We start from the raw sequence: 83675 nt of genomic DNA, 5'->3' as shown, positions 1-83675 counted from the left end.
GGGGGGGGTTTGGGGGGCGGTGTTGTTTTTTAATCTTAAAAATTCATTCCCCCGCGCCGGTTCGGGGGGGGGGGGTTTTTTTTTTCAGTTAAAACACCGACCCCGCGGTACGGCACTCAGCCCTGAGGCTGCTGCTCGGCCCACCACTCCCTCAGAGCCGCGACGGCGTCGTCGTGCGCCATCGGGCCGTTCTCCAGCCGCAGCTCCAGCAGGAAGGCGTACGCCTTACCGATCGCCGGGCCGGGACCGATCTCCAGCACCCGCTGGATCTCGTTGCCGTCCAGGTCGGGACGGATGGAGTCCAGCTGTTCCTGCTCTTGGAGCTGGGCGATCCGCTCCTCCAGGCCGTCATAGGTCCGGGAGAGCGCGTTGGCCTTGCGCTTGTTGCGCGTGGTGCAGTCGGAGCGGGTCAGCTTGTGCAGTCGCTCCAGCAGCGGACCGGCGTCGCGGACGTAGCGGCGTACCGCGGAGTCGGTCCACTCGCCGTCCCCGTACCCGTGGAAGCGCAGGTGGAGCTCCACCAGCCGCGACACGTCCTTGACCAGCTCGTTCGAATACTTGAGCGCGGTCATGCGCTTCTTGGTCATCTTCGCCCCGACCATCTCGTGATGGTGGAAGGAGACCCGTCCGTCGCTCTCGAACCGGCGGGTGCGGGGCTTGCCGATGTCGTGCAGCAGAGCGGCCAGCCTCAGCACCAGGTCCGGTCCGTCCTCCTCCAGCGCGATCGCCTGTTCCAGCACGATCAGCGAGTGGTCGTAGACGTCCTTGTGGCGGTGGTGCTCGTCACTCTCCAGTCGCAGCGCGGGCAGTTCCGGCAGGACCCGGTCCGCGAGACCGGTGTCGACCAGCAGCCCCAGACCCTTGCGGGGGTTCGAGGACAGCAGCAGCTTGTTCAGCTCCCCCTGCACCCGCTCCGCCGAGACGATCTCGATCCGGTCGGCCATGGCCTTCATCGCCGCGACCACCTCGGGCGCGACCTCGAAGTCGAGCTGCGCTGCGAAACGGGCCGCGCGCAGCATGCGCAGCGGGTCGTCGGAGAAGGAGTCCTCCGGGGTGCCGGGGGTCCGCAGCACACCGGCGGCCAGGTCCTCCAGACCCCCGTGGGGGTCGATGAACTCCTGCTCCGGCAGGGCGAGGGCCATGGCGTTGACGGTGAAGTCGCGACGGACGAGGTCCTGCTCGATGGAGTCGCCGTAGGAGACCTCGGGCTTGCGCGAGGTGCGGTCGTACGCCTCCGAGCGGTAGGTGGTCACTTCGATCTGGAAGTTCAGATCGACGTCTCCGACGCGGGCCGTCTTCTGCGCACCGACGGTGCCGAAGGCGATGCCGACGTCCCAGACCGAGTCGGCCCAGGGCCGGACGATCTTGAGCACGTCCTCGGGACGGGCGTCCGTGGTGAAGTCGAGGTCGTTGCCGAGACGCTCCAGCAGCGCGTCGCGGACGGACCCGCCGACCAGAGCCAGACGGAATCCCGCCTGCTGGAACCGGCGGCCGAGTTCGTCGGCGACAGGTGCGACCCGCAGCAGTTCACTGACCGCGTGGAGCTGCACCTGACTCAGGGCGCTGAGGTTGTCTTCATTGGCGTTCGGCACAACAGAAAAGGGTACGTGGCCGGACCGCCGTGGGCTTCCCCCTTTCCCGGCGGCCCCGGCGGGCGGCCCCGCGACCCGGGGACGATCATGTGGAGCAAGGCGCGGCACTCGCGCACAGCGCACCTCGTTACCATGCGTGGACGCAGAACCGACGACCACTGACACTTCGAGGAACGGGCGAGCGCGTGGCCGAGGCGGCAGACAACCAGGGGGCAGCCTCTGCCCCTGCCCGGCGCCGCTGGCTGAGGCGGGCGGTCGTCCTCATCACCGGGACACCGGTGCTGGCCGCCATGATCTACGCCCCCGCCCCGCCCGCACAGGCCGCGGAGACCCCCGTGGACGTCCAGCTGAACGAGCTGGCTCCCAGCGCCCCGGTCAAGAGCGACACGCTCACCGTCTCGGGCACCGTGATCAACAACGGCCGCGAGACCATCAAGAACGCCCACGTCGGGCTGCGCGTGGGGCCCATGGTCGGAGATCGATCGGCCATCGACGAGGTGGCGGACCGCAAGGGCTTCCGCCCGGGCGTGGATCCCGGGGAGATCGACTCGGCCTTCGCCGTGAACATCGACTCGCTCCCCTCGAAGGTCGGCAAGCAGTTCACGATCAAGGTCCCGGTGAACAAGCTCGACCTGGGCGCCGACGGGGTCTACCAGCTCGGCGTCTCCCTGTCCGGGAGCACCGACAGCCGCCCGTCCGAGCAGGTCCTCGGCATTCAGCGGACCTTCCTGCCCTGGCAGCCGGACGCCGCGGCCAAGCGCTCCTCCCTCACCTACGTCTGGCCCCTGATCTCCACCACCCGCGTCAGCGCGGAGACCGGCTCGGACGAGCTCCAGACCCCCGTCTTCCTCGACGACTCCCTCGCCGACGAGCTCCGCCCGGGCGGCCGTCTGGAGCGGATGGTCTCCCTCGGCAAGGACCTCCCGGTCACCTGGGTCATCGACCCCGACCTGCTCACCACGGTCGACGCCATGACCAAGGGGTACCGGGTCCGTGGCACGGACCCCGCGGGCAAGCCGGTCCAGGGCCGGAACAAGGCCGTGGCGGAGCAGTGGCTGAACTCCCTGGAGAGCGCCGTCCAGGGCAAGAAGGTCGTGGCGCTGCCCTTCGCCGACCCGGACATCGCCTCGCTCGCCCACCGCGGCAAGGACGTCTCGGGCACCCTCGGCCAGCTGCGGCCCGCCACCGACAAGGCGAAGAAGGCCGTCGAGACGGTGCTGCACATCACCCCGTCCACCGACTTCTCCTGGCCCGTGGACGGAGCCATCGACCCGTCGATCGTGAACGTGGCCACCTCCGCCGGCGCGCACAACGTCCTGACGCGCAGCGACAGCCTCCAGGAAAACGGTTCGCTGGGCTACACCCCGACGGCGGCCCGCCCCATCGGCGCGGGCACCACCGCCGTGGTGGCCGACGCCGAGCTGTCCACCGCCTTCGAGGGCGACATGGTCAACGCGGGGAACTCGACCCTCGCGGTCCAGCGGTTCCTCGCCCACAGCCTCGCCCTGAACCAGCAGAACAGCGAAGAGCCCCGCAGCTACGTGGTGACCCCGCAGCGCAGGCCCTCCGCCAGCCAGGCCGAATCGATGGCCATCGCCCTGCGCGGGCTCCAGGCCGCCCGGTGGACCCAGCCCTCGGACCTGGAGCAGGCGGCCGGCGCCAAGCCCGACCCCGGCGCCGCCACCCAGGTTCCGGGCGCCGGCCAGTACCCCGAGGCGCTGAGCAAGCAGGAACTGCCCGTATCGGCCTTCGAGCAGATCCGCACCACGCAGAACACCCTCGACCACTTCAAGGTCATCCTCAGCGCGCCGGACCGCGTGGAGATCCCCTTCGGGAACACCACCAACCGCGAGATGTCCACCACCTGGCGCGGACGTCCCGAGGAGGCCCAGAGCTATCGGGACCAGGTGCAGCAGTACCTGCTCGGACTGACCGGCAAGATCAAGGTCATTCCCAAGTCGGACGCCACCCTCTCCGGCCACAGCGCGACCATCCCGGTCAGCGTGCAGAACGGCCTCGTGCAGGACGTCCACAACCTGGTGCTGCGCGTGAAGTCCGCCAATCCGACCCGCTTGATGTTCGACAAAGCGGAACAAGAGGTCACCGTCCAGGGCGGGCACAGCCAGACGGTAAAGTTCACCGCCAACGCCACTGCGAGCGGCCCCGTCGAGGTCACCGCACGGCTCTTCACCAAGGACGGCGTTCCCTACGGCAAGGAACAGAAGTTCACCGTGGAGGCCACTGAGATCACCCCCACCGTCATGCTCGTCATCGCCGGCGGTGTTCTCCTTCTGGTCCTGGCGGGCATCAAGATGTACGCCAGTCGCAAGCGTGTCGCAGCGCGCGCGGCCGTGGAGGAGAGCACGCAGCCGAGTGACGAGTCCCCGGACACCGAACCGCAAAGCGGGGAGGGGTCCGGCCCGGGTGAGACAGTGGACCGTTGAGCGATGCCGTGGCCGGTCGGCCTGGGGACGATGAGGTGGGGTTGCGATGAACGCGCCGTACGACGGTGACCGAGCGCAGGGCTCCGGTGGGCCGGCGCCCGCTCAGGGCACTGCCCCGGGCACTCCTGTGCCCGGCCAGGTTCCGGCGCCCGCGCCCGCGCCTGAAAACGACCCGTACGTCCAGGACGCCTACGCCTACGACCCCTACCGGTCGCAGGACCTGTCGGCGCAGGACCCGGTGGCCGAAGTCCTCTACGACCGGGCCTCGCACCCGCCGCCGCCGCCGGGCACCTACCAGGAGGCCGGCCCCCTGTACGCGGCCCCGCAGGCCCCCTCGCACGGTCCCGACCCGCGCGTCTGGGCCCAGACCCCGCCGCCCGAACCCGACGGCCCGTCCCGGCACATGCCGTACGGCGACCACGCCACGACGACGCAGTTCGTGGGTGTGGACTCGCTCGTGACCAACGCCGGCGACGAGCAGCCGGAACCCGACGCCTTCCAGCACCTGTACCGGGACCAGCAGACGGCCCCCCGCACGCCCGCGGAGGAAGCCCCCGTCGCGGCGCCGGCACCGACGAAGCCCGCCGGCAAGGCCGCCGGCCTGCTCAAGTCGAGCGCCGTCATGGCGGCCGGCACCATCGTCTCCCGCATCACCGGCTTCGCCCGGACCCTGGTGATCGCCGGCGCCATCGGCGTCGCCACGCTCAACGACACCTACCAGGTCGCCAACACCCTGCCGACGATGATCTACGTACTCGTCGGCGGCGGCGCCCTCAACGCCGTCTTCATCCCGCAGCTCGTGCGGGCCATGAAGAACGACGACGACGGCGGAGAGGCGTACGCCAACCGGCTGCTGACCCTGGTCGTGGTGCTGCTGGGCGCCGTCACCACCATCTGCGTGCTCGCCGCCCCGCTGTTCATCGGGATGATGTCGCAGAAGATCGCCGACGACCCCGCTCGCCTCGACGTCGCGGTCGCCTTCGCCCACTACTGCCTGCCCACGATGTTCTTCATGGGCGTGCACGTGGTGCTCGGTCAGATCCTCAACGCACGCGGCCGGTTCGGCGCGATGATGTGGACCCCGGTCCTCAACAACATCGTCGTCATCGCCACCTTCGGTGCCTTCATCTGGGCCTTCGGCGGCTCCACCGCTTCCGGCATGAGCGAATCGAGCATCACCGCCGAGGGCGTCCGCCTCCTCGGCATCGGCACCCTGCTGGGTCTCGTCGTCCAGTCGCTGGCGATGCTCCCCTACCTCCGCGACGCCGGGTTCAAGATCCGCCTGCGCTTCGACTGGAAGGGTCACGGCCTCGGCAAGGCCGCCGGACTCGCCAAGTGGACCTTCTTCTTCGTCCTCGCGAACCAGATCGGCCTCGTGGTCGTCACCCAGCTCGCCACCTGGGCGGGAACGGTCGCCCAGGAGCAGGGCCACGGCGGCACCGGCATCACGGCCTACAACTACGCGCTGCTGCTCTGGCAGATGCCGCAGGCCATCATCACCGTCTCCGTCATGACGGCGGTCCTGCCACGCATCTCCCGCTCCGCCCACGACGGGGACGCCTCCGCCGTCCGCGACGACATCTCCTACGGGCTGCGCACCTCCGCCGTGGCGATCGTGCCGTGCTCCTTCGCCTTCCTGGCCCTGGGCGTCCCGATGTCGACGCTGCTCTACGCCAGCGCCGGCGACGATGCCCGCAACATCGGCTTCATCCTGATGGCGTTCGGGCTCGGACTGATCCCGTACTCGGTCCAGTACGTGGTCCTGCGCGGGTTCTACGCCTACGAGGACACCCGGACCCCCTTCTACAACACGGTCATCGTCGCCGCCGTCAACGCCGGTGTCTCCACGCTCGCCTTCTTCGTCCTCCCCGCCCGCTGGGCCGTCGTCGGCATGGCCGCCGCCTACGGACTCGGCTACGTGGTCGGCGTCGGAGTCGCCTGGCGCCGCCTCAAGGCCCGTCTCGGCGGGGACCTCGACGGAGCCCACGTGATGCGGACGTACACCCGTTTGATCGGCGCCTGCGTTCCGGCCGCCGTCGTGGCGGGCGCCGTGGCCTACGGCGTCACCCAGTGGCTGGGCAGCGGCGCCGCCGGCTCCCTCGCCTCACTGGTCGCGGGCGGCATCGCCCTCGGCGCGGTGTTCCTCATCGCCGCGAAGCGGATGCGGATCGAGGAACTCAACTCGATGGTCGGGATGGTCCGCGGACGTCTGGGGCGCTGATGCGCGTACCCGCCGACGATTCGGCTCCCCATCGTGTGTCGTGCGAAGCGCCGGACTGTGGGCACAATTGGCTTGGCTTCGCAGACTGGCCGACAGCGCGTAACGGATGGGGAGGCAGGGACGACGGTGGCGGAACGTAGCACGGCTGCCGTCGACGTGGCCGACAACGGCGGCGACGAGCCGCCGGCCGCACATGCGGCCAAGGCCACGGCCGACGGGGTGGACACCCAGAACGGACGAGCCGCGGACGGACCCGTGCCCGAAAGGGACGGCGAACGCAGAAGCGCGGCATCCGCGCCCGCGCCCGAACTCCACAGCGGTCACAAGCTCGCGAGGCGCTACCGCCTCGAAGAGTGCGTCACCCGTCTGGACGGATTCAGCAGCTGGCGTGCGATGGACGAGAAGCTCCGTCGCGCGGTGGGCGTCCACCTCCTGCCCGCCGACCACCCCCGGGCCCGCACCGTCTTGGCCGCGGCCCGTTCCTCCGCCCTGCTCGGCGACCCCCGGTTCGTCCAGGTCCTCGACGCCGTCGAGGAGAACGACCTCGTCTACGTGGTCCACGAGTGGCTGCCCGACGCCACCGAGCTGACGGCAGTCCTGGCGGCCGCACCGCTGGAACCCCATGAGGCGTACCAGCTCGTCAGCCAGGTCTCCCAGGCCATGGCCGCCGCCCACCGCGAGGGCCTGGCACACCTGCGCCTGACGCCCAGCGCCATACTGCGGACCTCCAGCGGCCAGTACCGGATCCGCGGCCTCGCCGTGAACGCCGCCCTGCGCGGCATCACCAGCGAGACCCCCCAGCAGGCCGACACCGAGGCCATCGGCGCCCTGCTCTACGCCTCCCTCACCCAGCGGTGGCCCTACGAGACCGACGCGTACGGCCTCGCCGGCCTGCCCAAGGGCGTCGGTCTGATCGCTCCCGACCAGGTCCGCGCGGGCGTCCACCGGGGTCTGGGCGAGCTGGCCATGCGCGCCCTCGCCAACGACGGGGCCACCGCCTCCCGTCAGGAACCCGCCTGCACCACCCCGGAGGAGCTGGCCAAGGCCGTCGCCGCGATGCCGCGCATCCGGCCGCCGGAGCCCGCCTTCACCGCGCCGCCGGAGTACCAGCACACCACTTACCAGCAGGGCAGCTACGGCCGTCCGGCCCCGTCCGGCCTGCCCCTCGCGCCGCCCGCCCCGGTGGGACCGCCGCCGCCGCCGTTGCAGAGCCGGACCGGCCGGGTCCTGAAGTGGGGCGTGGCCGCCCTCCTGATCGCCGCTCTCGGCCTGGGCAGCTGGCAGCTCGCCGACACCATCCTGGACCGCAACAAGGCGAACGGCGGCGAGAACACCCACTCGACGAACCAGGGCGAAGACGACTCCCCGGTGAAGAAGGACCCCATTCCTCTCTCCATCAGGGGAGCCACGGAGTACGCCCCGGACGGCAAGCCGCAGAACCCGGACCTCGTGCCCAAGTCCTACGACGGGGACACCTCCAGCTACTGGCGCACCAAGACCTTCGACGAGGGCCCCGAGATCCAGATCAAGCCCGGCGTCGGGATCGTCTACGACCTCGGCTCCGAGCAGGAGGTCAGTGCCGCGTCGATCGGACTGAGGTTCGGCGGGGGCGGCGGGGACCACACCACGCTGGCGCTGTACGCGGCCGACTCCCTGCACCCGAAGAACTCGGTCAAGGAGATGAAGAAGATCGCGGGCACGACGACCCAGGACACCACGGTGACCCTGACCGCCGAGGCCCCGGTCAAGACGCGGTACGTCCTGCTGTGGATCACCGCCATGCCGAACGCCCCGTACGCCGACTACAGCGGCGCCGGCTACAAGCAGGGCATCACGGACGTGAAGTTCAAGGGCTGACGCACGCCAGGGGAGGGGGCTCACCGTTGGACGAAGACCCGACCGGCGACCGCAGCGACCAGGAACTCCTGGCCCTGCACGTCGCCGGGGACCCAGACGCCTTCGGTGAGGTCGTGCGCCGCCACCGCGACCGGCTGTGGGCCGTCGCCCTGCGGACCCTCGGTGACCGGGAGGAGGCCGCCGACGCCGTCCAGGACGCCCTCGTGTCCGCCTACCGCGCCGCGCACACCTTCCGGGGCGACGCTGCCGTCACCACCTGGCTGCACCGCATCACGGTGAACGCCTGTCTCGACCGCGCCCGCAAGGCCGCCTCCCGCCGTACCGCCCCCCTCGCCGACACGGACCGGCTGGAGCGCCTTCTGGAGCCCCACGAGTCCGCCGAGGCCCCCGCGGAGCGCCAAGACCTCCACCGGCAGCTCCTGGCGGCCCTCAGCACCCTTCCCGCCGATCAGCGGGCGGCACTCGTCCTCGTCGACATGCAGGGGTACCCCGTCGCAGAGGCCGCAGACGTCCTCGGTGTGCCCACCGGCACCGTGAAGAGCCGCTGCGCGCGGGGCCGGGCGAAACTCCTCCCGCTCCTCACTCATCTGCGCACGAATGCCGGGGATAACACCGCCACCGAGCGGGGAAGGAACCGGACGCCGGGGACGGCCGTCCCACCAGCGGCGGAACCCAGGCAGCCAGATCCGAACGCAGACGCAGTGAAGGGCGGAGGTGGCCGACCGTGACCCCGACAACCGGCATGCCCGGCAGGACCGGCACGATCCGGCACCCGGAGGTTTCGGAGATCTCCGACCTCACCGAGGGGCTCCTGTCCCCTTCCCGTACCGCCGAGGTGCGCCGTCATATCGGTGACTGCGCCCTGTGCGCCGACGTCCGCTCCTCCCTGGAGGAGATCCGGTCCCTGCTCGGCACCCTGCCCGGCCCACCCCGCATGCCCTCTTCCGTCGCCGGACGCATCGACGCGGCCCTGGCCGCCGAAGCACTCCTGGACTCGACCGGCTCCCGCGCCGCCGCGCCCGCATCGGCACCGGCACCCGCCGCCGAAGCCGATGTTTCACGTGAAACATCCCCCACGGCTCCGGCTCGACCGGAAGTCCCCCGGCCCTGCGGCCCCTCCGGTCACCCGTCCGGCCCTACCGGACCCGGCCGGCGTCGCGCGCGCCGCAGGATCGGAATCCTGGCCGGCATCACCGGGGCAGCCGCCTGCGTCCTCGGCGGCTTCCTCTTCAGCGCCCTCGGCGGTGGCCCCGACCGTCCCACCGGCGCCAGTGACTCGGCGCGCGTCGCGAGCAGCCCGCAGGTCGACGGCGGGTACACGGCCCAGGGCCTCCAGGGCAGCGTCAAGCACCTCCTCGCCACGGGGGCACCGACCAACAAGACCATGGGGCTGGACACCACCTCTCCCGGTCTGGCCCCGTCCGACCGGCAGGCGTCCCCCGAGGAGGTCCCGCCGGTTCCGCCGTGCGTCCGGGAGTCCACCGGGCGCGCCGACGATCCCCTCGCCTCCGAGCGCGGGACCTACCGGGGCAAGGACGTCTACCTCCTCGTCCTTCCGCATCCGGGTGACCCTGCCCGGGTGGACGCCTTCCTCGTGCCGACGGGCTGCGTGGACTCTCCGGGACAGTCACCGGAGCAGCCGCTGCTGAGCAGCACATATCCCCGGAGCTGACGGACAGGGCGGCGGAGCGCAGAGCGTTCGCCGCCCCAGTGGGGAAAGCCGGGAATGCGGGCGCCGTAGGATCCGTTGGGTGGGGTGAGAGTCCGCACCGGCCCCCGGTAGGCACCACGAAGTCCGCAGAAACGAGGAAAGAACCCGTGAGCGACGTACGAAACGTGATCATCATCGGCTCTGGGCCGGCCGGTTACACGGCCGCCCTGTACACCGCACGCGCTTCGCTCAACCCCCTGGTCTTCGAAGGTGCCGTCACCGCCGGTGGCGCCCTGATGAACACCACGGAGGTCGAGAACTTCCCCGGTTTCCAGGACGGGATCATGGGTCCGGACCTCATGGACAACATGCGCGGCCAGGCGGAGCGCTTCGGAGCCGAGCTCGTTCCGGACGACGTCGTCGCCGTGGACCTCACCGGTGAGATCAAGACGGTCACCGACACCGCCGGCACGGTGCACCGCGCCAAGGCCGTCATCGTCACCACCGGCTCCCAGCACCGCAAGCTCGGTCTGCCGAACGAAGACGCACTCTCGGGCCGCGGCGTCTCCTGGTGCGCCACCTGTGACGGGTTCTTCTTCAAGGACCAGGACATCGTCGTGGTCGGCGGCGGCGACACCGCCATGGAGGAGGCGACCTTCCTCTCGCGCTTCGCCAAGTCGGTCACCATCGTCCACCGCCGTGACAGCCTGCGTGCCTCCAAGGCCATGCAGGACCGCGCCTTCGCCGACCCGAAGATCAAGTTCGCCTGGGACAGCGAGGTCGCCGAGATCCACGGTGAGCAGAAGCTCTCGGGCCTCACCCTGCGCAACACCAAGACCGGTGAGACCTCCGAGCTGCCCGTGACCGGCCTGTTCATCGCCGTCGGACACGACCCGCGCACCGAGCTGTTCACCGGTCAGCTCGACCTGGACGACGAGGGCTACCTCAAGGTCGCCGCGCCCTCCACCCGGACCAACCTCGCCGGTGTCTTCGGCGCCGGCGACGTCGTGGACCACACCTACCGTCAGGCGATCACCGCTGCCGGTACCGGTTGTTCGGCCGCCCTCGACGCGGAGCGCTTCCTCGCCGCCCTCGCGGACGCCGAGCAGGCCCACGCAGCCGTCTGACCCTGCTCCACCCCACACCCCACACCCCGTAGGAATAAGGAGGCCGCTGTGGCCGGCACCCTCAAGAACGTGACCGACGCCGATTTCGACGCCGAGGTCCTGGGCAGTGACAAGCCCGTCCTGGTGGACTTCTGGGCCGAGTGGTGCGGCCCGTGCCGCCAGATCGCGCCCTCGCTGGAGGCGATCGCGGCCGAGTTCGGCGACCAGATCCAGATCGTCAAGCTGAACATCGACCAGAACCCTGGCACGGCCGCCAAGTACGGGGTCATGTCCATCCCGACCCTCAACGTCTACCAGGGCGGCGAGGTCGTGAAGACCATCGTCGGCGCCAAGCCGAAGGCCGCGATCCTGCGCGACCTCGAAGGCTTCATCGTCAACGAGCCCAAGGGCGTCTGACACGCGCGATGTTTCACGTGAAACAGTGAAAGGGGCCGCCCCCGAGGGGCGGCCCCTTTCGCATGCCCGGCTGCTGTCCGCATGCCCGGGCTCCCACACGGCCGCCGCTCAGAGCGGGCGCAGCGCCGGTTCCTTCCGGGCGCGGGCTCCGCCCAACAGACGGTCCAACGCGAGTTCCACGTCTTCCTTCCAGGACAGCGTCGTCCGCAGTTCCAGTCGCAGTCGCGGGTGCGCCGGGTGCGGGCGCACCGTCTTGAACCCCACCGACAGCAAATGATCGGCAGGCAGCAGACAGGCGGGCCGCTCCCAACGCGCTTCACCGAACGCCTCGATCGCCTTGAACCCACGACGCAGCAGATCCTTGGCCACCGTCTGGACCATCACTCGACCCAGGCCCTGTCCCTGGTACCCCGGCATGATCCAGGCCGTGATCAGCTGCGCGGCATCCGAGGACACGGGACCGGTCGGGAAGGAAGCGGCGCGCGGCACGTACGCGGGCGGTGCGTAGAGCACGAATCCGACCGGAACCTCGTCCACGTAGACCACCCGGCCGCAGGAGCCCCAGTCCAACAGGACGGAGGAGATCCAGGCCTCCTTCTCCTGCTCCGAGGTACCCGTCCTCACCGCGGCCTCGCCGCTGACGGGATCCAGTTCCCAGAACACACAGCTCCGGCAACGCTTGGGCAGGTCCTGGAGGTTGTCCAGCGTGAGCGGTACCAGCCGACGACCCATGACCGCATCGTATCCACTGGCCCCGGTCGGTTCGACGGTGGACAGGCATGCTCCGGGCAAAGCAGAAGGGTGGTCCCCACCGGCTCGCACCCGGCAGGAACCACCCCTCGACGTCGTGGGGACTACTCCCCGGGAAGACCCGGCTCCAGTACCCGGCCCTCGCCCGGTGCCAGCGTGCCCAGGATCCGCTCCAGATCCTCCATCGAGGCGAACTCGACGGTGATCTTGCCCTTCTTCTGACCCAGGTCCACCTTCACCCGGGTCTCGAACCGGTCCGACAGCCGCGTCGCCAGTTCGCTGAGGGCCGGAGCCACCCGGGTACCCGCACGCGGACCCTTCGACTTCACCGCGCTCGACGGTTCGGAGGCCATCAGCGCGGTGATCTCCTCGACCGTACGGACCGACAGGCCCTCGGCGACGATCCTGCGCGCCAGTTCGTCCTGCGCCTCCGAGTCCTCCACCGCGAGCAGCGCCCTCGCGTGGCCCGCTGACAGCACTCCCGAGGCCACCCGACGCTGAACGGCCGGAGAGAGCTTCAGCAGGCGCAGCGTGTTGGAGACCTGGGGGCGGGAACGTCCGATCCGGTCCGCCAACTGGTCGTGCGTGCAGTTGAAGTCCTGAAGGAGCTGGTCGTACGCCGCAGCCTCTTCCAAGGGGTTCAGCTGTGCCCGGTGCAGGTTCTCCAGGAGCGCGTCCAGGAGGAGCTTCTCGTCCTCCGTGGCCCTGATGATCGCCGGGATGTGCGCCAGTCCGGCCTTCCCACAGGCACGCCAGCGGCGCTCTCCCATGATCAGCTCATAGCGGCCGGGGGTGGTCTCGCGCACAACCACCGGCTGGAGCAGCCCCACCTCCTTGATGGAGTGCACCAGCTCTGCCAGAGCGTCCTCGTCGAACACCTTGCGCGGCTGGTACGGGTTCGACGTGATCGCGTCCATCGGAAGCTCGGCGAACGTCGCCCCCGCAACCGATTCGATGCCCGGCCTGCTCTGCTCCGGCACGGACACCGGCTCGCTCGGCAGCGATGTTTCACGTGAAACATCGGCCGGTGCCGGCGAAGTGAGCTTCGCCGCGGCGATCCCTCGCTCGGATGTCAGTACCGGCACCGCCGACGGAGACGTCGACCCACCGCTCGTCACCGGCGTCTTCTCCTGCGGAGCCGCCGGAATCAGTGCGCCGAGCCCCCGCCCCAGACCCCTACGTCGCTCACTCACTGGATCCCCTCCGCCATACTCTGCGTGCTGTTCGTACCCGCGCCCGTGTGGGCGTTCTGGGCGTCGTATTGGATTCCTGCTCCCCGCAGGGCGATCTCCCGTGCCGCCTCCAGGTAGGAGAGCGCGCCACTGGAGCCCGGGTCGTACGTGAGCACCGTCTGTCCATAGCTCGGCGCCTCGGAGATGCGCACCGAGCGCGGAATGCTCGTGCGCAGCACCTCCTTGCCGAAGTGGGTGCGCACCTCGTCCGCCACCTGGGAGGCCAGTCGGGTCCTGCCGTCGTACATCGTCAGCAGGATCGTCGACACGTGCAGGTTCGGGTTCAGGTGGGCCCGGACCAGGTCGACGTTGCGCAGCAGCTGTCCCAGCCCCTCCAGCGCGTAGTACTCGCACTGGATCGGGATCAGCACCTCGGCGCCGGCCACCATGGCGTTCACGGTGAGCAGGCCCAGCGAGGGCGGGCAGTCGATCAGGATGTAGTCGAGCGGCTGTTCGTAGGCCTGGATCGCCCGCTGGAGTCGGCTCTCTCGGGCCACCAGTGACACCAGCTCGATCTCCGCACCGGCGAGGTCGATCGTGGCAGGGGCACAGAAGAGCCCCTCGACGTCCACCACCGGCTGGACGACCTCCAGCAGGGGCCGGCTGTCCACGAGCACGTCGTAGATGGACGGGACTTCCGCGTGGTGGTCGATGCCGAGCGCCGTGGAGGCATTGCCCTGCGGGTCGAGGTCGATCACGAGGACCCGTGCCCCGTGCAGGGCCAGCGAGGCAGCCAGGTTCACGGTCGTCGTGGTCTTGCCGACGCCGCCCTTCTGGTTGGCAACGACCATGACCCGGGTCTCCGCAGGCCGTGGCAGCCGGGCTCCGGCCCGTCCCAGCGCGTCGACCGCCACCTGGGCGGCGCGGCCGATGGGGGTTTCGTCGTCGTTGTCGACGAGGGGCGGGGCCGATGTTTCACGTGAAACATCCTCGCCCGAGTATTCGGAGCGGGGACCGGGGACCGGATCGGCCATCGGCCCCGCGAGGTTGGCGTCGGACCGCACGGTGTCACTCTCCTCGGCAGCGGGCTCGCAATGAGCAGAGCCTGCCATGTCTCCGGGGTTGCGAACCAGCGGGGCCCGTACTCCTGTGGATGAATCCACCGGTGTGGACAACTCTGTCACCCCCGTGCCTTTGCGGGGGCGGGGGGCCGCAGCAGCACGGCCGCGGCTGATGATTCCGTGCAGCAGAGAGCGACGTTTCACGTGAAACACGATGCCCGGACGAAGTCAGCCAGCCGCTACGACACTCCGAAATCCATACCTATAGGGCCCAACACGCCTGAAATAACGGGGTGGGCCCCACCTCTCCACGAGGGTCAGCGGCGCTTGCGCACCCGTCCCACCCGAGCGGCCTTAGCCCGCTTGGCCGCGAACCTCACCCCACCGGGGCTTTCTCCGACCTCGACCCGGACCACCGTGGACAGGGGATCCACCACGCCCTCGCCGACGTGGAGCACCGAGGTCTTCACCACACCGAGCTTGGCCAGCGCGGTCTTGGCCGCCACCAGCTCCTCCTCCGCGGTGTCGCCCTTGAGGGCGAGCATCTCGCCGTAGGGACGCAGCAGCGGTACGCCCCAACCGGCCAGCCGGTCCAGAGGAGCCACCGCGCGGGCCGTCACCACGTGGACGGGCTGCACCTTGCCGAGCATCTCCTCGGCCCGGCCCCGCACCACCGTGACGTGGTCCAGGCCCAGCAGCTCCACGGCTTCCTGAAGGAAGTTCGTGCGGCGCAGCAGCGGCTCCAGCAGGGTGATCTTCAGATCCCGCCGCACCAAGGCCAGCGGGATACCGGGCAGCCCCGCGCCCGAACCCACGTCACACACCGTGACGCCCTCGGGCACCACCTCGGAGAGAACCGCACAGTTCAGCAGGTGCCGCTCCCACAGCCGGGGAACCTCGCGTGGACCGATCAGACCGCGCTGGACCCCCGCATCCGCAAGCAGCTCCGCATACCGCACAGCTTCCGGGAAAAACTCACCGAACACCGCGCGCGCCTCTTCAGGCGCCGGGGGAAGCTCCGCTGCCTCCGTCACGGGGACCGTCCTTCCGTACAGAACCGCTCACGCCAGAACCGTGTCGTTCAACCGTGTCGTTCAGCCGTGTCGTTCAACTGTCAGGCTTACAAACTTCGGCCCCGCCTGCGACACAGACGGGGCCGAACACTTCTTGTTCCGGTCAGGCCGGGAGCACGACGACGAAGCGCTGCGGCTCCTCGCCCTCGGACTCGCTCTTCAGACCGGCGGCGGCCACGGCGTCGTGGACGACCTTGCGCTCGAAGGGAGTCATCGGAGCGAGCTTGAGGGGCTCACCCGAGGCCTTCACGTCCAAGGCGGCCTGGGCTCCCAGGGCCGTGAGCTCCTCGCGCTTCTTGGCCCGGAAACCGTCGATGTCCAGCATCAGCCGGCTACGGTCCCCGGTCTCCCGGTGCACGGCCAGGCGGGTCAGCTCCTGGAGGGCCTCCAGGACCTCACCGTCGCGGCCCACGAGCTTCTGCAGGTCGCGGCCGGCGGACTCGCTGACGATCGACACCGCGGCGCGGTCGGCCTCGACGTCCATGTCGATGTCGCCGTCCAGGTCGGCGATGTCCAGCAGACCCTCAAGGTAGTCGGCCGCGATCTCACCCTCCTGCTCGAGGCGGGTCAGGGTGTCGCCACTCTCAGCGGCGGCGGTGGTGGTGCCTTCCGTCACGGGAGGGACTCCTTCTTACTTCTGGGAGGGCTTGCTGGGGGGCGTCTGACGCCTGGACTTGGACGTCCGCTTCGGCTGCTGCCGCTTGGTGGCGACACCACCACTCGCCGAGTCCGCGTCGGCGGTGGCCTCAGAACTCTTGCTCACGGAGCCGTCCGCCTGCGCGGCCATGCCCTGCTTCGTCAGCGCGGTGATGAACTTGCGCTCGTTGTCGTTGCGGTCCGGGCCCTTGGCCACGATCGCCGCGACGATCTTCTTCTTGCCCCGGCCCTTGATGTCCCCGTTGGTGGAGACGTGCTTCAGGAGGCGGGTCAGGTACTGGTCCTGCGCCTTGCTGCCCGGCGTCGGGTTCTGGTTGATCACGTACATCTGCTGGCCCATGGTCCACACGTTGGTGGTCAGCCAGTAGACGAGGACACCGACGGGGAAGTTGATGCCCATGACGGCGAAGATCAGCGGGAAGATGTACATGAGCATCTTCTGCTGCTGCATGAAGGGGGTCTTGACCGAGAGGTCGACGTTCTTCTGCATCAGCTGGCGCTGCGTGTAGAACTGCGACAGCGACATCAGGACGATCATGATGGCGGTCACGATGCGCACGTCGGTGATCGAGGCGTCCAGGCCGGCGACCTTCTCGGCGCTGTCCGTGAACTTGGCCGCCAGCGGGGCGCCGAAGATGTGCGCCTGGCGGGCGCTCTCCAGCAGCGACTGGTTGATCACGCCGATGGTCTGGCCGTTGGCGATGGCCGAGAGCACGTGGTAGAGCGCGAAGAAGAACGGGGACTGCGCCAGGATGGGAAGGCACGAGGAGAGCGGGTTGGTACCCGTCTCCTTGTACAGCTTCATCATCTCTTCGGACTGACGCTGCTTGTCGTTCTTGTAGCGCTCCTGGATCGCCTTCATCTTCGGCTGGAGCGCCTGCATGCCACGCGTTGCCTTGATCTGCTTCACGAAGAGCGGGATCAGGCAGATACGGATCAGGACCACCAGGGACACGATGGACAGGCCCCAGGCCCACCCACTGTCCGCACCGAAGATCGCCCCGTACAGGCTGTGGAACTGGACGATGACCCACGACACGGGCGTGGTGATAAAGCTGAACAGACCGGCAATCGTGTCCACTAATCAGGCTCCTTGAGCATTGCGAGATCTACGCAACGCACTGCGCAGCTGCTCGTGCCAACGCGGGCGTTTACGGGGTGGGACATGGTCAACGCCACCCGGGGACCACGGATTGCACCGCAGGATCCGCCAGGCGGTCAGGACCGCCCCCTTTACCGCACCATGCCGGTCGATGGCCGCGTACCCGTAGCGCGAACACGACGGGTAGTACCGGCACACCGGTCCGAGCAGCGGACTGATCGTCCACTGGTACAGCTTGATCAATGCGAGCAGCGGGTACTTCATCGAGCCACGCCTCCCAGTAGCCGCGCCAAGGCGGCATCCAGGTCACGGGCCAGCTCGTCGAGGCCGGCATCGCCCGCTCCGGGGAGAGCCCGCACCACCACCAGGCTACCGGCGGGCAGCAGGGCCAGCCGATCCCGGACGAGGTGACGCAGACGACGCTTCACCCGGTTACGGATGACCGCGACGCCGACAGCCTTGCTGACGACGAAACCCGCACGCGGCGAGGGATGGATCTCCCCCGGCTCGTGCGGGTCCGTTGCACCGCTTGTACGTAGGTGGACGACGAGGAGCGGGCGTCCTGCCCGCTTGCCCCGTCGTACCGCGCTCGCGAAGTCCTCACGCCGCCTCAGCCGATTTTCGGGAGACAGCACGATGTCACGACCTGCGTGTGGTTACGCGGAGAGTTCGGCGCGGCCCTTGCCACGACGGTTCGCGAGGATCGCGCGCCCGGCACGGGTACGCATCCGCAGGCGGAAGCCGTGGGTCTTGGCACGACGGCGGTTGTTCGGCTGGAAGGTGCGCTTGCTCACTCGGGGGCTCCAGAGAATGAATCGTGTGTGGCGTTACATCGCCTGGCTGTCACCGTGCGCCCACGAGGAACTCGCGGTTCGCCCGAGTGGACACCGCTAACAATCACGAAAGTGATCTTCGCCCATCGGTAGGCAGGCGGCAGCAGCCATCGACAACTCGACCTCGTTACGGTACGCGCGGCTACGCCATCCGGTCAAACCGAGCCCTGGCTGCCGCACACTGTGCACAGGCTGTGGACAACGACTTGAACCCTACCCACCGGCCTGACTACCGTTGCCTGATCCCTGATTTTTGTCCCGACCGTCCCAAAGAACCACACATTCGTGGGACGGGACCTGTGAGAGAGCGTGCTCTGTGGCTGACGTACCCGCCGATCTTGCCGCAGTGTGGCCACGCGTGCTGGAGAAGCTCCTCGGCGAGGGCCAGCAAGGCATCGAGCCGAAGGACAAGCAGTGGGTGGAACGCTGCCAGCCCCTGGCGCTCGTGGCCGACACCGCCCTGCTCGCGGTCCCCAACGAATGGGGCAAGCGCGTCCTCGAAGGCCGTCTCGCCCCGCTCATCAGCGACGCCCTCAGCCGTGAGTGCGGCCGCCCGATCCGGATCGCCATCACCGTGGACGACTCGGCCGGCGAGCCCGCGCCGTCCTCCCCGCAGGGCCCCGGGCAGGGCTACGAGCCCTACGGCGGCCAGCGCCCCGGCGGACACACCGGCCCCGGCGGCCCCGGCGAGGACCAGCTCCCGACCGCCCGCCCCGCCTACCCCGAGTACCAGCAGCAGCGCCCCGAGCCGGGGGCCTGGCCCCGCGGCGGCCAGCAGGACGACTACGGCTGGCAGCAGCAGCGCCTCGGCGGTTTCCCCGAGCGGGACCCGTACGCCTCCCCGCAACCGGGCTACCTCCAGCAGCCGGACCAAGGCGGTTACGACCAGGGGGGCTACGACCAGCAGCAGTACGAGCAGTCCAAGTACGAGCCGTCCCCTTATGACGCGCAGAAGTACGAACAGCAGAAGTACGAGCAGCCGGCCCCACGTCCGGCGCCCGGCCGGCCTTCGCCGCCCCCCTCGCACTCCGGCGGCTCCTCGGGCCCGCTGGAGCCCACGGCGCGGTTGAACCCGAAGTACCTCTTCGACACCTTCGTCATCGGGGCCTCCAACCGCTTCGCGCACGCGGCCGCGGTGGCGGTCGCCGAGGCGCCGGCGAAGGCGTACAACCCCCTCTTCATCTACGGGGAGTCGGGCCTCGGCAAGACCCACCTGCTGCACGCCATCGGGCACTACGCACGGAGCCTCTATCCCGGCACCCGGGTGCGGTACGTGAGCTCGGAGGAGTTCACCAACGAGTTCATCAACTCCATCCGCGACGGCAAGGGCGACGCCTTCCGCAAGCGGTACCGCGAGATGGACATCCTGCTGGTCGACGACATCCAGTTCCTCGCGAGCAAGGAGTCGACGCAGGAGGAGTTCTTCCACACCTTCAACACGCTGCACAACGCCAACAAGCAGATCGTGCTGTCCTCCGACCGGCCGCCCAAGCAGCTCGTCACCCTGGAGGACCGGCTCCGCAACCGCTTCGAGTGGGGCCTGATCACCGACGTCCAGCCGCCCGAGCTGGAGACCCGGATCGCGATCCTGCGCAAGAAGGCCGTCCAGGAGCGGCTCAACGCCCCGCCGGAGGTACTGGAGTTCATCGCCTCCCGCATCTCGCGCAACATCCGCGAGCTGGAGGGGGCGCTGATCCGGGTCACGGCCTTCGCGAGCCTGAACCGGCAGCCGGTCGACCTGGGCCTGACCGAGGACGTCCTCAAGAACCTGATCCCGGGCGGCGAGGACAGCGCGCCCGAGATCACCGCCTCCGACATCATGGCGGCCACCGCCGACTACTTCGGGCTCACCGTGGACGACCTGTGCGGTTCCTCGCGCAGCCGGGTGCTGGTCACCGCCCGGCAGATCGCCATGTACCTGTGCCGGGAGCTCACCGACCTCTCGCTGCCCAAGATCGGGGCCCAGTTCGGCGGGCGCGACCACACCACCGTCATGCACGCGGACCGCAAGATCCGTGCCCTGATGGCGGAACGACGCTCCATCTACAACCAGGTAACGGAGCTCACCAACCGCATCAAGAACGGCTGAGTGCGGGCCCCGGCGGCCGTGCCGAGGGGCTTTCACGCCTCGGCTGAGGGCGCTTCCGGAGTGAACCGGGGGCGCCCTTCTTCGTCCGTGCGCCGTTGCGCTGTTCGAATACGCCCCCGCGGGAGGGGTTCATCCACAGATTGGGCGACTTTTTCCCGTCCACAGCCTGAGGACAGACTTCGTCGCCCACAATCTGTCCACAGGCCCGCAGGTTGAGGGCCCATCAGGGCAGGTCAACCGCCTGTGGAATTGTGAGCAACCATCATCCACAGGCTGTGGACAGAATATTCATCCACAGGCCCATCCACGGCTCTGTCCACCGGAGACCCACAGGTTCGTGCACGCTGTGCACAGAGGTAGAGGGGTTCTCCACACCGTTGTCCACTGTTCGGCAACCAGGCACCTCCCGTCACCGCCCCGAGTGAAAGCGGTCACACGGATGTAGACGTTTGGGTTGTGGACCACTGGGGAAAAGCTGGGGACGCACCTGTGGAGTACTGGGGGTCACCTGGGGACGGCCTGTGCAGAAGTTTTCGTTCTCCACAGGAACACCGTGTTGTCCACCGGTGCCGCCCACAGGCAGTGGGGATAAAAAAGAGGGTCTGACCTGCGGAAACGGGCTTATCCACTGTTTCCACAGGCCCTACTACTACCCCCATAGAGAGTGAGACCGGATTCGGTTTTTAAGCGGGTCCTGTGCACAACTCGTCGGTCGCCCGTCCCGACGCCTCACTCCCGACTTGACCGCCGGCCGCGACGACTGTCGGCGCCGTACGTCAGACTGGTCCCCGGCATCGGTCGAGGCATCGACGAGCCGACGACGAAGGCCGGCAGACGAGCGAGCAACAGCAGGAGGCGGTTCCGGTGAAGATCCGGGTGGAACGCGACGTACTCGCGGAGGCGGTGGCCTGGGCTGCACGCAGCCTCCCGGCCCGACCGCCGGTGCCGGTGCTCGCGGGCCTGCTGCTGAAGGCCGAGGGCAGCGCGCTGTCGCTCTCCGGCTTCGACTACGAGGTCTCGGCCCGCGTCTCCGTCGAGGCGGACGTCGAGGAGGACGGCACCGTCCTCGTCTCCGGCCGGCTCCTCGCCGACATCTGCCGGGCCCTGCCCAACCGACCGGTGGAGATTTCCACAGACGGTGTACGGGCGACCGTCGTCTGTGGCTCCTCGCGGTTCACACTCCACACCCTGCCTGTGGAGGAGTACCCGGCACTGCCCCAGATGCCGACCGCCACCGGCACCGTGCCCGGCGAGGTCTTCGCCTCCGCCGCCGCCCAGGTGGCCATCGCCGCCGGCCGCGACGACACGCTGCCCGTGCTGACCGGTGTCCGCATCGAGATCGAGGGCGACCGCGTCACCCTGGCCTCCACCGACCGCTACCGCTTCGCGGTCCGCGAGTTCCTGTGGAAGCCGGAGAACCCGGACGCCTCGGCCGTGGCCCTGGTGCCCGCCAAGACGCTTCTGGACACCGCCAAGTCCCTCACCAGCGGTGACACCGTCACCCTGGCGCTCTCCAGCTCCGGCCAGGGCGAGGGGCTCATCGGCTTCGAGGGCGCGGGCCGCCGCACCACCACCCGGCTGCTCGAAGGCGACCTGCCGAAGTACCGCACGCTCTTCCCGACGGAGTTCAACTCGATCGCCGTGATCGAGACCGCCCCGTTCGTCGAGGCCGTCAAGCGCGTGGCCCTGGTCGCCGAGCGCAACACCCCGGTCCGCCTGAGCTTCGAGCAGGGCGTGCTGATCCTGGAGGCCGGTTCCTCCGACGACGCACAGGCTGTGGAGCGCGTCGACGCGAAGCTGGACGGCGACGACATCTCGATCGCCTTCAACCCGACCTTCCTGCTGGACGGCCTGAGCGCGATCGACTCCCCGGTCGCGCAGCTCAGCTTCACCACGTCCACCAAGCCGGCGCTGCTCAGCGGGCGCCCGGCGATGGACGCGGAGGCCGACGAGGCCTACAAGTACCTGATCATGCCGGTGCGCCTCTCCGGCTGACGCTTCTACGGACGGCTGACGGCTGACGGCTGACGGCTCTCGGGCCGACGCCCGTCCGCCACCCGCCCGTACGGCCTCGGGCCCGCCTCCGCCGCCCGCGGGGACCGGGCCCGAGGCCGTTCCCGGGCCCGGCGGCTCGTGCGCGGGGCCGCAGGCGGGTCCGTACGCCCCTTCCCGGCCCTCCGGGGCCCGGACGCCACGACGCCATCCCCGGGGAGCGCCCGTGGGGCCCCGCGGCACCGCCCGGCGTAGGCTCGGTTCCGGCGGGCGAGCCCTGTGCCCCGGTGCCCAGGCGTCAGGGAATCGGGCGAGCCCCGGCAAAGACGGCCACAACGCTTAAGGAACCCACCTGATGGAGCTCGGTCTCGTCGGTCTCGGCAAGATGGGCGGCAACATGCGCGAGCGCATCCGCCGCGCAGGCCACACCGTCATCGGATACGACCGCAATGCGGATCTCGCGGACGTCCACAGCCTGCGCGAACTCGTGGACGGCCTCCAGGCCCCCCGCGTGGTGTGGGTGATGGTCCCGGCCGGGGCGGCCACGCAGTCCACCGTCGACGAGCTCGGGGAGCTGCTCTCCCCCGGCGACATCGTCGTGGACGGCGGCAACTCCCGCTGGACGGACGACGAGAAGCACGCCGAGGAGCTCAAGTCCAAGGGCATCGGCTTCGTCGACTGCGGCGTATCCGGCGGCGTCTGGGGCCTGGAGAACGGCTACGCCCTGATGTACGGCGGCACCGAGGAGGACGTGGCCGTGGTCCAGCCCGTCTTCGACGCCCTCAAGCCCGAAGGCGACTTCGGCGCCGTACACGCCGGCAAGGTCGGCGCGGGCCACTTCGCGAAGATGGTCCACAACGGCATCGAGTACGCCATGATGCAGGCCTACGCCGAGGGCTGGGAGCTCCTGGAGAAGGTGGACTCGGTCACCGACGTCCGCGAGGTCTTCCGTTCCTGGCAGGAGGGCACGGTCATCCGTTCCTGGCTGCTCGACCTCGCCGTCAACGCGCTGGACGAGGACGAGCACCTGCAGCAGCTGCGCGGCTTCGCGCAGGACTCGGGCGAGGGCCGCTGGACCGTCGAGGCCGCGATCGACAACGCGGTGCCGCTGCCGGCGATCACCGCCTCGCTCTTCGCCCGCTTCGCGTCCCGCCAGGACGACTCCCCGCAGATGAAGATGATCGCCGCGCTGCGCAACCAGTTCGGCGGCCACGCGGTGGAGAAGAAGTAGCCCCACCGCACCACGCACGACCGCACCACGCGGTACGACAGCACCACAGCACGACAGCAGGAAGCCGGGGGAGGTCGGCGCCACATGCACGTCTCGCATCTCTCGCTGGCCGACTTCCGCTCGTACGCCCGGGCCGAGGTGCCCCTCGCCCCGGGCGTCACGGCTTTCGTGGGCCCCAACGGCCAGGGGAAGACCAACCTCGTCGAGGCCATCGGCTACCTGGCCACCCTCGGCAGCCACCGGGTCTCCTCGGACGCCCCCCTCGTACGGATGGGCGCCGACCGGGCCATCGTCCGCGCCGCGGTCGTCCAGGGCGAGCGCCAACAGCTCGTCGAGCTGGAACTGAACCCCGGCCGCGCCAACCGGGCCCGCATCAACCGCTCCTCGCAGGTCAAACCCCGTGACGTCCTGGGGATCGTCCGCACCGTGCTGTTCGCCCCCGAGGACCTCGCCCTGGTCAAGGGCGACCCCGGTGAGCGCCGGCGCTTCCTCGACGAGCTGGTCACCGCCCGCTCCCCGCGCATGGCGGCCGTACGCTCCGACTACGAGCGGGTCCTCAAACAGCGCAACACCCTCCTGAAGTCCGCCGCGATGGCCCGCCGCCACGGCGGCCGCTCCATGGACCTCTCCACCCTCGACGTGTGGGACCAGCACCTGGCCCGGGTCGGCGCCGAGCTGCTCGCCCGGCGCCTCGACCTGATCGCCACCCTCCTCCCCCTCGCCGACAAGGCCTACGAGCAGCTCGCGCCCGGCGGCGGCCCCCTCGGCCTCGCCTACAGGTCCTCGGCGGGCGAAGCCGTGGACAGCGGGCGGGCCCGTACCCGCGAGGAGATCTACGAGGTCCTCCTCGCGGCCTTGGTCGAGGTGCGCAAGCAGGAGATCGAACGCGGCGTCACCCTCGTCGGCCCGCACCGCGACGACCTCCTGCTGCGCCTGGGCGAACTGCCCGCCAAGGGGTACGCGAGCCACGGCGAGTCCTGGTCCTACGCCCTCGCCCTGCGCCTGGCCTCCTACGAGCTGCTGCGCTCCGAGGGCGCCGAACCGGTGCTGATCCTCGACGACGTCTTCGCGGAGCTGGACACGCGCCGCCGCGAACGACTGGCGGAGCTGGTGGCCGGGGGCGAGCAGGTCCTGGTGACGGCAGCGGTGGACGACGACGTTCCGGACGTATTGAAGGGGACCCGCTTCGCGGTCTCCGGCGGTGAGGTGGACCGACTGTGAGCGAGAGCGACCGAGCGGGCGGACCGGAGCGGCCCAAGGCCCCCGAGTCCTCGGGGATCGACCTGGCGCGCCAGGCCCTGGCCGCGGCCAGGGAACAGGCCCGCGCCCGGGGCAACGCCGCGACCGGCAAGAAGGGCCGGCAGCAGCCCGGGCTGCGCTCGGGCGCACGCGCCGACGGCCGTGACCCGATGCCGCTGATGGCGGCGCTGGACCGGCTGCGCACCGAGCGGGGCTGGGAGATGCCGATCGCGGTGGCCGGGGTGATGGAGCGCTGGGGCGAGATCGTCGGCCCGGACATCGCCGGGCACTGCGTACCGGAGCGCTACGAGGACCGCGAGCTGCTCGTGCGGTGCGATTCCTCGGCCTGGGCGGCCCAGCTGAAGCTGCTGGCCCCGCAACTGGTGGCCCGGCTGAACGCGGACCTCGGGCAGGGCACCGTCCGGCTGATCAAGGTGCAGGGCCCGGGCGGCGGCCCGAAGCGGTACGGAGCCTGGCGCAGCCCGGGCAGCAAGGGCCCCGGCGACACCTACGGCTGAGCAGGCCTCCGGCTCCCCTCCCGCCCGGGAGGGGGCGCGCCGGCCGGTCCGTCCGCGCGGCCCTGCCCGGGGCTCCGCCCGAGGTGCCCCGTACGCCTTCGTACGCCCGTGCCCGCACACCCGCCCGCCCGTGCCCGCACACCGGGCCGCACACCGGCCCGGACCCGTGCCGCCCCGCCGCTTCCGGGCCGCCTGACCGGCCCCGATCAGGCGGCCCGCACCCCTCCCGGAGCCCGCCCGGCACCGCCTCGCCGCATTCCGGAGCGCGACGTTCGCAGGTGGCGTCCCTCACGGTAGCCGCGGGTTGACAGGCCGAAGCGCTGGACGCCCGTGTGAGCCGCTTTGAGCCCCTCCCCGGATATGGGGAGTCGGAGAGAGGAGGTTCAGGGCGGCACATGCGGACTCAGGTACCGGCAAACCCCCATTCATGTCCGTGGTACCGGTAGACTGAAGGCAATCCCGCCCAATCGCGGGATCGCAACCGCGCAACGTCGAGTAACACCGACTACGCCGACTACACGCTGACAACGCAGATCGACGCAGCCGCTCCTGCTTGCATGCCTGCTGGCCCGGAGTACGGCCTGTGCTGTGCCAGAAAGGGCGCTTCGTGGCCGATTCGGGCAACCCCACCGACAAGAACGAGACCACCACCGACGAGAACGCAGCCGCGACCGGAGATGCCGGTGGCGGTTCTTCGTACACAGGCAGCAACATCCAGGTCCTGGAGGGCCTGGACGCGGTCCGCAAGCGGCCCGGCATGTACATCGGCTCGACGGGTGAGCGCGGTCTGCACCACCTCGTCTACGAGGTCGTCGACAACTCGGTCGACGAGGCGCTCGCCGGTCACGCGGACCACATCGACGTGACGATCCTCCCCGACGGCGGGGTGCGCGTGATCGACAACGGTCGAGGCATCCCGGTCGACATCGTCCCGTCTGAGGGCAAGCCGGCCGTCGAGGTCGTCCTGACCGTGCTGCACGCGGGCGGCAAGTTCGGCGGCGGCGGCTACGCCGTCTCCGGCGGTCTGCACGGCGTCGGCGTCTCCGTCGTGAACGCCCTGTCGACGAGGGTCTCGGTCGAGGTCCGGCGCGACGGCTACCGCTGGACGCAGGACTACAAGCTCGGCGCTCCGACGGCGGCCCTCGCCAAGAACGAGGAGACCGGCGAGACCGGCACCTCGGTGACCTTCTGGGCCGACTCCGACATCTTCGAGACGACCGAGTACTCCTTCGAGACGCTCTCGCGCCGCTTCCAGGAGATGGCCTTCCTCAACAAGGGCCTGACCCTCTCGCTGACGGACGAGCGCGAGTCGGCGAAGGCCACGATGGGCGCGGACTCGGCCGAGGAGGCCGACGACGACCAGGCGCGCACGGTGAAGTACTACTACGAGGGCGGCATCGTCGACTTCGTGAAGTACCTCAACTCGCGCAAGGGCGAGCTGATCCACCCGACCGTCATCGACGTCGAGGCCGAGGACAAGGAGCGCATGCTCTCGGTCGAGATCGCGATGCAGTGGAACTCGCAGTACACCGAGGGCGTCTACTCCTTCGCGAACACGATCCACACGCACGAGGGCGGCACTCACGAAGAGGGCTTCCGCGCGGCGATGACGGGTCTGGTGAACCGCTACGCGCGCGAGAAGAAGTTCCTTCGCGAGAAGGACGACAACCTCGCCGGCGAGGACATCCGCGAGGGTCTGACCGCGATCATCTCGATCAAGCTGGGCGAGCCCCAGTTCGAGGGCCAGACGAAGACCAAGCTGGGCAACACCGAGGCCAAGACCTTCGTCCAGAAGGTGGTCCACGAGCACCTCAACGACTGGTTCGACCGGCACCCGAACGAGGCCGCGGACATCATCCGCAAGGCGATCCAGGCCGCCACGGCCCGCGTCGCGGCCCGCAAGGCCCGTGACCTCACGCGCCGCAAGGGCCTGCTGGAGAGCGCCTCGCTGCCGGGCAAGCTGTCCGACTGCCAGTCGAACGACCCGACGAAGTGCGAGATCTTCATCGTCGAGGGCGACTCCGCCGGCGGTTCGGCGAAGTCCGGCCGCAACCCGATGTACCAGGCCATCCTGCCGATCCGCGGCAAGATCCTGAACGTCGAGAAGGCGCGCATCGACAAGATCCTCCAGAACACCGAGGTCCAGGCGCTGATCAGTGCCTTCGGCACGGGCGTGCACGAGGACTTCGACATCGAGAAGCTCCGCTATCACAAGATCATCCTGATGGCGGACGCCGACGTCGACGGCCAGCACATCAACACCCTGCTGCTCACCTTCCTGTTCCGCTTCATGCGGCCGCTGGTCGAGGCCGGGCACGTCTACCTCTCGCGCCCCCCGCTCTACAAGATCAAGTGGGGCAGGGACGACTTCGAGTACGCGTACTCCGACCGCGAGCGCGACGCCCTGGTCGAACTGGGCAAGCAGAACGGCAAGCGGATCAAGGAAGACTCGATCCAGCGCTTCAAGGGTCTGGGCGAGATGAACGCCGAGGAGCTGCGCGTCACCACCATGGACGTGGACCACCGCGTGCTCGGCCAGGTCACCCTGGACGACGCCGCGCAGGCCGACGACCTGTTCTCGGTGCTGATGGGTGAGGACGTCGAAGCCCGACGTTCCTTCATCCAGCGCAACGCCAAGGACGTTCGCTTCCTCGACATCTGAGTCGGCTCAGCTGACCGCCTGAAAGGACTTCTGACCAGCAATGGCCGACGAAACCACCCCCACCGCCGAGGAATCCGCCCCGGAGCAGCCCGTCCAGCGCATCGAGCCCGTCGGGCTCGAAACCGAGATGCAGCGCTCCTACCTCGACTACGCGATGTCCGTCATCGTCTCCCGCGCGCTGCCCGACGTACGGGACGGCCTCAAGCCGGTCCACCGTCGCGTGCTGTACGCGATGTACGACGGCGGCTACCGGCCCGAGAAGGGCTTCTACAAGTGCGCCCGCGTCGTCGGCGACGTCATGGGCACCTACCACCCGCACGGTGACTCCTCGATCTACGACGCCCTGGTCCGCCTGGCCCAGCCGTGGTCGCTGCGCATGCCGCTCGTGGACTCCAACGGCAACTTCGGCTCCCCGGGCAACGACCCGGCGGCCGCGATGCGCTACACCGAGTGCAAGCTCATGCCGCTGGCCATGGAGATGCTCCGGGACATCGACGAGGAGACCGTCGACTTCAAGGACAACTACGACGGCCGGAACCAGGAGCCGACGGTCCTGCCGGCGCGCTTCCCGAACCTGCTCGTCAACGGCTCCGCCGGCATCGCCGTCGGCATGGCCACCAACATCCCTCCGCACAACCTCCGCGAGGTGGCGGCGGGCGCGCAGTGGGCCCTGGAACACCCGGAGGCCTCGCACGAGGAGCTCCAGGACGCGCTCGTCGAGCGGATCAAGGGCCCGGACTTCCCGTCGGGCGCCCTGGTCGTGGGCCGCAAGGGCATCGAGGAGGCGTACCGCACCGGTCGCGGCTCCATCACGATGCGCGCGGTGGTCGAGGTCGAGGAGATCCAGAACCGCCAGTGCCTGGTGGTCACGGAGCTTCCGTACCAGACCAACCCCGACAACCTCGCGCAGAAGATCGCCGACCTGGTGAAGGACGGCAAGGTCGGCGGCATCGCGGACGTCCGCGACGAGACGTCGTCCCGGACCGGCCAGCGCCTGGTGATCGTGCTCAAGCGCGACGCCGTCGCCAAGGTCGTGCTGAACAACCTGTACAAGCACACCGAGCTCCAGACCAACTTCGGCGCGAACATGCTGGCGCTGGTGGACGGGGTGCCGCGCACCCTGTCGATCGACGCGTTCATCCGTCACTGGGTGCAGCACCAGATCGAGGTCATCGTCCGGCGCACGAAGTTCCGCCTGCGCAAGGCGGAGGAGCGCGCCCACATCCTGCGCGGTCTGCTCAAGGCGCTGGACGCGATCGACGAGGTCATCGCCCTCATCCGGCGCAGCAACACCGTCGAGATCGCGCGCGAGGGCCTGATGGGCCTGCTGTCGATCGACGAGATCCAGGCGAACGCGATCCTGGAGATGCAGCTGCGCCGCCTGGCGGCCCTGGAGCGGCAGAAGATCGTCGCCGAGCACGACGAGCTCCAGGCCAAGATCAACGAGTACAACGCCATCCTGGCCTCCGAGGAGCGCCAGCGGCGGATCGTCAGCGAGGAGCTGGCGGCCATCGTCGAGAAGTTCGGCGACGACCGTCGTTCCAAGCTGATCCCCTTCGACGGCGACATGTCCATGGAGGACCTGATCGCCGAGGAGGACATCGTCGTCACGATCACGCACGGCGGTTACGTCAAGCGCACCAAGACCGAGGACTACCGGTCGCAGAAGCGTGGCGGCAAGGGCGTGCGCGGGACGAAGCTGAAGCAGGACGACCTGGTCGACCACTTCTTCGTCTCCACCACCCACCACTGGCTGCTGTTCTTCACGAACAAGGGCCGTGTCTACCGGTCCAAGGCGTACGAGCTGCCGGACGCCGGGCGCGACGCGCGCGGGCAACACGTGGCGAACCTGCTGGCCTTCCAGCCGGACGAGAAGATCGCCCAGATCCTCGCGATCCGCGACTACGAGGCGGCGCCCTACCTGATCCTGGCCACCAAGGGCGGCCTGGTGAAGAAGACGGCGCTCAAGGACTACGACTCGCCCCGATCGGGTGGTGTCATCGCGATCAACCTCCGGGAGACGGAGAGCGGCAGCGACGACGAGCTGATCGGCGCCGAGCTGGTGTCCGCGGAGGACGACCTCCTGCTCATCAGCCGCAAGGCACAGTCGATCCGCTTCACGGCGACCGACGACGCCCTGCGTCCGATGGGCCGTGCCACCTCCGGCGTGAAGGGCATGAGTTTCCGCGCGGGTGACGAACTGCTGTCGATGAGCGTCGTCCGGCCCGGTACCTTCGTCTTCACCGCGACCGATGGTGGCTACGCCAAGCGGACGGCCGTGGACGAGTACCGCGTCCAGGGACGTGGTGGTCTGGGCATCAAGGCCGCCAAGATCGTGGAGGACCGCGGTTCTCTCGTCGGCGCGCTGGTGGTCGACGAAACGGACGAGATTCTCGCCATCACCCTCGGCGGTGGTGTGATCCGTACGCGCGTCAACGAAGTCAGGGAGACCGGCCGTGACACCATGGGCGTCCAGCTGATCAACCTGGGCAAGCGCGATGCCGTGGTGGGCATCGCTCGTAACGCCGAGGCCGGTCAGGAAGCTGACGAGGCCGACGAGATCGAGTCAGAGATCGAGGCCGGGGCAGCCGACGGACCGGCCGCCGAGGCCGCCGAGGGCATCGAGCCCTCGGCCGGGGAGCACGAGGAGTAAGCGTGAGTGGAGCCACGGGCGCCGGACCGGCCAAGACTGGAGCGAACGGTGCCCGTGGCCCCGCCACGGACTCCCAGGCGGCACAAGGGGGAACGGTGACGGACACCCGAGGTCCGGAGCAGAAGACGCAGCAGGGTCAGGCGCAGGGGCAGCCCGAGGCGAAGGCCCAGGGCAAGAAGCAGGCCGCCGGCGCGGGTCAGGACCGTTCCGCGCAGCCGTACCAGCCCCCGCAGGCGTACGCGGCCCCCAAGGGGCCGGGTGCGCAGCGCGGGCCGCGTCCGGGGAGCCGTACGGTGCCCAGGACGCGCAAGGCGCGGCTGCGGGTGGCCAAGGCCGACCCCTGGTCGGTGATGAAGGTCAGCTTCCTGCTGTCGATCGCGCTGGGCATGTGCACGATCGTCGCGTCGGTGGTGCTGTGGATGGTCATGGACGCCATGGGCATCTTCTCCACCGTGGGCGGCACGATCAGCGAGGCGACCGGCTCGAACGAGAGCAACGGATTCGACCTCCAGTCCTTCCTTTCGCTGCCGCGCGTCCTGATCTTCACTTCGGTGATCGCGGTCATCGACGTGGTGCTGATGACGGCCCTGGCCACGCTGGGCGCATTCATCTACAACCTGTCGGCCGGCTTCGTGGGCGGCGTGGAACTCACGCTGGCCGAGGACGAATGACCCGCTGACTGACCTGCGCGGACGTCGCGCGGGAAGCGATTTTGGCTCGACCCCGTCTGTGCGCTAACCTTCAGGAGTCAGCGCGCAGCGCGGATGGGGCTATAGCTCAGTTGGTTAGAGCGCATCCCTGATAAGGATGAGGCCACAGGTTCAAATCCTGTTAGCCCCACAGTGTCGAAGACCCCCAGGCCCACCGGCCTGGGGGTCTTTGTCGTAGGGGAGTTGAAGGGTTGCCAGGTCACCGATCGATATCGACCGGTGTGTATTGTTGGCGGCCAGAAGTCCCCAACGTCAACGAAAGACGAGGTCGCACGGTGAAGAAGCTGCTCCTGGTCGCACTGGCCGCCATCGGCGGGCTCCTCGTGTACCGCCAGATCCAGGCGGATCGCGCCGAGCAGGACCTGTGGACGGAGGCAACTGACTCCGTGCCTTCTGGTTCCGGTGTGTGAGACCCACGGTTGATCTCATGAAGCCCCGGCTGCCGCTGCTGCCGGGGCTTCGTGCTGTTCTCTGACGAAAAAATCCGTTATGCAAAGAATTGGCTTGCGTTAGCAAATTCGGGGTGGGCGTGATGGTGCGGGTACGGAAGACGGCCGCGGTGGCGGTCCTGGGTCTGGCCCTGGGCCTGACGGCGGGGCCGGTGGCCTGGCCGGCGGTCTGGTCGGCGGGGGACGCGCACGCCGCCGGGCCCACGGGGTCGGCCTCCGGGTCGGCGGGGCCTTCGGGGGGTCCGTTGCCCGAGTACCGGCCGGCCGAGGGCGCCCGGAAGGTGGTCGGGAAGCCGTCCACGGCCGACGCCCCCGAGCTGGCGGTCGGCGCCTCCTACGAGGACGTCCTGGCGCCCGGCGAGCGCTTCTACCGGCTCCGACTGGACGGCGCCTCCAGCGTGTACCTCTCCGCCGTGCTGCGTCCGCCCGCCGGGGCGAAGGTCGGCTACTCGGACGGGCTGGAGGTCCAGATCATGACCAGCGCCGGGCGCGCCTGCCCGTACAACCCCGGGCGGATCTCCTTCGGTTACGACCCCGTGCCCGTGGCGGCGGTGGGGCATCGGCGTCTGGAGGAGGACTCCGAGTGCCAGGCCGAGGGCACCTACTACGCCAAGGTGACCCGGACCGCCGGCAAGGACTCCACCCGGGGCGAGTGGCCCGTGGAACTCCTCGTACAGCGCGAACCGGCCCCGACGACCGGCGCCGCCCCGACCACCGCCCCGAGCGTCTGGCCCTCGGCCTCCCCGAGCCTGCCCGGCGCGGACGCGGTCCCGCGCAGCGGCGGCACCGGCTTCAACGACGCGCGGGCCCTGGGCCCGGGGGTGTGGCGCGACGAACTGCGGCCCGGGCAGACCCGCTTCTACCGGGTCCCGTTGGACTGGGGGCAGCAGCTCGGGCTGAGCGCCGAGATCGCCAAGGCCCGGATGACCAGGCAGTACGGCTCCGCCTCCAACGGGCTCACCGTCTCGCTGTACACCCCCTTCCGGGCGTTGGTGGAGTCCGACGACGCCTCCTACGACGGCAGCCAGGCCGCCGTGACCCTGCCCAAGACCGCGCCGGTGGCCTACGAGAACCGCTACTCCGACGCCACCGCCGTGCGGCCCGTACGGATCGCCGGGTGGTACTACCTCGCGGTCACCCTGGGCGGGAAGGTCGGGGAGTTCACCCACGAGGCCACCCCGGTCCCGCTGACGCTGCGGATGGACGTGACCGGGACCGTCGGCAAGGGCCCCGCCTACGCGGAGAACCTCGCGGAGGCCGGCTTCGGGGTGGGCGCCGCCGACCGGGCCGCCGCGAAGGACGGCCTCACCGTGCCGGAGGCCGCCGAGGCGGAGGACACCCGGGGCGTGATGCGGACGGTGGCGGGAGCGGGCTTCGGGGCGGGGACGCTGCTGCTGCTCACTCTGGCCGGCTGGTTCCTGCTGGCCCGGCGGGGGCCGGGGAGCGGGCGCTAGGTCGGGGCTGCGGCGTGGGCTCCAGGGGAGCTGCGCCTTGGGGGAGGCCGCGCCCCCTGGGGGCGCTTGCACCCTGGGGGAGGCCGCGCCCTAGGGGAGCTGCGTCAGGGCCCAGACGCCGACCGCGAAGCACAGCAGCGCCGCCGTGAGGATGCCCGCCGTGACCGCCCGAGGGGGCGGGGGGATCCGGGGGCCGCGGGAGGGCGCGGGCGGGGCGGCGGCCGTGACGGGTTCGAGTGGCGGGGTGTGCGTCGGCGGGGACTGCGGTGCCGGGGGGCTCAGGTGGAAGCCGCCCGTCGGCGAGGGAGCGGGCGTGGGGTCGTACGCGGGGTCGTACGCGGCCGGGGGCGGCCCGAAACCCGCCGGGGACCCGGTGGTCGGGGCGGCCGCGGTGGGCGCGGTGGTCCGTGCGGGTTCCGCCGGCGGGAGGGGGCCTTCGGGACCGAAGCCGGCCGGGAGCGGACCGAGTTGGTCGAAGACCTCCACCGGATCCGCCCGCTCCTCCCGCGCGTCCGGCGCGGGCAGCAACTCGACGGCCTCGGCAAGGGCCTTGCGCGCCCCTGTGGCCGTCTGGAACCGGTTGCGGGGGTCCGGCTGCAGCAGACCGGAGACGACGCCCCACAGCGGCCCCGGAACGGCTTCGTGGGCCTCCGGGGTCCCGTGGGTGAGGAACTCCCGTACGAGGGCGTCGGAATCGGGCTTCTCGCCCCGCAACAGGTACAGCGCGACGAGGCCGACGGCGAAGAGGTCCGCGGGGAAGTCCGGCTCGGCGCCCATCAGTTGTTCTGGGGCGAAGTAGCCCTGGGTACCCACCACCATGTGGGTGTCGGTCAGTCGGGGCTCGCCCTTGCGCAGCGAGATGCCGAAGTCGGACAGCCGCAGGTGCGGCCGCCCGGTTCCGGTGGCCTCCATCAGGATGTTGGCCGGTTTGATGTCACGGTGGACGACGCCCTCCGCGTGCACCGCCGCCAGCCCCGACAGGAGCTGGTCGAGCAGCACGCACACGTAGCGGGGCGGGAGCGGTCCGTAGTCCCCGATCACGTGCCCGAGGGAGCCCCCGCCCACGAGTTCCATCGTGAAGAGGACCTTGTCGTCGTCCGCCGCCCAGCTGGCCGGGGCCAGCAGGTGGGGGTGGTCGATGCGCAGGGCCTGCTCGCGCACGAACCGCAGCAGGGAGTGGGCGTCGCCGTGCAGGAGGACCTTCGCGGCGACGTACCGGTGTCGGCGCCGGTCCCAGGCGCGCCAGACGGCGCCCGCGCCGCCGCGCCCGATCGGATCGACCAACTCGTACCGGTTGGCGAAGACCTCACCCATGACCGCGCCCGTCCCCCGTCACTCGTGTCCGTCAGTTCTGGTGGGCCTCGTAGTGGGCCACCGCCTCCGCGGTGCGCCCGGCCCCGTACACCCTGAGGAACTCTGCCAGTTCCGGGTGGGTGGCTGCGAGGGTGTCCGCCGCGTCGATGATGTCGCCGGCCGCGGAGACCGAGCGCAGCAGCGACTGGATCTCGCGGACGACGCGCTTGACGGTCGGAGCCCCGGAACTCGTCGCGGTCTGCCCGCTGTTGCTGAGGACGGAGCCTCCCTGGGTGTTCTTGATCTCGTCCATCCGATCCGTGGCCTCCGCCGCGCTGACGCTGCCGTCCGCCACCTGACCGGCGAGGTCCTGGAGGGCCTGGACCCGCTGGACCACGGCCGGGTTGCCGATCTTGGCGCGCTGGCCGCTCATCAGTTGGGACAGCATCGGCGCCGACAGCCCGAGGACGGCAGCGAGGCGGGCCTGATTGAGTCCGAGGTCATCTATGAGCCGTCGGAACAGCGCGCCGAGCGGCTCCCCGTACCAACTGCGCTGAAGCTCCCTGGCTCTGGCCGTGGCCTCTTGCTGTACTGCGTCCACTCTTACTACTCCCCTTCGCTGGTGCGAACCTCGCGAGCATCTTACGGAGCGTGGTCGCGGGGCGGGAGTCCCTATCATTTTGCGGGATGAGGGGGTACACCGGGTACGCTGTCCTGCGGAACGGGCACTCCCTCGCGGGAGGGCGCGCTTCCGAATGCTCGGGGCCTTAGCTCAGTTGGTAGAGCGCTGCCTTTGCAAGGCAGATGTCAGGAGTTCGAATCTCCTAGGCTCCACTTACGAAGACCCCCTTGACCTGCGTAAACGCAGGTCAAGGGGGTCTTTTTCGTTCGTGGACGGTGTGCTCAGCGCGTCCGACGGAACTTCTCGGCGGCCTGATGCAGAAGCCGGTTCGCGTCCCTGAGGCGGACACCCACCTCGTACAGGGCGGGTGAGGTCTCGGTCTCCGGCAGTTGTCCGTTGAGCGTGTTACTGAGGGCGAGCCGGTAGCCGAGGAGGCACTGCTGCTCATGCTCGAGCGGTTTCCGGAGCGTTTTGGGGGGACGGACGAGGAAGTCGTCGAGTCGTGCCGATAGGTCGGCCAGCTCGGTCAGGGAGCCCGACTTGCCGGCCTTGACGGCCTTCTCGACCGCCTGCGTGACCTCCTTGATCGGCGTCGCGTCTTCTCGGTCGTGCTTTCGGCGTTGGACCGCGAGGATCGCGAACGCCCCGATGATCGCGGCGCCGATGACGGCGACGATCTCCCACCCTGTACTGCTCACGCTGTACCCCCGTGGCCGCCGGTGGCAATCCGGCAATCTTCGTGCCCGCCACGCGCTTCTGGCATGGAGGGACAGCCCGTTCACCGTGCGGCTCGGCCTGTGCAGGTGATCCTAGTCCAAACTGCGGGGGCCAGTGTGATTATCGGAGGCTACTGTGGAAGGCAATTTCTAAGGATCCTGCCGCCTCCAAGGGCCGTCATGACGAAGTGCGGGGATATTAGATCTTCAACTGCGGGGATCTCCCAGGTCAGAGGCCGGACGGCCGTAGCGGACCCACTGGAAGCGCGGTGATGTCGGGTCGCCGAGCGCGGCGGCGGTCTTGCTCCCGTTGTCCTTGACACCGCCTGCGAGGGAGAAGGCCCCGGTGGAGGTCTCCTTGCCGGCTGTGCCCTCCCAATAGGTCGGGCTCTTGGCCCACTTCACGTCGGCCAGCAGCTTCATGAGGTCGTCCGGTGTGAGGGCGTCGTAGCCGACCTTGCTCCAGGAGGTGGCGCGGTGGGCGACGGCGCCGAGTGCGGCGAACACGGCCGGGGACGCGATCACTGTGTTGTGGCGGTCACCGAGGGCGGCGGCGAAGGTCGAGAGGATCCTGTTCAGGAGGTCGTTGATCTCCTTCGTGGCCACGTCCCGCGTGCAGCCCTCGGGCAGTTCGGAGATGGGCCCGCTCGTCTTCTCGAAGCCGGCTTTGCCGAAGATCGCCGTGATGACGAAAGACCGCAGTGTCGACAGGGTCATCCACTCGGTGTCGGCGGCTTTCAGCTGCCGCTGCCGTACGGACACCATGTCACCCAGTGGCACCAGCTCGCCGTTGCCTGCCGGATCGGGCACCTGGATGCTCTCCAGGAGGTCGAGAGTGATGCTCGTCGCCACGTTCGAGGAGTCGGAGCTGAGGGCGACGTTCTTGTTGGGGACGACGCCGAGCAGGTTCCTGTCGTGGAAGATCTGACGCGCGGCCACGAGGTCGATTCCGTGGTAGATCTCGACACCGACCGACCGGGCGTGGATCTGCTGGGCGGTCAGGCCGTAGGCAGCCGGATCGTCCCGGAGGATGAAGTGGGCGAGGTGCTGCGTCTCGGCGTCCATGAGTACGCCGGTGGTGTCGTACGGGAGGTAGGCGATCGTGTCGAATCCCAGCAGACTCTGGGCCTGGACCGTTTCCAAGGGGCTCTGGATCCAGAGGGCGAAGGGCGGGGTGGCCCATCGTTCGCCGCGCTCGCCGAGGATGACCGCTGCCAGGTACTTGGCGTAGTCCTTGGCGTTCAGGGCCTTCTTCGTGGCCTTGATGGTGCGCTGGACCTCATTGCGGGCTTCGGCCTGCTCGCGTTCGGGGGTGGAGAGGTACTTCATGGCCTGGGGCTGCTCGGCCCGACGGGGGTCGGGAACGATCCGGGCCAGCTGACCCCAGGGCATGGTGGCCATCAGGCGGGTCCGGCTGAGCTGAAGGATGCGGACCGGGTCGCCGAGACCTCGATCCAGCTCGGTCACGTACTGCGTCGTCTGGTTGTCCACTGCTGCCCCCGTCGTTCTGAGATGTCCCGGTGTTCTCCAGGACTGCGCACCGGTCGAGCATAACGAACTGCGGGGGGTGCTTAAGGGTGCTTTGTCATCCCCGTACTTCGGTCTCGGCTCAGTTCTGGCGGGTGCGGGGGGTGCGGAGGAGGGTGGCGGTGAGGGTGAGGGCCGTCAGGAGGAGGGCGGCGCCGACGGCGAAGGCCAGGTGGTAGCCGCCGGTGAGGGCTTCGGGGAGGGACCGGCCCGCTTCGGTCAGGGTTTCGGTGCGGGAGGCGGCCAGGGTGGACAGGACCGCGACGCCCAGGGCCATCCCGATCTGCTGGGTGGTGTTGAACAGGCCCGAGGCGAGCCCGGCGTCGGCGCCGCCCGCCGCGGACATTCCGAGCGTGGTCAGCGCGGGCAGGGCCAGGCCGAAGCCGGAGGCCAGCAGCATCACGGGCAGCAGGTCGGTGACGTAGTCGGCCCGCACCGGCAGCCGGGTCAGCAGCCCGAGTCCGATCACCAGCATGCCGAGGCCCGTGAGCAGGACGGCCCGCTCGCCGAAGCGGGCGCCCAGGCGGGCGGAGGCGCCGAGCGAGACGGCGCCGATGGCGAGGGCGGCGGGGAGCATCGCGAGACCGGTCTCGGCGGCGCCGTAGCCCAGGACCCGCTGGAGGTGGAGGGCCAGCACGATCTGGAAGGAGAACAGCGCGGCCACCATCAGCATCTGGACCAGGTTCGCGCCGACCACGGTGCGCGAGCGCAGGATCCGCAGGGGCATCAGCGGGGTGCCGGCCTTGGCCTGGCGGGCGACGAATCCGGCGAGCAGGGCCAGGGAGAGCGCCCCGAGGCCGAGGGTGTGCGCGGAGGTCCAGCCGTACCGCTCCACCTGTACGACGGCGTAGATGCCGGTCATCAGCCCGACGGTGACCAGGGAGGCGCCGAGTACGTCGGCCCCCGCGCGCAGTCCGAGTCCCCGGTCGGAGGGGAGTGCGGGCAGGGCCACCAGTAGGGCGGCGAGGCCGATGGGGAGGTTGATGAAGAAGATCCAGTGCCAGTCGAGCGCGTCGGTGAGGATCCCGCCCAGCACCTGCCCCAGGGAGGCTCCGGCGGCTCCGGTGAAGGAGAACACGGCGATGGCGCGGGCCCGTTCGCGGGGTTCGGCGAAGAGGGTGACCAGGATGCCGAGGCCGACGGCGGAGGCCATCGCGCTGCCGACGCCCTGAAGGAAGCGGGCGGCGATCAGGACGCCGGGTGAGGTGGCGATGCCGGCGAGCAGCGAGGCGGCGGTGAAGACGGCGGTGCCCGCGAGGAACATCCGCTTGCGGCCGATCAGGTCGCCCAGTCGGCCGGCGAGCAGGAGCAGGCTGCCGAAGGCGATCAGGTAGGCGTTCACGACCCAGCTGAGGCCGGCGGGCGTGAAGCCCAGGTCGTTCTGGATGGCCGGCATGGCCACGGTGACGATGCTGCCGTCGAGGACAGTCATCAGCATGGCGGTGGACAGGACGGCGAGGGCGGTGCCGCGTGAGCGCAGGGCGCCGGCGCCGCGTGCGGCGGAGGGTGCCGAGGGTGCCGAGGGCACCGAGGGTGCTGAAGGGGCGGGTGCGGTGCGGCTGGCTGCGGACATGGGTCTCTCCGGTCATCGGGAGGCAGGGCGTCGTCTGATCGGCAACTGGTGTGACCGTAGCAGATGGTTTCGTTGCAGACTATTTTCTTCGGATCGAATTGCTAGACTGGGGACATGACTGCGATGGCGCCCGCTCAGACCCGGCCAGACCTCTCCTTCCTCTTGGACCACACCAGCCACGTCCTGCGCACGCGCATGGCCGCCGCGCTGGGCGAGATCGGGCTGACCGCCCGGATGCACTGCGTCCTCGTCCACGCCCTGGAGGAGGAGCGCACACAGGTGCAGCTCGCCGAGATCGGCGACATGGACAAGACGACGATGGTCGTGACGGTGGACGCCCTGGAGAAGGCCGGACTCGCCGAGCGGCGCCCTTCGAGCACCGACCGCAGGGCCCGGATCATCGCCGTCACCGAGAAGGGGGCGGCCCTGGCGGTGGAGAGCACCCGGATCGTCGACGGGGTGCACGCCGACGCCCTCGGTTCCCTTCCGGCGCCCGCGCGCGAGGCGCTGCTGCACGCGCTGGAGCTGCTCGCGGGGGGCGGCCTGGCGGAGCCGTCCGAGAGCCCACGACCGGCGCGCCGGGCCCGCCAGTAGCGGGCGACGGGGGCCGCGCCCGACCGGCTCGTGAACGTCCCTCGGATGGTCCCGTCACTGGGCCGGTGGGCGTGCCGTGGTCGAGAGTGGGAGCAGGGACCGTACCCAGGGGGCAACACCACGCCGGAGGCGTACGCACATGGGACTCTTCGATTTCCTGAGGTCCGACGAGAAGAAGAAGGAACACGAGGCCGCCGAGAAGGCGAAGGAGCAGGTGGAGCAGCAGGCGGCTCCGTCCGCGTCCGGGCCGTCCACCGCGCCGCGCACGCCCGCCGACGCGGGCACGAAGTACGCCGACGCGGCCGAGGCCACCAAGGCGGCCGCCGATCGGATGGCCGCCGCCGCGCCACCGGCCGCGGCGCCCAAGATCACCCCGCCGCCGCCCAAGCCGATGCAGGCGGCTCCGAAGCCGCCGTCCGCGCCTCCCCGGCCGGCCGGGGCGGCCCCGAGCCCGGGCTCGGCCGCGCACAAGGCCGTACCGGTGCCGCCCAAGCACGCCCCGGTCGCCGGGAAGCGCACGTACACGGTGAAGCCGGGGGACTCGCTGTCGGCCATCGCCCGCCACGAGCTGGGCAACGAGGGGCGCTGGCGTGAGCTGTACGCGATGAACAGGGGGGTCATCGGCGGCAACCCGAACATGATCCACCCGGGGCAGGTCCTGACCCTGCCGAGCTGATCGCCGGCTCCCCGGACACGACACGACGAAGGGCCCGGATCTCCGAGAACGGGATCCGGGCCCTTCGTCGCGCGCCGTGCGTCAGAGCTGCTGCTTGCCGCCGTCGGAGCCGTTGTGGCCGGAGCCCGAACCGGAGCCCGTCTCGCGCTCCTTGTCGGCCAGCTCGTCGTCGAAGCCGGCCGGCTCCGCGTCACGCGCCGACAGCTCGGTGGCGAGCGGCGGCTCCACGAGCCAGTCCGGGTTCGACTGACGGTCCCACCACTTCCAGGCCGCGTACGCGCCGATCGCGAGTACGCCGATCAGCGCGACGCCCTTCGCGGCCCGGCCGCAGCGCTCCCGGCGCTCGTGTCGCCGTACGATCCGGCGCACATCCTTCGCCGACACCTGCCCGCGCAGCGCGGCGACGGCCGCCGTGGAGCGGGAGGCGGCCTCCTCGGCGACGGGAGTGGCGGCCGCGACGGCGCTCTCGAAGCGCGGCTGCGTGTAGTCGGCGGCCTGGCGGGCGGCCCTGCGCGTGCGGCAGACCGCCTCGCCGGCGGCCCGGTCCAGGGTCGGCGGCACGTGCGCGCGGGCCGCCTGCATCATCGGATGCAGATGGGAGTCGTAGGCCGCACGCGCCTGGTTCGAGGCCTGGTTCGCGGCGTACGACACCTTCGGTGTCAGCCGTTCGTTCGCCTCGTGCGCGTAGTGCACGGCCGCGTCCCTGGCGGTCTCTGCGTACGGCGCCACCGCTTCCGCTGCGTGCCTCACGGTGTCCTTGGCGCTCTCGGCGGCCAGGCGCACGCTGTCCTTGCGGGTCACAGGATCCTCCTCCTCGGTGGCGGACACAGTTCACCTTTCCACCCTTTGTCGGATCATGCCTGCCACAGGGCCGCCGGGCATGCGCGACAGGGCATACGGGTGGAGGATTTCTGTGCCGGACTGCCCTCCGTGGGAGGATCGGCACCGACAGTGATGACTATGGAAGGCATGCCCGTGGCCCAGAAGCTCTACGCCACCCTGAAGACCAACCAGGGCGACATCGAGATCGAGCTCCTGAAGAATTTCGCCCCGAAGACCGTACGGAACTTCGTGGAGCTCGCCACGGGAGCCCGCGAGTGGACCCGCCCGACGGACGGCCAGAAGACCACGGCACCGCTCTACGACGGCACCGTCTTCCACCGCGTCATCAGCGGCTTCATGATCCAGGGCGGAGATCCGCTGGGGAACGGCACGGGCGGCCCGGGCTACCAGTTCGCCGACGAGTTCCACCCCGACCTGGCCTTCACCAAGTCCTACCTGCTCGCGATGGCCAACGCCGGACCGGGCACCAACGGCTCCCAGTTCTTCATCACGGTCGCGCCCACCGCGTGGCTGACCCGCAAGCACACCATCTTCGGCGAGGTCACCGACGCGGAGAGCCGCAAGGTCGTGGACCGGATCGCCGCGGGCGCCACCAACCCGCGCACCGAGCGGCCCGTCGACGACGTGATCATCCAGTCGGTCACCGTCGAAGAGCGCTGAGCCCCCGGTCCCGGTCCCGGTCCGGGGCCTTCGGGAACCTTTGCGCCCCGCCCGTCCGTCCTGGATACATCCGTGGTGGACGCGTGGTCGGTCCACACACGGGACCGGCGGGGGATCCTCCCCTGCCTCGCCGCCGATCGAGGGGACCGATGGACACCGACCGCCTGCCGGGCTGCTACCGCCACCCGGACCGCGACACGGGGATCAGCTGCACCCGTTGCGAGCGTCCCATCTGCCCCGAGTGCATGATCAGCGCCTCGGTCGGCTTCCAGTGCCCCGATTGCGTCCGGGAGGGGTCCGGCACCGGGCACGCCCCCGCGGCGAACGCGCCGCGGACCCTCGCGGGCGGGATGGTGGCCGGTGATCCGCAGCTCGTCACCAAGATCCTCATCGGGATCAACGTGGCCGTGTTCCTCGCCACCTACGCCGTCCACGGGCTGGCCGTGCAGCTGGAGCTGCTCGGCCGCTACGTCGAGTACTTCGGGGCCCCCGTCGAAGGGGTCTCCACCGGCCAGTACCACCGCTTGCTGACCTCGGTGTTCCTGCACGTGGAGTGGTGGCACATCTTCGGCAACATGTTCGCCCTGTGGGTGATCGGCGGCCCGCTGGAGGCGGCCCTGGGACGGGTCCGCTACCTCGCGCTGTACCTGATCTCCGGGCTGGGCGGCAGCGCCCTCGTCTACCTGCTGACCGAGCCGAACACGCCGACCCTGGGCGCCTCGGGCGCCATCTGCGGGCTGCTCGGCGCCACCGTGGTCCTGGCCCGCCGGCTGCGCTACGAGATGCGGCCCGTGCTGATCACGCTCGGGCTGATGCTGCTGATCACCTTCGTACCGTTCGGGGGCGGCTTGTCGGTGTCCTGGCAGGCCCACATCGGGGGCCTGGTGAGCGGTGCCCTGGTGGCCCTGGGACTGCTGGCCCCCGCCTCGGGGCGGAAGCGGACCCTGCTCCAGGTCGGGAGCTGCGTGGCGGTGTTCCTGCTGGCGGCAGCGGTGATCGCGGTCCGTACGGTCGCACTCACCTGATCACACCGGCGTCAACTCTCCACAGAGTTATCCACAGATCTTCTGTCTTTTCCTCAGGTGTGGATGACGCTGTGGATAACTCTTGGGGAGAGCTTGCGTTCCGCCGCTGTTTGCGCACTGTCCGTGCGCGATTCAGCGGCCGTCCGACAGCCGTCAGGCCGTCGGAGAGCCGCCGAACGGGTGTCGGACCGGTCCTACTTCCACTGCGTGGAGACGCCGAACCCGGCCGCGATGAAGCCGAAACCGACCACGATGTTCCAGTTGCCCAGTGCCTCCAAGGGCAGCTGGGTATCGGTCACGTAGAAGACGACGATCCACGCGAGGCCGATCAGGAAGAACGCCAGCATGACCGGGGCGACCCAGCTGCGGTTCGTCAGCTTGATCGCCTGCGCCTGCTTCGTCGGCGGCGGCGTGTAGTCGTCCTTCTTGCGGATACGTGACTTCGGCACGAGGGGCTCTCCTGTCGATGCGCTGGGGACCTGGCCTGCCCCGGGCGTCCGTTAGCGTAGTGGACCTGTGGCGTTGAAGGAGAAGGGTACGTTGAGCAATTCCGACGACTCCTCCGTGGGTCCCCGTCGCCGGGCCAGACCGGTCAGGCTGCTGACCGCTGCCGTCTTCGCCCTGGCCGGTCTGATCTTCGTCACCAGTTTCAACACGTCCAAGGGTACGAACATCCGGACGGACACCTCGCTCCTCAAGCTGTCCGACCTGATCCACGAGCGCAGCGCCGGCAACGCCGAGCTGGAGAAGAGCACCGCCCTCGCGCGCTCCCAGGTCGACGCCCTCGCCGACCGCGACGACGGCAGCACCAAGGCCCAGGACGCCCGCCTGAACGCCCTGCGCAAGGCCTCGGGCACCGAGGAACTCAGCGGCAAGGGCCTCAGCGTCACGCTCAACGACGCCCCGCCCAACGCGACCGCCCGCGTCCCCGGGGTCCCCGAACCGCAGCCCAACGACCTCGTCATCCACCAGCAGGACCTCCAGGCCGTGGTCAACGCCCTCTGGCTCGGTGGCGCCCAGGGCATCGAGGTCATGGGCCAACGCCTGATCTCCACCAGCGCCGTCCGCTGCGTGGGCAACACCCTGATCCTCCAGGGCCGGGTCTACTCGCCCCCTTACAAGGTTTCCGCCGTCGGCGACCCGGGCGCGTTGCGCAAGGCGCTCGCCGCCTCCCCCGCCCTGCAGAACTACCAGCTCTACGTCAACGCCTACGGGCTGGGCTGGAAAGTGGAGGAGGACAAGAGGCTGACACTCCCGGGCTACTCCGGCACAGTGGACCTCCACTATGCGAAGCCGCTGGAGTCCGCCGCGCCCTGACCTCGTACTGCGCCTGGCGGTACGGACGTTCAGCGAGGTGTGCCTGACGGTCGGGACGCTCATCGTCCTGTTCGTGGTCTACGTACTCCTGTGGACCGGGGTCAAGGCCGACCGCGCCATGGACGAGGAGCGGGCCCGCCTGCGCGAGCACTGGGCCGCCGCGGCGCCCGCCGGCGCCCCCGACCCGCGTCCGAGCGCCCCGGCTCCCCAGCGGGCCACCCCGGCCCCCGAACCGCCCCCCTACCCGGCCGGTCGGGCCTTCGCCGAGATGTACGTTCCCCGCTTCGGCGCCGACTGGAGCAAGCCCGTCCTCGAAGGCACCGGCACCGACCTGCTGAAGAAGGGCCTGGGTCACTACCCCGGCTCGGCCCGCCCGGGAGGCGAGGGGAACTTCGCGGTGGCCGGGCACCGGCGCACCTACGGTGACCCCTTCAAGGACGTCCCCGAGCTGCGCCCGGGGGACGCCGTGATCGTCCGCGTCGCGGGCACGTCGTACACGTACACCGTCCGCGCGGCGCCCCTGCGCACCCTGCCCACCGAGACCGGGGTGGTCGACCCCGTGCCGAAGCGCTCCCCCTTCACCACGCCCGGCAGGTACCTGACGCTGACCACCTGCGAACCGGAGTGGGGCCACAGCCACCGGCTGATCGTCTGGGCCGAGCTCACGGACACCCGACCCGTCTGATTGCCCACGTGACCCCCGCCGCCGGGCCCCGGGCCTTTAGGCTGTTGCGGTACCGCTCCCGCGGTGCGCAGAGCGAAAGGGACGCGGACGCAATGTACGGCTGGATCTGGCGGCAGCTGCCCGGCAACGCGTGGGTACGCGCGCTGATCTCACTCGTACTGGTCCTGGCGGTGGTCTTCGTACTCTTCCAGTACGTCTTCCCCTGGGCCGAGCCGCTCCTGCCGTTCAACGACGTGACGGTGGACGAGGGATCGGGAGCCACTCCGTGAGCGCGCGCATTCTGGTTGTCGACAACTACGACAGCTTTGTCTTCAATCTGGTCCAGTACCTCTATCAGCTCGGTGCCGAGTGCGAGGTGCTGCGCAACGACGAGGTCGAACTCGCCCACGCCCAGGACGGTTTCGACGGCGTGCTCCTCTCGCCCGGACCGGGCACCCCCGAGGAGGCGGGCGTCTGTGTCGACATGGTCCGTCACTGCGCCGCGACCGCCGTCCCCGTCTTCGGCGTCTGCCTCGGCATGCAGTCGATGGCCGTGGCGTACGGAGGCGTCGTGGGCCGGGCCCCCGAGCTGCTGCACGGCAAGACCTCCCCCGTGCTCCACGGGGGCCTGGGCGTCTTCGCCGGACTGCCCTCGCCCTTCACCGCGACCCGCTACCACTCCCTCGCGGCCGAGCCCCTGACCCTCCCCGACGTGCTGGAGGTCACCGCCCGCACCGAGGACGGGATCATCATGGGCCTGCGGCACCGGGAGCACGACGTGGAGGGCGTGCAGTTCCACCCCGAGTCGGTGCTGACCGAATGGGGCCACCGGATGCTCGCGAACTGGCTCGTGCGCTGCGGTGACGCCGACGCCGTGGAGCGGTCGGTGGGGCTCGCTCCGGTGGTGGGCAAGGCCGTCGCGTGACGACGGTCGCGCCGTCCGCGCCCAGCGAGGGCCGGGCCGCGCGGCGCAGGGCGGCGCAGGAGGCCGCGAAACGCTCGCACGGGCGGGCCCGCAAGAGGGGCGGGCGGGGCCGACGGCGAGCCCGCCCGCGCTCGGGCGGCCCGGTCGTGGTGCTGAGCCGGGCGGCCGGTGAACTGTTCATCACCCTCGGCCTGGTGATGCTGCTGTTCGTCGCCTACCAGCTCTGGTACACGAACCTGCTCGCGGAGCGCGCGGCCAACGGGGCCGCCGGCTCGCTGCGCCAGACCTGGGAGCAGGCACCCGCAGCGGGCGGCTCCGCCGCTCCCCCGGTGGCCGCCTTCGAACCCGGGCAGGGATTCGCGATCCTCTACATCCCCAAGCTGGACCTGAAGGTGCCGGTGGCGGAGGGGATCAGCAAGCCCAAGGTGCTCGACAAGGGGATGGTCGGCCACTACGGGGAGGGCGCGCTCAAGACGGCCATGCCGGCCGACAAGCAGGGCAACTTCGCCCTGGCCGGGCACCGCAACACCCACGGCGAGCCGTTCCGCTACATCAACCGTCTCGTGCCCGGGGACCGGGTCGTGGTCGAGACCCGCGACGCCTACTACACGTACGAGATGACCTCCACGCTGGCGCAGACGCCCCCGACGAACGTCGCGGTGATCAAGCCGGTGCCCGACGGCTCCGGCTTCACCGGACCCGGCCGGTACATCACGCTGACGACCTGCACTCCCGAGTTCACGAGCACCTACCGGATGATCGTATGGGGCAGGATGGTCGACGAACGCCCCCGCAGTCAAGGTGCTCCGCCCGCGCTGACCAGCCCGTAAGGACGAACCCGCAGTGTCTCGTGCCCGCCGTCGCAGCCGCTCCGCTCCGCCGACCGCCGACCGCAGTGCGCTGGCCGGGTGCCTGAGCCTGCTCGGGGAGTTCCTGATCACGGTGGGCCTGGTCCTGGGCCTTTTCGTGGCGTACTCGCTGTGGTGGACGAACGTCCTCGCCGACCGACAGGCCGCCTCCCGGGGCGACCAGATCCGCCGGCAGTGGTCCGCTGCCCCCGGCCCCTCGGCGAGCGCTTCCGCCGGGCCCGGTGCCCTCGACACCAAGGACGGCATCGGCTTCCTGCACGTGCCCGCCATGAAGAACGGCGAGGTGCTGGTGAAGCCGGGCACGGCCCCGGACGTCCTGAACGACGGCGTGGCCGGCTACTACACCGAGCCCGTGAAGTCGGCGCTGCCCTCGGACGAGAAGGGCAACTTCACCCTGGCCGCGCACCGCGACGGGCACGGAGCGAAGTTCCACAACATCGACAAGGTGAAGAGCGGCGACGCGGTGGTCTTCGAGACCCGCGACACCTGGTACGTCTACAAGGTCTTCGCCGAGCTGCGCCAGACCTCGAAGTACAACGTGGACGTGATCAACCCCGTCCCCAAGGAGTCCGGCAAGACGGCCGCCGGGCGCTACATCACCCTCACGACCTGCACCCCGGTCTACACCTCGAAGTACCGCTACGTGGTCTGGGGCGAGCTGGTGCGGACGGAGAAGGTGGACGAGAAGCGCACCCTGCCCGCCGAGCTGCGCTGAACCGAGGCGTGCCGGCATCCGGGATCCGGGGTGCCGATCGAAGCCGTGTTTCACGTGAAACAGGCCCGACCCCCGCGTGGGGGTCGGGCCTGTTTCACGTGAAACGTCGCTAGCGGCCTCCGAGGCCTCCGAAGAAGCCTCCTCCGCCGTTGTTGTTGCCGCCGTTCTGGTTCGGCCCCGGATTCGGCGTGGTGGTGACGTTGACGACGGTGCCGGCGGGCAGCGGCGAGCCGACCGTCGGGTTGGAGGACGTCACGAGCGCGTTCTCGTCCGTCGGGCCCGACAGGACCGCGCCGAAGGTGAGGTTGGCCCGCTTCAGGTCGTCCTTGGCCTGGGCGACCGTCCGGCCGGCCAGCAGGGGCACCGCCGTCGGCGCGGCCGCCGCCTTGGCGAGGCTCACGTTGACCGCGGTGCCCTTGGCGAGCTCCTCGCCGGGCTTGTACTGCTGCGCCACGACCGATCCGGCCACGGCCCCCGGGGAGTCCACGTCGGTGGTGCTGCCGAGCTTCAGGTTGGCCTCGCTGAGGGCCTTGCTCGCCGCGGCCTTGTCCAGCCCGGTGAGGGTCGGTACGACGCCCTTGGCGGCCTCCTTGGCCACGCTGAGGGTGATCGTCGAGCCCTTCTCCGCCTCGGTGCCGGCCTTGGGGTCCTGGTCGAGGACGATGCCGGGGGTCGCTTCGGACTCCACGAGCTTCTTCGTGACCTGGAAGTTCTTGGCCTTGAGCGCGGTCTCGGCCTCGTCGTACGGGATCCGCATGACGTCGATGACCTTGACCTTGGGCGCACCCGAGGACACCTTGACCGTGACGGTCGAGCCCTTGTCGGCGGTCGCGCCGGCGGCCGGGTTCTGCGAACAGATCCGACCCTTGGGCTGGTCGTCGCAGGGTTCGTCGGCTTCCTTCTCGACCTTGAGGTCGACCCTGCCGGCCCTCTGTTGGGCCGAGTCCAGGGTGTCACCGACGAACTTGGGCACGGTGGGGCTGTTGTCGGTCCCCTCGAAGAGGGTGCGGCCGATGAGGATCGCGCCGACCAGCACGAGTACGCCGGCCAGCACGAGCAGGACCGTGGAGGCCCGGCTCTTCTTCTGCTGACGGCGGCCGTGGCCCTGGTCGTAGCCCCCGTGGCCCTGGTCCCCGTACCCGTAGCCGTCGTTGCCGCCCGGAGGCATCGGCGGGAGCATCGAGGTCTGGCCGGAGTCGGACGAGCGCAGGGCGGTGGTGGGCTGGTCGTAGCCCTGGTGCCCGTAGCCGTTCTGGTCGGGGTAGCCGTAGCCCGCGGCGCCCATGGAGGCGGTCGCGGCGACCGGCTGGCCGTCGAGGCAGGCCTCGATGTCGGCCCGCATCTCGTCCGCCGACTGGTAGCGGTAGTCGGGGTCCTTGACCAGGGCCTTGAGGACGATGGCGTCCATCACGGGCGTGATCTCGGGGTCGAAGTTCGAGGGGGGCTGGGGCTCCTCGCGCACGTGCTGGTAGGCGACCGCCACCGGGGAGTCCCCGACGAACGGCGGCCGGACGCAGAGGAGCTCGTAGAGCAGGCAGCCCGCGGAGTAGAGGTCGGAGCGCGCGTCGACCTGCTCGCCCTTGGCCTGCTCCGGGGAGAGGTACTGGGCGGTGCCGATCACGGCGGCCGTCTGCGTCATCGTCATGCCGGAGTCGCCCATGGCGCGGGCGATGCCGAAGTCCATGACCTTGACCTGTCCGGTCCGGGTGAGCATGACGTTGGCGGGCTTGATGTCGCGGTGCACGATGCCGGCCCGGTGCGAGTACTCCAGGGCCTGGAGGACGCCGATGCACATCTCCAGGGTGCGCTCGGGCAGCAGCTTGCGGCCGGAGTGCAGGAGCTCGCGCAGGGTGGATCCGTCGACGTACTCCATCACGATGTACGGGATGGAGATGTTGTCGACGTAGTCCTCGCCGGTGTCGTAGACGGCGACGATCGCGGGGTGGTTGAGCGATGCGGCCGACTGGGCCTCGCGGCGGAACCGGGCCTGGAAGGACGGGTCGCGGGCGAGGTCGGCGCGCAAGGTCTTGACGGCGACGGTACGGCCGAGCCGGGTGTCGTGACCGAGGTAGACCTCGGCCATGCCACCACGGCCGAGCACGTGGCTCAGCTCGTACCGGCCGCCGAGGCGACGCGGCTCTTCCATAACGTTTGCAGCCCTCTCCGTCAGTCCCGACCGCACCGGTGTGTGGTCCGGCGGTGTGCTGTTCGCGCAAAGGCTACCGGCCGATCGTCAGTGATCGGTTCGTGACCACAGGCTGATATCGGACCGGTACCGAGCGCTCGGATCCTGTCTTCCCGTCTCATCCCTTGTTGTTGAGGACGGCCTCCATGACCGCCTTCGCGACGGGGCCGGCCAGGCCGCCACCGGTGATGTCCTCGCGGTCGGCGTCGCTGTCCTCGATGACGACGGCGACGGCCACGGGGGAGCCCTTGTCGGTCTTGGCGTAGGAGATGAACCAGGCGTAGGGGCGCTTGGCGTTCTTCTCGCCGTGCTGGGCCGTACCGGTCTTGCCGCCGACGGTGACGCCCTTGATCTTGGCCTTCGCGCCGGTGCCGTTGTCGCTCTCGACGACGTTGACCATCATCTGCTGCAGCTTCTGGGCGTTCGCCGCCGACAGCGGACGGCTCATCTCCTGCGGCTCGTGCTTCTCGATGACGTCGAGGTTGGGCGCGGTCAGCTGGTCGACCATGTACGGCTTCATCAGCTTGCCGTCGTTGGCGACCGCGGCGGCCACCATGGCCATCTGGAGCGGGGTGGCGGCGGTGTTGAACTGGCCGATCGCGGAGAGCGAGTTCCCGGGCCGGTCCATGTTCTTGTCGTAGACGCTGGCGAAGGCCCGGACCGGGGTGTCGATCTTGTCGTTGTTGAAGCCGAACTTCTCCGCCGTCTCCAACATGTTCGCCTTCGTGACCTTGTCGGCGACGTTGGCGAACACGGAGTTGCAGGACACCTGGAGGGCGAAGTTCAGGCTCGCCTTCTCGCAGCCCTTGGCGTGGTTGACCATCGGGGTCCGGGTGGTCGGCAGGAGGAAGGGCTCCGGAGTGTCCGTCGGGGCGTCGATGTCGGTGACGACCCCGTGCTCCAGGGCGGCGGCGGCCGTGACGACCTTGAAGGTGGAGCCCGGCGGGTAGGTCTCGCGCAGGGCGCGGTTGACCAGGTTCTTGTCCTCGTTGTCCTTGAGGGAGACCCAGGCCTTCTCGTCGTCCTTGGAGTTGCCGGCGAAGCTGGAGGGGTCGTACGAGGGGGTGCTGACCAGGGCCAGGATGGCGCCGGTGCGCGGGTCGATCGCCGCGACCGCGCCCTTCTTGTCGCCGAGGCCCTTGAAGGCGGCCTTCTGGGCGGCCGCGTTCAGGGTGGTGACGACGTTGCCGCCCTGCTTCTTCTCACCGGTGAACATGCCGATGGTGCGGTCGAAGAACAGCCGGTCGTCGTTGCCGGTGAGGATGCCGTCGTCGAGGGACTCCAGCTGGGTGGAGCCGAAGGCCTGCGAGGCGTAGCCGGTGACGGGAGCCCACAGGGGCCCGTCCAGGTACGTCCGCTTGTACTTGTAGTCGCTGCCGTCCGTCACCGCGGACCCGGTGATCGGCTGGCCCCCGACGATGATGTTGCCCCGCTCCGTGGCGTACTGGGCGATCTGGACCCGGCGGTTCTCCTTGCGGGTGCTGAGTTCCTCGGCCTGGACGTACTGCAGCCAGTTGGTCCGGATCAGCAGCGCGAGGACGAGCAGCCCGCAGAACAGCGAGATACGACGCAGGGGCTTGTTCATGACGGGCGGACCACCTGGGTCATTTCGGAGTCGGAGGACGGGGCGGGGGCCGGGGCAGGTCGGCGTGCGGTGTCGCTGATCCGGATCAGGATGGCGATGAGCACCCAGTTCGCGAGGACGGAGGAACCGCCCGAGGCGAGGAAGGGCATGGTCATGCCGGTGAGGGGGATGAGGCCCATGACGCCGCCGGCGACGACGAAGATCTGCAGCGCGAAGGCGCCGGAGAGGCCGATGGCGAAGAGCTTGCCGAAGGGGTCGCGGGCGGCGAGGGCGGTGCGCACGCCCCGCTCGATGATCAGGCCGTAGAGCAGCAGGAAGGCCATGACACCGGTCAGTCCGAGTTCCTCGCCCACGGTGGCGAAGATGAAGTCGGAGTTGGCCGCGAAGCCGATGAGGTCGGAGTTGCCCTGGCCCCAGCCGGTGCCGAGCACCCCGCCGGAACCGAAGCTCATGATCGACTGTCCGACCTGCTCGCAGGCGCCGGACTTGCTGTAGCAGCCGAAGGGGTCGAGCCAGGCGTTCACACGGGCCTGCACGTGGCTGGCGGTGGCGCCCACGACCACGGCGCCGCCGACCGACATCAACAGGCCGATGACGATCCAGCTGGTCCGCTCGGTGGCCACGTACAGCATGATCACGAACATGCCGAAGAACAGCAGCGAGGTGCCGAGGTCGTTCTCGAAGACGAGGACGAGCAGGCTCATCGCCCAGATCATCAGGATCGGGCCGAGGTCGCGGCCGCGCGGCAGGTAGAGGCCCATGAAGCGGCGGCTGGCGAGGGCCAGGGCGTCGCGCTTGACCATCAGGTAGCCGGCGAAGAACACCGCGATGACGATCTTCGCGAACTCACCGGGCTGGATGGAGAATCCGCCGACGCTGATCCAGATCTTGGCACCGAACACGTCCGCGCCCAGGCCCGGGATGACGGGCAGGATCAGCAGGACCAGCGAGGCGGCCATGGAGATGTACGTGAACCGCTGGAGCACGCGGTGGTCCTTGAGGACCAGCAGCACGCCGGCGAACAGGGCGATGGCCAGGGCCGTGTACATCATCTGCCGCGGCGCGGACTCCGAGAACGTGCCGAAGCTGCGCTTGGCGAGGTTCTGGAGGCGCTCGGACTGGTCCAGGCGCCAGATCAGGACCAGGCCCAGGCCGTTGAGCAGGATGGCGATCGGCAGCAGCAGCGGGTCGGCGTACTTCGCGTAGCGGCGCACGACGAAGTGCGCGACGCCGGCGAGGACGCCCAGGCCGAGGCCGTACGTGAGCATGCCCGGGGGCAGCTTGCCGTCGATCGCCAGGCCTGCGTTGGCGTAGGCGAACATCGGGATGACCACGGCGAAGGCGAGCAGCAGGAGCTCGGTGTTCCGCCGGCTCGGCGCCTCGATGGCGCCGATGGTGGTCGTGTTGGTGACAACGCTCATGGTGTGACGGGCCCCCTGTGCCCGCGTGTGTCTACTGCTTTTCGCACTGGCCGACGACAGCTTGCTCCGCGGGAGTCAGGCTGGGGCCGGGCGTCTGTGGGTTCTGCGCCTGCGCGGCACGAGTGGCCTCGTCCTTCTTGCAGGCGGAGACCTGGGTGCCGAGCTCGTCGGTCTTCTGGCGGGCTCCGTCGAGGCTGGTCTCGCTGATGGTGGCCTCGACCTGCTTGCGCTTGAAGGACGGCAGGTACTTCAGTTCGATGTCGGGGTGGTCCGTCTCCACCTGTGAGAGGTGGATCCAGGCGAGGTTCTGGCTGATGCCGCGGTACAGCGCGACGTGCTCGCCCTTGACCCCGATGTAGAACTGCGTCTGCGTCCAGCGGTGGCCCGCGTAGAGGCCTCCGCCGACGACACCGGCCACCAGCAGCAGGATGAGCGTGCGGGTGGTCCACTTGCGCCCTTTGCTGCGGCGCCGGCGGGGGTGGTCGTACGTGTCCTCGTACTGCGGGTCGGCATCGTAGGCCTCGGGTTCGCCGAAGCTGCCGTACGCACCGCCGCCCTGGCTCTGGTCGGGGTATCCGTAGCCGGGGCTCTCGCCGCTGCCGGGGGGCCCGAAGGAGCCGGCGGGCGGCGCGGCCTGGCGGCCGAGCCCGGAGGCGCGGCCGGCCGGGGTCTGCATGGCGTTGCCGCCGTCGAAGAGCTGGTGCTGGTTCTCGGCGACCGCGCCGACGACGACGGGGGTGTCGTTGACCTGGGCGGCGAGGGTGTCCCCGCTGTCCGTGTCGAGGACGTCGGCGACGATGCAGGTGATGTTGTCGGGTCCGCCGCCGCGCAGGGCGAGCTGGATCAGCGACTGCACCGTCTCGCGGGGGCCGTGGTAGTCGGCGAGGGTCTCTTCGAGGGTCTGGTGGGAGACCACGCCGGAGAGGCCGTCGGAACAGATGAGGTAGCGGTCGCCGGCACGGACCTCGCGGATGGAGAGGTCGGGCTCGACGATGTCGCCACTGCCGAGCGCCCGCATGAGCAGTGAGCGCTGCGGGTGGGTGGTGGCTTCCTCTTCGGTGATCCGGCCCTCGTCGACGAGCCGCTGCACCCAGGTGTGGTCCTGGGTGATCTGCGTCAGGACGCCGTCGCGCAACAGGTACGCGCGGGAGTCGCCAACGTGGACGAGTCCGAGGCGCTGGCCGGTCCACAGCAGGGCGGTGAGCGTGGTGCCCATGCCTTCGAGCTGGGGGTCCTCCTCGACCATGACGCGCAGCTGGTCGTTGGCGCGCTGCACTGCCGTGGCGAGGGAGGTGAGGATGTCGGAGCCCGGGACGTCGTCGTCGAGCTGCACCAGGGTCGAGATCACCTCGGAGCTGGCGACCTCGCCGGCGGCTTGGCCGCCCATGCCGTCGGCGATGGCGAGGAGGCGGGGACCGGCGTAGCCGGAGTCCTCGTTGCCCTCGCGGATCATCCCCTTGTGCGATCCGGCGGCGAACCGCAGGGACAGACTCATGCGCACCTGCCCTGTCGACGCCTCGGGGTACAACCGGTCTCGAGCCACACTGCCCACCCTCCGGTCGGGAGCGCGCTCGGGTCCGTGTCCCCGGTGGGACGGACCGCCGCGGCTCGCTCGCTCCGCTCGCTCATTCTCGTACTACTTCCGCAGCTCGATGACGGTCTTGCCGATGCGGATCGGGGCGCCCGGCGGAATGGGCGTCGGGGTGGTCAGCCGGGTCCGGTCGAGATACGTGCCGTTGGTGGACCCGAGATCCTCGACGATCCACTGGCCGTCACGGTCGGGGTAGATCCTGGCATGCCTGCTGGAGGCGTAGTCGTCGTCCAGCACGATCGTGGAGTCGTGTGCCCGGCCCAGCGTGATCGTCTGCCCGGCGAGGGCGACCGTGGTGCCCGTGAGGGTGCCTTCGGAGACGACGAGCTTGGTGGGCGCACCCCTGCGCTGGCGCTGCTGGGGCGGCGCGCTCTGCCGCCCCGTCTGCTGTTGCTGGGGTGCGTTGTTGGCAGCGGCGCCGCGGCGGGAGCCGCGTTGCGTGACTCTCGTTCCGAAGAGATCGCTGCGGATGACCTGAACGGCCACGATGACGAACAGCCACAGAACGGCCAGGAAACCCAACCGCATGACCGTCAGGGTCAGCTCTGACATTGCCCCCGCTTCACCCTTCGGCTTGCCGGTAAATGATGGTGGTGCTGCCCACGACGATCCGCGAGCCGTCGCGGAGCGTAGCGCGGGTGGTGTGCTGCCCGTCCACCACGATGCCGTTGGTGGACCCGAGATCCTGGATCGTCGGGGGTGTTCCGGTCCGGATCTCACAGTGCCGGCGCGATACGCCGGGGTCGTCGATCCGCACATCGGCCTCGGTGCTTCGGCCGAGTACGAGCGTGGGGCGCGAGATCTGGTGGCGGGTGCCGTTGATCTCGATCCACCGGCGCATGGTGCCGGGGGCGCCGGGAGGTACGGGTGCGCCGCCGCCGGGAGGACCCGGAGGCGGTCCCGCGGGCATCGGCGGAGCGGCTGCCGGCGGATAGCCGTAGCCGCCCTGCTGCTGTCCCTGCGGGGCCTGCGGCGCGGATTGGGAGGTGCTGGAGGCAAGGGTACGGCTGCGAACCCGGTAGAGACCGGTGTCGAGGTCGTCCGCCTTCTCCAGGTGGACCTTGATGGGTCCCATGAAGCTGTAGCGCTGCTGCTTGGCGTAGTCGCGGACGAGGCCCGCGAGTTCGTCACCGAGCTGGCCGGAGTAGGGACTCAGGCGCTCGTAGTCGCCGGCGCTCAGCTCCACGATGAAGTCGTTGGGCACGACGGTCCGCTCGCGGTTCCAGATGGTCGCGTTGTTGTCGCATTCCCGCTGGAGGGCGCCGGCGATCTCCACCGGCTGGACCTCGGACTTGAAGACCTTGGCGAAGGTGCCGTTCACCAGACCTTCGAGTCGCTGCTCGAACCGCTTCATGACTCCCATGGGGCACCTCCTCCGTCGTTGTCGCCCTGTACTGCTTACTGATCGTATCCACGCGTGGCGGATTCGGCTGGTTCCCCTTCGGTCCCGTGCCGAGGAGTGTTGGTCCTCACAAGGGATCGTAGGGGCGCTCCAGGGACAGTGTCCCGCACCCGGAGCACGGTGCGGGAGGGGCGGGTCCGGACGCACTGCGGGTGCCCGGGGAAAGGGATGTGATTCCACCCCGCCCACCGTGCTAATCTTTCGACGTCGCCAGGGGAACGGCCCGAAAGGGAAGAACCGCTGGTTAGCTGCTCGGGCGAGTGGCGGAACGGCAGACGCGCTGGCTTCAGGTGCCAGTGTCCTTCGGGACGTGGGGGTTCAAATCCCCCCTCGCCCACAGAATGAAGAACCCCCGATTCGGAGAGATCCGAATCGGGGGTTCTTTGTTGTATTCCGGGTTGATCTCGACTATCGCGGCTATCCCGGACAAATGTGACGAATTCGAAGAGGCCTTCGGCGACGCCGCCGAGCCGCCGTCCGACTTTCGTTGACGGGGGCGCGACGAAAGAGGGCGGCCCCGGCCCGGGGGCGGTGTCTAGGGTCGTCGCGTGGATGCCAAGGGGAAGACGCGCGAGGGCTGGGAGTGGCTGAAGGGTCCCGAGCCCTGGAGCCGGCGGATCCTGGCCTGGGACCTGGCGCTCTCCGGTGTGATGGTGGTCATCGGCCTCGGGGTCGACGAGCTGAGCAACAGCGCCGACTGGAAGATGCTGGTCGGCGTCCTCACCGTGGTGACGCTGACGATGCTGCGGCGGCGGTTGCCGGCCGCCACCCTCGTGGTGGGCGCGGCGGCGAGCGCGCTGCTGCCGGGGGTGTTCCTCCTCACCATCCTGCTCGGCTGGTCCGCCGGCCGCCGGATCGTCGGGGTGAGCCGGGCGTTGATCGCCTTCACCCTGGCCTTCTTCGCGGAGGTGACGCTCACCCTGGTCGACCAGTGGTCCCAGATGAGGCCCGGTCTGGTGGCGGTGTTCACCACCCTGGTCTTCCTGGCGTCGACCGTCATGCCGGGTCTGGCCAGCCGGTACTGGTACCAGCGCCGGACCCTGCTGGGCGCGCTCCAGGAACGCAACGACCAGCTGCTGCGCGAGCGGACGATCGTGGCGGGCCAGGCCCGGCTGCGGGAACGGCAGCGGATCGCACAGGACATGCACGACAGCCTCGGCCACCAGCTCGCCCTGATCTCGGTGCACACCGGGGCCCTGGAGGTGGACCCGGAGCTCACCGATCGTCAGCGCGAGGCCGTCGGGGTGCTGAGGCAGGCCTCGGTGGCGGCGATGCACGAGCTGCGGGAGGTCGTCGGGATCATGCGGGACGGGGTGGAGTCCCCGGTCCCGCGCGAGGAGGCGCAGCCGGCGGCGCGCGGGGTCGCCGGGATCACGGGCATCGTGGAGGCGGCGCGGGGCGCGGGGACCGACGTACGGCTGCACACGGCGGGGCAGGCCCGGCCGCTGGTCGCGGCCTGCGACCACGCGGCGTACCGGATCGTGCAGGAAGGGCTGACCAACGCCTACAAGCACGCGCCGGGTTCGAGGATCACGGTGGAACTGCGCTACGAGGACGACTCGCTGGTCGTGGAGATCGCCAACGGTCCCGCACCCGCCGACCCCTCCTCCGAGGTGGTCTCGGGCGGGCAGGGGCTGACCGGGCTGCGGGAGCGGGCGCGGTTGGTCGGGGGCATGGTGCACGCGGGGGCGACCGAGGACGGCGGGTTCCGGGTGGCGGGGGTCCTGCCGTACGGGACGGAGCCGGCCGGGGCCGCCGAGGAGGTGGCCGACGACTTCGGGCAGCGCTCCCAAGCCCGGGCGTCCGCCCTCCAGGGGGCGCCGCCGATGGACTGGGCGGCGGTCAACCGGGAGCTGGGACCGCCCGTGCGCAGCCGGCGCGGGGGCGTGGCGATGGGCTGCGGGATCGCCTTCGCCGCGATCGTGCTGCTGGTCATCGTGCTGGGCGCGGCGGCGGTGCTGATGGTCGGTTCGGCGAGCAAGGGCGTGATCGACCGGGCTGACTACGATGCGGTGCACGTCGGCGAGGCGGAGCAGGAGGTCCGGGACCGGCTGCCGTCCGGGGACAGCATCCTGACCACCGGACTGGAGCGCAAGGCACCGCCGAAGCCGGAGGGGACCACCTGTCTGGCGCTGCTGTCGACGGAATCGTCCTCGGAGTTCTCCAAGGACGGGGTTTTCCGGTTCTGCTTCCGGGACGGCAAGCTCGTGGACAAGCAGGCTTTCGAGGTCGAGCAGTAGGAGCGCGCGGGTGACAGCCAAGGTGATCCGAGTGGTGATCGCTGACGACGAGCCGCTGATCCGGGCCGGGATCAGGATGATCCTGACCTCGGCGACGGACATCGAGGTCGTCGCGGAGGGGGCGAACGGCCGCGAGGCGGTCGAGCTGGCCCGCTCGCACGCCCCGGACGTGGTGCTGCTGGACATCCAGATGCCGGTGATGGACGGGCTGACGGCGCTGGCCGAGTTGGGGCGGGCCGTGCCGGGCGCCCGGGCGCTGATCCTGACGACCTTCGGGGAGCGGGAGAACGTGCTGCGGGCGCTGAGCGAGGGCGGCGCGGGGTTCCTGCTGAAGGACTCGGCGCCCGCCGAGCTGATCGGCGCCGTCCGGGCGGCCGCCTCCGGTGACGCCTACCTCTCGCCCGCCGCGACCCGGCACGTGGTGGACCAGTTGGCCGGCGGGCGGGCCACGGGGCGGGGCGAGGACGCCCGGCGCCGGGTGGACGCGCTCACCGAACGGGAACGCGGGGTGCTGGCGCTGCTGGGCGAGGGACTGTCCAACGCGGACGCCGGACGCCGACTGCACATGAGCGAGGCGACGGTGAAGACGTACGTGAGCCGGATCCTGGCGAAGCTGGGGTGCGAGAACCGGGTCCAGGCGGCCCTGCTGGCCAGGGACGCCGGGCTGTAGATACGGTCGGGCCCGGATCGACCGGCCACCACGGCCGGAACGGCGCGCACAGGTGCGGGGGCGGCTCGAATGGTGACGGTACCGAGACAGCAGGCGGCGGACGCGGCGGCGGGTCCGGGAGGCGGTCCGGCAAGCGGGCGGATCCCGTCCGTCGAGGGCTTCGCCCCTCGCGCCGTGGCGGGTTCCGCGAAGGCGGCCGGGAAGGCCCTGCGGATCCGGGTGCCGCGGGCGGCCCACGCCGTGTTCGAGGCTCCCGCCGGGCGTCCGGACGCCGTGCGCGCGGTGGAGGAGTCCAACGTCGGACGGGTCGCCGAGCTGACCCCGATCCGGGTGGGGCGGATGGCCGCGAACCCCTTCGCCTTCCTGCGCGGGGCGGCCGGGCTGATGGCGCACGACCTGTCCGGCGGGCCGGTGACCGGGGTGGGCGCGCAGATCTGCGGTGACGCCCACGCGGCCAACTTCGGCCTGTACGGGGACGCGCGCGGCCGGCTCGTCATCGACCTCAACGACTTCGACGAGACCGTCTTCGGTCCGTGGGAGTGGGACCTGAAGCGGCTCGCCACCTCGCTGGTGCTGGCCGGGCGCGTGGTGGGCGCCGACGAGGACACCTGTCGGGCGGCGGCGCGGGACACGGTGGGCGCGTACCGGCGGACCATGCGGCTGCTGGCCAAACTGCCCGCGCTCGACGCCTGGAACGCCATCGCCGACGAGGAACTCGTCTCGCACACCGACGCCCGTGACCTGCTGGGCACCCTGGAACGGGTCTCCGAGAAGGCCCGCAACAACACCTCCGCCCGGTTCGCGGCCAAGTCGACGGTGCTCGGGGCCGACGGGGGGCGCCACTTCGTGGACGCGCTGCCCGTGCTGCGCCGCGTCGGCGACGAGGAGGCCGCGGCCGTGGCCGCTTCGCTGGGCCCCTACGTCCACACCCTGCCCGGGGACCGGTTGCCGCTGCTGGCCCGCTACGCCCTGCACGACGTCGCCTTCCGCGTGGTGGGCACGGGCAGCGTCGGCACCCGCTCGTACGTGGTGCTGCTGCTCGACCACCGGGGCGAGCCGCTGGTGCTCCAGGTGAAGGAGGCGCGGCCGTCCGCGCTGTTGCCGTACCTGCCCGCGCTGGGCTTCCACGCGCCGGCGGAGGAGCACGAGGGCCGTCGGGTGGTGGCCGGACAGAAGCGGATGCAGGTGGTCTCCGACATCCTGCTCGGCTGGACCACCGTGGAAGGGCGGCCCTTCCAGGTGCGCCAGTTCCGCAACCGCAAGGGCAGCGTGGACCCGGCGGCGTTGGCCCCCGAGCAGATCGACGACTACGGCCGGATGACCGGGGCCCTGCTGGCCCGGGCGCACGCGCACAGCGCCGATCCGAGGGTGCTGGCCGCGTACTGCGGGAAGAACGAGGAGCTGGACGAGGCCATGGCCACCTTCGCGGTGGCCTACGCCGACCGCAGCGAGGCCGACCACGCCGATCTGGTGGCGGCGGTCCGCTCCGGTCGGGTCCCGGCGGAGGCCGGGGTCTGAGGCTGAAGGTCGAGGCCTGGGGCTGAAGGGCGAGGTCTGAGGCCGGGGGCGAGGTCTGAAACCGGGGTCCGAGGCCGCGGACGGGGTCTGAGGCCGGGCGACCGCGAGGTCGATGGTCGGCCGCCGCTCCCCGTTCCCCCCTCGATGTTTCACGTGAAACATCGAAGGGCCCGGGTGGGCCGTAGTCTGGCCGGGTGAGCGAGCAGACCGAACAGAGCGTCCCCGAAGAGCCCGCGACCCCGGGTGCCGCCGAGCGGCCCGAGGCGCGGCTCGAACGTGCCGTGCGGGCCGCCGAGCAGGCGCTGATCGAGTTCGAGATCGCGGTGGAGACCTTCCGGGTGGAGGTCGAGAACTTCTCCCGGCTGCACCACCAGAAGCTCGGACCGATGTACTCCCGCCTCGACGAGCTGGACGCGCTGATCGCGGAGGCCAAGGCCGCCCGTACCGGCGACCCCGAGGACCTGCGGCGGGCCCGTGACGCGCGCTCCCTGGTCATGCCGATGCCCGGGGTCGAGGAGCTCTTCCACGACTGGATGGACTCGGACGGCATCTCCGACGACGCGTCCGCGATGCTGACCGACCGGACCGTGAAGCCCCCGGAGCGGGTGCGCCCCTCGGAGGAGGTCCGCCGGCTGTACCGGGAGCTGGTCCGCCAGGCGCACCCCGACCTGGCCCAGGACGAGGCCGAGCAGACCCGCCGGGACGCCTTCATCTCCCGGGTCAACGCCGCCTACGGGCGCGGGGACGAGGGGCTGCTGCGGGAGCTGGCCGAGGAGTGGGCGGCCGGCCCGGCGCCCGAGACCGCGCCGCCCGGCGAGAGCGAGGAGCTGTACGCCCGGCTGGAGTGGCTGGGGCGGCGCAAGGAGCTCCTCTCCCTGGTGGCCAAGGAGCTGGAGGACAGCGCGATCGGCTCGATGCTGCGGATGGCTCCGCAGGACCCGGACCGGCTGCTGGACGAGATCGCGGAGCAGCTGCTGGCGCAGGTCTCCGAGCGCGAGGCGGAGCTGGCGGCCTTCGGGGAGACGGCCGGCTAGACCGGTTCGGGACGGTTGCCCGGCCCGGTCCGGCCGGCCGGGTCCGGGACCGTGGGGGGCGTGCGCGGGGTCGGATAGGTTGGCAGGCCAGACTCGCGAAGAGATAAGGCGACAGCTATGAACCTCGGACCGCTTCCCTCGGTGGACGCCTCAGCGGTGCCCGCCGAAGGCTTTGTCCTGGACGTCCGCGAGGACGACGAGTGGGCGGCCGGGCACGTGGAAGGTGCGCTGCACATCCCGATGAGCGACTTCGTGGCCCGCTTCGGCGAGCTGACGGAGGCCATCGGCGAGGACACCCGGGTGCACGTGATGTGCCGCGTCGGCGGCCGTTCGGCGCAGGTCACCCAGTACCTGGTGCGACAGGGCATCGAGGCCGTGAACATCGACGGCGGCATGCAGGACTGGGACCGCGCCGGGCGCCCGATGGTGACGGACAGCGGCAACCCGGCCTTCGTCCTCTAGGACCCGGCAGCCGGCCGGTGGCGGGCCGGGCCCGTCAGGCGAGGGGGTGGGCGGCCAGCAGGTCGCCCAGGGCCTCCTCGTGGGCGGCGGCCGGCCCGAGTTGGAGCTCCAGCTGCTTGGCCCAGGCGTGGTAGCGGTGCAGCGGGTAGTCGGTGTCGGCGCCGAAGCCGCCGTGGAGGTGCTGGGCGGTCTGCACGACGCGGCGTACGCCCTCCGAGGCCCAGATCTTGGCTACCGCCACGTCACCGGCGCCGGGCAGGGGGCCGCCCGCGCCCTCGGCGGCGGTGTCCAGTCGCCAAGCCGCCTGCCAGAGGGTGACCTCCATGGCGCGCAGGTCGATGTAGCGGTCGGCGGCCTGCACGGCGACGGCCTGGAAGGTGGCCACGGGGAAGCCGAACTGCTCCCGCTTGCTCGTGTACTGCCCCGTCATGGCGAGCACGGCCTCGCCGAGTCCGAGGGCGAGGGCGCAGGTCCCGGTGGCGAGGAGCTGACGCAGCCGCTCCCAGGCGCCGGGGGCTTCGATGAGGTGGGTGGCGGGGACGCGCACCCCGTCCAGGGAGAGTTCGGCGAGCCGCTCCCCGCTGGTGGAGTACTGGTCGGCGAGCGTGAGCCCCTCGGTGGCCCGGGGCAGCAGCGCGAGGACGGCCTCGCCGTCGCCGCCGTGGGCGGGTACGGCGATCCAGTCGGCGCTGTGCGCCCAGGGGACGGACGTCTGCGTCCCGTCCAGGACCCAACCGTCCCCCTCACGGCGGGCGGTGACGGCCAGTTCGGCCGGGTCGTGGCCGGTGCGGCCGTGCGCGGCGACGGTGAGGACGAGCGTGCCGTCCCCGGCGGCGGGCAGCAGGGCGGCCGTCAGCTCCGGGCCGCCGTGGTCCTGGACGGCCATGGCGGTGGCGCAGTGCTCCAGCAGCGGCACCCGGGCCAGCACCCGGGCCGCCTCGCGCAGCACCAGGCACAGGGTGATGGTGTCCAGGCCGGCCCCGCCGTGCTCCTCGGCGAGCACCAGGCCCAGCAGGTCGGAGCCCGCCAGCCGGGCCCACAGGGGCCGGTCGAACTCCTCGGCGACGGCCCCCGGGGTGAGTGCGGGGCTGGGCACGCCGTCGGGGGCGACATCCGCGAAGACGGCCTTCGCCGCCTCGACGGCCGCCTGCTGCTCCTCGGTGAAGGTGAAGTCCACTGCCTGTCCTTCCGCGCGCCGGATCCGAACCCGTTCTGGCCTGACGGAGCGTCAAGATAGAACAGGTTCTGGAAATTGGACAGGGGCGCCGGGCGGGTGATCGCCCGAAGACCGGCAGGCGGCTGCCGGGCGAGCGGCGGGCGGTCTTCGGGCGAGCGGACCTCAGCGGTCGAAGTCGATCTCCACTTCCTCCGTCACCGCGTGCGACTGGCAGGCCAGGACGAAGCCCGCATCGGTCTCCTCCTCCTCCAGGGCGAAGTTCCGCTCCATCCTGACCTCGCCCCGCACCAGGAACGCCCGACAGGTGCCGCACACCCCGCCCTTGCAGGCGTACGGGGCGTCCGCGCGGGCCCGCAGCACGGCGTCCAACAGGGACTCCCCGTCCTGCACCGGCCAGGTGCCGGAACGGCCGTCGAGCCGGGCGGTGACCCGGCCGTGGGCCGGCGCCGAGACCGGGGCGGGGGCCTGCGGGGCGGTGTCCTCCACATGGAAGACCTCCTCGTGGACCCGGCCGCGTGCGACACCGAGCGTGGCCAGGGCCCGCTCGGCGCCCTCCACCAGCCCGTACGGGCCGCACAGGAACCAGCCCGTCACCTCCTCGACCGGGACCAGCGCGGGCAGCAGCGAGGTCAGCCGCGCCTCGTCCAGCCGCCCGGACGGCAGGCCGGCCTCCTGCTCCTCGCGGGAGAGGGCGGTGACCAGCTGGAAGCGGTCGGGGTAGCGGTCCTTGAGGTCGGCGACATCCTCCAGGAACATCGTCGAGGCCGCCGAACGATCGCCGCGGACCAGGCAGAAGCGGGCGTCGGCGCGGGCCGCGAGCAGCGTGGCCGCGATCGACAGCACCGGGGTGATGCCGCTGCCGCCGACGATCGCCGCGTAGTGCGCGTCGGCCGGGGCCGCGGCCGGGTCCAGGGTGAACCGGCCGGCCGGGACCATCACGTCCAGCTCGTCCCCGGCGGCGATCTCCTTGTGCGCGAACGTGGAGAACGCGCCGCCCTCCACCAGCCGCACCCCGACCCGCAGCCGCTCCGGACCCGGGCCGTCGGCGGCCGGGGCGGGGGAGCAGATCGAGTAGGTGCGGCGGACCTCGTCGCCCTCCGGGGCGGTGCGGCGCAGGGTGAGGTGCTGACCGGGGGCGTGCAGGTACCGGTCCCGCAGCTCCTGCGGGACGGCCAGGGTCAGCGCCACCGCGTCGTCCGTGAGCCGCTCCACGTCCGTCACCGTGAGGCGGTGGAAGGCGCCGTGGCGGGCGGGGCTCGGACCGGTCCCGGTCGGGCTCGGACCGGTCCCGGTCGCAGAGGACCGGGACGCCTCGGTCGCCGGGGACGCCTCGGTCGTCCGGGACGCCTTGGGCGCGGAGACGGCCATCTACAGCTCCTTGAAGTGGTCGAACGGTTCGCGGCAGGCCACGCAGCGGCGCAGTGCCTTGCACGCGGTGGAGGAGAACCGGCTGAGCAGCTCGGTGTCCGTCGAGCCGCAGTTCGGGCAGCGGACCGAGAGGGTCAGCGGGACCGGGCCGTCGGCGGAGTGCGGGCGGGGCGGGGCGATGCCGAACTCGGCCAGCTTCCGGCGGCCCTCCGCGCTGATGTCGTCGGTCGACCAGGCCGGGGCCAGCACGGTGGTCACCCGGACCTCGGGTATGCCGTGGTCGGTCAGGGCCCGCTCGATGTCGGCGGACATGGCCTCGATGGCCGGGCAGCCGGTGTAGGTGGGGGTGAGGGTCACCTCGGCGTGCCCGTCCTCGTGCATCCGCACACCGCGCACGACGCCCAGCTCACCGAGGGTGAGCACCGGCAGCTCGGGGTCCGGGACGGAGCCCGCCAGCGCGATCAGCTCCGCCTCCAGGCGGGTGGTGCCCGCCGTCCCGGCGGTCCGGGCGGCGCTCACCACGAGGCCCCCGGGTGGCTGCGGTGGAGGTGCTGCATCTCCGCCAGCATCTTGCCGAAGGGCTCGGTGTGCAGGCCCTCCCGCCCCGCTCCGGCGGCCCAGGCGCCCGTACGGGGCCCCTCGGGCAGGGTCAGTCCGGCCCGCTCCAGGACGGCGGTGAGCGAAGCCAGCCAGCGGGCCTCCAGGGCGGCCGGGTCCACATCGAGCCCGTCCACCGGTCGGAACAGCTCCCCGGTGTACTTCCACAGCCCGTCCAGGGCCGCGCGCATCCGCGCCCGGCTCTCCCCGGTGCCGTCGCCGAGCCGCAGCGTCCACTGCTCGGCGTGGTCGAGGTGGTAGGCGGTCTCCTTCACGGCCTTGGCGGCCAGCGGGGCGAAGGGGCCGTCCCCGGCGGCTAGCTCCGCGTACAGGGCGTGCTGGTGGAGGGAGAAGTAGAGCTGCCGGGCGATGGTACGGGCGAAGTCGCCGTTGGGCTGCTCGACCAACTGGACGTTGCGGAAGGCGCGCTCCTCGCGGAGGAACGCCATCTCGTCCTCGTCCCCGACCATGGACAGCAGGATCCGGGCCTGGCCGAGCAGGTCCAGGGCGATGTTGGCGAGGGCGAGTTCCTCCTCCAGGACGGGGGCGTGGCCCGCCCATTCGCCGAGGCGGTGGGAGAGGATCAGCGCGTCGTCGCCCAGGGCGAGGGCGGCGGCGGTGGTGGCGGCCGAGGGGGCGGCGGTCTCGGTGCTGCTCACAGGTGCTGCACCCCCTCGGGGATCTCGTAGAAGGTCGGGTGCCGGTAGGGCTTGTCGGCGGACGGGGCGAAGAAGGGGTCCCGCTCGTCCGGCGAGGAGGCGACGATCGCGGTGGAGGGCACGACCCAGATGGAGATGCCCTCGCCGCGCCGCGTGTAGAGGTCGCGGGCGTTGCGCAGGGCCATCTCCGCGTCCGGTGCGTGCAGGCTGCCCGCGTGCGTGTGGGAGAGGCCCCGGCGCGAGCGCACGAAGACCTCCCACAGGGGCCAGTTCCGCGTCATGCCCGTACCTCTCGCTCGTGTTCCGTGCCGGTGGTGCCGGTGGTCTCGGTGGTGCTGCCCGTGGTGCTGCCGGTCGTGCCGGCGGCGCCGCCGTGCTTCTCCGCGTACGCCGCGGCCGCCTCGCGGACCCAGGCGCCTTCCTCGTGCGCCGTGCGCCGCTGGTCGATGCGCTGCTCGTTGCAGGGGCCGTTGCCCTTGAGGACGTCCCAGAACTCCGCCCAGTCGATCGCGCCGAAGTCGTGGTGCCCGCGCTCCTCGTTCCACTTGAGGTCCGGGTCGGGCAGGGTCAGGCCGAGCGACTCGGCCTGCGGGACGGCGATGTCCACGAAGCGCCGGCGCAGCTCGTCGTTGGAGTGCCGCTTGATCCGCCAGGCCATGGACTGCGCCGAGTGCGCCGACTCGTCGTCCGGCGGGCCGAACATCATCAGCGAGGGCCACCACCAGCGGTTCACCGCGTCCTGCGCCATGGCGTGCTGGGCCTCGGTGCCCCGGGAGAGGGCGAGGAGCAGCTCGTACCCCTGGCGCTGGTGGAAGGACTCCTCCTTGCAGATCCGGACCATGGCGCGGGCGTAGGGGCCGTAGGAGCAGCGGCAGATCGGCACCTGGTTGGTGATCGCCGCGCCGTCCACGAGCCAGCCGATGGCACCGACGTCGGCCCAGGTCAGGGTCGGGTAGTTGAAGATCGACGAGTACTTCTGGCGGCCCGAGTGGAGCTTGTCGAGCAGCTCGTCGCGGCTGGTGCCGAGGGTCTCGGCGGCGCTGTAGAGGTACAGCCCGTGGCCCGCCTCGTCCTGGACCTTGGCCATCAGGATCGCCTTGCGGCGCAGGGAGGGCGCGCGGGTGATCCAGTTCGCCTCGGGCTGCATGCCGATGATCTCGGAGTGCGCGTGCTGGGCCATCTGGCGGACCAGGGAGGCGCGGTACTCGTCGGGCATCCAGTCCCGTGGCTCGACGCGCTCGTCGGCGGCCACGGCGGCGTCGAAGGCCGCCAAGAGCTGCGCGCCGAGGTCGGCTTCCGTGTCCGGGCCCGTGTCCGGGTCCGTCTCCGGGGTCACTGCGACCATCCCGGCCCCCTGTCTGAGTGTGCCGTCCGCCCGACCGACCGATCGTTCGGTTCATCCTCTTCAATGGTGAGACGGCGGCCCGTAGGGTGTCAACCTCTGTGGGCAACCCTGTGCACGCGGGATGATCGGGGCGGGATGGAATCGAACGAGCGCGAGGCGGCGGAGGGACCCCTTCCACCGGCCGACCCTCCGGCCCGCGTCACGGCCGACGCACCCTCCAGGGCCCCCGGGATCGCGGGCCTGTCGACCCCGTACCGCGTCGTGGCCGCCCTCGCCCTCGGAGCCGTCGCCGTCGCCGCCTGCGCGCACCTGGCGGCCGTGTTCCTGCACGTGGCCCCGTCCAACACGGTGAGCAAGCGGCACGCCGCACTGATCGACGGGTGGGTCTACCCCGAATTCGAACAGAACTGGAAGCTCTTCGCGCCCAACCCGCTCCAGCAGAACATCGCGGTGCAGGTCCGCGCCGAGGTCCGCACGGCGGCGGGGCTGTCCACCACGGACTGGCGCGACCTGTCGGCCGAGGACGGCCGGGCCATCCGCCACAGCCTGCTGCCCAGCCACACGGAGCAGAACGAGCTGCGCCGGGCCTGGGACTTCTTCACCGGCTCCCACGACGAGAACAACAAGGCCAACGGCGAGCGCGGGGAACTCTCCGAGGAGTACCTGCGGCGGATCGCGCTGGCCCGACTGACCCCCTCCTACCGCGAGGACGACCGCATCCTGCGGATCCAGCTGCGCTCGGCGACGAGGGCCGTGGCGGCGCCGAGCTGGAGCCAGGAGAAGACCGACACCCAGACGTACTACCGGGAGCTGCCGTGGTGGACCGTGTGAGACGGGCCCTCGCCAAGGTCACCGGACAGGCGCTGGGGCCCTACCAGAGCGCCGTGGTCCGCATCGGCTTCGCCGGGACCTGGCTGTTCTTCCTGCTGCGGGAGTTCCCCCACCGTCACGAGCTGTACGGTCCCGACGGGCCGTGGAGCCTGCGACTGGCGGAGCGGCTCATCGACCAGAACCGGGCCTTCACCGTCCTGCTGTGGTCCGACTCCGGCCTCTGGTTCGAGATCGTCTACGCCGTCGCCGTGCTCGCGAGCGTCCTGCTGCTGCTGGGCTGGCGGACCCGGGCCGTGTCCGTGATTTTCATGGTCGGGGTGCTCTCGCTCCAGAACCGCAGCGTCTTCATGGGCGACGGCGGGGACAACGTCATTCACCTGATGGCGATCTACCTGGTGCTGACCCGCTGCGCGCGGGTCTGGTCCCTGGACGCCCGGCGGGTCCGGCTGCGGGGATCGGCCTCGGCTGGCGCGGCGGGGCCGGTGCTGTGGGGCGTCCTCGGGGCGTTCCTCGCGTACGGGGCGGTGTTCGGGGGGTTCGGCACGGGCTGGACCCTGGCCTTCGCCGCCGTGTGGACGGCGCTCGCGCTGTGGTGGATGGTCGACCGGTACGAGCCGGCGGGCGAGGGGCGGGCGCTGCTCGACGTCCTCGCGAACCTGCTGCACAACGCGGGGATGCTGGTGATCACGGCGGAGGTCTGCCTGATCTACGCGACGGCAGGCTGGTACAAGATCCAGGGCTCGCGCTGGCAGGACGGGACCGCGCTCTACTACCCGCTCGGGTTGGACTACTTCACCCCGTGGCCCGGGCTCTCGGGCCTGCTGGCGAGCAGCGGGACGATGGTGATGCTGCTGACGTACGGGACGGTGATCGTGCAGGTCGCGTTCCCGTTCACGCTGTTCGACCGGCGGGTCAAGAACGTGCTGCTGGCGCTGATGATGCTGGAGCACGCGGGGATCGCGGTGCTGCTGGGGCTGCCGTTCTTCTCGCTGGCGATGATCGCCGCCGACGCGGTGTTCCTGCCGACCGGCCTCCTCCTCGCGCTGGGCGGTTTGGCCGCGGGCGCCCGGAGGCGGGTGTGGCGGCCCGCCGCCCGGGGGGTCGGGCCGGAGCCGCCGACCGGACCCGGGCTCGTGCCCCGGCCGGCGCCCGCGACGGAGACCCCAGCCCGCGACGGAGACCCTGCCGGCGACGGCGACCGGGCCGGCGACCGGGTCCGCGGGTCGTAGGGTCGGGGGATGAGCGAGCAGCAGAAGGTCGGGGACGTCGGGCGGGAGTGGCGGGAGGCCGTCGGGCGGGGCGACGTGGTGGTGCTCGACGGGTTCCACGCGCTGAAGCACGCCCTGCGCTTCGGGGCCGGCGTCGAGCTGGTCGTCGCCGACGACCCGGACTCCGTACGGGCCCTCGCGCGCGAGCTGGCTCCGGACGTGGCCCCCGAGCTGGACCGGCTCCTGCGGCAGGGCCCGCTCGCGGAACTGCTGCCCCGGGTGCACCCCACCGGGGTCGCCGCCCTCGCCCCGCGCCCCGCCACGGCGCCGACGGGACCGCGCCGGGCGCCCGTCGTCCTGCTCGACAACCCCCGCAACCTGGGCAACGTCGGGGCGGTCGTCCGCCTCGCCGCCGGCTTCGGCGCGGACGCCGTGCTGACCCGGGGCGACCTCGACCCCTGGCACCCCAACGTGGTCCGTGCCGGAGCCGGGCTGCACTACGCCACCACCGTGGGCCGGCTCGGCCCCGGCGACCTCGACGAACTGCCGCCCGGACCGGTGTACGCGCTCGACCCGGAGGGCGAGGACATCCGTACCCTCGCCCTCCCTGACGACGCCGTACTGGCCTTCGGCTCGGAGCGGCACGGCATCTCGCCCGAGCTGCGCGCCCGCGCCGACCACCTGGTCTCCCTGCCGATGCGGCCACAGGTCTCCAGCTACAACCTGGCGACGAGCGTCGCCATGACCCTCTTCCACTGGGGAGGGCCGCGCCCGGCCGAGGATGCGGACACGACCGCGGGCCGGGCGGGGCTTTGACGCTCTAGCCCTGGCGGCGGACCTCCACCACCCGGAAGCGGTTGGCGACGAAGGCGCCGTCGCACAGGGCCGCGTTGGCCGCCGGGTTGCCGCCGGAGCCGTGGAAGTCGGAGAAGGCCGCGGTCTGGTTCACGTAGACCCCGCCCGTGAGGTTCAGGGACAGCTGCGCCGACTCCTCCAGGCAGACCTCCTCGATCGCCCGCTCGGTGTCCGCGTCCGTCGTGTACGCGCCGACCGTCATCGCGCCCTTCTCCCGCACCGTGCGGCGCAGGAGCTCCAGGGCGTCCGCCGTGGAGTCGACCGCCACCGCGAAGGAGACCGGGCCGAAGCACTCCGAGAGGTAGGCCGCCTCCGGGTCCGGCTTGGCCGCGTCCAGCTTGACCATGACCGGGGTGCGCACGACGGCGTCCGGGAACTCCGGGTTCACCACCTCGCGGGAGGCCAGCGCGACCTCGCCCAGGGCGGCGGCCGCCTCCAGTCGGGCCTTCACGTCCGGGTTGACGAGGGCGCCGAGCAGCGCGTTGGCCCGGGCGTCGTCGCCGAGGAGGCCGCCGACCGAGGCGGCGAGGTCCGCGACGACCTCGTCGTAGGACTTGTGGCCGACGTCGGTGGCGATGCCCTCGCGCGGGATCAGCAGATTCTGCGGGGTGGTGCACATCTGGCCGCTGTACAGGGACAGGGAGAAGGCCAGGTTGGACAGCATCCCCTTGTAGTCGGAGGCGGAGTCGATCAGGACGGTGTTGACGCCCGCCTTCTCCGTGTAGACCTGCGCCTGGCGGGCGTTGGTCTCCAGCCAGTCGCCGAACTCCGTGGATCCGGTGTAGTCGATCAGCCTGATCTCGGGGCGCAGCGCGAGGGACTTGGCGATGCCCTCGCCCGGCCGCTCGACGGCCAGGGCCACCAGGTTCGGGTCGAAGCCGGCCTCGGCGAGGACCTCGCGGGCCACCTTGACCGTCAGGGCCAGGGGCAGGACGGCGCGCGGGTGCGGCTTCACCAGCACCGCGTTGCCGGTGGCCAGGGAGGCGAACAGGCCCGGGTAGCCGTTCCAGGTGGGGAAGGTGTTGCAGCCGATCATCAGCGCGATGCCGCGCGGCACCGCCGTGAAGGTCTTGCCCAGTTCGAGGGGGTCCCGCTTGCCCTGCGGCTTCGACCAGTCGGCGCGGTCGGGGACGCGGGTCTGCTCCTCGTACGCGTAGGCCACCGCCTCCAGGCCGCGGTCCTGCGCGTGGGGGCCGCCCGCCTGGAAGGCCATCATGAAGGCCTGGCCGCTGGTGTGCATGACCGCGTGCGCGAACTCGTGGGTGCGTGCGGAGATGCGGGCCAGGATCTCCACGCAGACCAGGGCGCGCGCCTCGGGACCGGCGTCGCGCCAGGCGGCCATGCCGGCCCTCATCGCGGGGAGCAGGACGTCCGGGTCGGCGTGCGGGTACTCCACGCCCAGCTCCGGGCCGTACGGGGAGACCTCGCCGCCCGTCCAGCCGTCGGTGCCGGGCTGGTCCAGCTCGAAGCGGGAACCGCGGACGGCCTCGAAGGCGGCGAGCCCGTCGGCGGGGGCGCTCTCCCCGTACGCCTTGGGGTGCTCGGGGTGCGGGGACCAGTAGGCACGGCTGCGGATGGCGGCGAGCGCCTGGTCCAGGGTGCTCCGGTGCTTCTCGGTCAGCTGGGGGAGGGTGAGCTCGGCGGCCATCAGGGACCAACTCCTCGTTGAGCCGGGCGGGATCAGGCTGCATCGCAGGCTGGATCGGGCAGGGGCGGGTGAAGAAGAGCAGACTGGAGTTAGAGTAACCGAACGATCGGTCGGGACAAGAGGGCCCGGCAGACCTGTGGACAACCCGGTGCGGGAGGATGCAGGACATGACAGCAATCGAGCGGTCCCGCACTGTGGCGGTCGTCGGCGCCGGCACCATGGGGCAGGGCATCGCCCAGGTCGCCCTCCTCGCGGGTCACCCCGTGCTGATCCACGACATCGACCACGCCCTCGCCGAGGCCGGAGCGGCCGCCGTGCGCGAGCGCCTGGAGCGTTCGGTCGCCAAGGGCCGGCTCGACCCGGCCGTGGCCGAGGAGGCCGCCGGGCGGATCCGCGCCGCGGACGGCCTCGCCGACCTCGCCGCGGCGGCCCTCGTCGTCGAGGCGGTCGTGGAGAACCCCACCGTCAAGCGCGCGCTCTTCGCCTCCCTCGAAGAGGTGGTCGCGCCGGACGCCCTGCTCGCGACCAACACCTCCTCCCTCTCCGTCACCGAACTGGCCGCCGGGCTCGCCCACCCCGGCCGCTTCGTCGGCCTGCACTTCTTCAACCCGGCCCCGCTGCTCCCCCTCGTCGAGGTGGTGAGCGGCTTCGCGACCGACCCGGACGCCGCCGAGCGCGCGTACGCCACCGTGCTGGGCTGGGGCAAGACGCCGGTCCGCTGCGCGGACACCCCCGGCTTCATCGTCAACCGGATCGCCCGCCCCTTCTACGCGGAGGCCTTCGCCGTGTACGAGGAGCGGGGCGCCGACCCCGCCACCATCGACGCGGTGCTCCGCGAGAGCGGGGGCTTCAAGATGGGGCCGTTCCAGCTCACCGACCTGATCGGCCAGGACGTCAACGAGGCCGTGACCCGCTCCGTGTGGGAGTCCTTCTTCCACAGCCCCAAGTTCACCCCCTCGCTCGCCCAGCGCCGCCTCGTCCAGTCGGGCCGCCTCGGCCGCAAGAGCGGCCACGGCTGGTTCCCGTACGGGGACGGCGCGTCCACGCCCGAGCCGCACACAGCGGGCCCCGAGCGGGCCCCGGACAAGGTGGGCCTCGTCGGCGACCTCGGACCGGCCGCGGTGCTCGCGGAGCTGATCGAGGAGGCCGGGATCGCGGTCACGGCCACCGCGCACGGGGGCCCGTACATCCAACTGCCCGGCGAGGGGCAGCTCGTCCTCGCGGACGGCAAGACCGCGGTCGAGTTCTCCGACGTCGTCTACTTCGACCTCGCCCTGGACTACCGCGGCGCCACCCGGATCGCGCTCTCCGTGAGCGGGGACACCACCGAGCGGACCCTGTCGGAGGCCGTCGGCCTCTTCCAGAAGCTCGGCAAGAAGGTCTCCGTCATCGGCGACGTCCCCGGCATGATCGTCGCCCGGACCGTGGCCATGCTGATCGACCTCACCGCCGACGCCGTGGCGCGCGGCGCGGCCTCGGCCGAGGACATCGACACCGCGATGCGGCTCGGCGTCAACTACCCGCTGGGGCCGAGCGCGTGGCACGAGCGGCTCGGCCAGGACTGGGCGTACGACCTGCTGCACCACCTGGACGAGCGCTGTCCGGGCGGCCGTTACGCCCCCTCCCTGGCCCTGTTCAAACTGGGCTACGCGGCCGACGGGGACGCAGCGGTCGACGGCGACGAAGCGGCCGACGGGGATGCGGGCGGCGACGACAACGGGGAGGGCGAAGCCGAGTGACCACTGCCAGACGGGACACCTACACCCCGGAGACCCTGCTCTCCGTGGCCGTCCAGGTCTTCAACGAGCGCGGGTACGACGGCACGTCCATGGAGCACCTCTCCAAGGCCGCCGGCATCTCCAAGTCCTCGATCTACCACCACGTCGCGGGCAAGGAGGAACTCCTGCGCAGGGCCGTCAGCCGCGCCCTGGACGGACTCTTCGCGGTCCTGGAGGAGCCGGGCGCGGTACGGGGCCGCGCGGTCGAGCGCGTCGAGTACGTCACCCGGCGCACGGTCGAGGTCCTGGTCGCGGAACTCCCCTACGTCACCCTCCTGCTGCGCGTGCGCGGCAACACCCGCACCGAGCGCTGGGCCCTGGAGCGCCGCCGCGACTTCGACCACCAGGTCGCCGAGCTGCTCAAGGCGGCGGCCGCCGACGGGGATCTGCGCGGGGACGTGGACATCCGCCTCGCGACCCGCCTGCTGTTCGGCATGGTGAACTCCCTGGTCGAGTGGTACCGCCCGCACCCGGCGACCACCCCCGACCAGCTCGCGGACGCGGTGGTCAGCATGGCCCTGGACGGCCTGCGCACGGCTCGGTAGCCGGCGGCGGCGCCGGGCGGCGACCCGTATGGCCCCCGGACGACGGGCGGCGCGACGGGCGGCGCGACGGGCCGCGCCGGCCGTCGCGGCGGTCCGGGCGGGCCCGTCCCGGGGGCTACTCCTCGGTGAGGCCGGGCGGGGTCGTGCTCGGGCCCGGGGCGAGGAGGTCCGTCTCCTCGAAGACCAACAGGGTGCGGGTGGACAGGACCTCCGGGATGGACTGGAGGCGGGTCAGGACCAGCTCCCGCAGGGTCCGGTTGTCCGGGGTGTGGACCAGCAGCAGGACGTCGAAGTCACCGCTGACCAGCGCGATGTGCGCCGCCCCCGGCAGCTCGCGCAGCTTCTCCCGGACCGTCCGCCACGAGTTCTGCACGATCTTCAGGGTGATATAGGCGGAAGCCCCCTGACCTGCGCGTTCGTGGTTGACCCGGGCGGCGAACCCACGGATCACCCCGTCGTCGATCAGTCGGTTGATCCGGGCGTAGGCGTTCGCGCGCGACACGTGGACCTGCTCGGCCACGGAACGTATCGACGCCCGACCGTCCGCCTGGAGCAACCGCATGATCGACCGGTCGATCGGGTCCAGGGGGCGGGGCGGGACCGCCGGTGCCGGTGGGACCCCGGGGCCTGGAGAGCCTCCCCCCGGTGGGACCGGTGCGGAACCCGCTCCGGCCATTTGTTCATCCGGCATTGCCCACTGCCTCCCTCTCCTGGACGTCCTGCACCCATCCCAGGGCCCCGCCGCCACTTTGTCCACAGCCTGGAGCCGCCTGTAGCCAAATTGCGCCGACGACCGAACAATCGGTAGGTGAGGCGCCTCACACCCGAGGCTTCCCTGCCCGCTTCCCACGAGGAGGTGTACGCCGCCATGACGGTCCAAGAGCTGCCCGGTGCCGGTGCTCCCCACCGCGTTACCCCGCCGCCCGCCTGGAGGCCCCGTACGGACGCCGCCCCGCTGCTGCCGGACCCCGAGCCCTACCGGGTGCTGGGCACCGAGGCGGCCGACCGCCTCGACCCCGTGCTGATGCGCCGGTACTACGCCGAACTGGTGCGGGGCCGCCGCTACAACGCGCAGGCCACCGCACTGACCCGGCAGGGCCGTCTCGCCGTGTACCCGTCCACCGTGGGCCAAGAGGCCGCCGAGATCGCGGCCGCGCTGGTGCTGGAGGAGCAGGACTGGCTCTTCCCGAGCTACCGGGACACCCTCGCCGCCGTGGCGCGCGGGCTGGACCCCGTACAGGCGCTCACGCTGCTGCGCGGCGACTGGCACACCGGCTACGACCCGCGCGAGCACCGCATAGCCCCGCTGTGCACCCCCCTCGCCACCCAGTTGCCGCATGCGGTGGGCCTGGCTCACGCCGCCCGGCTGCGCGGTGACGAGGTCGTGGCGCTCGCCATGGTCGGCGACGGCGGCACCAGCGAGGGCGACTTCCACGAGGCGCTGAACTTCGCGGCCGTCTGGCAGGCCCCCGTGGTCTTCCTCGTCCAGAACAACGGCTTCGCGATCTCCGTCCCCCTCGCCAAGCAGACCGCGGCCCCGACCCTGGCCCACAAGGCCGTCGGGTACGGGATGCCGGGCCGGCTGGTCGACGGCAACGACGTGGCCGCGATGCACGAGGTGCTCACGGAGGCGGTCCAGCGGGCCCGCGCGGGCGGTGGCCCGACCCTGATCGAGGCCGTCACCTACCGCATGGAGGCCCACACGAACGCGGACGACGCGACCCGCTACCGCTCGGACGCCGAGGTGGAGGCCTGGAAGGCCCACGACCCGGTGGAGCTGTTGGAGCGCGAGCTGACCTCCCGGGGCATCCTCGACGAGGCCGGCATCCGCGAGGCCCGGGACGCGGCCGAGGCGATGGCGGCGGACCTGCGCGAGGCGATGAACGCCGAACCGGTCCTCGACCCGATGGACCTCTTCGCTCACGTCTACGCGGAGCAGACCGGCCGGCTGCGCGAGCAGGCACAGATGCTGCGGGCCGAACTGGAAGCGGAGGACGACGCATGACCACTGCGGTACGGGGGGCGGTGAAGCCCGCCACGATGGCGCAGGCGCTCACCCGCGCCATGCGCGACGCGATGGCCGAGGACCCGACGGTTCACGTGATGGGCGAGGACGTCGGCGCCCTGGGCGGGGTCTTCCGGATCACCGACGGCCTCGCGAAGGAGTTCGGCGAGGACCGGGTCACCGACACCCCGCTGGCGGAGGCCGGGATCCTCGGCACGGCCGTCGGCATGGCCATGTACGGGCTGCGGCCGGTCGTGGAGATGCAGTTCGACGCGTTCGCGTACCCCGCCTTCGAGCAGTTGATCTCGCACGTGGCGAAGATGCGCAACCGCACGCGCGGCGCCATGCCGCTGCCGATCACCATCCGCGTCCCGTACGGCGGCGGCATCGGGGGCGTGGAGCACCACTGCGACTCCTCCGAGGCCTACTACGTGGCCACCCCCGGCCTCACCGTCGTCACCCCGGCGACGGTGGAGGACGCCTACGGGCTGCTGCGGGCCTCGATCGCCAGCGACGACCCGGTGGTCTTCCTGGAGCCGAAGCGGCTGTACTGGTCCAAGGCGGACTGGCGGCCGGAGTCCCCGGCGGTCGTCCCGGGCATCGGGAAGGCCTTGGTCCGCCGGGCGGGCACGAGCGCGACCCTGATCACCTACGGGCCCTCGCTCCCGGTCTGCCTGGAGGCGGCCGAGGCCGCCCGCGAGGAGGGCTGGGACCTGGAGGTCGTGGACCTGCGCTCGCTCGTCCCGTTCGACGAGGAGACCGTCGTGGCCTCCGTACGGCGGACCGGGCGCGCGGTGGTGGTCCACGAGGCGGGCGGCTTCGGCGGCCCGGGAGCGGAGATCGCCGCCCGCGTGACGGAGCGCTGCTTCCACCACCTGGAGGCGCCGGTGCTGCGCGTGACGGGCTTCGACATCCCGTACCCGCCGCCGATGCTGGAGAAGTACCACCTGCCGGGCGTGGACCGGATCCTGGACACCGTGGCCCGCCTGCAGTGGGAGAACTGATGCCGCAGGTCATGGAGTTCAAGCTGCCCGACCTCGGGGAGGGGCTGACCGAGGCGGAGATCGTGCGCTGGCTGGTGGCCGTGGGCGATGTCGTCGAGATCGACCAGCCCGTGGTGGAGGTGGAGACCGCCAAGGCGATGGTCGAGGTCCCGTGTCCCTACGGGGGCGTGGTCACCGCCCGCTTCGGCGAGGAGGGCGCGGAGCTTCCCGTGGGAGCGCCGCTGATCACCGTCGCGGTGGGGTCGGGGACGGTTCCCGAGCCGGAGCCCGCCGCCGATGCGGGCTCCGGGTCGGGGAACGTGCTGGTCGGCTACGGCACGGACCACTCGCGGCAGGCGCGGCGCCGTCGGATCCGGCCGGGGGGCGCGGCTGCGGCTCCGGCTTCGGTGGCTGTGGCTCCCGTGGTCGTGGCTCCGGTGGCTGCTGTGGCTGCGGTGTCGGCCGGGCCGGTCGCGGTGATCTCGCCGCTGGTGCGCAAGCTGGCCCGGGACAACGGGGTCGACCTGCGGGCGCTGAGTGGGTCCGGGCCGCAGGGCCTGATCCTGCGGGCCGACGTGGAGGCGGCGCTGAAGCCGGTCCCGGTCGCGGCTGTGGCCCCGACTGTGGCCCCGGCCGCGCCGGCCGTGGGCGAGCGGATCCCGCTCAAGGGCGTGCGGGGCGCGGTCGCGGAGAAGCTCTCGCGCAGCCGGCGCGAGATCCCCGAGGCCACCTGCTGGGTGGACGCGGACGCCACCGAACTGATGGCGGCCCGGGCCGCGATGAACGCGGTGGCGGGCCCGAAGATCTCGGTGCTCGCGCTGCTGGCCCGGATCTGCACGGCCGCGCTGGCCCGCCACCCCGAGCTGAACTCCACCGTCGACCTGGCGGCGAACGAGATCGTCCGGCTCCCGGCCGTGCACCTCGGCTTCGCCGCGCAGACCGAGCGGGGGCTGATGGTCCCGGTGGTCCGGGACGCGCAGACGCGCAGCCCGGAGTCCCTGTCGGCGGAGTTCGCCCGGCTCACGGAGCTGGCGCGGGCGGGGAAGCTGACCCCGGGCGACCTGACGGGGGGCACGTTCACCCTGAACAACTACGGGGTGTTCGGGGTCGACGGATCCACGCCGATCATCAACCACCCCGAGGCGGCGATGCTCGGCGTCGGCCGGATCATGGCGAAGCCGTGGGTGCACGAGGGGGAGCTGGCCGTACGGCAGGTCGTGCAGTTGTCGCTGACCTTCGACCACCGGGTGTGCGACGGGGGGACCGCGGGCGGGTTCCTCCGGTACGTGGCCGACTGCGTGGAGAACCCGGCGGTGCTGCTGCGCGGGCTGTAGCCCGGCCCGAACCGGTAAGGGCCCCGGGCGGGCCCCTTACCGGGCGCGGATGGGCGGGGCCCCGTCACCGGGGCTCCGCCCGGATCCGTTCGGGCGGGGGCGTCAGGTGGTCAGGTGGTCAAGAGGAGTTTGCCCACGTGGGTGCTCGATTCGAGGGTGCGGTGGGCTTCCGCGGCGTCCCGCATCGGGTACGTCGCGTGGACCACCGGACGGACGCGGCCCGAGGCGAGAAGGGGCCAGACGTGTTCCCGGACGGCCGCCACGATGGCCGCCTTCTCGTCCAACGGGCGCCCCCGCAGGGAGGTCGCCGTGATCGCCGCGCGCTTGGCCAGGAGGGCGCCCAGGTTCAGTTCGGCCTTGACCCCGCCCTGGAGGCCGATGATCGCGAGGCGGCCGTTGACGGCGAGCGCGTCCACGTTCCGGGCCAGGTACTTGCCGCCCATGATGTCCAGGATCACGTCCGCCCCGGCCCCGTCCGTCGCCGCCCGGACCTCCTCCACGAAGTCCTGCTCGCGGTAGTCGATCAGGACGTCCGCGCCCAGCTCGGCGCAGCGCGCCAGCTTCTCCTTGCCGCCCGCCGTCACCGCGACCCGCGCGCCGATCGCCTTGCCCAGCTGGACCGCCATGGTGCCGATGCCGCTGGAGCCGCCGTGGACGAGGAGGGTCTCGCCGGGGCCCAGGCCAGCGACCATGAACACGTTCGACCAGACCGTGCAGACGACCTCCGGCAGCGCGGCGGCCGTCACCAGGTCCACCCCGGCCGGTACCGGCAGCAGTTGCCCCGCGGGGACGGCCACCCGCTCCGCGTACCCGCCGCCGGACAGCAGCGCGCACACCTCGTCGCCGACCGCCCAGCCGGACACCCCGGGTCCGACCTCGACGACGCGCCCGGAGCACTCCAGGCCGGGATGGCGCGAGGCGCCGGGCGGGGGATCGTAGAACCCCTGGCGCTGGAGGAGGTCGGCGCGGTTCACGGCGCTCGCCACGACCTCGACGAGCACCTCCCCCTCGCCCGCCACCGGATCGGGTGCTTCGGCCCAGACGAGAGCCTCGGGGCCACCGGGCTGTTCGATCGTGATCGCATGCATGAACGGAATCTACTCCGCCGAGCCCAGAGTGGGCTGGGGGAACGACGGGGGCGTGGCCCGGACGATGGTGATCACCCGGTCGGTCGGCTGGAGCGGGCTCGCGTGCGGGTCGTCGTAGGCCAGCAGACGGTGTCCGCGCAGCACGCTCACCACCAGGTCCTCGGTCTCCCGCACCCCGCGCCCGACCTCCGCCTTCCTGACGGGTCGTTCGATCAGGTCCAGGCCACTGCCCTGCTGGATCAGGTCCTCCATGACGGCGCCCGCGCTCGGGCTCAGCACCGACAGGCCCAGGAGTCGGCCCGCCGCGCTCGCGCTCGTGATGACCGCGTCCGCGCCGGACTGCTTGAGCAGCGGCGCGTTCTCCTCCTCGCGGACGGCGGCGACGATCTTCGCGCCCCGGTTGAGCTGGCGGGCCGTCAGGGTGACCAGGACCGCCGTGTCGTCCCGCTGGGTCGCGATCACGATCTGACGGGCCTTCTGGAGCTCGGCCCGCAGCAGGACGTCGCTCCGGGTGGCATCGCCGACGACGCCGGTGAACCCCTCCGAGTTGGCGATGTCGATCACCTTGGCGCTGGGGTCGACGATGACGACCTGCTCCTTCGGCAGGCCGGTCGCCAGCAGCGTCTGCAGGGCGGAACGGCCCTTGGTGCCGAAGCCGACGACGACCGTGTGGTCACGCAAGTTGTTCCTCCAGCGGCTCAGTCGCCACTCTTCTCGGGTCCGCTCGGTGAGGACCTCCAGGGTGGTCCCGACCAGGATGATCAGGAACAGCACGCGCAGCGGGGTGATCAGCAGGACGTTGACCAGCCGCGCGCTGTCGCTGTACGGGACGATGTCGCCGTAGCCCGTCGTCGACAGGGTCACGGTCGCGTAGTAGACGCAGTCGAGGAGGTCGACGTCGTTGTTCGCGTTGTCGTGGTAGCCGTCGCGGTCGAGCCAGACGATCAGGACCGTCAGGCACATCACGAACAGGGCCATCAACAACCGGCGCGTGACCTGCCGCAACGGTCTCTCGACGACCCGCGTGGGCAGCTTGACGCGGCGCGAGACGAGTTTCTCGTCCGCACCGCGTGCCATGGCGTCCTGGCCGTGAAGTTTCACGTGAAACATCCCCCCGAAGCCCACGGCAGGTCCAGGACTTCCACGTCCTGTCCGTTCCGCACGCCGTGGCGCGGTACGACGGCCAGCGCGTCGGCGGCGGCCACCCCGCGCAGCATCGCGGGGCCGTTGTAGCGCAGCGGTACGGCGTGTTCGTCGTCCACCATGACCGGCACCAGCCGGGTGTCGTACGGGTGGCCGTGCACGTCGCCGTGGACCGGGACCGTGTACCGGGGTCGCTGCCGGCGGCCCGCGAGGGCGCGCAGCAGGGGCTCGACCAGGGTGAGCAGGCCGGACACGGCCGCGAGGGGGTTGCCGGGCAGGCCGACCCAGTGCCGGCCGTCGGCCCGGTCGCCGACGCGGGCCAGCAGCATGGGGTGGCCGGGGCGTACGGCGACCCCGTCGACGAGCAGTTCGGCGCCGGCGCGCTCCAAGACCGGGTGCACGTGGTCGACGGGGCCGGAGGCGGTGCCGCCGGTGGTGACGACCAGGTCGGCGTCGGAGCCGGTGACCGCTTCGAACAGGGCCTCGGCCCCGGCGGGATCGTCCCCGAGCCGCCGCGTGCCGATCACCTCGGCGCCGAGGCGGGTCAGCCAGGGGCCGAGCATGGGGCTGAGGGCGTCGCGGATCAGGCCGTCGTGCGGGAGCCCCTCGGTCAGCAGCTCGTCGCCCAGGACGATGACCTCCACCCGCGGCCGGGGCCGGGTGAGCAGCTCGTCGTACCCGGCGGCCGCGGCGAGCCCGAGCACGGCCGGGGTGACGAGGGAGCCGGCGGGCAGCAGCAGGTCGCCGGAGCGGCACTCCTGGCCGCGCGGGCGGATGTCCTGACCGGTGCCGACGCGCCGGTCGGCGTGCAGCTGGCCGCCGACCTCGCGGGCGTGCTCGCTGCGGATCACGGCGCTGGTGTCGGCGGGGATCCGGGCGCCGGTGGCGATCCGTACGGCCTCGCCGTCCGCGAGGGGCGCGGGCGGCTCCGCTCCGGCGAGGATCCCGCCGCCGGCCAGGACGCTCCAGGGGCCGGGTCCGGCGACGGCCCAGCCGTCCATGGCGGAGGTGTCGAAGGAGGGCAGGTCGCCGAGGGCGTCGAGGGACGAGGCCAGGACCTCGCCGAGGGCGTCGGCGAGGGGTACCCGGTGGGTCCGCCCGCGTACGCCCGCGCCGGCCCGGGCCGCGGTCTCGCGGGCCCGCTGCCAGGGCGTGGAGTGGCCGCCGGCGGCGTCGGTGGCGGGGTCGCGGCTCACGAGGGCGAGGGCTTGGTCCAGCGCGCCGTCGGCGTCGGTACGGGTCATCCTGAGCCGGTCTCCTCGACGTGGGTGGGGTCGGTCTCGGCGGCCCACCGCAGCGCCAGGGCGGCGGCCTTGCGGGACGCTTCGGCCATGGCCCGGACGGGGTCCTCGCCGGCGGCCTCGGCGCGGGCCGCCGCGTAGCCGACCAGGAAGGTCGTCAGCGGGGCGGCGGGCCGGGCGACGCCGTGGGCGGCGTCACGGGCGACGTCGAGGAGGGTCTTGACGTCGACGTCGACGTCCTCGATGGCGAGCTCGGTCTTGGCGGCGGTGATCCATTGCTCCAGCACGCTTCCATGCTCCCTGATCCGGGCGCGGGCCGCTGCCAGGTCTTCCCAGGTGTCGCAGTCGAAGGAGGCGAGTGGCTCAGCGGCGGTGACCGCAACGAGGCGCAGTTCGGCGGTGAGGGCGCGCAACGGGAGGTCGCGGAGGTGGCCGTGCTCGGTGGCGAGCACGGCGCTCTCGCGGCGCAGGGCCTCGACGCGGTAGGCGGCGACGAGGGGCTGGTCGCGGCCGTCCGCGTCCCGCAGGAGGGCGCCGTCCCGGTCGGCGGGGGCCTCGGCCGCCGCCGTGAGCAGGGTGTGGACGGTGTCCCGGTCGAGGAAGGGCAGGTCGGCGGAGAGTACGAGGACCAGCGCGCCGGTCGCCTGCCGGAGCCCGGCGTCCAGCGCGGCCACGGGGCCGCCGCCGGGCGGGTCCTCGCGGGTCCACCGCACCGGGCGCGCCGTTGCCCTCCGGGCGCCGACCACGATGGTGGTGCGGGCGTCCGCGCAGGCGTCCAGGACGCGGTCGAGGAGGGTGCGGCCGCCGACGGGGAGGCCGGGTTTGTCCGCCCCGCCGAGGCGGCGGGCGGCTCCGCCGGCCAGCACGATGGCGTCGTAGATCATGCCCTTGAGTATGCGCGGGTCGTGTTTCGCGCGGGCCCGGCGCTGATGCTCGGCCGGCGCGGCGTGGACCCCGTTCCCGGGGGCTCCGCCCCCGGACCCCCGCGCCTCAAACGCCGGCGGGGCTGAAATGCGGGCTCGGGCGGCGGCGGCCGGAAAGCGGGCTGGGGCACCGGCGGGGCTGGAATGCGGGCTCAAACGTCGGCGGGGCTGGAATGCGGGCTCGGGCGCCCACCGGGCTGGAATGCGGGCTCAAACGTCGGCGGGCTCGGAATGCGGGCTCAAACGCCCACGGGGCCGGGAAAGTGGGGTCGGGCCGGGGTGGATGTGGCGATGGGGCGGGCGCCCTTGGGGGCCCGCCCCATCGGGGCAGTGTGGTTCGGCGGGGGTTAGAGGTAGGGGCCCGAGCGGATCGCGCCGTGGGGGCCGTCCTCGTCGTCCTCGTGGGAGCCGCCCGGCGGGAGCGCCCGGCGCATCTGCTCCAACTGCGCCCGCGCCGCCATCTGCTGCGCGAACAGAGCCGTCTGGATGCCGTGGAACAGGCCCTCCAGCCAGCCGACCAACTGGGCCTGCGCGATCCGCAGTTCCGCCTCCGACGGGATGGCCTCCTCCGTGAACGGGAGGGAGAGGCGCTCCAGTTCCTCGACCAGTTCCGGTGCGAGGCCGTCTTCGAGTTCCTTCACCGACGCCGCGTGGATGTCCTTCAGACGGACCCGGCTGGCCTCGTCCAGAGGGGCGGCGCGGACTTCTTCCAGAAGTTGCTTGATCATGCTGCCGATCCGCATGACCTTGGCGGGCTGTTCGACCATCTCCGTCACCGGGACCTCGCGCGACTCGTCATCGGCGCCGCCGACCGCCATCCCGTCCTGTCCCACGATCAAGACGTTCGGGGGGCTGTCCTGCGACCGTTCACTCCTCGGCATCTCCATGCCGTCATTCTCTCGCACACCTGCGTACTCACACGGTGTGCCCCCGCACAGGCGTGATCCACCCTGAACGGGGGCCCGAACATCAGCCGGCGGCCCGCCGGGCCAGCGCCCCGTTCGACTTGGTGACCAGCGCGGCCAGCACCGCCGCGCCCAGCGGGACGAGGACCAGCAGTGCGCCGAGGGTTTGCCAGGGCACCGCGATCGGCACGTAGACCTGGCTGTCCCTCAGGGTCGCGTACCCCATGTCGATTCCGCGCTTGACCAGCCGCTCCTGTTCCCGCTGTTGGGTGAGCCGCAGTCCGACCGCCGGCAGGATCCCGGCCGCCGAGCCCAGGACGACGCCCATCAGGGCGACCACCCCGCACTGGAACCCGCTCAGGGTCCGCCGCAGCCTCGGGGCCGCGCCGACCGCCGTGAGGGTCTTCAGGTCGGCCTCGGAGTCGGCTTGTGCCAGCCCGGTGGCGATGCCGGCCGCGCCGATGGTGACCAGGCCCGCGAAGAGGGTCAGGGCGAGGACGCCCAGGCTGTCGGCGCCCTGGTAGCCCTGTTCGATCGTGACGTTGGCGTAGGCCCCGATCCGGTCGATCTCCCCGTCGAACCGCTGCCTCTGCTCGGTGGTGACCCCCTGGTCCAGGTGGAAGTACGTGCCGAACGGGACCGTCGCGATCCCGGCGTCCTTCGCCGCCGCGGGCGGCAGGATCAGCCGCACGCCCCAGCCCTGCGTACCGGTCGGCATCCGGTGGACCGCGATGGTCCGGTCCTGGCCGGGCGGGTCGCTGAGCTTGGCTCCGGGCGCCTCGGCCGCGGCCGTGTCCGTGACGATCCGCACGGTGACCTTGCCGTCGATCACGGTGCGCGGGTCCAGGGCGACGCCCTTGCCCGCCTTGAGGGCGGCCACGGCGCCGGGGTCGGTGACCCCCAGCACCCCGAGCAGCTTCTCGTCGGCGACGACGGTGTCGAATTCCCCGGAGCTTCGGAACCGGCCCTCCGCGCACCGCGG

At 71.0% G+C, this 83675-nt stretch carries 75 protein-coding genes, 3 tRNA genes and 3 pseudogenes (1 of these 81 cut by a window edge); 44 read left to right on the top strand and 37 right to left on the bottom strand.

Going from position 1 to position 83675, the window contains the following annotated elements; genetic code table 11:
- Window positions 1–116: 116 nt before the first annotated feature.
- Window positions 117–1592, bottom strand: a complete 1476-nt coding sequence (locus tag ACIOD1_RS18565; RefSeq protein WP_365616153.1) for a CCA tRNA nucleotidyltransferase — start codon at window positions 1590–1592, stop codon at window positions 117–119.
- A gap of 185 nt (window positions 1593–1777) precedes the next feature.
- Here ACIOD1_RS18565 and ACIOD1_RS18560 point away from each other — a divergent pair, with 185 nt between their 5' ends.
- From ACIOD1_RS18560 to trxA, 7 genes are all read left to right on the top strand, one after another.
- Window positions 1778–4036 (top strand): DUF6049 family protein, encoded by a 2259-nt coding sequence (locus tag ACIOD1_RS18560; protein WP_365616152.1) that lies wholly within the window; start codon window positions 1778–1780, stop codon window positions 4034–4036.
- Between the two features lie 46 nt (window positions 4037–4082).
- Entirely contained in the window at window positions 4083–6257 is a 2175-nt protein-coding gene (gene murJ, locus ACIOD1_RS18555) for a murein biosynthesis integral membrane protein MurJ (RefSeq protein WP_365616150.1), read from the top strand.
- Between the two features lie 126 nt (window positions 6258–6383).
- Window positions 6384–8114, top strand: coding sequence for a protein kinase family protein (locus ACIOD1_RS18550; RefSeq protein ID WP_365616148.1), 1731 nt, complete (start codon window positions 6384–6386; stop codon window positions 8112–8114).
- A gap of 26 nt (window positions 8115–8140) precedes the next feature.
- A complete protein-coding gene (gene sigM, locus ACIOD1_RS18545) occupies window positions 8141–8842 on the top strand; it encodes an RNA polymerase sigma factor SigM (RefSeq protein ID WP_365616146.1) in 702 nt (233 codons plus the stop codon).
- The gene (locus ACIOD1_RS18540) at window positions 8839–9786 is read left to right on the top strand and encodes a hypothetical protein (protein ID WP_401903369.1); all 948 of its coding nucleotides are present in this window, start codon (window positions 8839–8841) and stop codon (window positions 9784–9786) included. Before sigM ends, ACIOD1_RS18540 begins: the two co-directional genes overlap by 4 nt.
- 146 nt (window positions 9787–9932) lie before the next feature.
- Window positions 9933–10892 (top strand): thioredoxin-disulfide reductase, encoded by a 960-nt coding sequence (gene trxB, locus ACIOD1_RS18535; protein ID WP_365616143.1) that lies wholly within the window; start codon window positions 9933–9935, stop codon window positions 10890–10892.
- A 48-nt stretch (window positions 10893–10940) separates the two neighbouring features.
- On the top strand, window positions 10941–11288 hold the full coding sequence (gene trxA / locus ACIOD1_RS18530; protein ID WP_365616141.1) for a thioredoxin: 348 nt from the start codon (window positions 10941–10943) through the stop codon (window positions 11286–11288).
- 108 nt (window positions 11289–11396) lie between these two features.
- Here trxA and ACIOD1_RS18525 read toward each other — a convergent pair whose 3' ends face one another.
- The 9 genes from ACIOD1_RS18525 to rpmH form a co-directional block, all read right to left on the bottom strand.
- Window positions 11397–12020 (bottom strand): GNAT family N-acetyltransferase, encoded by a 624-nt coding sequence (locus ACIOD1_RS18525; RefSeq protein ID WP_401903365.1) that lies wholly within the window; start codon window positions 12018–12020, stop codon window positions 11397–11399.
- A gap of 122 nt (window positions 12021–12142) precedes the next feature.
- The gene (locus tag ACIOD1_RS18520; protein ID WP_365616137.1) at window positions 12143–13231 is read right to left on the bottom strand and encodes a ParB/RepB/Spo0J family partition protein; all 1089 of its coding nucleotides are present in this window, start codon (window positions 13229–13231) and stop codon (window positions 12143–12145) included.
- A complete protein-coding gene (locus tag ACIOD1_RS18515) occupies window positions 13228–14322 on the bottom strand; it encodes a ParA family protein (protein ID WP_365616135.1) in 1095 nt (364 codons plus the stop codon). Before ACIOD1_RS18515 ends, ACIOD1_RS18520 begins: the two co-directional genes overlap by 4 nt.
- 266 nt (window positions 14323–14588) lie before the next feature.
- The gene (gene rsmG, locus ACIOD1_RS18510; protein ID WP_365616133.1) at window positions 14589–15305 is read right to left on the bottom strand and encodes a 16S rRNA (guanine(527)-N(7))-methyltransferase RsmG; all 717 of its coding nucleotides are present in this window, start codon (window positions 15303–15305) and stop codon (window positions 14589–14591) included.
- A gap of 142 nt (window positions 15306–15447) precedes the next feature.
- Complete coding sequence (locus tag ACIOD1_RS18505) at window positions 15448–15960, bottom strand: R3H domain-containing nucleic acid-binding protein (RefSeq protein ID WP_365616131.1); 513 nt, start codon at window positions 15958–15960, stop codon at window positions 15448–15450.
- Window positions 15961–15975: 15 nt separating this feature from the next.
- Complete coding sequence (gene yidC / locus ACIOD1_RS18500; protein ID WP_365616129.1) at window positions 15976–17082, bottom strand: membrane protein insertase YidC; 1107 nt, start codon at window positions 17080–17082, stop codon at window positions 15976–15978.
- A gap of 3 nt (window positions 17083–17085) precedes the next feature.
- The gene (yidD, locus tag ACIOD1_RS18495) at window positions 17086–17367 is read right to left on the bottom strand and encodes a membrane protein insertion efficiency factor YidD (RefSeq protein WP_401903361.1); all 282 of its coding nucleotides are present in this window, start codon (window positions 17365–17367) and stop codon (window positions 17086–17088) included.
- Window positions 17364–17738, bottom strand: coding sequence for a ribonuclease P protein component (rnpA, locus tag ACIOD1_RS18490; RefSeq protein ID WP_365616127.1), 375 nt, complete (start codon window positions 17736–17738; stop codon window positions 17364–17366). The genes yidD and rnpA overlap by 4 nt, the downstream gene beginning before the upstream one ends.
- A 21-nt stretch (window positions 17739–17759) precedes the next feature.
- Window positions 17760–17897 (bottom strand): 50S ribosomal protein L34, encoded by a 138-nt coding sequence (gene rpmH, locus ACIOD1_RS18485; protein WP_100597229.1) that lies wholly within the window; start codon window positions 17895–17897, stop codon window positions 17760–17762.
- A gap of 355 nt (window positions 17898–18252) precedes the next feature.
- Here rpmH and dnaA (ACIOD1_RS18480) point away from each other — a divergent pair.
- The 12 genes and pseudogenes from dnaA (ACIOD1_RS18480) to ACIOD1_RS18425 form a co-directional block, all read left to right on the top strand.
- A pseudogene (gene dnaA / locus ACIOD1_RS18480) lies at window positions 18253–18780 on the top strand (chromosomal replication initiator protein DnaA); the annotation flags it as partial.
- Between the two features lie 126 nt (window positions 18781–18906).
- Window positions 18907–20025, top strand: a pseudogene (gene dnaA / locus ACIOD1_RS18475) (chromosomal replication initiator protein DnaA); the annotation flags it as partial.
- A gap of 864 nt (window positions 20026–20889) precedes the next feature.
- Window positions 20890–22020, top strand: a complete 1131-nt coding sequence (dnaN, locus tag ACIOD1_RS18470) for a DNA polymerase III subunit beta (protein WP_365616123.1) — start codon at window positions 20890–20892, stop codon at window positions 22018–22020.
- A 352-nt stretch (window positions 22021–22372) separates the two neighbouring features.
- A complete protein-coding gene (gnd, locus tag ACIOD1_RS18465; RefSeq protein ID WP_401903357.1) occupies window positions 22373–23248 on the top strand; it encodes a phosphogluconate dehydrogenase (NAD(+)-dependent, decarboxylating) in 876 nt (291 codons plus the stop codon).
- Window positions 23249–23332: 84 nt separating this feature from the next.
- Window positions 23333–24469 carry a DNA replication/repair protein RecF gene (gene recF / locus ACIOD1_RS18460; protein WP_365616120.1) on the top strand — a complete coding sequence of 379 codons (1137 nt, stop codon included), beginning with the start codon at window positions 23333–23335 and terminating at the stop codon, window positions 24467–24469.
- Window positions 24466–25005 (top strand): DUF721 domain-containing protein, encoded by a 540-nt coding sequence (locus tag ACIOD1_RS18455; protein ID WP_365616118.1) that lies wholly within the window; start codon window positions 24466–24468, stop codon window positions 25003–25005. The genes recF and ACIOD1_RS18455 overlap by 4 nt, the downstream gene beginning before the upstream one ends.
- A 583-nt stretch (window positions 25006–25588) precedes the next feature.
- Window positions 25589–27667, top strand: coding sequence for a DNA topoisomerase (ATP-hydrolyzing) subunit B (gene gyrB / locus ACIOD1_RS18450; RefSeq protein WP_365616116.1), 2079 nt, complete (start codon window positions 25589–25591; stop codon window positions 27665–27667).
- Between the two features lie 40 nt (window positions 27668–27707).
- A complete protein-coding gene (gyrA, locus tag ACIOD1_RS18445) occupies window positions 27708–30320 on the top strand; it encodes a DNA gyrase subunit A (protein ID WP_365616114.1) in 2613 nt (870 codons plus the stop codon).
- A 2-nt stretch (window positions 30321–30322) separates the two neighbouring features.
- The gene (locus ACIOD1_RS18440; RefSeq protein WP_365616112.1) at window positions 30323–30991 is read left to right on the top strand and encodes a DUF3566 domain-containing protein; all 669 of its coding nucleotides are present in this window, start codon (window positions 30323–30325) and stop codon (window positions 30989–30991) included.
- A gap of 95 nt (window positions 30992–31086) precedes the next feature.
- Window positions 31087–31160 (top strand) — tRNA-Ile (locus ACIOD1_RS18435).
- Between the two features lie 145 nt (window positions 31161–31305).
- Window positions 31306–31440, top strand: a complete 135-nt coding sequence (locus ACIOD1_RS18430; RefSeq protein ID WP_208809277.1) for a DLW-39 family protein — start codon at window positions 31306–31308, stop codon at window positions 31438–31440.
- 122 nt (window positions 31441–31562) lie between these two features.
- The gene (locus ACIOD1_RS18425) at window positions 31563–32933 is read left to right on the top strand and encodes a hypothetical protein (protein WP_401903351.1); all 1371 of its coding nucleotides are present in this window, start codon (window positions 31563–31565) and stop codon (window positions 32931–32933) included.
- A 90-nt stretch (window positions 32934–33023) separates the two neighbouring features.
- On the opposite strand, the gene ACIOD1_RS18420 is transcribed toward ACIOD1_RS18425, so the two are convergent.
- A complete protein-coding gene (locus ACIOD1_RS18420; protein ID WP_401903349.1) occupies window positions 33024–34247 on the bottom strand; it encodes a serine/threonine-protein kinase in 1224 nt (407 codons plus the stop codon).
- Window positions 34248–34278: 31 nt separating this feature from the next.
- Window positions 34279–34827, bottom strand: a complete 549-nt coding sequence (locus ACIOD1_RS18415) for a DNA-binding protein (RefSeq protein ID WP_365616106.1) — start codon at window positions 34825–34827, stop codon at window positions 34279–34281.
- Between the two features lie 160 nt (window positions 34828–34987).
- Between ACIOD1_RS18415 and ACIOD1_RS18410 the strand changes: the two genes are divergently transcribed.
- Window positions 34988–35060: transfer RNA gene (locus ACIOD1_RS18410), tRNA-Ala, on the top strand.
- Window positions 35061–35129: 69 nt separating this feature from the next.
- Here the strand turns inward: ACIOD1_RS18410 and ACIOD1_RS18405 are convergent.
- The 3 genes from ACIOD1_RS18405 to ACIOD1_RS18395 form a co-directional block, all read right to left on the bottom strand.
- A complete protein-coding gene (locus ACIOD1_RS18405) occupies window positions 35130–35546 on the bottom strand; it encodes a hypothetical protein (protein WP_401903346.1) in 417 nt (138 codons plus the stop codon).
- A gap of 225 nt (window positions 35547–35771) precedes the next feature.
- Window positions 35772–37055, bottom strand: coding sequence for a DNA sulfur modification protein DndB (locus ACIOD1_RS18400; RefSeq protein ID WP_401903343.1), 1284 nt, complete (start codon window positions 37053–37055; stop codon window positions 35772–35774).
- Between the two features lie 118 nt (window positions 37056–37173).
- Window positions 37174–38664: an MFS transporter gene (locus ACIOD1_RS18395; RefSeq protein ID WP_401903340.1), complete on the bottom strand. Its 1491-nt coding sequence runs from the start codon at window positions 38662–38664 to the stop codon at window positions 37174–37176.
- Between the two features lie 114 nt (window positions 38665–38778).
- On the opposite strand from ACIOD1_RS18395, the gene ACIOD1_RS18390 reads away from it, so the two are divergent.
- On the top strand, window positions 38779–39258 hold the full coding sequence (locus ACIOD1_RS18390) for a MarR family winged helix-turn-helix transcriptional regulator (protein ID WP_365616104.1): 480 nt from the start codon (window positions 38779–38781) through the stop codon (window positions 39256–39258).
- A 139-nt stretch (window positions 39259–39397) separates the two neighbouring features.
- On the top strand, window positions 39398–39934 hold the full coding sequence (locus ACIOD1_RS18385; protein WP_401903337.1) for a LysM peptidoglycan-binding domain-containing protein: 537 nt from the start codon (window positions 39398–39400) through the stop codon (window positions 39932–39934).
- 81 nt (window positions 39935–40015) lie between these two features.
- Here the strand turns inward: ACIOD1_RS18385 and ACIOD1_RS18380 are convergent, their stop codons facing one another.
- Window positions 40016–40735 carry a DUF5324 family protein gene (locus ACIOD1_RS18380; RefSeq protein ID WP_401903334.1) on the bottom strand — a complete coding sequence of 240 codons (720 nt, stop codon included), beginning with the start codon at window positions 40733–40735 and terminating at the stop codon, window positions 40016–40018.
- Window positions 40736–40909: 174 nt separating this feature from the next.
- Here ACIOD1_RS18380 and ACIOD1_RS18375 point away from each other — a divergent pair, with 174 nt between their 5' ends.
- Complete coding sequence (locus ACIOD1_RS18375) at window positions 40910–41437, top strand: peptidylprolyl isomerase (protein ID WP_365616221.1); 528 nt, start codon at window positions 40910–40912, stop codon at window positions 41435–41437.
- A 149-nt stretch (window positions 41438–41586) separates the two neighbouring features.
- A complete protein-coding gene (locus ACIOD1_RS18370; protein ID WP_365616098.1) occupies window positions 41587–42462 on the top strand; it encodes a rhomboid family intramembrane serine protease in 876 nt (291 codons plus the stop codon).
- Window positions 42463–42656: 194 nt separating this feature from the next.
- Here ACIOD1_RS18370 and crgA read toward each other — a convergent pair whose 3' ends face one another.
- Window positions 42657–42911: a cell division protein CrgA gene (gene crgA / locus ACIOD1_RS18365; protein ID WP_365616096.1), complete on the bottom strand. Its 255-nt coding sequence runs from the start codon at window positions 42909–42911 to the stop codon at window positions 42657–42659.
- Between the two features lie 91 nt (window positions 42912–43002).
- On the opposite strand from crgA, the gene ACIOD1_RS18360 reads away from it, so the two are divergent.
- From ACIOD1_RS18360 to ACIOD1_RS18335, 6 genes and pseudogenes are all read left to right on the top strand, one after another.
- Complete coding sequence (locus ACIOD1_RS18360) at window positions 43003–43779, top strand: DUF881 domain-containing protein (protein ID WP_365616094.1); 777 nt, start codon at window positions 43003–43005, stop codon at window positions 43777–43779.
- Window positions 43748–44464: a class E sortase gene (locus ACIOD1_RS18355; protein WP_401903331.1), complete on the top strand. Its 717-nt coding sequence runs from the start codon at window positions 43748–43750 to the stop codon at window positions 44462–44464. Before ACIOD1_RS18360 ends, ACIOD1_RS18355 begins: the two co-directional genes overlap by 32 nt.
- Window positions 44465–44556: 92 nt before the next feature.
- Complete coding sequence (locus ACIOD1_RS18350) at window positions 44557–44733, top strand: hypothetical protein (RefSeq protein WP_365616091.1); 177 nt, start codon at window positions 44557–44559, stop codon at window positions 44731–44733.
- Window positions 44730–45368, top strand: coding sequence for an aminodeoxychorismate/anthranilate synthase component II (locus ACIOD1_RS18345; RefSeq protein ID WP_365616089.1), 639 nt, complete (start codon window positions 44730–44732; stop codon window positions 45366–45368). Before ACIOD1_RS18350 ends, ACIOD1_RS18345 begins: the two co-directional genes overlap by 4 nt.
- A pseudogene (locus tag ACIOD1_RS18340) lies at window positions 45311–46198 on the top strand (class E sortase); the annotation flags it as partial. The gene ACIOD1_RS18345 and the pseudogene ACIOD1_RS18340, both read left to right, overlap by 58 nt.
- Window positions 46199–46211: 13 nt before the next feature.
- The gene (locus tag ACIOD1_RS18335) at window positions 46212–46952 is read left to right on the top strand and encodes a class E sortase (RefSeq protein ID WP_365616087.1); all 741 of its coding nucleotides are present in this window, start codon (window positions 46212–46214) and stop codon (window positions 46950–46952) included.
- Window positions 46953–47061: 109 nt separating this feature from the next.
- Here the strand turns inward: ACIOD1_RS18335 and pknB are convergent, their stop codons facing one another.
- From pknB to ACIOD1_RS18305, 6 genes are all read right to left on the bottom strand, one after another.
- Window positions 47062–49098 carry a Stk1 family PASTA domain-containing Ser/Thr kinase gene (gene pknB, locus ACIOD1_RS18330; RefSeq protein ID WP_365616084.1) on the bottom strand — a complete coding sequence of 679 codons (2037 nt, stop codon included), beginning with the start codon at window positions 49096–49098 and terminating at the stop codon, window positions 47062–47064.
- Window positions 49099–49255: 157 nt separating this feature from the next.
- Window positions 49256–50722 carry a penicillin-binding transpeptidase domain-containing protein gene (locus tag ACIOD1_RS18325; RefSeq protein ID WP_365616081.1) on the bottom strand — a complete coding sequence of 489 codons (1467 nt, stop codon included), beginning with the start codon at window positions 50720–50722 and terminating at the stop codon, window positions 49256–49258.
- Entirely contained in the window at window positions 50719–52143 is a 1425-nt protein-coding gene (locus tag ACIOD1_RS18320) for an FtsW/RodA/SpoVE family cell cycle protein (protein ID WP_365616078.1), read from the bottom strand. Before ACIOD1_RS18320 ends, ACIOD1_RS18325 begins: the two co-directional genes overlap by 4 nt.
- A 31-nt stretch (window positions 52144–52174) precedes the next feature.
- A complete protein-coding gene (locus tag ACIOD1_RS18315) occupies window positions 52175–53638 on the bottom strand; it encodes a PP2C family serine/threonine-protein phosphatase (RefSeq protein WP_365616071.1) in 1464 nt (487 codons plus the stop codon).
- Between the two features lie 141 nt (window positions 53639–53779).
- A complete protein-coding gene (locus ACIOD1_RS18310; RefSeq protein ID WP_365616068.1) occupies window positions 53780–54286 on the bottom strand; it encodes an FHA domain-containing protein in 507 nt (168 codons plus the stop codon).
- Between the two features lie 10 nt (window positions 54287–54296).
- Window positions 54297–55097, bottom strand: coding sequence for a DUF3662 and FHA domain-containing protein (locus tag ACIOD1_RS18305; protein ID WP_365616065.1), 801 nt, complete (start codon window positions 55095–55097; stop codon window positions 54297–54299).
- A gap of 293 nt (window positions 55098–55390) precedes the next feature.
- On the opposite strand from ACIOD1_RS18305, the gene ACIOD1_RS18300 reads away from it, so the two are divergent.
- The 6 genes from ACIOD1_RS18300 (at window position 55391) to ACIOD1_RS18275 (ending at window position 61060) form a co-directional block, all read left to right on the top strand.
- Window positions 55391–55473: transfer RNA gene (locus ACIOD1_RS18300), tRNA-Leu, on the top strand.
- 211 nt (window positions 55474–55684) lie between these two features.
- Window positions 55685–57376, top strand: a complete 1692-nt coding sequence (locus ACIOD1_RS18295) for a histidine kinase (RefSeq protein ID WP_365616063.1) — start codon at window positions 55685–55687, stop codon at window positions 57374–57376.
- A gap of 22 nt (window positions 57377–57398) precedes the next feature.
- Window positions 57399–58046, top strand: coding sequence for a response regulator transcription factor (locus tag ACIOD1_RS18290; protein ID WP_365616219.1), 648 nt, complete (start codon window positions 57399–57401; stop codon window positions 58044–58046).
- Window positions 58047–58115: 69 nt separating this feature from the next.
- Window positions 58116–59564 carry a DUF2252 domain-containing protein gene (locus ACIOD1_RS18285; protein ID WP_401903325.1) on the top strand — a complete coding sequence of 483 codons (1449 nt, stop codon included), beginning with the start codon at window positions 58116–58118 and terminating at the stop codon, window positions 59562–59564.
- A gap of 194 nt (window positions 59565–59758) precedes the next feature.
- On the top strand, window positions 59759–60598 hold the full coding sequence (locus ACIOD1_RS18280; RefSeq protein ID WP_365616057.1) for a J domain-containing protein: 840 nt from the start codon (window positions 59759–59761) through the stop codon (window positions 60596–60598).
- 117 nt (window positions 60599–60715) lie between these two features.
- Window positions 60716–61060: a rhodanese-like domain-containing protein gene (locus ACIOD1_RS18275; protein WP_365616054.1), complete on the top strand. Its 345-nt coding sequence runs from the start codon at window positions 60716–60718 to the stop codon at window positions 61058–61060.
- Window positions 61061–61094: 34 nt separating this feature from the next.
- Here ACIOD1_RS18275 and ACIOD1_RS18270 read toward each other — a convergent pair whose 3' ends face one another.
- From ACIOD1_RS18270 to paaA, 6 genes are all read right to left on the bottom strand, one after another.
- A complete protein-coding gene (locus ACIOD1_RS18270; protein ID WP_401903322.1) occupies window positions 61095–62237 on the bottom strand; it encodes an acyl-CoA dehydrogenase family protein in 1143 nt (380 codons plus the stop codon).
- Between the two features lie 162 nt (window positions 62238–62399).
- On the bottom strand, window positions 62400–63605 hold the full coding sequence (locus tag ACIOD1_RS18265; protein ID WP_401903319.1) for a 2Fe-2S iron-sulfur cluster-binding protein: 1206 nt from the start codon (window positions 63603–63605) through the stop codon (window positions 62400–62402).
- Complete coding sequence (paaD, locus tag ACIOD1_RS18260) at window positions 63606–64124, bottom strand: 1,2-phenylacetyl-CoA epoxidase subunit PaaD (RefSeq protein WP_365616045.1); 519 nt, start codon at window positions 64122–64124, stop codon at window positions 63606–63608. It lies immediately after the preceding gene.
- Window positions 64121–64861 (bottom strand): 1,2-phenylacetyl-CoA epoxidase subunit PaaC, encoded by a 741-nt coding sequence (paaC, locus tag ACIOD1_RS18255; RefSeq protein ID WP_401903316.1) that lies wholly within the window; start codon window positions 64859–64861, stop codon window positions 64121–64123. Before paaC ends, paaD begins: the two co-directional genes overlap by 4 nt.
- Window positions 64858–65142 (bottom strand): 1,2-phenylacetyl-CoA epoxidase subunit PaaB, encoded by a 285-nt coding sequence (gene paaB / locus ACIOD1_RS18250; RefSeq protein ID WP_365616040.1) that lies wholly within the window; start codon window positions 65140–65142, stop codon window positions 64858–64860. Before paaB ends, paaC begins: the two co-directional genes overlap by 4 nt.
- Window positions 65139–66206, bottom strand: a complete 1068-nt coding sequence (paaA, locus tag ACIOD1_RS18245) for a 1,2-phenylacetyl-CoA epoxidase subunit PaaA (RefSeq protein ID WP_401903314.1) — start codon at window positions 66204–66206, stop codon at window positions 65139–65141. The genes paaB and paaA overlap by 4 nt, the downstream gene beginning before the upstream one ends.
- A gap of 135 nt (window positions 66207–66341) precedes the next feature.
- Here paaA and ACIOD1_RS18240 point away from each other — a divergent pair, with 135 nt between their 5' ends.
- Genes ACIOD1_RS18240 through ACIOD1_RS18230 form a run of 3 tightly spaced genes read left to right on the top strand, consistent with a single transcriptional unit; the run spans window position 66342 to window position 69061 of the window.
- The gene (locus tag ACIOD1_RS18240; RefSeq protein ID WP_401903312.1) at window positions 66342–67037 is read left to right on the top strand and encodes a DUF5819 family protein; all 696 of its coding nucleotides are present in this window, start codon (window positions 66342–66344) and stop codon (window positions 67035–67037) included.
- Window positions 67025–68266: an HTTM domain-containing protein gene (locus tag ACIOD1_RS18235; protein WP_401903309.1), complete on the top strand. Its 1242-nt coding sequence runs from the start codon at window positions 67025–67027 to the stop codon at window positions 68264–68266. Before ACIOD1_RS18240 ends, ACIOD1_RS18235 begins: the two co-directional genes overlap by 13 nt.
- Window positions 68267–68275: 9 nt before the next feature.
- On the top strand, window positions 68276–69061 hold the full coding sequence (locus tag ACIOD1_RS18230) for a TrmH family RNA methyltransferase (RefSeq protein ID WP_365616029.1): 786 nt from the start codon (window positions 68276–68278) through the stop codon (window positions 69059–69061).
- A gap of 4 nt (window positions 69062–69065) precedes the next feature.
- Here ACIOD1_RS18230 and paaN read toward each other — a convergent pair whose 3' ends face one another.
- Window positions 69066–70748, bottom strand: coding sequence for a phenylacetic acid degradation protein PaaN (paaN, locus tag ACIOD1_RS18225; RefSeq protein ID WP_365616027.1), 1683 nt, complete (start codon window positions 70746–70748; stop codon window positions 69066–69068).
- A 167-nt stretch (window positions 70749–70915) separates the two neighbouring features.
- Between paaN and ACIOD1_RS18220 the strand changes: the two genes are divergently transcribed.
- Window positions 70916–72487 carry a 3-hydroxyacyl-CoA dehydrogenase gene (locus ACIOD1_RS18220; protein ID WP_401903306.1) on the top strand — a complete coding sequence of 524 codons (1572 nt, stop codon included), beginning with the start codon at window positions 70916–70918 and terminating at the stop codon, window positions 72485–72487.
- Window positions 72484–73071: a TetR/AcrR family transcriptional regulator gene (locus ACIOD1_RS18215; protein ID WP_365616021.1), complete on the top strand. Its 588-nt coding sequence runs from the start codon at window positions 72484–72486 to the stop codon at window positions 73069–73071. Before ACIOD1_RS18220 ends, ACIOD1_RS18215 begins: the two co-directional genes overlap by 4 nt.
- Before the next feature lie 115 nt (window positions 73072–73186).
- Here the strand turns inward: ACIOD1_RS18215 and ACIOD1_RS18210 are convergent, their stop codons facing one another.
- Window positions 73187–73762 (bottom strand): Lrp/AsnC family transcriptional regulator, encoded by a 576-nt coding sequence (locus ACIOD1_RS18210; protein ID WP_365616019.1) that lies wholly within the window; start codon window positions 73760–73762, stop codon window positions 73187–73189.
- Between the two features lie 177 nt (window positions 73763–73939).
- Between ACIOD1_RS18210 and pdhA the strand changes: the two genes are divergently transcribed.
- Genes pdhA through ACIOD1_RS18195 form a run of 3 tightly spaced genes read left to right on the top strand, consistent with a single transcriptional unit; the run spans window position 73940 to window position 77393 of the window.
- Window positions 73940–75076 (top strand): pyruvate dehydrogenase (acetyl-transferring) E1 component subunit alpha, encoded by a 1137-nt coding sequence (pdhA, locus tag ACIOD1_RS18205; RefSeq protein WP_365616217.1) that lies wholly within the window; start codon window positions 73940–73942, stop codon window positions 75074–75076.
- The gene (locus ACIOD1_RS18200; RefSeq protein ID WP_365616016.1) at window positions 75073–76080 is read left to right on the top strand and encodes an alpha-ketoacid dehydrogenase subunit beta; all 1008 of its coding nucleotides are present in this window, start codon (window positions 75073–75075) and stop codon (window positions 76078–76080) included. The genes pdhA and ACIOD1_RS18200 overlap by 4 nt, the downstream gene beginning before the upstream one ends.
- Window positions 76080–77393: a dihydrolipoamide acetyltransferase family protein gene (locus tag ACIOD1_RS18195; protein ID WP_401903302.1), complete on the top strand. Its 1314-nt coding sequence runs from the start codon at window positions 76080–76082 to the stop codon at window positions 77391–77393. Before ACIOD1_RS18200 ends, ACIOD1_RS18195 begins: the two co-directional genes overlap by 1 nt.
- 110 nt (window positions 77394–77503) lie before the next feature.
- On the opposite strand, the gene ACIOD1_RS18190 is transcribed toward ACIOD1_RS18195, so the two are convergent.
- From ACIOD1_RS18190 to ACIOD1_RS18165, 6 genes are all read right to left on the bottom strand, one after another.
- Complete coding sequence (locus ACIOD1_RS18190; protein ID WP_401903299.1) at window positions 77504–78481, bottom strand: NAD(P)H-quinone oxidoreductase; 978 nt, start codon at window positions 78479–78481, stop codon at window positions 77504–77506.
- A 9-nt stretch (window positions 78482–78490) separates the two neighbouring features.
- The gene (locus ACIOD1_RS18185; RefSeq protein ID WP_365616009.1) at window positions 78491–79591 is read right to left on the bottom strand and encodes a potassium channel family protein; all 1101 of its coding nucleotides are present in this window, start codon (window positions 79589–79591) and stop codon (window positions 78491–78493) included.
- The gene (locus tag ACIOD1_RS18180; RefSeq protein ID WP_365616007.1) at window positions 79579–80868 is read right to left on the bottom strand and encodes a molybdopterin molybdotransferase MoeA; all 1290 of its coding nucleotides are present in this window, start codon (window positions 80866–80868) and stop codon (window positions 79579–79581) included. The genes ACIOD1_RS18185 and ACIOD1_RS18180 overlap by 13 nt, the downstream gene beginning before the upstream one ends.
- Window positions 80865–81749, bottom strand: a complete 885-nt coding sequence (locus tag ACIOD1_RS18175; protein ID WP_365616004.1) for an NTP transferase domain-containing protein — start codon at window positions 81747–81749, stop codon at window positions 80865–80867. The genes ACIOD1_RS18180 and ACIOD1_RS18175 overlap by 4 nt, the downstream gene beginning before the upstream one ends.
- Before the next feature lie 386 nt (window positions 81750–82135).
- Complete coding sequence (locus ACIOD1_RS18170) at window positions 82136–82675, bottom strand: bacterial proteasome activator family protein (protein ID WP_365616001.1); 540 nt, start codon at window positions 82673–82675, stop codon at window positions 82136–82138.
- An 82-nt stretch (window positions 82676–82757) separates the two neighbouring features.
- Window positions 82758–83675, bottom strand: the 3' portion of a protein-coding gene (locus ACIOD1_RS18165) for an FtsX-like permease family protein (RefSeq protein ID WP_401903556.1). The gene runs 1944 nt beyond the window's last position; the window shows 918 of its 2862 coding nt (coding positions 1945–2862); its start codon lies off the right edge, out of view; the stop codon is at window positions 82758–82760.

The organism is Streptomyces sp. NPDC088097, from assembly GCF_044741845.1.
Taxonomy (GTDB): Bacteria; Actinomycetota; Actinomycetes; order Streptomycetales; family Streptomycetaceae; genus Streptomyces.
The sequence above is the reverse complement of the archived record's forward strand: the minus strand, read 5'-3'. Positions and strand labels throughout refer to the sequence as shown.

What these genes read in the sequence shown, in the direction of transcription:
- pknB (WP_365616084.1), bottom strand. Translation starts at nt 49,098, where the DNA reads ATGGAAGAGCCGCGTCGCCTCGGCGGCCGGTACGAGCTGAGCCACGTG.
- recF (WP_365616120.1), top strand. Translation starts at nt 23,333, where the DNA reads ATGCACGTCTCGCATCTCTCGCTGGCCGACTTCCGCTCGTACGCCCGG.
- ACIOD1_RS18210 (WP_365616019.1), bottom strand. Translation starts at nt 73,762, where the DNA reads ATGCCGGATGAACAAATGGCCGGAGCGGGTTCCGCACCGGTCCCACCG.
- ACIOD1_RS18240 (WP_401903312.1), top strand. Translation starts at nt 66,342, where the DNA reads ATGGAATCGAACGAGCGCGAGGCGGCGGAGGGACCCCTTCCACCGGCC.
- ACIOD1_RS18320 (WP_365616078.1), bottom strand. Translation starts at nt 52,143, where the DNA reads ATGAGCGTTGTCACCAACACGACCACCATCGGCGCCATCGAGGCGCCG.
- ACIOD1_RS18275 (WP_365616054.1), top strand. Translation starts at nt 60,716, where the DNA reads ATGAACCTCGGACCGCTTCCCTCGGTGGACGCCTCAGCGGTGCCCGCC.
- ACIOD1_RS18175 (WP_365616004.1), bottom strand. Translation starts at nt 81,749, where the DNA reads ATGATCTACGACGCCATCGTGCTGGCCGGCGGAGCCGCCCGCCGCCTC.
- gyrA (WP_365616114.1), top strand. Translation starts at nt 27,708, where the DNA reads ATGGCCGACGAAACCACCCCCACCGCCGAGGAATCCGCCCCGGAGCAG.
- ACIOD1_RS18355 (WP_401903331.1), top strand. Translation starts at nt 43,748, where the DNA reads ATGCGAAGCCGCTGGAGTCCGCCGCGCCCTGACCTCGTACTGCGCCTG.
- ACIOD1_RS18525 (WP_401903365.1), bottom strand. Translation starts at nt 12,020, where the DNA reads ATGGGTCGTCGGCTGGTACCGCTCACGCTGGACAACCTCCAGGACCTG.
- ACIOD1_RS18200 (WP_365616016.1), top strand. Translation starts at nt 75,073, where the DNA reads ATGACCACTGCGGTACGGGGGGCGGTGAAGCCCGCCACGATGGCGCAG.
- yidD (WP_401903361.1), bottom strand. Translation starts at nt 17,367, where the DNA reads ATGAAGTACCCGCTGCTCGCATTGATCAAGCTGTACCAGTGGACGATC.
- ACIOD1_RS18285 (WP_401903325.1), top strand. Translation starts at nt 58,116, where the DNA reads ATGGTGACGGTACCGAGACAGCAGGCGGCGGACGCGGCGGCGGGTCCG.
- ACIOD1_RS18305 (WP_365616065.1), bottom strand. Translation starts at nt 55,097, where the DNA reads ATGGGAGTCATGAAGCGGTTCGAGCAGCGACTCGAAGGTCTGGTGAAC.
- ACIOD1_RS18190 (WP_401903299.1), bottom strand. Translation starts at nt 78,481, where the DNA reads ATGCATGCGATCACGATCGAACAGCCCGGTGGCCCCGAGGCTCTCGTC.
- paaB (WP_365616040.1), bottom strand. Translation starts at nt 65,142, where the DNA reads ATGACGCGGAACTGGCCCCTGTGGGAGGTCTTCGTGCGCTCGCGCCGG.
- paaN (WP_365616027.1), bottom strand. Translation starts at nt 70,748, where the DNA reads ATGGCCGCCGAGCTCACCCTCCCCCAGCTGACCGAGAAGCACCGGAGC.
- ACIOD1_RS18385 (WP_401903337.1), top strand. Translation starts at nt 39,398, where the DNA reads ATGGGACTCTTCGATTTCCTGAGGTCCGACGAGAAGAAGAAGGAACAC.
- ACIOD1_RS18425 (WP_401903351.1), top strand. Translation starts at nt 31,563, where the DNA reads ATGGTGCGGGTACGGAAGACGGCCGCGGTGGCGGTCCTGGGTCTGGCC.
- ACIOD1_RS18230 (WP_365616029.1), top strand. Translation starts at nt 68,276, where the DNA reads ATGAGCGAGCAGCAGAAGGTCGGGGACGTCGGGCGGGAGTGGCGGGAG.
- ACIOD1_RS18180 (WP_365616007.1), bottom strand. Translation starts at nt 80,868, where the DNA reads ATGACCCGTACCGACGCCGACGGCGCGCTGGACCAAGCCCTCGCCCTC.
- ACIOD1_RS18315 (WP_365616071.1), bottom strand. Translation starts at nt 53,638, where the DNA reads ATGAGTCTGTCCCTGCGGTTCGCCGCCGGATCGCACAAGGGGATGATC.
- gnd (WP_401903357.1), top strand. Translation starts at nt 22,373, where the DNA reads ATGGAGCTCGGTCTCGTCGGTCTCGGCAAGATGGGCGGCAACATGCGC.
- ACIOD1_RS18265 (WP_401903319.1), bottom strand. Translation starts at nt 63,605, where the DNA reads ATGGCCGTCTCCGCGCCCAAGGCGTCCCGGACGACCGAGGCGTCCCCG.
- ACIOD1_RS18220 (WP_401903306.1), top strand. Translation starts at nt 70,916, where the DNA reads ATGACAGCAATCGAGCGGTCCCGCACTGTGGCGGTCGTCGGCGCCGGC.
- ACIOD1_RS18350 (WP_365616091.1), top strand. Translation starts at nt 44,557, where the DNA reads ATGTACGGCTGGATCTGGCGGCAGCTGCCCGGCAACGCGTGGGTACGC.
- murJ (WP_365616150.1), top strand. Translation starts at nt 4,083, where the DNA reads ATGAACGCGCCGTACGACGGTGACCGAGCGCAGGGCTCCGGTGGGCCG.
- ACIOD1_RS18310 (WP_365616068.1), bottom strand. Translation starts at nt 54,286, where the DNA reads ATGTCAGAGCTGACCCTGACGGTCATGCGGTTGGGTTTCCTGGCCGTT.
- ACIOD1_RS18370 (WP_365616098.1), top strand. Translation starts at nt 41,587, where the DNA reads ATGGACACCGACCGCCTGCCGGGCTGCTACCGCCACCCGGACCGCGAC.
- ACIOD1_RS18390 (WP_365616104.1), top strand. Translation starts at nt 38,779, where the DNA reads ATGACTGCGATGGCGCCCGCTCAGACCCGGCCAGACCTCTCCTTCCTC.
- paaA (WP_401903314.1), bottom strand. Translation starts at nt 66,206, where the DNA reads ATGGTCGCAGTGACCCCGGAGACGGACCCGGACACGGGCCCGGACACG.
- ACIOD1_RS18195 (WP_401903302.1), top strand. Translation starts at nt 76,080, where the DNA reads ATGCCGCAGGTCATGGAGTTCAAGCTGCCCGACCTCGGGGAGGGGCTG.
- ACIOD1_RS18170 (WP_365616001.1), bottom strand. Translation starts at nt 82,675, where the DNA reads ATGGAGATGCCGAGGAGTGAACGGTCGCAGGACAGCCCCCCGAACGTC.
- ACIOD1_RS18515 (WP_365616135.1), bottom strand. Translation starts at nt 14,322, where the DNA reads ATGGCAGGCTCTGCTCATTGCGAGCCCGCTGCCGAGGAGAGTGACACC.
- ACIOD1_RS18395 (WP_401903340.1), bottom strand. Translation starts at nt 38,664, where the DNA reads ATGTCCGCAGCCAGCCGCACCGCACCCGCCCCTTCAGCACCCTCGGTG.
- ACIOD1_RS18325 (WP_365616081.1), bottom strand. Translation starts at nt 50,722, where the DNA reads ATGAACAAGCCCCTGCGTCGTATCTCGCTGTTCTGCGGGCTGCTCGTC.
- ACIOD1_RS18185 (WP_365616009.1), bottom strand. Translation starts at nt 79,591, where the DNA reads ATGTTTCACGTGAAACTTCACGGCCAGGACGCCATGGCACGCGGTGCG.
- pdhA (WP_365616217.1), top strand. Translation starts at nt 73,940, where the DNA reads ATGACGGTCCAAGAGCTGCCCGGTGCCGGTGCTCCCCACCGCGTTACC.
- ACIOD1_RS18420 (WP_401903349.1), bottom strand. Translation starts at nt 34,247, where the DNA reads ATGGGTGAGGTCTTCGCCAACCGGTACGAGTTGGTCGATCCGATCGGG.